Origin of the sequence: Bacteroides faecichinchillae JCM 17102 (assembly GCF_000614145.1) — a bacterium.
Taxonomy (GTDB): domain Bacteria; phylum Bacteroidota; class Bacteroidia; order Bacteroidales; family Bacteroidaceae; genus Bacteroides; species Bacteroides faecichinchillae.
Genome location: NZ_BAKK01000013.1, coordinates 1 through 111,215 on the forward strand (window position 1 = coordinate 1; position 111,215 = coordinate 111,215).

The 111,215-nt window shown below is 38.1% G+C and carries 83 protein-coding genes, 1 tRNA gene and 14 pseudogenes; 60 read left to right on the top strand and 38 right to left on the bottom strand.

All coding sequences use genetic code 11. The features are described 5' to 3' along the window. The 5 genes from JCM17102_RS08555 to JCM17102_RS31445 all read left to right on the top strand — a co-directional run. The coding region (locus JCM17102_RS08555) for a SusC/RagA family TonB-linked outer membrane protein (protein ID WP_025074804.1) at nucleotides 1-2,321 on the top strand (2,321 nt) is incomplete at its 5' end. A 16-nt stretch (nucleotides 2,322-2,337) separates the two neighbouring features. Then, entirely contained in the window at nucleotides 2,338-3,996 is a 1,659-nt protein-coding gene (locus JCM17102_RS08560; protein ID WP_025074805.1) for a RagB/SusD family nutrient uptake outer membrane protein, read from the top strand. 48 nt (nucleotides 3,997-4,044) lie between these two features. Then, nucleotides 4,045-6,237: a glycosyl hydrolase family 28 protein gene (locus JCM17102_RS28930; protein WP_025074806.1), complete on the top strand. Its 2,193-nt coding sequence runs from the start codon at nucleotides 4,045-4,047 to the stop codon at nucleotides 6,235-6,237. A 68-nt stretch (nucleotides 6,238-6,305) separates the two neighbouring features. Then, the gene (locus JCM17102_RS26840; RefSeq protein ID WP_275564345.1) at nucleotides 6,306-7,583 is read left to right on the top strand and encodes a beta-N-acetylhexosaminidase; all 1,278 of its coding nucleotides are present in this window, start codon (nucleotides 6,306-6,308) and stop codon (nucleotides 7,581-7,583) included. Beyond that, nucleotides 7,556-8,155 carry an FN3 associated domain-containing protein gene (locus JCM17102_RS31445; protein WP_275564346.1) on the top strand — a complete coding sequence of 200 codons (600 nt, stop codon included), beginning with the start codon at nucleotides 7,556-7,558 and terminating at the stop codon, nucleotides 8,153-8,155. The genes JCM17102_RS26840 and JCM17102_RS31445 overlap by 28 nt, the downstream gene beginning before the upstream one ends. Before the next feature lie 8 nt (nucleotides 8,156-8,163). Here JCM17102_RS31445 and JCM17102_RS31450 read toward each other — a convergent pair. From JCM17102_RS31450 to JCM17102_RS08580, 3 genes and pseudogenes are all read right to left on the bottom strand, one after another. After that, nucleotides 8,164-8,303, bottom strand: a pseudogene (locus JCM17102_RS31450) (IS982 family transposase); the annotation flags it as partial. A 338-nt stretch (nucleotides 8,304-8,641) separates the two neighbouring features. Further along, the gene (locus JCM17102_RS22820) at nucleotides 8,642-9,088 is read right to left on the bottom strand and encodes a cupin domain-containing protein (protein ID WP_033886642.1); all 447 of its coding nucleotides are present in this window, start codon (nucleotides 9,086-9,088) and stop codon (nucleotides 8,642-8,644) included. Nucleotides 9,089-9,322: 234 nt separating this feature from the next. Continuing rightward, nucleotides 9,323-9,970, bottom strand: a complete 648-nt coding sequence (locus tag JCM17102_RS08580) for an HU family DNA-binding protein (protein ID WP_025074807.1) — start codon at nucleotides 9,968-9,970, stop codon at nucleotides 9,323-9,325. A 1,029-nt stretch (nucleotides 9,971-10,999) separates the two neighbouring features. Here JCM17102_RS08580 and JCM17102_RS28935 point away from each other — a divergent pair. The 3 genes from JCM17102_RS28935 to JCM17102_RS08595 are packed head-to-tail and all read left to right on the top strand — an operon-like array spanning nucleotide 11,000 to nucleotide 12,216. Further along, nucleotides 11,000-11,260, top strand: coding sequence for a hypothetical protein (locus tag JCM17102_RS28935; RefSeq protein ID WP_025074808.1), 261 nt, complete (start codon nucleotides 11,000-11,002; stop codon nucleotides 11,258-11,260). A gap of 11 nt (nucleotides 11,261-11,271) precedes the next feature. Beyond that, on the top strand, nucleotides 11,272-11,754 hold the full coding sequence (locus tag JCM17102_RS26845; RefSeq protein WP_373278871.1) for a hypothetical protein: 483 nt from the start codon (nucleotides 11,272-11,274) through the stop codon (nucleotides 11,752-11,754). Between the two features lie 15 nt (nucleotides 11,755-11,769). Beyond that, nucleotides 11,770-12,216, top strand: a complete 447-nt coding sequence (locus tag JCM17102_RS08595) for a hypothetical protein (RefSeq protein ID WP_025074810.1) — start codon at nucleotides 11,770-11,772, stop codon at nucleotides 12,214-12,216. Nucleotides 12,217-12,694: 478 nt separating this feature from the next. Here the strand turns inward: JCM17102_RS08595 and JCM17102_RS08600 are convergent, their stop codons facing one another. Next, on the bottom strand, nucleotides 12,695-13,375 hold the full coding sequence (locus tag JCM17102_RS08600; protein WP_025074811.1) for a hypothetical protein: 681 nt from the start codon (nucleotides 13,373-13,375) through the stop codon (nucleotides 12,695-12,697). 106 nt (nucleotides 13,376-13,481) lie between these two features. Here JCM17102_RS08600 and JCM17102_RS26850 point away from each other — a divergent pair. After that, a pseudogene (locus JCM17102_RS26850) lies at nucleotides 13,482-13,730 on the top strand (LytTR family transcriptional regulator DNA-binding domain-containing protein); the annotation flags it as partial. 16 nt (nucleotides 13,731-13,746) lie between these two features. Here JCM17102_RS26850 and JCM17102_RS08610 read toward each other — a convergent pair. Then, nucleotides 13,747-14,931: a C1 family peptidase gene (locus tag JCM17102_RS08610; protein WP_025074813.1), complete on the bottom strand. Its 1,185-nt coding sequence runs from the start codon at nucleotides 14,929-14,931 to the stop codon at nucleotides 13,747-13,749. A gap of 425 nt (nucleotides 14,932-15,356) precedes the next feature. Further along, nucleotides 15,357-15,878: a hypothetical protein gene (locus JCM17102_RS08615; protein ID WP_025074814.1), complete on the bottom strand. Its 522-nt coding sequence runs from the start codon at nucleotides 15,876-15,878 to the stop codon at nucleotides 15,357-15,359. 187 nt (nucleotides 15,879-16,065) lie between these two features. Here JCM17102_RS08615 and JCM17102_RS26855 point away from each other — a divergent pair. Further along, nucleotides 16,066-18,271, top strand: a pseudogene (locus tag JCM17102_RS26855) (cation:proton antiporter). Then, nucleotides 18,268-19,128 carry a patatin-like phospholipase family protein gene (locus tag JCM17102_RS08625; protein ID WP_025074815.1) on the top strand — a complete coding sequence of 287 codons (861 nt, stop codon included), beginning with the start codon at nucleotides 18,268-18,270 and terminating at the stop codon, nucleotides 19,126-19,128. The pseudogene JCM17102_RS26855 and the gene JCM17102_RS08625 overlap by 4 nt, the downstream one beginning before the upstream one ends. On the opposite strand, the gene JCM17102_RS08630 is transcribed toward JCM17102_RS08625, so the two are convergent. Next, nucleotides 19,118-19,990, bottom strand: coding sequence for an aldose 1-epimerase family protein (locus JCM17102_RS08630; protein ID WP_025074816.1), 873 nt, complete (start codon nucleotides 19,988-19,990; stop codon nucleotides 19,118-19,120). The genes JCM17102_RS08625 and JCM17102_RS08630 overlap by 11 nt on opposite strands. A 414-nt stretch (nucleotides 19,991-20,404) precedes the next feature. On the opposite strand from JCM17102_RS08630, the gene JCM17102_RS08640 reads away from it, so the two are divergent. From JCM17102_RS08640 to JCM17102_RS08665, 7 genes are all read left to right on the top strand, one after another. Beyond that, the gene (locus JCM17102_RS08640; protein ID WP_025074817.1) at nucleotides 20,405-21,571 is read left to right on the top strand and encodes an MFS transporter; all 1,167 of its coding nucleotides are present in this window, start codon (nucleotides 20,405-20,407) and stop codon (nucleotides 21,569-21,571) included. A 34-nt stretch (nucleotides 21,572-21,605) separates the two neighbouring features. Beyond that, the gene (locus tag JCM17102_RS08645; RefSeq protein WP_025074818.1) at nucleotides 21,606-22,493 is read left to right on the top strand and encodes a carbohydrate kinase family protein; all 888 of its coding nucleotides are present in this window, start codon (nucleotides 21,606-21,608) and stop codon (nucleotides 22,491-22,493) included. Nucleotides 22,494-22,737: 244 nt separating this feature from the next. After that, complete coding sequence (locus JCM17102_RS32400; protein ID WP_373278872.1) at nucleotides 22,738-23,994, top strand: substrate-binding domain-containing protein; 1,257 nt, start codon at nucleotides 22,738-22,740, stop codon at nucleotides 23,992-23,994. Then, complete coding sequence (locus JCM17102_RS32405) at nucleotides 23,991-25,481, top strand: hybrid sensor histidine kinase/response regulator transcription factor (RefSeq protein ID WP_373278873.1); 1,491 nt, start codon at nucleotides 23,991-23,993, stop codon at nucleotides 25,479-25,481. The genes JCM17102_RS32400 and JCM17102_RS32405 overlap by 4 nt, the downstream gene beginning before the upstream one ends. A 27-nt stretch (nucleotides 25,482-25,508) precedes the next feature. After that, nucleotides 25,509-26,048, top strand: coding sequence for a hypothetical protein (locus tag JCM17102_RS08655; RefSeq protein WP_033886644.1), 540 nt, complete (start codon nucleotides 25,509-25,511; stop codon nucleotides 26,046-26,048). Between the two features lie 2 nt (nucleotides 26,049-26,050). Next, nucleotides 26,051-27,169, top strand: a complete 1,119-nt coding sequence (locus JCM17102_RS08660; RefSeq protein ID WP_033886645.1) for a hypothetical protein — start codon at nucleotides 26,051-26,053, stop codon at nucleotides 27,167-27,169. Nucleotides 27,170-27,216: 47 nt separating this feature from the next. Then, a complete protein-coding gene (locus JCM17102_RS08665) occupies nucleotides 27,217-27,564 on the top strand; it encodes an MGMT family protein (RefSeq protein ID WP_025074821.1) in 348 nt (115 codons plus the stop codon). Between the two features lie 154 nt (nucleotides 27,565-27,718). On the opposite strand, the gene nifJ is transcribed toward JCM17102_RS08665, so the two are convergent. Genes nifJ through JCM17102_RS08680 form a run of 3 tightly spaced genes read right to left on the bottom strand, consistent with a single transcriptional unit; the run spans nucleotide 27,719 to nucleotide 33,027 of the window. Then, the gene (gene nifJ, locus JCM17102_RS08670) at nucleotides 27,719-31,276 is read right to left on the bottom strand and encodes a pyruvate:ferredoxin (flavodoxin) oxidoreductase (RefSeq protein WP_025074822.1); all 3,558 of its coding nucleotides are present in this window, start codon (nucleotides 31,274-31,276) and stop codon (nucleotides 27,719-27,721) included. 28 nt (nucleotides 31,277-31,304) lie between these two features. Beyond that, nucleotides 31,305-31,832: a magnetosome magnetite crystal formation protein family gene (locus JCM17102_RS08675; protein ID WP_025074823.1), complete on the bottom strand. Its 528-nt coding sequence runs from the start codon at nucleotides 31,830-31,832 to the stop codon at nucleotides 31,305-31,307. Between the two features lie 16 nt (nucleotides 31,833-31,848). Next, nucleotides 31,849-33,027, bottom strand: coding sequence for an ATP-binding protein (locus JCM17102_RS08680; protein WP_025074824.1), 1,179 nt, complete (start codon nucleotides 33,025-33,027; stop codon nucleotides 31,849-31,851). A gap of 162 nt (nucleotides 33,028-33,189) precedes the next feature. Here JCM17102_RS08680 and JCM17102_RS08685 point away from each other — a divergent pair, with 162 nt between their 5' ends. Next, nucleotides 33,190-34,398, top strand: a complete 1,209-nt coding sequence (locus JCM17102_RS08685) for a hypothetical protein (protein ID WP_025074825.1) — start codon at nucleotides 33,190-33,192, stop codon at nucleotides 34,396-34,398. Nucleotides 34,399-34,913: 515 nt separating this feature from the next. Here JCM17102_RS08685 and JCM17102_RS08690 read toward each other — a convergent pair. Then, nucleotides 34,914-36,371 carry a glycoside hydrolase family 10-like protein gene (locus JCM17102_RS08690; protein WP_025074826.1) on the bottom strand — a complete coding sequence of 486 codons (1,458 nt, stop codon included), beginning with the start codon at nucleotides 36,369-36,371 and terminating at the stop codon, nucleotides 34,914-34,916. Nucleotides 36,372-36,478: 107 nt separating this feature from the next. On the opposite strand from JCM17102_RS08690, the gene JCM17102_RS08695 reads away from it, so the two are divergent. The 3 genes from JCM17102_RS08695 to JCM17102_RS08705 are packed head-to-tail and all read left to right on the top strand — an operon-like array spanning nucleotide 36,479 to nucleotide 38,626. Next, nucleotides 36,479-37,909, top strand: coding sequence for a carbon starvation CstA family protein (locus JCM17102_RS08695; protein ID WP_025074827.1), 1,431 nt, complete (start codon nucleotides 36,479-36,481; stop codon nucleotides 37,907-37,909). Beyond that, a complete protein-coding gene (locus tag JCM17102_RS08700; protein WP_025074828.1) occupies nucleotides 37,906-38,136 on the top strand; it encodes a hypothetical protein in 231 nt (76 codons plus the stop codon). The genes JCM17102_RS08695 and JCM17102_RS08700 overlap by 4 nt, the downstream gene beginning before the upstream one ends. A gap of 4 nt (nucleotides 38,137-38,140) precedes the next feature. Beyond that, nucleotides 38,141-38,626, top strand: a complete 486-nt coding sequence (locus tag JCM17102_RS08705; RefSeq protein ID WP_025074829.1) for an outer membrane beta-barrel protein — start codon at nucleotides 38,141-38,143, stop codon at nucleotides 38,624-38,626. Nucleotides 38,627-38,702: 76 nt separating this feature from the next. Here the strand turns inward: JCM17102_RS08705 and uvrA are convergent, their stop codons facing one another. Then, on the bottom strand, nucleotides 38,703-41,474 hold the full coding sequence (gene uvrA / locus JCM17102_RS08710) for an excinuclease ABC subunit UvrA (protein WP_025074830.1): 2,772 nt from the start codon (nucleotides 41,472-41,474) through the stop codon (nucleotides 38,703-38,705). Between the two features lie 94 nt (nucleotides 41,475-41,568). On the opposite strand from uvrA, the gene JCM17102_RS08715 reads away from it, so the two are divergent. Continuing rightward, nucleotides 41,569-43,077, top strand: a complete 1,509-nt coding sequence (locus tag JCM17102_RS08715; RefSeq protein ID WP_025074831.1) for a glycoside hydrolase family 10-like protein — start codon at nucleotides 41,569-41,571, stop codon at nucleotides 43,075-43,077. Nucleotides 43,078-43,169: 92 nt separating this feature from the next. On the opposite strand, the gene JCM17102_RS08720 is transcribed toward JCM17102_RS08715, so the two are convergent. The 5 genes from JCM17102_RS08720 to JCM17102_RS08740 all read right to left on the bottom strand — a co-directional run bounded on the left by JCM17102_RS08720 (nucleotide 43,170) and on the right by JCM17102_RS08740 (nucleotide 53,167). Further along, nucleotides 43,170-43,718: a chromate transporter gene (locus JCM17102_RS08720; protein ID WP_025074832.1), complete on the bottom strand. Its 549-nt coding sequence runs from the start codon at nucleotides 43,716-43,718 to the stop codon at nucleotides 43,170-43,172. 30 nt (nucleotides 43,719-43,748) lie between these two features. Next, entirely contained in the window at nucleotides 43,749-44,306 is a 558-nt protein-coding gene (locus JCM17102_RS08725; protein WP_025074833.1) for a chromate transporter, read from the bottom strand. After that, on the bottom strand, nucleotides 44,303-48,310 hold the full coding sequence (locus JCM17102_RS08730) for a hybrid sensor histidine kinase/response regulator transcription factor (RefSeq protein WP_025074834.1): 4,008 nt from the start codon (nucleotides 48,308-48,310) through the stop codon (nucleotides 44,303-44,305). The genes JCM17102_RS08725 and JCM17102_RS08730 overlap by 4 nt, the downstream gene beginning before the upstream one ends. Nucleotides 48,311-48,581: 271 nt before the next feature. Continuing rightward, entirely contained in the window at nucleotides 48,582-52,286 is a 3,705-nt protein-coding gene (gene purL, locus JCM17102_RS08735) for a phosphoribosylformylglycinamidine synthase (RefSeq protein ID WP_025074835.1), read from the bottom strand. Nucleotides 52,287-52,732: 446 nt separating this feature from the next. After that, nucleotides 52,733-53,167, bottom strand: a complete 435-nt coding sequence (locus JCM17102_RS08740) for a DUF6078 family protein (RefSeq protein WP_025074836.1) — start codon at nucleotides 53,165-53,167, stop codon at nucleotides 52,733-52,735. Nucleotides 53,168-53,370: 203 nt separating this feature from the next. Here JCM17102_RS08740 and JCM17102_RS08745 point away from each other — a divergent pair, with 203 nt between their 5' ends. The 7 genes from JCM17102_RS08745 to JCM17102_RS08775 all read left to right on the top strand — a co-directional run bounded on the left by JCM17102_RS08745 (nucleotide 53,371) and on the right by JCM17102_RS08775 (nucleotide 60,577). Then, a complete protein-coding gene (locus JCM17102_RS08745) occupies nucleotides 53,371-54,024 on the top strand; it encodes a LysE family translocator (RefSeq protein ID WP_025074837.1) in 654 nt (217 codons plus the stop codon). Between the two features lie 11 nt (nucleotides 54,025-54,035). Next, complete coding sequence (locus JCM17102_RS08750; RefSeq protein WP_025074838.1) at nucleotides 54,036-54,581, top strand: DUF4924 family protein; 546 nt, start codon at nucleotides 54,036-54,038, stop codon at nucleotides 54,579-54,581. Beyond that, nucleotides 54,582-55,430 (top strand): dTDP-4-dehydrorhamnose reductase, encoded by an 849-nt coding sequence (rfbD, locus tag JCM17102_RS08755; protein ID WP_025074839.1) that lies wholly within the window; start codon nucleotides 54,582-54,584, stop codon nucleotides 55,428-55,430. It begins immediately after the preceding gene. A 1-nt stretch (nucleotide 55,431) separates the two neighbouring features. After that, on the top strand, nucleotides 55,432-57,006 hold the full coding sequence (locus JCM17102_RS08760; RefSeq protein ID WP_025074840.1) for a peptide chain release factor 3: 1,575 nt from the start codon (nucleotides 55,432-55,434) through the stop codon (nucleotides 57,004-57,006). A 211-nt stretch (nucleotides 57,007-57,217) separates the two neighbouring features. Next, on the top strand, nucleotides 57,218-57,478 hold the full coding sequence (locus JCM17102_RS08765) for an OadG family protein (RefSeq protein ID WP_025074841.1): 261 nt from the start codon (nucleotides 57,218-57,220) through the stop codon (nucleotides 57,476-57,478). Nucleotides 57,479-57,509: 31 nt separating this feature from the next. Beyond that, nucleotides 57,510-59,342 carry a biotin/lipoyl-containing protein gene (locus tag JCM17102_RS08770; protein WP_025074842.1) on the top strand — a complete coding sequence of 611 codons (1,833 nt, stop codon included), beginning with the start codon at nucleotides 57,510-57,512 and terminating at the stop codon, nucleotides 59,340-59,342. Beyond that, nucleotides 59,342-60,577: a sodium ion-translocating decarboxylase subunit beta gene (locus JCM17102_RS08775; RefSeq protein WP_025074843.1), complete on the top strand. Its 1,236-nt coding sequence runs from the start codon at nucleotides 59,342-59,344 to the stop codon at nucleotides 60,575-60,577. Before JCM17102_RS08770 ends, JCM17102_RS08775 begins: the two co-directional genes overlap by 1 nt. A 99-nt stretch (nucleotides 60,578-60,676) precedes the next feature. Here JCM17102_RS08775 and JCM17102_RS26865 read toward each other — a convergent pair. From JCM17102_RS26865 to JCM17102_RS08795, 4 genes and pseudogenes are all read right to left on the bottom strand, one after another. After that, nucleotides 60,677-61,947, bottom strand: a pseudogene (locus tag JCM17102_RS26865) (TolC family protein). Nucleotides 61,948-61,987: 40 nt separating this feature from the next. Beyond that, nucleotides 61,988-65,019: pseudogene (locus tag JCM17102_RS26870) on the bottom strand (efflux RND transporter permease subunit). A 100-nt stretch (nucleotides 65,020-65,119) separates the two neighbouring features. Continuing rightward, a complete protein-coding gene (locus tag JCM17102_RS08790) occupies nucleotides 65,120-66,172 on the bottom strand; it encodes an efflux RND transporter periplasmic adaptor subunit (RefSeq protein ID WP_025074844.1) in 1,053 nt (350 codons plus the stop codon). A 182-nt stretch (nucleotides 66,173-66,354) separates the two neighbouring features. Beyond that, the gene (locus JCM17102_RS08795; protein WP_005678397.1) at nucleotides 66,355-66,609 is read right to left on the bottom strand and encodes a type B 50S ribosomal protein L31; all 255 of its coding nucleotides are present in this window, start codon (nucleotides 66,607-66,609) and stop codon (nucleotides 66,355-66,357) included. 540 nt (nucleotides 66,610-67,149) lie between these two features. Here JCM17102_RS08795 and JCM17102_RS26875 point away from each other — a divergent pair. After that, nucleotides 67,150-68,152, top strand: a pseudogene (locus JCM17102_RS26875) (class II fructose-bisphosphate aldolase). Nucleotides 68,153-68,208: 56 nt separating this feature from the next. Here the strand turns inward: JCM17102_RS26875 and JCM17102_RS08805 are convergent. The 7 genes and pseudogenes from JCM17102_RS08805 to JCM17102_RS08835 all read right to left on the bottom strand — a co-directional run bounded on the left by JCM17102_RS08805 (nucleotide 68,209) and on the right by JCM17102_RS08835 (nucleotide 75,467). Further along, the gene (locus tag JCM17102_RS08805) at nucleotides 68,209-69,546 is read right to left on the bottom strand and encodes a tetratricopeptide repeat protein (protein ID WP_025074845.1); all 1,338 of its coding nucleotides are present in this window, start codon (nucleotides 69,544-69,546) and stop codon (nucleotides 68,209-68,211) included. Nucleotides 69,547-69,742: 196 nt separating this feature from the next. Next, nucleotides 69,743-70,902 (bottom strand): annotated as a pseudogene (locus JCM17102_RS26880) (sodium ion-translocating decarboxylase subunit beta). A gap of 1 nt (nucleotide 70,903) precedes the next feature. Beyond that, entirely contained in the window at nucleotides 70,904-71,341 is a 438-nt protein-coding gene (locus JCM17102_RS08815; protein WP_025074846.1) for an acetyl-CoA carboxylase biotin carboxyl carrier protein, read from the bottom strand. Nucleotides 71,342-71,365: 24 nt separating this feature from the next. Continuing rightward, nucleotides 71,366-72,286: an OadG family transporter subunit gene (locus tag JCM17102_RS08820; protein ID WP_025074847.1), complete on the bottom strand. Its 921-nt coding sequence runs from the start codon at nucleotides 72,284-72,286 to the stop codon at nucleotides 71,366-71,368. Between the two features lie 21 nt (nucleotides 72,287-72,307). Further along, complete coding sequence (locus tag JCM17102_RS08825) at nucleotides 72,308-73,861, bottom strand: acyl-CoA carboxylase subunit beta (protein WP_025074848.1); 1,554 nt, start codon at nucleotides 73,859-73,861, stop codon at nucleotides 72,308-72,310. Between the two features lie 29 nt (nucleotides 73,862-73,890). Beyond that, nucleotides 73,891-74,293 (bottom strand): annotated as a pseudogene (gene mce / locus JCM17102_RS26885) (methylmalonyl-CoA epimerase). Between the two features lie 175 nt (nucleotides 74,294-74,468). Beyond that, nucleotides 74,469-75,467: a GNAT family N-acetyltransferase gene (locus JCM17102_RS08835; protein ID WP_025074849.1), complete on the bottom strand. Its 999-nt coding sequence runs from the start codon at nucleotides 75,465-75,467 to the stop codon at nucleotides 74,469-74,471. Between the two features lie 132 nt (nucleotides 75,468-75,599). Between JCM17102_RS08835 and JCM17102_RS26890 the strand changes: the two are divergent. Then, nucleotides 75,600-76,141, top strand: a pseudogene (locus JCM17102_RS26890) (beta-class carbonic anhydrase). A 25-nt stretch (nucleotides 76,142-76,166) separates the two neighbouring features. Here the strand turns inward: JCM17102_RS26890 and JCM17102_RS08845 are convergent. Beyond that, nucleotides 76,167-76,346, bottom strand: coding sequence for a hypothetical protein (locus tag JCM17102_RS08845; RefSeq protein WP_025074850.1), 180 nt, complete (start codon nucleotides 76,344-76,346; stop codon nucleotides 76,167-76,169). 184 nt (nucleotides 76,347-76,530) lie between these two features. Between JCM17102_RS08845 and JCM17102_RS08850 the strand changes: the two genes are divergently transcribed. The 5 genes from JCM17102_RS08850 (at nucleotide 76,531) to JCM17102_RS08870 (ending at nucleotide 79,372) form a co-directional block, all read left to right on the top strand. Next, nucleotides 76,531-77,067, top strand: coding sequence for a nitroreductase family protein (locus JCM17102_RS08850; protein WP_025074851.1), 537 nt, complete (start codon nucleotides 76,531-76,533; stop codon nucleotides 77,065-77,067). A gap of 2 nt (nucleotides 77,068-77,069) precedes the next feature. Continuing rightward, entirely contained in the window at nucleotides 77,070-77,405 is a 336-nt protein-coding gene (locus JCM17102_RS08855) for a hypothetical protein (RefSeq protein WP_025074852.1), read from the top strand. A gap of 15 nt (nucleotides 77,406-77,420) precedes the next feature. After that, nucleotides 77,421-78,209, top strand: coding sequence for a Rossmann-like and DUF2520 domain-containing protein (locus tag JCM17102_RS08860; RefSeq protein WP_025074853.1), 789 nt, complete (start codon nucleotides 77,421-77,423; stop codon nucleotides 78,207-78,209). Next, nucleotides 78,196-78,717, top strand: a complete 522-nt coding sequence (locus JCM17102_RS08865) for a KdsC family phosphatase (RefSeq protein WP_025074854.1) — start codon at nucleotides 78,196-78,198, stop codon at nucleotides 78,715-78,717. Before JCM17102_RS08860 ends, JCM17102_RS08865 begins: the two co-directional genes overlap by 14 nt. 73 nt (nucleotides 78,718-78,790) lie before the next feature. After that, nucleotides 78,791-79,372, top strand: coding sequence for a Maf-like protein (locus tag JCM17102_RS08870; protein WP_025074855.1), 582 nt, complete (start codon nucleotides 78,791-78,793; stop codon nucleotides 79,370-79,372). Between the two features lie 193 nt (nucleotides 79,373-79,565). Here the strand turns inward: JCM17102_RS08870 and JCM17102_RS26895 are convergent. The 7 genes and pseudogenes from JCM17102_RS26895 to pheS all read right to left on the bottom strand — a co-directional run bounded on the left by JCM17102_RS26895 (nucleotide 79,566) and on the right by pheS (nucleotide 88,358). Further along, nucleotides 79,566-81,769: pseudogene (locus tag JCM17102_RS26895) on the bottom strand (tetratricopeptide repeat protein). A gap of 88 nt (nucleotides 81,770-81,857) precedes the next feature. Beyond that, nucleotides 81,858-82,835 carry a porin gene (locus tag JCM17102_RS22875; protein WP_033886649.1) on the bottom strand — a complete coding sequence of 326 codons (978 nt, stop codon included), beginning with the start codon at nucleotides 82,833-82,835 and terminating at the stop codon, nucleotides 81,858-81,860. Nucleotides 82,836-82,912: 77 nt separating this feature from the next. Further along, nucleotides 82,913-83,877 (bottom strand): annotated as a pseudogene (locus JCM17102_RS22880) (ABC transporter substrate-binding protein). Nucleotides 83,878-83,969: 92 nt separating this feature from the next. Continuing rightward, nucleotides 83,970-85,229: a phosphoglycerate kinase gene (locus tag JCM17102_RS08890; protein ID WP_025074856.1), complete on the bottom strand. Its 1,260-nt coding sequence runs from the start codon at nucleotides 85,227-85,229 to the stop codon at nucleotides 83,970-83,972. A gap of 93 nt (nucleotides 85,230-85,322) precedes the next feature. Continuing rightward, nucleotides 85,323-86,000: an endonuclease III gene (nth, locus tag JCM17102_RS08895; protein WP_025074857.1), complete on the bottom strand. Its 678-nt coding sequence runs from the start codon at nucleotides 85,998-86,000 to the stop codon at nucleotides 85,323-85,325. Then, nucleotides 85,997-87,196 carry an MFS transporter gene (locus tag JCM17102_RS08900; RefSeq protein WP_025074858.1) on the bottom strand — a complete coding sequence of 400 codons (1,200 nt, stop codon included), beginning with the start codon at nucleotides 87,194-87,196 and terminating at the stop codon, nucleotides 85,997-85,999. The genes nth and JCM17102_RS08900 overlap by 4 nt, the downstream gene beginning before the upstream one ends. A 143-nt stretch (nucleotides 87,197-87,339) precedes the next feature. Further along, nucleotides 87,340-88,358 (bottom strand): annotated as a pseudogene (gene pheS / locus JCM17102_RS26900) (phenylalanine--tRNA ligase subunit alpha). Nucleotides 88,359-88,477: 119 nt separating this feature from the next. On the opposite strand from pheS, the gene JCM17102_RS08910 reads away from it, so the two are divergent. Both JCM17102_RS08910 and JCM17102_RS08915 read left to right on the top strand, forming a co-directional pair. After that, nucleotides 88,478-89,518 (top strand): energy transducer TonB, encoded by a 1,041-nt coding sequence (locus tag JCM17102_RS08910; RefSeq protein WP_025074859.1) that lies wholly within the window; start codon nucleotides 88,478-88,480, stop codon nucleotides 89,516-89,518. Nucleotides 89,519-89,586: 68 nt separating this feature from the next. After that, the gene (locus JCM17102_RS08915) at nucleotides 89,587-89,796 is read left to right on the top strand and encodes a hypothetical protein (protein WP_025074860.1); all 210 of its coding nucleotides are present in this window, start codon (nucleotides 89,587-89,589) and stop codon (nucleotides 89,794-89,796) included. Between the two features lie 155 nt (nucleotides 89,797-89,951). Here the strand turns inward: JCM17102_RS08915 and JCM17102_RS08920 are convergent. Next, nucleotides 89,952-90,025: transfer RNA gene (locus tag JCM17102_RS08920), tRNA-Ala, on the bottom strand. Nucleotides 90,026-90,137: 112 nt separating this feature from the next. Between JCM17102_RS08920 and JCM17102_RS08925 the strand changes: the two genes are divergently transcribed. From JCM17102_RS08925 to JCM17102_RS08950, 6 genes and pseudogenes are all read left to right on the top strand, one after another. Further along, nucleotides 90,138-90,440, top strand: coding sequence for a DUF4286 family protein (locus JCM17102_RS08925; RefSeq protein ID WP_025074861.1), 303 nt, complete (start codon nucleotides 90,138-90,140; stop codon nucleotides 90,438-90,440). Beyond that, entirely contained in the window at nucleotides 90,437-91,003 is a 567-nt protein-coding gene (gene ruvC / locus JCM17102_RS08930) for a crossover junction endodeoxyribonuclease RuvC (protein WP_025074862.1), read from the top strand. Before JCM17102_RS08925 ends, ruvC begins: the two co-directional genes overlap by 4 nt. A 36-nt stretch (nucleotides 91,004-91,039) precedes the next feature. Next, the gene (gene pulA, locus JCM17102_RS08935) at nucleotides 91,040-93,046 is read left to right on the top strand and encodes a type I pullulanase (protein ID WP_025074863.1); all 2,007 of its coding nucleotides are present in this window, start codon (nucleotides 91,040-91,042) and stop codon (nucleotides 93,044-93,046) included. A 93-nt stretch (nucleotides 93,047-93,139) separates the two neighbouring features. Further along, nucleotides 93,140-94,594 (top strand): ATP-binding cassette domain-containing protein, encoded by a 1,455-nt coding sequence (locus JCM17102_RS08940; RefSeq protein ID WP_025074864.1) that lies wholly within the window; start codon nucleotides 93,140-93,142, stop codon nucleotides 94,592-94,594. Nucleotides 94,595-94,746: 152 nt separating this feature from the next. After that, a pseudogene (locus JCM17102_RS26905) lies at nucleotides 94,747-96,889 on the top strand (GH92 family glycosyl hydrolase). 69 nt (nucleotides 96,890-96,958) lie between these two features. Then, nucleotides 96,959-99,163 carry a S41 family peptidase gene (locus tag JCM17102_RS08950; RefSeq protein WP_025074865.1) on the top strand — a complete coding sequence of 735 codons (2,205 nt, stop codon included), beginning with the start codon at nucleotides 96,959-96,961 and terminating at the stop codon, nucleotides 99,161-99,163. Nucleotides 99,164-99,321: 158 nt separating this feature from the next. Here the strand turns inward: JCM17102_RS08950 and JCM17102_RS08955 are convergent, their stop codons facing one another. Next, nucleotides 99,322-100,614, bottom strand: a complete 1,293-nt coding sequence (locus tag JCM17102_RS08955) for a VapE domain-containing protein (protein ID WP_025074866.1) — start codon at nucleotides 100,612-100,614, stop codon at nucleotides 99,322-99,324. A 341-nt stretch (nucleotides 100,615-100,955) separates the two neighbouring features. Between JCM17102_RS08955 and JCM17102_RS08960 the strand changes: the two genes are divergently transcribed. The 15 genes and pseudogenes from JCM17102_RS08960 to JCM17102_RS32415 form a co-directional block, all read left to right on the top strand. Next, nucleotides 100,956-101,576, top strand: a complete 621-nt coding sequence (locus tag JCM17102_RS08960) for an HU family DNA-binding protein (protein WP_025074867.1) — start codon at nucleotides 100,956-100,958, stop codon at nucleotides 101,574-101,576. Nucleotides 101,577-101,932: 356 nt separating this feature from the next. Further along, on the top strand, nucleotides 101,933-102,247 hold the full coding sequence (locus JCM17102_RS22895) for a hypothetical protein (protein WP_033886651.1): 315 nt from the start codon (nucleotides 101,933-101,935) through the stop codon (nucleotides 102,245-102,247). Then, nucleotides 102,217-102,789 carry a DUF5030 domain-containing protein gene (locus tag JCM17102_RS22900; RefSeq protein ID WP_033886652.1) on the top strand — a complete coding sequence of 191 codons (573 nt, stop codon included), beginning with the start codon at nucleotides 102,217-102,219 and terminating at the stop codon, nucleotides 102,787-102,789. Before JCM17102_RS22895 ends, JCM17102_RS22900 begins: the two co-directional genes overlap by 31 nt. Nucleotides 102,790-102,882: 93 nt before the next feature. After that, nucleotides 102,883-103,071, top strand: a complete 189-nt coding sequence (locus JCM17102_RS08975; protein ID WP_025074870.1) for a hypothetical protein — start codon at nucleotides 102,883-102,885, stop codon at nucleotides 103,069-103,071. Between the two features lie 291 nt (nucleotides 103,072-103,362). After that, nucleotides 103,363-104,550 carry a hypothetical protein gene (locus tag JCM17102_RS08980; RefSeq protein WP_025074871.1) on the top strand — a complete coding sequence of 396 codons (1,188 nt, stop codon included), beginning with the start codon at nucleotides 103,363-103,365 and terminating at the stop codon, nucleotides 104,548-104,550. Between the two features lie 6 nt (nucleotides 104,551-104,556). Then, complete coding sequence (locus JCM17102_RS08985; RefSeq protein ID WP_025074872.1) at nucleotides 104,557-105,180, top strand: hypothetical protein; 624 nt, start codon at nucleotides 104,557-104,559, stop codon at nucleotides 105,178-105,180. A 207-nt stretch (nucleotides 105,181-105,387) separates the two neighbouring features. Beyond that, nucleotides 105,388-105,768, top strand: coding sequence for a hypothetical protein (locus tag JCM17102_RS08990; protein WP_025074873.1), 381 nt, complete (start codon nucleotides 105,388-105,390; stop codon nucleotides 105,766-105,768). A 38-nt stretch (nucleotides 105,769-105,806) separates the two neighbouring features. Next, nucleotides 105,807-106,187 carry a TIGR04149 family rSAM-modified RiPP gene (locus JCM17102_RS08995; RefSeq protein WP_025074874.1) on the top strand — a complete coding sequence of 127 codons (381 nt, stop codon included), beginning with the start codon at nucleotides 105,807-105,809 and terminating at the stop codon, nucleotides 106,185-106,187. A 3-nt stretch (nucleotides 106,188-106,190) separates the two neighbouring features. After that, complete coding sequence (locus JCM17102_RS09000; protein ID WP_025074875.1) at nucleotides 106,191-106,613, top strand: hypothetical protein; 423 nt, start codon at nucleotides 106,191-106,193, stop codon at nucleotides 106,611-106,613. A gap of 59 nt (nucleotides 106,614-106,672) precedes the next feature. Next, entirely contained in the window at nucleotides 106,673-108,448 is a 1,776-nt protein-coding gene (locus tag JCM17102_RS09005; RefSeq protein ID WP_025074876.1) for an erythromycin esterase family protein, read from the top strand. Between the two features lie 4 nt (nucleotides 108,449-108,452). Then, entirely contained in the window at nucleotides 108,453-109,055 is a 603-nt protein-coding gene (locus JCM17102_RS26910) for a glycosyltransferase family 32 protein (protein ID WP_275564347.1), read from the top strand. Nucleotides 109,056-109,135: 80 nt separating this feature from the next. Then, nucleotides 109,136-109,465 (top strand): lanthionine synthetase LanC family protein, encoded by a 330-nt coding sequence (locus JCM17102_RS26915; protein ID WP_199901479.1) that lies wholly within the window; start codon nucleotides 109,136-109,138, stop codon nucleotides 109,463-109,465. 268 nt (nucleotides 109,466-109,733) lie between these two features. Beyond that, nucleotides 109,734-110,105, top strand: a complete 372-nt coding sequence (locus JCM17102_RS28940) for a hypothetical protein (protein WP_136498292.1) — start codon at nucleotides 109,734-109,736, stop codon at nucleotides 110,103-110,105. 49 nt (nucleotides 110,106-110,154) lie between these two features. Further along, nucleotides 110,155-110,352, top strand: a complete 198-nt coding sequence (locus tag JCM17102_RS32410; RefSeq protein ID WP_025074877.1) for an NAD(P)-binding protein — start codon at nucleotides 110,155-110,157, stop codon at nucleotides 110,350-110,352. After that, a pseudogene (locus JCM17102_RS32415) lies at nucleotides 110,330-110,606 on the top strand (transposase); the annotation flags it as partial. The gene JCM17102_RS32410 and the pseudogene JCM17102_RS32415, both read left to right, overlap by 23 nt. Nucleotides 110,607-111,215 lie beyond the last annotated feature (609 nt).

Sequence of the window (111,215 nt, forward strand, 5' to 3'; positions counted from 1 at the left end):
AAAAACTACGGACACAAGTTGATTATAACTTTTGCGTACAGACTCCGTTTCGGATTCCCGAAATGGCGGATGCTCCTACTTATGCGAATGCTCTGAATGAAGCATTAGGAAATGACGGACTGGCTCCCAGATATACTCAGCATGACATTCGCACAATGATGAGTGGGGATGGGGGAGCATTGCTTCCGAATGTGAACTGGAAAAAAGAACTGTTGAGGAAAGCTGCTTTCAATCATGATTTGAATTTGTCCTTCGACGGTAACAGCCAACGGATGCGTTACTATGTTTTTGCAAACTATACAAGTAACCGTGGACTTATGAATAATACAAATCTGAACGACGGGTATTCTACTCAGGTGGAGATGTATGCTCTTAAGCTGCGGACGAATCTGGAAACTTACATAACTCCTACTACGGTTGCCCGGATGAATTTAATGGGACGTTTGCAACAGTATCAGCAACCGATTTCGGGTACTGATCTGGGGGCTATGTATAATACTCCATCAGCTGCTTTTCCTATAAAGACTCCTCAAGGGGTATGGGCACAGAACTGGCAGTATAGAAATCCTTTGGCGGAGAAAACAGCAAGAGGATATGGTGTCTTGTTACAGCGTACTTTATTCGCAGATCTGACTATTGACCAAGATTTATCCGTTATTGCAAAAGGTCTCTCAGCACAACTTCGTATCGCTTATGATAATGGAGCTGAAATAAATGATTCGAAATCAAAAGATTATGCCTATTATAATACGACGCAGGTTTTTAATGAGTCGGGCAATGTTTCGGACATTCTTTATTCAAGATATGGCAATGATACGGAACTTAGTTTTAATAACGGTTCGTTATCATGGCAGGTTATGCGAACTACGATTTGGGGGAAGGTTGATTACGTGAAAAGTTTTAATCAACATCATCTGAAAGCAGCAGGTATATACAGCCAGGGAAGAGCGAGATACAGAGGAGCCAATAATACTTTTATGTATCGGGACTATATATTGAATATGGAATATAATTATGATAACCGTTATATTGTGAATGGAGTTCTTTCTTATTCGGGTAGTGCTAAACTGTCTGCGGGTGATAAGTACAGACTCTATCCGGCTGTTTCTGCCGCATGGATACTTTCGAATGAGAAGTTTATGAGTAATTTGAAAGCCATTGATTATCTCAAACTACGTGCTTCGTATGGTATAGTGGGGATGGATGCCCGTCTCTCTTATGATATGGATAAACAGTTTAATGGTACTGGGCGGCAATATATTTTTGTGGGAACCGTGCTAGAGCAGGGTATGGCACAGGGTAGCTTACCTTCTGTAAATGTGGAGCCTGAAAAAGAGTATAAAGCGAATGTAGGTTTGGAATTTGGACTTTGGAAAGGCCTTTCCGTCGAGTTGGACGGTTTTTATAATCGCCGTAAAAATATTCGCGTTTCTTCGGGTGGATCGGTATCTACAGTACTTGGAGTAGGAGTACCGGATGTATTTACCGGCGAGGTAAAGAATTATGGTGCTGAATTTTCACTGGGATGGAAACAACAGATATGCGATATAAGCTATTCTATTCAAGGAAATATTGCTTATGCTAAAAATGAAATTATCAATATGGAAGAAACCTATCATCCGTACGCTTATATGAATCAGACAGGACAATCTATTGGTCGATTTTATGGATTGGTTGCCGATGGACTTTATCAGAAGAGTGATTTTGATTCTAACGGGAATTTGAAATCAGGAATCCCGACTTCTTCCTATATAACCAATATACAACCGGGTGATGTGAAGTATAAGGATCTGAATCGTGACGGGAAAATAGATGACTACGACAATTGTTATCAGTTAAGAAACCAGCTACCTGAGATTTATTATGGATTTACATTGGGAGCCAACTATAAAAATATCGGATTCAATGCTTACTTTCAGGGTGTGGCTCGCTCTACTGTAATTACCAATCTAAGTAGTATTTATCATCCGTTGTATGGAAACGATAAGAATATTTCTAATCATTATTTACAGAACTATTGGTCAGAATACACTCCCGAAGGTCGTTATTCCCGTTTGACTACGTTGTCCAACAACAATAACTACCGTGGTAGCTCTTTATGGACCGAAAAAGGAGATTTCCTGAAATTGCGAACATTGGAAGTTTATTATAAGATGCCGGTTCGTTCTATCAAGTGTATGAAAATGAGTGAATGCCGGTTCTTCTTTAAAGGTCTGAACCTGTTTTCCATTGACCATGTCGGAGTGATGGATCCGGAGTTTATCAGTATGGGCTATCCGTCGATGCGTAGTTATTTGCTTGGTGTGAATGTACAGTTTTAAATAAAATAAGTTACTTATGAAAAGATATATATTTATTTTAATCGGTTGCCTGTGGCTCACTACTTCTTGCAGTGACTTTCTTGAACTGAATGAATCTCAGTATCATACGGTGGAATATCAGTTCTCAACTTTCGGGGATGTGAAAAAAGTGGCGACGAATGTGTATGGATATGTTCAAGATGGGTTGGCTGACGTGGGAAACACAATGAGAGATGCGGCCACAGACGATGCCGTATATGCTTGGGAAGTAAACAGCTTGAAAACATATTATGACGGTAGTTGGTCAGCTATAAACTTGATTGATGATCAGTGGTCTCACTATTATTCTGCAATCAGTGCGGCCAATTACTTTCTGGAGAACTGTCCATCGGATTTCCCTGCGACTATCTATCAAGAGAACTATAAAGAGAAGATGGAACAACTCAAAAACTATCCTTTGGAGATCAAAGCATTACGTGCTTACTTTCATTTTGAGTTATTAAAAAGATATCGGAATATTATAGTGGTGGATCACACCCTATCCGTTAAAGAGGTGAACGATTTGAAACCATCTCCTTTTGACCAAGTAGTCAGTTGGATTGTTAATCAGTGTGATGAAGTCATCCCTTTGCTTCCCGTTACCTATGAAAATACAACGAAAGGAGAGATAGCACGTACCACTAGAGGCATGGCTATGGCTTTGAAAGCCAGAATTTTACTTTACGCTGCCAGTCCTTTGAATAATCCGACAGATGATAAAGCCAAATGGTTAAAAGCAGCAGAAGCTGCCAAGAACATTATTGATGCCAATATTTATCATTTGATTAACGAAGACGTAGTGAATAATGCAGCAGCGGGAGGATTGATTTTTGGAAAGTGGAATTCTCCCAGCAACAGTTTTGAAGGGTCTAATTTTCCAATGGGGTTTGAAGGAGGGTATTCAGGAGTTTGCCCGTCGCAAAACTTGGCGGAAGCGTTCGACTTAATTGATGGAACTCCTTTTGACTGGAATAATGAGAATCATCGCAAATTTGCGCTTGAAGTCGATAAACGTGATCCTAGGTTTCAAAAGACATTACTTTCCAACGGAGTATCTTTCAAAGGTGAGGTCATAGAAACGTTTCTGAATGGAAAGAATGGTCTGCCTATGGAAGGAGCTACCCCTACTTCTTATTATTTACGTAAGTTGCTCAGAGAAGAAACAAGTTTGATACCCGGAAGTACAACTAGTTATCAACACATCGTTCCTTTGTTCCGGTATGAAGAGGTTTTATTGAACTATGCAGAAGCGCTTTTGGAAGCAGAAAAGAATCCTACTTATAAAGGAAAGCAGGGAGAGGTAGATTATCAGTTGTCTCCGTTAGAAGCTGTCAATCTGGTGAGAAACCGGGTAGGAATGTCCGGATTGCCGGATAATCTGGATTATATGTCGTTTCAAAAACGTCTGAGAAACGAACGTCGTGTGGAGCTGGCTTTCGAAGGACACCGTTTCTGGGATATCCGCCGGTGGAAAATGGGAAAGGATACCCAAAAAGTATATGGTCTGACTCTGACGGCTAAAGGTGACGGTACGCTGAATATGGAACGCACGTTAGTGCATGACCGGGTATGGGAGGATAAGATGTATTATTATCCTATAGCGGATTTTGAACTCTTTAATAATAAGAATCTGACTCAGAATGATGGCTGGAAGTAACACCCTCAAGAGAGTTCTGTTTATATAACCTGTTTAAAATGTAGAACAATGAAAAATAGTATCTTATTAGTCTATTTCCTTTTTCTGGTATTTGCTTCAGCTTCCTGTAAAGAGGATGATACAATGACAGTAAATGTGCGGTTTAACGAACAGGCGGGATATGCTCCACAAGAGTTATCTTCCTGGGCTCATGCTATGTTTATTTTTGATAATCACTCCTGCACCGGATTAGAGATGGCTCCCGATCAGGCTTCTTTGAAGGATATGTCGATTGAGGCAGGTAACAGGGCTACCGTAATTGCTTATGAAAGTGATAAGAACCTGAATTTCGGAAAGGTCGGGTCCGGCAGTGCTTCTACTGACTATTATGTATCACTGAAAGATATCAACGGAGATATTCCACAGATATGGATGCAACATACTCCTTTGAATGAGGCTACCAATGGCTTTGCTATGAAACCACTTACCTCTGTGATAACAGTGAATCTGCTGAATGCACCCGAAACATTCGAACAGATATCGTTCTCTTTACCGGACATGACGGACGCACTGTATCTGTCGTCGGGTAAGGTTGAAGCACTGAATACGATACAGGATAAGCAAATCACCATAAAAAGCGGAGAGTCGGGTATCAAAAAGGCTGTTTTCCCGATGTTGAAGACGGACGGGAGCTGGGTACTTACTTACAACTTAAAGCTGCAGGATACCACTTTGGAAGGTACTCTTGAAGTTTCTAAAGGAATCAAGGCAGGGCAGACACTGGAGTTGAATGTTGATTTCTCCAAATATCTTTCGGAAAGTTTGTATACATTGGCTTACCGATATACGGCTTATCATGCAGATCTTTGGACCGAACAGAAAGAAGAGTTCTTCAGACTATGGCCGGGCGATGATACATTTAAGGATAAGAACAAATATTATAATGTATATGTATTGCAAGATAAACGTTGGAAAACGGTAGATGTACGTAATACGCTATGTTCAGACGGACCGAGACATCATGCCGAGATTTGGAACGACTGGGATAACTCGAAGATGCTTCGTGATACGATGTGCTATGCCAATTTCATCGACGAGTTTAACGGTCCGGTGAAGATACGTGTAGAGAAACGTACAGGCGGTAAATTTAGTAGTTTTCAGGTACGTCCGAGTTCGTATGGCATTCAACCCGTGGAATGTGCAAAGAACACCATTGAGTTTACGTTGCCCGATTGGGAGTCGAGAAAAGTTTCTGTTGAGTTTGATGGAGACAGATATCATAATCTGTTCTTGTTTCCCAACCGTCCCGATACCAACAAACCGGATGTTACAGCTTCTAACGTAAAATATTACGGTCCCGGAGAACACCATACAGGATCTATCACTTTACTTGAGAATGAAACGCTTTATATAGACGAAGGTGCTACCCTTTATGCCGAAAAACTGTTTGTCAGAGGTAACAACGTAACCATTACGGGTAGAGGTATACTTTCGGGCGAGAAGAATCGTCACTGGGGTGAGGATTATGCCAATGGAGATATCCTGATGTCCGTACAAGGACAAGGGGTAGGACTGAAGAACTTCACTTTGTCCGGCATTACGATCATTGATTCGCCAAGTTGGGCTGTAGCTATTTGGAATACAGATAATGTGATGATTGATAACATTAACCTTATTTGCTGGATTCTCAATGGCGATGGAATTGACCTTTGCAGTGTAGCGGGTGCTACAGTCAAAGACTCGTTCATACGTACTTACGATGACTGCATCACCTTAAAGGTCCGCTTTAACAATGATCCGGAGACAGACACTAAAGATGTTTTGATACAGAAATGTATTATTTGGTGTGATTATGCAAGAGGTATTATTATAGGACCGGAGTGCGGTGATTGGACATGGGGAACAGGAGGAATCAGCAACTGTTTGATTGAAGATTGTATCGTTCTCGAACAGTCCAATGGCGATGGTGACTTTAGGGCTGCTTTGTCTGCGGTTCAGCAAGAACAACACGGTGGCGGAGCTGCTCCGATGAGGAATATTACGTTCCGCAACATTTTGATTGATGATATTCAACCAACAGGACGTCCTATCTGTGTGGAACAAACTCAGCAGAAGAACGGATGTACAATGGAAGATATACTATTCCAAAATATTACGATCATAGATAAATCCGGCTGTAGATACAAGTCTACCGTGGTAACAACAATAGTTGGATATCTAGGCTCACCTTTGATAACATCACTTATAATGGTGCAAAAATAATGGGTGAAGGCGATCATTTGCAGATACAAGGTAATGCGGAAGTTTTTTATAAGTAATAGATGAAGGTTATGAATATAATATCGTCATTCCGTTTGGAAAGTAAGAATCTTTGTGTGCTATTTGTCTTGAGTTTGTCATTATTGTTTGCTTGTGCCCCTGAGAGGGTACAGGTAAACTTGATTCCCCAACCGGTAAGTATAAAGCAGAGTAAAGGTTATTTTAAGGTAGACAGTGTGAAAGCAGAGAAAGAGGGGATCGAATCATATATTCATTGTACGATTGACTCTGCTTTGAAGGAGATAGGAAATGAAGGATACCTGTTATCTGTAACTCCTGAAAGAATAGAATTGTCAGCTACTACTTCCACAGGAATCTATTATGGTAAAAAGACTCTCTATCAATTGCTGACTTCTCAAGGGATACCTTGTATTGCGATCAAAGATTATCCACGTTTTCAATACCGGGGGATGCATCTTGATGTATCACGGCATTTCTTTTCCAAAGAGGAAGTCCTTAAATTACTGGATGCAATGTCTTACTATAAAATAAATACGTTTCATTTTCATCTGACGGATAATGGCGGATGGCGTATTCAAATAGATAAATATCCGAAACTGACTTCTATGGGATCTTATCGTACAGAAAAAGATTGGTTGAAATGGTGGGATGGAGATGTCAGGGAGTTTGTGCCGGAAAACACTCCTGGTGCTTATGGTGGTTATTATACTAAAGAGGATATTCGTGATATTTTGCAATATGCAGCAGAAAGGCATATCAATGTAATTCCCGAGATAGAATTTCCTGCTCATTCCGATGAAGTGTTTGTTGGGTATCCGGAACTTTGTTGTATGGGGAAACCTTATACTAGTGGCGAATTTTGTATTGGGAATGAAAAGACATTTACTTTTATGGAAGATGTACTTTCTGAAATAATAGAGTTGTTTCCTTCTAAATATATCCATGTTGGAGGAGATGAAGCAAGGAAGACTGCATGGAAAGGCTGTCCTAAATGTCAGGCTCTAATGAAAAGGATGAATATGAAGAGCCTGGATGATCTTCAATGTTATATCATTCAGAAAGCAGAAACTTTTCTTAATTCGAAAGGCAGAACGATGATTGGCTGGGATGAAATATTAAAGAACGATTTGGACTCTTCTTCCATTGTGATGTCTTATCGTGGACAACGGGGAGCGATCGTGGCAGCTAATAAAGGATTTCGAGCTGTGATGACTCCGGGAGAAGTATTATATTTTGATTGGTATCAGGCAGAACCGCGTACTCAACCACAGGCTATGTATGGCTTTTCTCCTATAAAAAGATGTATTCTTTCAATCCAGTTCCGATAAATGCCATCACATCAGCAGCCAATGAGGAACTAGTACAGTCGAAACCGATTTCTTCGGATACGATGATTTATATATTCCCGGGAAATGCTCATAAGATCATTGGAGTACAAGGATCTACGTGGTCAGAATTTATACCGGATGAAGAACATCTGGAGTATATGATATTCCCCCGTTTGTTAGCTGTGGCGGAAGTGGCCTGGACATCACAGGAAAACAGAGATTGGCAGTCTTTTAAATGTCGTGTCAATACCCATATATCTCAATTAAAAGTAAGGGGGATACGTCCGTTTACGTTATCTGATAATGTGGAATTAACTACTCGTATTATATCTGATAACGAGGAAGTTGAAGTGACTTTGGATGCAGAGAAAGTTCCGGTAGAGATTCATTATACTACGGATGGTTCGGAACCCTGCATACATTCTGCTATTTATGAACAGCCTTTCATCTTAAAGAAAGAGACTGTGGTGAAAGCTGCAATTTTTAAAGGGATTGAGAGACAGGGAAGAGTATTAAAGAAACATGTCGGTCTGTCGGAAGAAATAAAGAACTATTATGAGTATAGTGATTAGTTTCCGAATACTTCTTTATCACTCATACGATTGGGTTTGTTAAGATGTGTACCTTTTCAATCATGTGTTTTTCCTGATGGGATGTAATATTTTTGCAGAAATCATCTGCTATACAATAAATTTCCATAACTTTAGGTTCTGTAAACATAGTGGTAATTGTTTGAATGTTATAGTTCCGTACTATAACATTTAAAACTTTTATTACTATGTTCTTAATAATCTGATGAATATTTATTTGCTTATCTAATTCGTGTTATATTAGTTATTATGAATAGGAATACAGTTTTCAAAGTGTGCTTGTTTTTAACTCCTATCCTTTTCTTTTTGCTATATTACTTGATTTTTGATAATAGTGCGGAATCACTAAAGAATAGGGTAATAGGAGCTATTTTTTCTGGTTATGGATTGAGTATAGGCTTATGGTTACTTTACAGAAAACGGTGTTAGAGTGGCTCTCAATATTATTTTTAGATAATACTGCTTAAATTACTTTCTTGTCAATTCCATTATTTCTTTTTTGTAATCAGGATATTCGGAAAGTAATAAATCTCTATTTGCCAACTCAAAGTCTTCAAATTCGAATCCCGGTGCTACAGCACAACTAACCAAGGCAAACGTACTTGGCTCTTTCAGTCGGGCTGCAAACCAAACTCCCGGTTCTATGGTCACTTGCAATACTCCACTGTCTTGATCAGATAATTCCCGACACATTAATAACCCTTTCTCAAAGGAATATATCAATAAAGGTGCACCTTTATGAAAGAACCAACTCTCGGGTGACTTGATCCGATGAAAAGCTGAGAAATCATTTTTCTCTAACAAATAATGAATAGTTGTCATGACTCGTCGCCTGGTTTCCCATCCTTCCATTGATGTCCATTCCTCTGCCCGATAGACCTCTCGATAGTAACCGCCTTCCGGATGAGGTGTCATTTTCAGATGAGTAATCCAATATGCGGCCTGTTGTCTTCATTGTTCTTCATAATGCTTTATATGTCTGGTTTACAAATGTATATACTATTTTCCTAATCTTATTTTAATTATTTGTATGCATACAATAGAAAAAATACGTTTTTCTCTATCAACCTATCACCATACTTCTGTATCCCTTTATTCATCGGGTTTACAAGAGGTGATAGGTTGTAAAGTAACCTATCACTTCCTCTATCACCTATCACCACTATCTTGTTGATTCCTTTTTATATAAACTCTGTGCGATCCTATCCCGTCAATTCCTATTCCGGATTCCGGTTGATGTGCCCATTGTCTCAATTCATTGGTAGCTGCGGTCTGTAATAAACCGGTTATCCTTCGGTATTCCCGAACTGTCAGGAAAGGATGATTGTCGAGATATTTTAAGGCTAATGCTAGTCGTTGTTCCGTGGTGTACTTTTGTGACGAACCTTGTCTTTTCCATGGTGCTCTCTCCAGATGGCATCTTGAATTGATGTTTCTTATCATCGTTCTATCTACCCGGAAGTTCACCTTTCCCACTACAATACTTTGCGCGTTACGATGTTTACCTCCCTCTTCTGCATCTTCCCTCTCTTTGCCTTCGCATAAAGCGAGGGACGGAGTGAATGTTCCTATTCCATCTATTTTCACAGAATATCCATTTGCCATTAGATATGCCATTTCTATAGACGCCTGAAGAAATATTCCTTCTATGTCTCCGGCACTGAATCCGCTGACATCTTCAATTCTCTTTGCCAGTTCTTTAGTACTCATATTCTCTATCCGGGCAAACTTCGGATAAGTAACTTTTTTACCCGTCTTATGTATATCGGGCATTTCTTCCATAATGTATCGTGCCATACTATCTGTATCTTAAAGTATTAATAGATATCTTCTGTTGTATTAAAGAAAAACTTTCTTGTATCTAATAGAAAACTTCATCTCTTCTAATAGGAAAGTTTTTCTCCCTTAAGAGTAAACTATAAATGCAAGTTCTGTTTTTATAAATGCAAGCTTCGTTTATATAATTGCAAGTTGCGTTTGTATAATCAAAACTTGCGATTATAGATTAATATTAAGCAAAGGTAAGTTTTCTATTTGAGAAAAGAAAGTTTTCTATTGTAGAAGAATAACTTTTCTATTATATATAGATAACGCAATAAGCATAGCTACAGTTTATACATTAAATGCTATAAAAGTCAAAGTATAAGTAATTTGTGAAATAACCTTTTTGAAAAGGCCTAAGTCTTGTAATCGAAAAAAAATGATATATCGGAGATTATTATTTTTTTATATGTTAATTGTTGAATGTTTCTTGTGTTATATTTATTATATTCTTATATTTAAAATATTAATGCCATGAAGAATTTATTATTTGGTATTAAAGGAGCTACACCATATTTGTATCATCCATTAGTTATTCTATTAAAAATTAATTGTATTATTAATCGAGTGCTTGATAATAATGTGTTTTTTAAATAATATTTTATCTTAGGCATGAAGTTTGAACTGTAATATTAATATTAGAAGTCGTTAGAATATAGTATTGGCAATCGTTGATTTATACACTGTAAATTGGTTATTGTTAAGACAGATTTTATGTATTTACTAAACTACCAATATTTACTAAAATTGAAAAACATGAAGCATATTTATACAATCGTTTTTTTTTATATTAGAATTTATAGTAATATCCTCTTGTAATCAGGATAATTATGAAATGTCAGAGGAAATTTCTAATATAGTAATGTCTAAATCACATATGATTGCCTCTGATTCATTAAATAATAAAGTTATTGTGCCTTGGGTATCGGATGTTAATTTAGAGAAATATTCTGTGGTGAATACAAATATTGAAACGCAATATCACAGACTAATAAAATAAAGAATTTGTATTATTATATTCATACAACAGGAAGACTTGCAGCAATTGAAACAACTGCTAAGAATATAGAAGAAATGAATATTAGTTTAGCTCCTTGGATATCTTCCTTAACAGAAAAAGAAACCCATGTAATAATTGGTTTTCAAGATAGTGGATTAATGGGATTATCAGAGTTTGTTATGGAGGAAAACTTTAAACGAAGAATTCAAGACACTCATTTGGGGTTCACAAGTAATATTGAACTAGTAGAACCTTTATTGAAATAGTGAAGGTGTTTGTGCGAAATGACTATCGAGGGGATAAGCTCTATGAGGTGGCAGCAGTATTGAATACTAGGCAGGGGGATCAAATAATACTTAGTGATGGTAAAGCTATGAGTGCTTCTGATGATGAGTTAAGAGCTAATTCCATTGATGGTAATGTTTTTAAAGCAAAAAGTCTGACGATAGCTGATGAAAAAAGAAAATATTATCAATGTGAGATTAGGAGTAACCCCAAAAAGACTCTTAACCCAATTATAAGAATTCCTTTTAATATGTCTTTACCGGGTTTTGATGAAAGTAATATGTATAAATTTAAAAACGATGAAACTAATATGTGGTATATTTATGATTCTGTTAAACGATATGCATTCGCTTACTATGACCTTGATGGTATGATACCAGATATTTATGGAATAAGTAATTGGATAGAGACTATTCCTGAAAAAAAATTGTCTATGACAGTTCTATCTCAGTTTTATAAAGTTATAGGATTATAAAATTAGATCTAATAAATGATGAAAAAAATAAATATTATTTCAATGTTTATCTTTGTACTTTTTCTTGTTAGTTGTGATAAAGATGACAAGGTGGACAATAAAATTGATCTGAAATTCCCGGATTTGAAATACACTGTCTGGGAAGGGACAAAAAACCATGTGTATTTTGATGATACTAAAGTAACTGATGATGTTTATATACTTTTTCTAAGTGAAAGTCGTGGTAACTCTATTGTATCTGGAAAAACAAGTTCTCAACAAAGGGATTTTGAATATGTTATTAATGATAGATTATTAACGATAGAAGGTCAAACTGTAAATTTTACGAATCATTTTTTGAATGGTGATTGGTTACTGACAGAAATGGGAGTCAATAGAATGGTTTTAGTAAAAGATTTGCATAATCGACGTGATAAGTATATATTAGAATTAAGAAAAAACAATAGTGTTGATAATCAATGATTCATTTTTATAGATAACAAAATATAGTTTTTAAGCGTTATCAGACTGTCTGATTAATCACCTCTTAAGAAATAAGTGTGTTTTGTGCTGATTTTTAGTGGAATAATATTGTTTTTATATAAATCTACAAGTTTTTATATCTTTGGATATATAAATTTGCAGATTTATATAAAACAACTACAATCTCTCTGTTTCAATTCTGGATGATTTACTCAATCAGTAGCATTTTTTGTATTTGCTTTGTTGTAAGAAAATTAGGCAAGTGTTTACTTTGTCGAATGCTTACGAATATTCTGGGTAATATATTAAAGGAATGAAACAGCCACTAACCAATTTTACTTAGTTTACTATCTATCACGTTATTTAGTTTTCGTTTATGATCTTCATATTTTTACATGTATAAATAATTATTATTTGAAGTTCATAGTATTATGTATTTAGCAGGGATAATGAATAAAGCAAAGCGGTTTATTTGCATCTAGAGACTAAGTCCGAACACAAAATAAACTTGTTCCTCATAAGGATTAGCGATCAGCTTTCCGAAAACAGGGAGTGAGAAGTTGGAAGTAATCTTTAATTCTTTAGTGGCTGAAAGTCCTACATTGACTACATTAAATTTGTTGGAATACATGCCGTCCCAAGGAGTGAAGCCGGCTTCGATACTCATACTGACATCTTTTACACTGAATGGATAACTTACTTCACAATAGCTCGACCATGCACGTTTCTCATTCTCGCGATAGTCGTTACCGGCAAAGACAGTATACCAACTGATAGATAAAGGAAACTTTTCACTAAGCATATATCCGGCACCAATTTCAAATGTATGGCCGGTAGAATGTGAATTGTAATTGAAATATTTAAAAGGCTCTTCTTCCGTTTGAGTAAAGTAGTTGTTGGCGTAGAGAGTTAGGCTCTTGCACTCATACTCCAAAGACAAGTCTATTTCATTATTTTTGTTTCTGAATTCAGTTGATCCCCAGACATAGGCAGTCAAACCTTTCCAATTGACACCGAGAGAAGGTTGTACACAGGCATTTCCACTGTCCATACCTCTCCATATATAACTGCTGACAAAATCAGCATTAATAAAAACATCCTGTGATTGTGCGGAGATAGCACAAAAGAGGATTACAATAAGTGTAATAGTTTTCTTCATTTTGTTGATTTGTAGTTTTCGGATGACAAAGATATGGATTAATAGTTAAAGAATGATTAAGAGTAATAAAAAAGAGACAGTCGCATTGAACAACTGTCTCTTTCCATCTGAATATGTTCGTATTTTTTTGGAAGGTGAAGATATACCGATTATTACTCTTTCTAGCCTTCAGAAAATGGAAGAACGGCTTCCTTCACATTTTACGCGGGTCCACCGTTCTTATATTATCGATCTTCATAAGATAACTGAAGTGTCCAGACTTCGTATTATTTTCGATAAGAATACATATATTCCTGTAGGTGATAATTACAAGGAGAAATTTACGGAGTATATCAGTGAACTCAGCCTCTCCTGAATACTTCTGTTTTAGTTTATTTAATTCCTAATTTCTTAGCGATATCTTTAGGAAGTGCATCTTTGTGTACTACTATATTCATCGTTTTGTAAGCAACGAATGGTTTGGAAGCATACCAGATTCCTTCGTATTTTCCAGCTTTACCCCATGAGTTCTTTACCATGAAGTATTCTTTTCCATTTTGGTCTTTTGCGATACCATAAATAATCATTCCGTGATCATCTGTCGTTTCCCAGTTGTCGAAAGCTTCCTGACGCATTTCTTGTGTGATTTCCATTTCCGGACGTGGTTGATTAGTCATTTCTTTACGTCTGTCGGCAGGAGTCTGACCTGTCCAGCGTGCCATATCAGATCCACTTTGTTCTGTATCTTTATTTACGTCAGGCATTACTGCAATACCATCACGAGTGAAACCTTGTTCGCTGACATCGCTCCCCCATGCAAAAGTATATCCTTTATTTACCGCATTATCCATTACAGCCATCAATTCATTGATAGGTAAGTTGTAAGACAAGCCGTTACGCCAGTTGTCTTGGATTTCGATTGCGAATTGAGTATAAAATGGGTGATGAGTATATGAAGTTAATGATACATAATCTTCAGCTTTCAATCCTAATGACTCAACAAAAGACTTTGGGGTGTATTCTTTGCCTTGGTAAGTGAATTTTTCAGGGCATACTCCTAAGTATGTATCATAGATTGCACTTAATCCTTTTTTCCATACAGGAGTCAGTTTGCTGAATTTTCCTTTTGCAATTGCATTAACATAGGCTCCGGCTACTGCATCTAACTCATTATGTACGGGAAGTGAATCACCATACATGATGCCGGGCATTGCTTCTTGCGGAACCAGACCGTAATTTTTCATACAATATATGATGTCATAGAAACTTCCACCAGGTGAGAAAGAGCTATCCCCATGATAGCGTACATAGTTTGCTCCGCGATCTTCCATCGTTTTGTGTACGACGAACATTTCTGATAAATCATGTTCACCTTTACCTAAACGGAGTAATTCAGATTCAAGGAATCCTAGGGCGGAGAAACTCCAACACGTACTTGATCGATTTTGATTCTTGATAGAAGTGATCGGATTTTCTTTCACTGTTGTGAATACAAATCCTTTTTCGGATTTTGCATCTTGTGCCATAGTACTCAGGCTGAACAGGCCTAAGGCAGCAATAAGTATTGTCTTTTTCATTCTTATGAAATTAATATAATTTGTTTTGGATGCAAATATAGGTAATCCCTGTTGTATTTCCATCTGATTGTATACTAATTGCATAAAAAAAGAAAGAATATTATTGTATTTTAGGTCGATAGGTTCGTTCAGAGAATGGAATGTTCAGAAAGAGGGAGGGGCTATTTTTGCATTGCATATCATTGGACATTTTCATTTAGTCTATATATTTGTAATTGATGGATGCCATCCGACGAAAACAATTATATGAAACTCCTATGCCAAAGGACTAAGAGAGACATTGGCGATAACGTATCAGTTCTTTTTCTATAGTGTCATCTTCTGAAGTGCTGCTGACGTATAAGTTGTTGTCTTATAAATAACGCGGACTCTACGAGTTTTTAAAGCTCATAAATCCGCGCTATTAACATAAGATTCACTAAAATCTATTCTGCATTCTTTTTAGGTGCTATATAATCTTCTTTAATAAACTCATCGTATACTCGTTTGGGGTGGTCAAAAGAAGCTGTCCCATTTCTACTTTCATCGAAATTCTCACGACGGAATTGTTTGAGTTTTACATTGCCTTCAGCGTATTCTCTCAACTTTTTGTGGTCTCTTCCGTAAAGAGAGCTTTCAATAACTTCTGAGTTTAACAGACTTTCCTTAGGAGTAATTGTGGGCAAAAGTACTTGCTCTAACAATCCGCGATAGGCACCATTATACTCACACAATACTACATCTTGAATTACAAATATACGATATGTATACTTCGACCATGCAGTTTTGATAGTGACTTCCTTAGCATATATTTCAATTGTAGCTTCCGAACCGTATTCTTGATCTCGGATAACAACAATGGTTCTACCATCAAGTTCTTCCAATACAGAAGTAATCCATCGGGGAGAATTCATAATTTCCTCAATGATTTCGGACAATGTTTCTTTAATTTCAAATTGTATCCTCATAGTTCTTGCCTGTGGGTCAGGACTTTTTATACACCCGCCTTAAAACGATTAAGGTGTTCTAAAGTTATGAATTAGAAATGATAAAAGCAAGAATTAGCCTGAAAATTTAGATTTTTATGCAAACTAAGTGATGATTTTATTTGTTTTATTCGTAATATATACAGCAAACTACAAAACTTCAATATCTATGCAAAAGAGAATTAGGAAGAATTACCTTATTTATGCTACAATGCTGCTCTTATTCGGGGGGCTTATTTATATTGCAATTGAAGAAGGAGATCGATTTTTACATCATGAGGCAAATTTTACGGTTGTACAAGGTGAGCCTTTTGCTATGTTCTGTCAGTTTATGTCAGATAATCTACACCATCCATTGACTACTTTGCTTATTCAGATTATTGCTGTATTGCTAATGGTACGTCTATTTGGTTATCTTTTTAATTATATAGGGCAGCCAGGAGTCATCGGTGAAATTGTTGCTGGTATAGTATTAGGGCCTTCTGTATTGGGAGCTTTGTTTCCTGATGCTTTTCAATTTCTTTTTCCACCCGATTCATTGACTAATCTGGAATTGTTGAGTCAGGTCGGCCTGATTCTTTTTATGTTTGTAATTGGTATGGAACTTGACTTTAGTGTATTGAAGAATAAAATCAATGAAACGTTAGTTATTAGTCATGCAGGTATCCTAGTTCCATTCTTATTGGGTATTTTGTCTTCTTATTGGATATACGAGGAGTATGCGGCTTCTCAAACTCCTTTTCTTCCTTTTGCTCTTTTTATAGGCATATCGATGAGTATTACTGCCTTTCCTGTTTTAGCACGTATCATTCAGGAACGGAATATGACAAAAACTCCCTTGGGTACATTGGCTATTGCTTCGGCGGCTAATGATGATGTAACAGCTTGGTGTTTGCTGGCAGTTGTGATAGCTATTTCAAAAGCGGGAAGTTTTGCCAGTGCTCTCTATTCTGTAGGATTGGCCGTCGTGTATATTGTAATTATGTTCCTGCTGGTTCGTCCCTTTCTGAAAAAGGTAGGAGAGGTTTATGCAAATCAGGAAGCTATCAATAAGACTTTTGTTGCTTTTATCCTTTTAATTCTGATTATTTCATCTTGCATTACTGAGGTAATAGGCATTCATGCATTGTTTGGTGCTTTTATGGCAGGAGTAGTGATGCCTTCTAATATTGGTTTCCGTAAGGTAATGATGGAAAAGGTAGAGGATATTTCATTGGTATTCTTCTTACCTTTGTTTTTTGCTTTCACTGGGCTTCGTACGGAAATCGGTTTGATAAATAGTCTGGAACTATGGTTCGTGTGTTTATTGTTAGTGACAGTAGCTGTAGCGGGAAAGTTAGGTGGATGTGCTGTAGCAGCTCGTTTGGTCGGAGAGTCTTGGAAGGATAGTTTGACGGTAGGAACTTTGATGAATACTCGCGGATTAATGGAGTTGGTCGCATTAAATATTGGTTATGAAATGGGAGTTCTTCCTCCATCTATTTTTGTCATTTTAGTTATTATGGCGTTGGTTACTACTTTTATGACTACTCCATTACTACATTTAGTCGAACGTTTTTTTTGTACATCGGGAAGAAAAGCTATCTTTGAAGCGTAAATTGATTTTGTGTTTTGGAAGACCGGAATCGGGAAGAAATCTTTTATCTATTTACTATCTGTTGTTTGGACAGAAATTGAAAAAAGAACATATAATTACTGCTCACTATACAGTTGGTACGGACTTGAATCCTTTGAATGCTGAGCATTATGCCCGAGAAAGTTTTGCTTTGGTAAATCAACGGGCAAAAGAGTTGGATATTCAGGTGGATAACCGTTATCGGGTGACTGATAAACTAGTACAGGAGATGATTCATTTTGTACGTAAAGAACGACCGGATATGTTATTGTTAGGAGCGGGTAGTCATTATCGTCCGGATGCGTCGGGAACAACTCCCGGAGCTATTTTGTGGTTGTCTTTGTTTCGGGATAAGATTGATGAGGTATTGGAGCAGGTGAAGTGTCCGGTAGCAGTGTTTGTGAACCGTCATTATCGGGAAGGAGCAATGATCAGCTTGGTACTTGGAGGTATGATTGATGCATTTCTGCTTTTCTATTTGGAAGAAATCCTTGCAACCGGTCATTCTGTCCGTCTTTTTCTTTTTGATACCGATGATGATAGGTTTCGGTTGAAAGTAAGAGAATTAATGGAGAATTATCCGGGATTGATTTTTCCAGTTGGTTGTACCAAAGCTGATGATTTGATAACAGAGGATAAAGATGGCTTGCTCATTATGAGCCATCTTTCATATATAAAACTGGCGAAAGAAGAGGAAGCGTTATCTAAGCTGTCTTCTTTGTTAGTGATTCGTCGAAATAAAAGTAATGGAAATAAATGAGGAATTTAGAAATAGATAGATTTACAGGATTGGTGTTGGAAGGTGGTGGTATGCGCGGAGTGTTTACCTGTGGTGTACTTGACTATTTGATGGATCATGACATTCGTTTTCCCTATACGATAGGAGTTTCTGCAGGGGCGTGTAACGGACTATCATATGCTTCTCGTCAGCGAGGGCGTGCTAAGTACAGCAACATAGATTTATTGGAAAAATATAATTATATCGGTTTGAAGTATTTGCTCAAGAAACGTAATATTCTTGATTTTGATTTACTGTTTAATGAATTTCCAGAACATATTCTTCCTTATGATTATGAAACTTATTTTTCTTCATCTGAACGTTACGTGATGGTGACAACAAACTGTCTGACGGGGGAAGCTAATTATTTCGAAGAAAAAAAAGATAAGAATAGAGTAATCGATATTGTTCGTGCATCAAGTAGTTTACCTTTTGTTTGCCCTATTGCCTATGTAGATGGTGTTCCTATGCTTGATGGAGGAATTGTAGATTCTATTCCTTTACAACGCGCTATAGCAGATGGATATGTCAAGAATGTAGTTGTATTGACTCGTAATCGTAGCTACCGGAAAGATTCTAAAGATATTCGTATACCTTCTTTTGTATATCGGAAATATCCGAAACTGCGTGAGGCACTTAGTCGTCGTTGTGCTGTATATAACGAGCAGTTGGATATGGTGGAACGTATGGAGGACGAAGGCAAAATTAAGGTGATCCGTCCATTAAAGCCAGTAATAGTGGACCGCATTGAACGGAATATTCAGAAATTGGCGGATTTTTATGAAGAAGGATATGAGTGTGCAAAGAGTTTATTTGAATACCCTATGGTTATTCATTGATTTCTATTGTGTATCCTCCTTTGAAGGTCTCACCTGCTTGTAAACGTTGCATCCAATCTTTGTCTTTATATTCTCCGGTATAGTGAGCCCGGTCACATCTTCCGTACCAAGGTTCGATACATACAAACGGAGCATTCATACCAGGAGGTGACCATAATCCTACTACTGGTGCTGTAAAGTGAAGGCTGAGATATGGCTTTTTCTCCTTACTATATAAAGTAACGGTTTTTACCTGGCTATTTTCTATAATCAATGCATCATTATCGAAAGTATGAGTATCTAATGGTAGTAATCCATCTGTTAATACTAGTGGATATTCAGTAAAAGGGTCGGCACATCCTTTTTCGGAAATTAGGATATAGTTCAGATGGTCCTTTTTATTAAAGCCGAAATATCCTCGTTCTTGAACTGCTTCTTCAAAGTCAGGCCAATAAAAAGCAGGGTGAGCACCGATCTGAAAAAACATTTCTTTTTCTCCTGTATTTTTGACTTCCCAGATTACTTCGATTTGTTTATTATGAATACGATAACCTATTTCCAAACAGAAAGGATAAGGATATTTTGACAAAGTTTCTTGATTGTTGATAAGACGGTAACGAAGTTCATCTGTTTCTTCGGAGATAAGTGTAAATTCCATATCACGAGCGAATCCATGTTGGGTTAGACTATAAACAGCTTTTCCAACGCGGTATTCATTTTCCCAAACACTCCCTACAATAGGGAAAAGTACTGGAGAATGACGTTTCCAAAATGCGGGGTCTGCTTGCCATAAATACTCTTTTCCATTGGCAAAGATACTGCATAGTTCAGCTCCATGGGGAGATACTTGAATGCTGATTTGAGAGTTACGTAGTGTATTCATTGAAATTCAAAGTTATTTTCTTCTGATTTGCATGCACAAAGATACTATTTTTGAAAGTATATATAAATCTTAGTTGATAAAAAACGCGATATAGTTATCTCTTTGGGTGCGGTGAAATAAACGTGATATTTACTATAATAAATATTTCTAAATGAATATGCCGTAAATTCTTCTGGGGAGGAGGAGAATAGCCATTGGGATTTGTAGAAAACATCATTAAGTATCAAATATAACAGAGAATGAAACAAATGTTTCATTTAACAAAGCTGGTTTACGCTAACTTTGCCGAAAGAAATGGGTTAATTAAAAATCTTTTTAATGCTATGTTTTATTAGTTGGAGATAAGTGAAACAAGCCCAGTAAGAAATTATATAGTGTATATGAAAAATATTAATAAACTAATAAGATAAAACGATGGAAAATACAAAAAACTCTTCTCTTTCAAAGATTATTCCTGTGATGTTTTGCTTCTTTGCTATGGGCTTCGTCGATTTGGTAGGCATTGCTTCTAATTATGTAAAACAGGATTTGGGATTATCCGATGCTCAGGCTAATATCTTCCCTTCATTAGTATTCTTCTGGTTTCTGATTTTTTCAGTACCTACAGGTATGTTAATGAACCGTATTGGACAAAGAAAAACAGTTTTGTTAAGTCTGATGATAACTTTCATCTCTTTACTTTTGCCGATCTTTGGTGATGGTTATATGTTAATGTTGGTTTCTTTTTCTTTGTTAGGTATTGGAAATGCTTTGATGCAGACTTCTTTGAATCCGCTTCTTTCTAATATAGTACGAGGTGACCGTTTAGCAAGCAGTCTTACTTTCGGACAGTTTGTAAAAGCAATTGCTTCTTTCTTAGCACCGTTCATTGCTATGTGGGGAGCAACTCAGGTGATTCCGTCTTTGGGTTTAGGTTGGCGTGTACTATTTCCTATTTATATGATTATAGCAGTTATTGCTATTCTGTTGCTTAATGCTACGCAGATTGAAGAAGAAAAAGAAGAGGGTAAACCTTCTACTTTCGGACAGTGTCTGGCATTGTTGGGTAAACCGTTTATCTTGCTCTGTTTCTTAGGAATCATGTGCCATGTTGGTATAGATGTAGGGGCAAACACTACTGCTCCTAAAATATTGATGGAACGTCTTGGAATGAGTTTGTACGATGCTACTTCTGCAACAAGTTTTTATTTTATTTCCCGCACGTTCGGTTGTTTGTTGGGTACATTAATATTACGCCTGATGTCTCCGAAATCTTTCTTTGGTTTCAGTGTTATAATGATGCTAGTTGCAATGGTAGGGTTATTTATATTCCACGATAAGACAATGATTTATACTTGTATTGCTTTGATTGGTTTTGGTAACTCAAATGTATTCTCTGTTATTTTCTCTCAGGCACTACTTTATTTACCGGGTAAGAAAAATGAGGTTTCCGGTTTGATGATCATGGGACTTTTCGGAGGAACTGTTTTTCCGTTGGCAATGGGAGTTGCATCTGATGCAATAGGGCAGAATGGTGCAGTTGCAGTAATGACTATTGGGGTACTTTATTTGCTGTTTTTTACATTTCGTATTAGAAAATAATTTTATATTTGTTGAAAAATAAAATTTGTTGATTATGAATAATATAATAGTAGGTATGGGTGAGGCCCTGTGGGACGTATTACCCGAAGGAAAGAAAATAGGCGGTGCTCCGGCAAATTTTGCATACCATGTTTCACAGTTTGGATATGATAGTCGTGTAGTAAGTGCAATAGGGAAAGATGAATTGGGGGATGAGATTCTGAAAGTATTTAAAGAAAAGAATCTGCAACATCAGATTGAATATGTAGACTATCCTACCGGTACGGTACAAGTAACGCTCGATGGTGAAGGAGTACCTTGTTATGAGATCAAAGAAGGAGTTGCATGGGATAATATTCCTTTTACGGATGAGCTAAAGCGTTTGGCGTTGAATACACGTGCCGTTTGTTTTGGTTCTTTAGCACAACGGAATGAAGTTAGTCGTGCTACTATCAATCGTTTTCTCGATACGATGCCGGATATGGAAGGGCAATTGAAGATATTTGATATTAATCTTCGGCAGAATTTTTATACGAAGGAAGTGTTGCGCGAATCATTTCAACGTTGTAATATTCTGAAAATTAATGATGAAGAATTGGTGACTATTAGTCGAATGTTTGGGTATCCGGGTATTGACCTGCAGGATAAATGTTGGATTCTCTTGGCTAAGTATAATCTAAAAATGTTGATATTAACGTGTGGTACGAATGGAAGTTATGTTTTCACTCCCGGAGTTGTTTCTTTTCAAGAGACTCCAAAAGTGCCTGTTGCAGATACTGTCGGTGCAGGAGATTCATTTACTGCTACTTTTTGCGCTTCTATTTTAAAAGGTAAACCCGTGCCCGAAGCTCATAGGTTAGCTGTGGAAGTTTCTGCTTATGTTTGTACTCAGAGTGGTGCTATGCCGGAACTTCCTTCTGTTTTGAAAGATAAGTTGCTTTAGTTTCTCTGGTACAAGACTGATATTTTTAGATGTAAAGATAAAAACCTTTCAAAGTAAACCAATTTGCTTTGAGAGGTTTTTTATTGTACAAATAAATAAGGTTGTAACGATGTCTTAGATCAATGAGATATTTGATTTTTCTTATTGGACTTTTAAGAGAAAACTGCTATCTTTATCCCGATATCGATATAGAAGATTAGGATTGTATGGTAGAAGAGAAACAGGTAGAGAAAAACACGATATTATGAGGTATTTTCATTGGATAGGATTTTTGTATTGTTTTGTTATGACAGTGTCTTGTACACAGGATGCTTCTCGTTTTCGTATAGGTGTTGCACAATGCAGCGATGATTCTTGGCGCCATAAGATGAATGACGAGATACTTCGTGAAGCAATGTTTTATGATGGTGTATCTGTTGAAATCCGGTCAGCTAATGATGATAATCATAAACAGGCAGAAGATATTAGTTACTTTGTGAACAATGGAGTTGATTTACTGATAGTTTCAGCTAATGAAGCCGCTCCGATGACTCCGGTTGTGGAAGAAGCATATGAAAAGGGAATTCCTGTCATAATGGTCGATCGGAAAATTCTTTCTGATAAATATACGGCATATATTGGAGCAGATAATTATGAAATAGGTCGTGCCGTTGGAAATTATATTGCTTCCCGTCTCAAGGGAAAGGGGAAAGTTGTAGAGCTGACAGGGCTTAGGGGGTCTACACCAGCAATGGAACGTCACGAAGGATTTATTACTGCGATCAGTCATTATCCGGATATAAAATTGATTGATGAGGCAGATGCGGCATGGGAGAGAGGTCCTGCGGAAATAGAGATGGATAGTATGCTTCTTCGCCATCCTAAAATTGATGCTGTATTTGCTCATAATGACCGTATTGCTCCGGGAGCCTATGAAGCTGCTAAGAAAGTTGGAAGAGAAAAAGAGATGATTTTTGTGGGTATTGATGCTTTGCCGGGTGAGGGAAATGGATTGGAATTGGTACTTGATAGTGTACTGGATGCCACTTTTATCTATCCAACAAATGGTGATAAAGTGATGCAATTAGCAATGAATATCCTTCAAAAGAATCCATATCCTAAAGAAACGGTTATGAATACAGCAGTAGTAGATCATACTAATGCCCGGATTATGCAGCTTCAGACAACTCATATTTCGGAACTTGATCAAAAGATAGAAACGTTGAATGGACGGATTGGCAATTATCTTTCACGCGTAGCTACACAACAATTTGGGTTGTATGGCAGTTTGTTGATTCTCTTGTTGGTGGCTGGGCTATTACTGGTTGTTTATAAAGCACTACGTTCTAAAAACCGTTTGAACAAGGAACTATCTGCACAAAAGAAACAATTGGAAGAACAGCGTGATAAGTTGGAGGAGCAACGTGACCAATTAATTCAACTGTCTCATCAATTGGAGGAAGCGACTCATGCAAAACTAGTTTTTTTACAAATATATCTCATGATTTTCGCACTCCATTGACATTAGTTGCCGATCCGGTCGAACAATTACTAGCCGATAAATCCTTGAATTCGGACCAGCACAGAATGTTGATGCTAGTACAGCGTAATGTAAGTATTCTCCTTCGTTTGGTTAATCAGATTCTGGACTTCCGCAAATATGAAAATGGTAAGATGGAATATACGTCTCTTCCTTTAGATTTACTTTCATGTTTTGAAAGTTGGAATGAGTCATTTCAGGCGGCTGCCCGTAAAAAGCATATTCATTTTTCTTTTGATAATATGCCGGATACTGACTATCATACTTTGGGGGATGTGGAAAAGTTGGAACGAATTTACTTTAATTTGCTTTCAAATGCATTTAAATTTACTCCGGAAAATGGTAGAGTTACTGTGCGTTTATTGGCATTTACAAAGGAAGGACAACGGTGGTTGCGTTTTACAGTCGCTAATACAGGTTCTTTAATTTCTGCCGAACATATTCGGAATATCTTCGATCGTTTCTATAAAATAGATATGCATCATGCCGGCTCGGGGATTGGATTGGCGTTGGTAAAAGCTTTCGTTGAATTACATGGTGGTGCTATTACTGTGGAAAGCGATGAAAAACAGGGAACAGTTTTTACTGTTGAGTTGCCGGCACAAACTGGCCATTTAAATTCTTTGAATGAAGAAACAGTAGCTTCTATTACGGATTATCAGGTAGATGATTTATTGTCAGCAGAGGATAAAGAACTAGAAAAGGGATATGATTCATCCAAGCCATCAATTTTGATTATTGATGATAATGAGGATATCCGTTCTTATGTTCATGGGTTACTTCATTCGGAATATACGGTTGTTGAAGCAGCAAACGGTTCGGAAGGAATTCGAAAAGCAATGAAGTATGTACCTGATCTGATTATTTCTGATGTGATGATGCCTGGTATTGATGGAGTAGAATGTTGTCGTCGTCTGAAGAGTGAATTACAGACTTGCCATATTCCTATTATGCTATTAACAGCCTGCTCATTGGATGAGCAACGAATTCAGGGATATGACGGTGGAGCGGACTCTTATATTTCCAAACCTTTCAGTTCGCAACTGTTGCTATCACGTGTCCGAAATTTGATAGATTCACATCGTCGTTTGAAACAATTCTTTGGAGATGGACAGACTTTGGCTAAAGAAGATGTTTGCGACATAGATAAAGATTTTGTCGAAAGATTCAAGGCTTTAATTGAGGAGAAACTGGGAGATTCAAATTTGAATGTAGAAGATTTGGGTAAAAATATGGGATTAAGTCGTGTACAGCTCTATCGCAAAATAAAATCATTGACTAACTATTCTCCAAATGAGTTACTTCGTATCGCCCGTTTAAAGAAAGCGGCGTCTTTACTTGCTTCTTCGGATATGAATGTAGCAGAAATTGGTTATGAAGTAGGATTCAGTTCACCTTCGTATTTTACCAAATGTTATAAAGAACAGTTTGGAGAAAGCCCTACAGATTTTTTGAAGAGGAAAGGATAAGAATTGAATTATAAAATAATATGAAGTTTGAAGGCTGACTTATTTTTAATTCTTATTTTTGTAAAGAGGATAACTATTAATACTATGATTGCTAAATACTTCTGTTTTAAAAGTTTTTTGCTGTGTGGGGTATTATTTCTATCCGGTTGGATATATGGCCAATCAACAACTTGGGAAAAGAGCTCTCGGGAGACTATGTTTTTTGAGCTGACAAATAAGGAAGCATTGAAACTTATTAAAGGAAAGTTCAAGCAAAAATATTGGGATAAAGTGTTGAAGACACCATTCGCTAGTTTTACGAAAACATGGGAAGACCTACCTTCTGTGGGGGATTTCTTATTGGCTGATGTATACCGAAATGAAGTTCGTTACCAATATGCATCGGCAATTCCTTTTCAAGTTTTTCTTTTTAAAGAATATGGGATGTTGTCTTTGCAAGTAGTCGATTTTTTAGGGACAATACGAGGGGATGCCAAAGTTCGTGTTGATGGTCAGGTTATAGATTACGAAGAGATAAGCTATACATATACAGATGATAATTGGTTAATAATGAACAACATATTCTAACTATGGAATTGGATAAATTTCGTGCGGTCTTCAATTTAACAAAGCATTTTGTCTCACTTTGGAATGGTGGAAGTTCATACAGTGGTAAGCCTGATTTTTATAGTTATTTGATTACTGATAAAAATAAGTATAAGCCTGGTGAAACAGTGCGATTCAAGTCTTATGCTCTTTCCAGATATAAAAGAGCATTAAGGCAGGAACTTTCTTTATGGTTACGTACAGGTGGACAACATCCATTTAAGAAAATACGATCTGTCAATCCTTATCATCCTAGAGGTTTTGCCGGAAAATTTCAATTAGTGGATTCTTTGGAACTGAAACTGGGGCAAAGGTACAGTATGCAATTTAGAGATGCACGCGAGCGTGTTGTTGCTACGACGGAATTTGTATATGAGGATTATGAACTAAGTGGAAATAAATTGCAATTGAATTTAGAATCACATACACATTACTTTCCTAATAAGAGCCGTTTGAATATTTGTGCCACAGAGGTGAATGGGCTTCCTTTGCGGGAAACTGTTGTGGATGTGACTGTCAGAAGACAGGAGGTTCTGAAATCCTATTCGGAATTATTGGAACTTCCCGATACTTTGATGGCTATGCAGGTAGAATTGGATGCTTTAGGTAAGGCGACAGTGGATATTCCTTCAAATTTATTTGGTGCTTCTAACTGCGTATATAATGTGGAAGTAGTGTTATATACTTTAGATAATCAGCGGCTGGAACAGCGTAGTGAAGCTACATTCTATCATTCTTGTTATGAAATTCGTAATACCATACAGGGAGATACCCTTTGCTTGTCGTTGTTCGATTTGGAAGAAGAACGTCTTATGGAAGCATTATTGGATTATGGTGGCAAGAAGAAAAAGAAAATTCATTTACCTTTTCCTGCGGGATGTAGTTATGACTCAAAACCGGTTTATACTTCTGGATGTGAAGTATATCGTGAGTATTTCAAAGAGAAGACAGTTATCTTTAGTGAAAGATTGCCGATAGGTACTTATCGGTTTAACATTCCACTGTTACCACGCTATACAGGTAAATATACGCTGAATCCGGCAAAAGTCGAGTTGATGTTTTTTCCGGTAATAAATGCTAATAATAGTAAAAAAGGAATTTAGATTATGGAAAGAAATATGAAGTCATTGAATTTGGAAATGAGCAGGTGATGAAAGACTATAAAGAAAATAAAACCGTTTTATCTGAAGAATTTTGTAGCAATGTATATAGAGTTGTGATGGAAATTCCTATAGGTAAAGTTTCTACTTATGGAGAGATTGCTGCTCTGCTGGGTTTTCCTCAATATTCTCGTATGGTGGGTCGCGCATTAAAACAAGTGTCTCAAGATTTGTCTGTTCCTTGTCATCGGGTAGTTAATGCGGCAGGTAGACTTGTGCCTGGATGGGAAGAACAAAAAAAGTTGCTATTGGAAGAAGGGGTAACCTTTAAATGCAATGGTTGTGTGGATATGAAAAAACACTTATTTCAGCCGCTCGGACATTCTTTTTTTTCGTAGAAATGTCTGTATAATGCCGATAACGCAAATAATGCTCCAATCATATATCTTATTGTTCTTTTGTTTGAGGACAGTCATTTCATAAGATATAAACAAAAAAAGGTAGAAATCAGTTTCAAGATTTCTACCTTTTAATATAAAGGATGATTACTTATTATTCAATGTCTGCACCCCAGTTGCTTTTAGCTAGACGCTTGTAGCTATTATAACGCCACTTAGCATTGTCTTCAGCAGCTTGGAATAATTCAGCAGCTTCAGTAGGATACTGCTTCATTACTGAAGAGTAACGAACTTCATTCTTCAAGAACGGTTGGAATTCAGCCCAATTTGGTTCTTTACTATCCAGTTGGAACGGATTTTTTCCTTCAGCTTCCAAAGCTGGGTTATAGCGCCACAAGTGCCAGTATCCACATGCAACAGCCTTTTCTTCTTCTTCCTGACTCTTACCCATACCTGCTTTCAAACCGTGGTTGATACATGGAGCGTAAGCGATGATCAAGGATGGTCCAGGATATGCTTCAGCCTCACGAATAGCTTTCAGAGTCTGAGCTTGGTCAGCGCCCATAGCGATCTGAGCAACGTAAACATAACCATAAGTAGTAGCCATTAAACCAAGGTCTTTTTTACGTACGCGCTTACCAGCAGCAGCAAACTTAGCGATAGCACCTACTGGAGTAGCTTTAGAAGACTGACCACCTGTGTTAGAGTAAACTTCAGTATCCAAAACGAGGATATTAACATCCTTGCCGGAAGCAATTACGTGATCAAGACCACCGTAACCGATATCGTATGAAGCACCGTCACCACCAATGATCCATTGGCTGCGTTTAACAAGATATTGAGTCAGACCTTTTAATTCTTTGCTATTTGGACAACCAGCAGCAATGCCTTGTTCAATAATAGCTTCAATCTGAGGCGCAAGTTCTTTTGTCTTGTCTGCATCGTTCATGTTTTCAATCCATGATTTCAGAACTTCTTTGACTTCAGCAGGAGCATTATCAGATGCTAAAATGTTATTGAATAACTTCACGATACGAGCACGCATCTTTTCGTTAGCCAATTCCATACCCAAACCGAATTCGCAGAAATCCTCGAACAATGAGTTAGCCCAAGCAGGACCATGACCTTTTTCGTTCTTAGTATACGGAGTAGAAGGAACAGAACCAGAGTAAATAGAAGAACATCCGGTAGCATTAGCAACCATTTCGCGATCACCGAATAACTGAGAAATCAGTTTTACATACGGAGTTTCACCGCAACCGGAACAAGCACCGGAGAACTCAAACAATGGAGTAGCGAATTGAGAGTTCTTCACGTTAGCCTTGATATCAACTAAGTGTTGTTTGCTCTTCACTTCTTTAACGCAGTATTCCCAGTTAGATGCTTCAGCTAATTGGCTTTCAAGATGTTTCATAGTCAATGCTTTGCCACCCTTCTTCGGATTACCCGGACAAATATCAGCACAATTACCACAACCCAGACAGTCGAGAACGTCTACCTGAATGCGGAATGTCATACCATCAAATGCTTTACCTACGGCTTTCAGTTGAGTGAAGTTAGCACCTTTTTGCTCTTCTGCATCGAGTACGAACGGACGGATAGAAGCGTGAGGGCAAACATAAGCACATTTGTTACATTGGATACAGTTTTCTGCATTCCATTCAGGAACGAAAGCTGCAACACCACGTTTTTCATATTGGGAAGTTCCTTGTATCCAAGTACCATCTTCAATTCCTTTGAATGCAGATACTGGCAACAAATCACCGTCTTGTGCGTTGATAGGACGAACAACTTCATTGATGAATGCCGGATCATTGTTTTCAACTTTTGCATCGTCTGGCAGGTTAGCCCAAGCCGGATCAATAGTCAGTTGTTGGTATTCACCGCCACGATCAACAGCAGCATAGTTCTTATTAACAACATCTTCCCCTTTCTTACCGTAAGACTTAACGATGAATTTCTTCATCTGCTCAACAGCTTGTTCTACAGGAATTACACCTGTGATACGGAAGAATGCTGATTGAAGAATGGTGTTGGTACGGTTACCTAAACCAATTTCCTGTGCAATTTGAGTTGCGTTGATGTAATATACGGATATATTGTTCTTAGCGAAATACTTCTTTACCTTATTAGGCAAGTTCTTAGCGAGTTCTTCGTCTTTCCAGATTGTATTCAGCAAGAAAGAACCATTCTTACGCAAACCACGGGTTACATCGTACATGTGCAAATAAGCCTGTACGTGGCAAGCAACGAAGTTCGGTGTGTTTACCAAATATGTAGAACGGATTGGAGTATCACCGAAACGTAAGTGAGAACAAGTGAAACCACCTGATTTCTTAGAATCGTAAGAAAAATAAGCTTGGCAGTGTTTGTCAGTGTTGTCACCGATAATCTTGACAGAGTTCTTGTTAGCACCTACAGTACCGTCAGCACCCAAACCATAGAATTTAGCTTCGAACATACCTTTACCACCCAAAGCAATTTCTTCTTCCTGTGGAAGAGATGTGAAGGTAACGTCGTCTACAATACCAATAGTGAAGTGATTCTTTGGCATTGGCATAGCCAGATTCTTAAATACTGCGATAATCTGAGCAGGAGTAGTATCTTTTGAGCCCAAACCATAACGACCACCAACAATTACCGGAGCATTTTCTGCACCGTAGAAGCAGTCTTTAACGTCAAGATATAGAGGTTCACCGTTAGCACCCGGTTCTTTTGTACGGTCAAGTACAGCAATACTCTTAACAGTCTTAGGTACAGCAGCCAAGAAGTGTTTAGCAGAAAACGGACGATACAAGTGTACAGCAACCATACCAACTTTTTCGCCATTTTCTACCAAGTGGTCGATAGCCTCGCGAGCAGCTTCTGTTACAGAACCCATTGCGATAATTACGCGTTCTGCATCTTCTGCACCATAGTAATCGAACAAACCATATTTGCGGCCTGTGATCTTATAAATTTCATTCATATATTCTTCTACGGCAGCCGGAACTGTTTCATAGAAGCTGTTGCATGATTCACGATGTTGGAAGAAATGGTCAGGATTTTCAGCCATACCACGAGCAACCGGATTCATTGGATTGAGTGCGCGGGCACGGAATTCAGCTAATGCTTCTTGGTCAACTAGCGGAGCAAGATCCTCGTTTTCCAACATTTCGATCTTCTGAATTTCGTGAGAAGTACGGAATCCGTCGAAGAAGTTTACGAATGGTACACGAGTTTTAATAGTAGCTAAGTGAGCTACACCGGCTAAGTCCATAACTTCCTGTACGGAACCTTCTGCCAACATAGCAAAACCTGTTTGGCGAGTAGACATAACATCTTGGTGGTCACCGAAGATACACAGAGCATGAGAAGCCAATGTACGTGCGGATACGTGGAATACGCAAGGCAAGAATTCACCAGCAATTTTATACATGTTAGGTATCATCAGGAGAAGACCTTGAGAAGCGGTATAAGTAGTGGTCAATGCACCAGCTTGTAATGAACCATGAACAGCTCCTGCTGCACCGGCTTCTGATTGCATTTCTTGTACCAATACTGTTTCGCCGAAGATGTTCTTACGTCCTGCGGCAGCCCATTCGTCTACGTACTCAGCCATAGTCGAAGAAGGGGTGATGGGGTAGATAGCTGCTACTTCAGAAAACATATATGAGATATGTGCTGCAGCTTGGTTACCATCACAAGTGATGAATTTCTTTTGTTTAGTCATAACAAAATTAAATATTTAAGTAAATAAATTATTTCAAAAATGGAATGGAAAGCGGGTATTTCCATACTTGTCCGTTCAGTCCCTTGATTCCTCCTATAACAGGAAAAATCAAGCATAAAATACAAATAATAGCACTAACAGGCAAAAGCCAGAATATACTTCCGAAAAGTCCGAGTGCGTTTGAAAGCGCTCCGCTTGCAATTGCAGCGGGAAGACTGGCAACAAATGCTATTACAAATATTATTCCAAAAATAAACCAAGTGATATACCAGTTTAGGATATATTTTCCTTGTTTGTTGATTTGTTCCGAAGAATTCTTACCCATTGCCCATAATACGATAGGAATGATCCATCCAACATAAGGAACAAGGATTAGAAAGTTCATTAAAGCCAGATAAGAACTTTCCTGCAATCCCATTGGAATCTCTTGGCTAGGACAGGAATTTATAGTTTCATCTTCAGCGAATAACTTCTGTTTCTCAGTCTTAAATTCTTCTTCAGTCAGTGCACCGGACTGGCGTAGTTTGTTTAATTCATCTAACTTCTTGTAATTCATAATCGTACTTTTTGTATTAGTATAAGAATCCAAACATCCAGAGAGGTATCTGATTTCCACGACCTATTTCTGCCTTATGCAGAGCATAAATCACCTCTGGATTGTTTTTTACTCTTGTGCCTTCAAGACAAATCTTGAACGGCATTACTTCATCTACTAAAAATGAAGTATTTTTATCCCCTTTGTACACTTTATGATCTTTCCATAAAGTATTAACGAAAAAGGTATCGAGTACATCTTGTTCCTCCACTTTAACCGGATAAATAGAATACATCAAGTTAGAGTTGTGCATCATAATCTTTGATGGTTTTTTAGGGAACTCTTCTCCCTTAGGATAAACCAGATTGATGAGGCGTGCATCTGCCAAATACTTGATATAATTCATTACCGTCGCACGGGAAGTCTGTATATCGCTGGCCAATTGACTGACATTGGGAGCCTTTGGACCATCGACAGCCAACAAATATAGTAATTTTTTTATCTTTGAAAGATATTTCAGTTCAATTTGTTTGATAAGTAAAATATCTACTTCCACCATCATGTTCATTGTCTTCAATAAATTCTCCGAGAAATTACGCTTTTCAAGGAAGAACGGGTAGAAACCATGATGAATGTAATCCTGAAAATAATCCAACGGACGGACTTTAGAAAGTACCCCTTTGGCTATTTGTTCATGGCTGTTGAGAATTTCCTCAAGGCTATAAGAACGGAATTTCATTCCTGTTTGCAAATTTAGGTATTCACGGAAAGAAAAACCACGTAGATTATAGCTCTTAACAATATCACGTAATTCAAGATTTTCTTCTTTCAATCGCATGACAGAAGAACCCGTAAATACAATTTTCAGATTAGGGTATCGGTCGTAGCACATGCGTAACTCTTTACTCCATTCTGTATGTTTGAATACCTGATCGATCAGTAAGACTTTTCCTCCCCGTTTCTGAAACTCATTAGCAAAGTCTACGAGACTATGTCCCGAGAAATAAAAGTTATTCATATTGATGAACAAACAAGAACGATCGGTTCCGAATTTCTCTTTGGCGTATTGGAGGAGGAAAGTGGTTTTTCCTACGCCACGTGTCCCTTTAATACCAATCAAACGGTCACTCCAGTCGATCTCATCCATAAGATCACGGCGAACAGGAGCATTTGTGTGTTCGACAAGGTAAGCGTGTGTGCGATAGAATGATTCCATTTCTGTTCTTTGGTTTTCGGATGGCAAATATACTGCTTTTTTTAGTCTTTGCAAAGTAGAGATAGCAAAAATATGCTTTAGAGCATAAGTTTCTCTATATTGTGAGACTTCCTGATTATTTCCTGTATATATTTGCAGAATAATGTTTTAATCACATTTAAAATGGAGAAAAAGTCACTTTATATTTTTAATCCCGAACATGATTTGGCAATGGCAAGTGGTGAGACGAATTATATGGCACCGGCTTCTGCTCGCCAGATGGCAACTGATTTGGCTTTACTCCCTGTTTGGTATGCTGAAAAGGAAGCAAAAGTACTGGCTCCTTCGGCTTATAATATGAACTTTTTGAAGGAAATTCAAGCTCTTTTGGGAGATATGGCCCAATTAATAACAGAGCCGGAAGTTGCTGATGAGACGGAATGGAAGTTCTTTCCGTGGGGGTGGGACCCAGCTTTACGAAAGCGTTTGTTGTCGTTGGGAATAGATAGATCACAATTGCCTTCTGAGGAGTATTTAGTTTCTTTGAGAGATTATTCACATCGTTCTCATGCTGTGGATTTACTTCCAAAGTTACAGTTGGATGAGTATTTTTGTGGTGAATCATTTTATTTTAAAACACCGGCTGAATGGAAGTCTTTTGTTGAAAGTCGGACAGCTTGTTTGTTGAAAGCGCCACTTTCCGGAAGCGGAAAAGGATTAAATTGGTGTAAAGGAATATTTACTTCTTTTATTTCAGGATGGTGTACTCGTGTGGCTGCTTTACAAGGGGGAGTGATTGGGGAACCTATATATAATAAGGTGATTGACTTTGCTATGGAATTCCATTCTGATGGAAAAGGGAAAGTCAGATTTGCCGGATATTCTGTTTTCCATACAGGTAGGAGTGGTATGTATGCGGGTAATGAACTTCTTTCAGATGAAGGTTTTTTGCATAAATTGTCAGGTTATGTGCCATTGGAAGAATTACTTCAGTTACAAAATCGTTTGAAAGAAGAATTAACAAATCTGTTTGGTCATCTGTATTGTGGTTATCTTGGAGTAGATATGATGATTTGTCATTTCCCAGATGGATGTCCCATTTATCGGGTTCACCCATGTGTAGAAATTAATTTGAGAATGAATATGGGAATGATAGCTCGTTTTCTGACAGACCGTTATTTGTCTTCTAAAGCAGGAGGTATGTTCCGAATTGCTTATTATCCTGAGGTAGGGATAGCTCTGAAAGAGCATGAGCGAATGATTGCTGCTTTTCCTTTACGTGTAGAAAATGGGCGTGTATGTGACGGTTATTTGCCTTTGGTACCTGTGACGTCTCGGAGCCAGTATCGTGCTTGGATAGAAGTTACTGATAAAGTTTCCGGAATGAAGTGAGCCGATGTGATTTTTTTATAGCGTTAATTGCATGTTAATACATAGATTAACTTATTATCTTTGAATTGAGTGGTTTAATCTATGAGAAGTTTGTATTCATACTATTCGATCTTTTTTTAAAACTATAAAGGTGTTTATTTTAAACATTACGATCTTTTTATTTTAAGTACATCACTTAGTTGAGTCTAGTACAACAAGTATACAACTTCTATAGGACAATTCAGTCAGAGATATACTTCATCCAGTTAAGTCTATTACATCATTTGGACAACTCAAGTACAAGTTTTCAGGAAAGAAACGGTGAATTTGTTTATTTGAAAACAGATAAACTGTTCGTCATGTTTTATGATATATTTCTATATATCAGTGAGATAACATGAAGGAACTTCTTTCTGACTGTTTTCGCTTGAGGTAAGCGTCTGGTCTGTACGTCATTTATTTCCTTTAAAAAGATGACGCAATGCATGTGCTTGATTTATAGGGTAATATGCTAAAATATGACGATGACGAAAGTCTTATGTACTTCCTTGCACAGCCTTACTTTCGTTCCCATATCGGTCGATTGCAGTGATAGCGAAATACTTTTTTGCATTCCAAGGTAGGATGGGGGCATAGATATAATTCGTTTCACGAACATTTTGAGATACAATATTTTTAGGGTTATTAATATCTACCGGGAATTCATTTGAAGCGTAAATTATATACATTGGTTTATTTCGTTGATCATTGTCTGTAGCTTCTTTCCAGTTCAGCTCTGTATATCCGTAATCAATGGTAGTGATTTTCAAATCTGAAGGAGCGGATGGAGGAACATTATCCAGCCAAGGCATGGGTGGTTGTAAAGCTGGATAAGCATAGAAATTTTCAATGAGTTCATCATATATTCCTTGCGTGTTGTCCATCAGATATTTTACTCTGTAATGTCCTTCTCCCGCCATCTTCTGACTACGTATGAAATTGATCTGACGATCTACTTCATCGCGGGTCCAATTCCCTTCATCGGGATGAAGGAAATAAATGCCAAGTCCCGGAATAATTTGTCGTCCGTTACTTTGTTCTTGCCAGTCGAGAGCAAAAGGATAGAAACTGTTACCCTGAAAATACATCATTGGATATATCTGATCCTGAATTCCTTCTCCGAGCCAGCCTTGCGGATCCTGATAGACAGTATAAAAAGCATTCCATCCTCGTGAGGAGTAGCGTGATGTATCTCGGTACTTGCCAACAGGACAGGTACTGACCTTTACCCAAGGTTTCATTGCTTTAACCCCTTTATATATATATCTTACGATTTCAGATATATTGTCCCTCCGCCACTGTTCTAATGTACGGCCTTGGTTATATCGTTTGAAGTCATATCTATCCGGGAAAAGAGGAGCATTTTCCGGGTAACGCAGATAGTCGAAGTGGACACCGTCCACATCATAATTCCCTACTACTTCCCGTACTAATTTCATTAAATATTCTTTAGTTCCCGGATGACCTGGATTTAAAAAATATTCGTTCTTGTAAGGGACACAGATATCTTTTATTTTTTTAGTTACAGATTGATTACCAAGAGAAGCAACATGTTTTTTATTACCTAAAGGAATTGATACCATCCAAGCATGACATTCCATACCTCGCTTGTGGCATTCTTCGATTGCAAAAGCTAAAGGATCATATCCGGGATTTCCTCCAACTTTTCCAGTCAGTATGGAATTGAAAGGTTCGATGGCTGATGGATATAAAACATCACCACGTGTACGTGTTTGAAATAGAACCGTGTTAAAGTTGGCCGTTTTCAATTTATCAAGAATATCTACCAATTCTTCCTTCTGCTGACGAATCGTTTGTGGATTCGTAGCTTTTGTGCGAGGCCAATCCAAGCCATATACAGCTGTGAGCCAAGCGGCACGAACTTCAAATTTAGGTTGTGCCATGATGAAAATGAGGGGAAACAAAAGTAAAAGAATGAAAATAAATCGGTGCATATTCCTTATTTTTTGTCTAAATTCCCTGCAAAGTTAGTAAAAGTGTCGGTATTGTTGTGTGATTTCGTGAGATTATGTTACATTTGCGACAGTTAAAATAACACGCCATGATTACATTTACTCTTTGCCTGCTAGCGCTGATAGTGGGCTATTTTACATACGGGCGTCTGATGGAACGTATTTTTGGCCCGGATGACCGTAAAACTCCGGCTCTTACGAAAGCCGATGGGGTGGATTATATTCCATTACCTACTTGGAAAATATTCATGATTCAATTCCTTAATATTGCTGGGTTAGGTCCGATCTTCGGTGCTATTATGGGAGCTAAATTTGGAATTTCTTCCTATTTATGGATTGTACTGGGGAGTATCTTTGCAGGTGCAGTTCATGACTATTTTGCAGGAATGTTGTCTTTACGTTATGGTGGTGAAAGTCTTCCTGAAATAATAGGTCGTTATTTGGGATTAACTACCAAACAGATTATGAGAGGATTTACAGTTCTTTTAATGATTTTAGTAGGTGCTGTCTTTGTAGCAGGTCCGGCTGGATTATTAGCCAAACTGACGCCTGAGAGTCTGGATGCTACGTTTTGGATTATAGTAGTCTTTATTTATTATATTTTGGCAACGTTGCTTCCAGTCGATAAGATTATTGGTAAAATCTATCCGATCTTTGCGATTGCTTTACTTTTTATGGCAGTTGGTATCTTGGTGATGCTTTATATTTATCATCCGGCGTTGCCGGAACTTTGGGACGGATTGCAGAATACCAATCCTGAAGCGGATAAACTTCCTATTTTTCCTATTATGTTTGTCAGTATTGCTTGTGGTGCTATTTCCGGCTTTCATGCTACACAAAGTCCGTTGATGGCGCGTTGTATGACATCAGAGCATCATGGACGTCCGGTATTTTATGGAGCAATGATAACCGAAGGTATTGTAGCTTTAATTTGGGCTGCCGCTGCTACTTATTTCTTTCATGAGAATGGGATGGAAGAAAGTAATGCTTCTGTGATAGTAGACTCAATTACTAAAGGATGGTTGGGGACTATTGGAGGTGTGCTGGCTATTTTAGGAGTAATTGCAGCCCCCATAACTTCGGGAGATACAGCCTTCCGTTCCGCTCGTTTGATTGTGGCTGACTTTCTGGGATTGGAACAAAAGAGTATGCGCCGTCGTTTGTATATATGTATTCCAATGTTTGCTGTAGCTATTGGGTTACTTTTATATAGTTTACAAGATGCAAATGGATTTAATATGATATGGCGTTATTTTGCCTGGGCTAATCAAACACTGGCTGTATTTACGTTATGGGCAATAACGGTTTATCTAGCGGTTTCAAAAAAGCCTTATTGGATAACGTTGATACCTGCTTTGTTTATGACTTGTGTTTGTTCTACTTATATATGTATTGCGCCCGAAGGTTTAGGACTTTCGCATATGCTTTCTTACTATATCGGCATTAGTTGTGTAGTGGTTGCTGTTATTTGGTTCTTTGTATGGTTTGGGCGACAAAAGACAGGAAAATTATCAGAATGAAGAAAATAAGAAAATCAACAAAGGTTGCAATAGCATTCTTTATTTATGTATCAGTAACGGCTGCTTATCTGTTGCCTCGTAATACGGAAGTTAGCAATTTAGAAAAGTGGCTTACAGTGGCAGTGTCTTATGTCATTGTATTACTTCTATGGTTAGTGCTTCGCAAAAAAGAACAGATGCGCGAACGCCGAAATAAAGACGAACAATCTATTCACTCAAAAAAGTAAATTCATGAAGAAATTAGCTTTAGCTATTTGCCTATTGGTCGTTTCAATGGCTGCACAGGCACAGTTTGAAAAAGGAACTACGATTATTAATCCTTCTGTTTCCGGATTGGATTTTTCGTACAGTAAAAATGATAAGGCAAGATTTGGAATCGGTGCACAAGCCGGTACATTCCTTGTAGACGGTATCGCATTGATGGTGAATCTCGGTGCCGACTGGTCGAAACCAGTGGATGAATATACAATAGGTACAGGAATGCGATTCTATTTCAATAAAACCGGTGTCTATCTAGGTGGCGGACTTGATTGGAACCGTTTTCGTTGGAGTGGTGGAAACCATCAGACTGATTGGGGATTAGGTATAGAAGCAGGTTATGCTTTTTTTCTTTCCCGTACGGTAACGATTGAACCTGCCGTTTATTACAAATGGCGTTTTAATGACGGAGATATGTCTCGTTTTGGAATTAAGGTAGGATTTGGATTCTACTTTTAAATAAAGGACTAATAATGAAGAATAAGTTACACACCATATACACTGTAAGTAATTCTTCATTATTAGTCTTTCATTTTTAATTGAGCTTTTCTTTTAGGAATTGCCCCGTATAGCTTGCCCCGCAGGCGGCCACTTCTTCAGGAGTACCTACTGCCACAATATTTCCGCCTTTATCTCCACCTTCCGGTCCTAGATCAATAACATAATCAGCACATTTGATAACATCCATATTATGTTCAATGATTACAATACTGTGTCCGCGACGGATCAGTGCATCGAAAGCATCCAATAGTTTGCGGATGTCGTGGAAATGTAATCCGGTAGTAGGTTCGTCAAATATAAACATAGTCGGATCTGCTTTTTCTTGGCTTAAATAGAATGCTAATTTCACACGTTGGTTTTCACCACCAGATAAAGTTGAAGAGGATTGTCCTAATTTTATATATCCTAGACCTACATCTTGTAAAGGGAGGAGTTTTTTCACGATCTTTTTTTGCCCATGTTCGGTAAAGAACTCGATAGCCTGATTGACTGTCATCTCCAATACATCATAGATGTTCTTATTCTGAAACTTAACTTCTAATGTATCAGATTTGAATCGCTTCCCATGACAAGATTCACACTCCAATACCAAGTCTGCCATAAATTGCATCTCTACGGTAATAGTTCCTTCACCCTTACATTCTTCACAACGTCCCCCTTCACTGTTGAAACTAAAGAATCCGGCGGTATATCCCATTTGTTTCGCTAAAGGTTGATCTGCCCATAGCTTACGAATCTCATCGTATGCCTTGATGTAGGTAACTGGATTTGAACGCGATGATTTACCTATTGGATTCTGGTCTACAAATTCAATATTTCGTAAATCCTGTATACTGCCTCCGATAGAAGAAAATTCTCCGGGACGATCACTGCATTCATCGAGTTCACGTTTTAATGCACGATAGAAGATGTCACGTACTAATGTACTCTTTCCTGAGCCCGAAACACCTGTAACGACTGTCATTACATTGAGCGGAAAGCGTACATTAACTCCTTTCAGATTATTTTCACGTGCTCCTTTTAGCTCGATATAATTATTCCATGGACGGCGATGATTGGGAACAGGGATTTCTTCTTCTCCTAAAAGATAACGGACAGTGTGACTATTGCTGCCTTTTTTTAAGTCTTTCATATCGCCTTGATATACAACCTCTCCCCCTAAGCGTCCGGCATTAGGACCAATATCGATAATGTAATCGGCAGCACGAATAATTTCCTCATCGTGTTCTACCACAACAACGGTATTTCCTAATTGTTGCAGCTGACGCAATACATGAATCAGACGATCTGTGTCACGACTATGTAGCCCGATACTTGGCTCATCAAGAATATAAAGACTGCCAACGAGGCTGCTTCCTAATGAGGTTGCCAAATTTATACGTTGGCTTTCACCTCCGGATAGTGAATTGCTGAGTCGGTTTAACGTCAGATATCCTAATCCTACATCAATTAAAAAGCGAATACGACTATTGATTTCAATCAGGATACGGCGTGCTACATTGCTATCGTGTTCATTCAGTTGCAAATGATCGAAGAACTGTTTTAAATCCGTAATTGGTAAATCTACTAATTCGGAAATGTTTCTTCCATTTACCCGTACATACCCGGCTTCCGGTTTCAGACGTGTACCATGGCATTTCGGACAGAGCGTTTTTCCCCGATAACGAGCCAGCATAACACGGTATTGTATTTTATATTGACTTTCCTCCAGCATCTTGAAGAAATCATTGATACCGTGAAAATATTGATTTCCTTCCCAAAGAATCCTCCGTTGTTCGTCTGTTAGTTCATAATAAGGAGTGAAAATCGGGAAATCAAATTTATCCGCATTGTGAATAAGTTCTTCTTTCCATTCTCCCATTTTCTCACCTCGCCAACAAACGATAGCACCTTCGTATACAGATAAAGAGCGATCAGGAACGACCAAATGTTCATCGATACCGATCACTTTACCGAATCCTTCACATACAGGACAAGCTCCAATTGGAGAATTAAAAGAAAACATCTGGTCATTAGGTTCCTCGAAAATAATGCCATCTGCTTCGAATTTGGAACTAAAAGTATGTAGTTGTGTTGTTCCATCTGAAAGGTAGAAACGTAGAATACAAGTACCGTCGCCTTCATACATTGCAGTTTCTGCAGAGTCTGTTAGTCGACTGATAGCATCTTTGCTACTAGCTACAGCCATACGGTCTATTAAAAGATAAACGTCATCCCCTTTTGTATAGTTATACTCATCGATACGTTTCATCTCACCGTTTACTTCTACTCTGTTGAAACCTTGTTTCAGGTCTATCTCCAGTTGCTGCTGTAAAGTACGGTTTTCGCGAAGTCTTATAGGAGTCAATACAGTGTATCTGATTCCTTCGGGATAAGATAACATACAATTGACAATATCCTCAGTCGAATGTTTCTTTACCTCCTGACCGCTGATAGGGCTATAAGTCTTTCCGACACGAGCATAAAGCAGACGTAAATATTCATAGATTTCAGTAGAAGTGCCTACAGTCGAACGTGGATTTCGACTGTTTACTTTCTGTTCAATGGCAATGGCAGGCGGAATTCCTTTGATAAAATCACATTCAGGTTTACTCATTCGTCCCAGAAACTGACGTGCATAGCTGCTGAGACTTTCTACATATCGGCGCTGTCCTTCTGCGTAGAGGGTATCAAAAGCAAGTGACGATTTGCCTGAACCTGATAACCCTGTAATAACGACAAGTTTGTTACGGGGAATATCTACGTCAATGTTTTTAAGATTATTAACCCGTGCTCCCTTGATTGAGATATATTTGTTTTCTGACATAAAATACTCCTTTTTTATGGTAGTCGGCAAAGTTAACGAATTTATCGAGAGTTTGTATTATCTTTGCGTCACATTATTATGATTTAAGAACATTATGAATCTGAAAAATTATCTTTTCTTTTTAGCTCTTCTTCTGGCTGTAGAAGTAGGGGCACAGGTGCCTTCGGGAAATAAATATCCCAAACGAGAGTTTCGTGCTGCATGGATACAAGCTGTAAACGGGCAGTTTCGTGGTATTCCTACAGAGACATTGAAGCAGACATTGATTAGCCAGTTGAATTCTCTTCAGGGAGCGGGTATCAATGCGATTATCTTTCAGGTACGTCCCGAGGCCGATGCTTTGTATGCTTCCCAATATGAACCGTGGAGTCGGTTCCTAACGGGTACTCAAGGACAGATGCCATCTCCGATGTGGGATCCGATGCAGTTTATGATTGAGGAATGTCATAAACGTAATATGGAGTTTCATGCTTGGATTAATCCTTATCGTACAAAGACTTCATTGAAGAATCAGCTTGCTCCTACACATATCTATAATGAGCATCCTGAATGGTTTGTTACTTATGGTGACCAATTATTTTTCGATCCGGCATTACCTGAGAGTCGTGAGTATATTTGTAAGATTATTACTGATATTGTATCGCGTTATGATGTAGATGCTATTCATATGGATGATTATTTCTATCCTTATCCGGTCAAAGGACTTGATTTTCCGGATGATGCAAGTTTTGCCCGTTACGGTGGCGGTTTTAGCAATAAGGCTGATTGGCGTAGAAGTAATGTCAATATATTGATTAAAAAGATTCATGAGACAGTGCGTGGAGTAAAACCATGGGTGAAGTTTGGAGTAAGTCCATTTGGTATTTACCGTAATCAAAAGTCCGATCCGTTGGGTAGCAACACAAATGGATTGCAAAATTATGATGATTTGTACGCAGATGTTCTGTTGTGGGCACGCGAAGGATGGATTGATTATAATATTCCACAAATTTATTGGGAAATAGGTCATAAGGCTGCCGATTACGAGACATTGGTTAAATGGTGGGCAAAACATTCAGAGAACCGTCCGTTATTTATAGGTCAGTCTATAATGAATACAGTACAGAATGCTGATCCTCAAAATCCTTCTATCAATCAGCTTCCGCGAAAGATGGCATTGCAACGAGCCTACCAAACTATTGGAGGAAGTTGCCAATGGTATGCAGCTGCATTGGTTGAAAACACAGGTCAATATCGGGACGCTTTGATACAGGAATATCATAAATATCCGGCTTTGATTCCAGTATTTGATTTTATGGATAACAAAGCTCCCGATAAAGTTCGTAAAGTGAAAAAAGTATGGACTGAAGATGGGTATATCCTTTTCTGGACAGCACCGAAAGCAGATACAGAGATGGATAAAGCAGTTCAATATGTAGTTTATCGTTTTGGATCGAAAGAAAAAGTAGATATTGAAGATCCTTCGCATATTGTAGCTATTACCCGCAATCCTTTTTATAAACTTCCATACGATGATGGGAAAACGAAGTATCGTTATGTAGTGACAGCTTTAGACCGTTTGCAAAACGAGTCAAAATCTGTTAGTAAAAAAGTAAAGCTGTAAAAAGAGATAAAGGACTAAAATAAAGAATGAAGAATTGGCTGCGCTATCATGCTGCATAGTTATTCTTCATTCTTTATTAGTCCTTTAATTATTTAGTAAAGCAGTAATCCAGCTATCCCGCAAACAATAATCATTAAAATAGGATTAGCTTTATACTTTCGGGTTCCAATAAAAGCAACCAAGAAGATAATGATACTGATAACAAATGAGTAAGTATCTTTTGTTGGTGATCCAAAATTCTCTGTATTCATCAACACTAAAGCTGCCGAAGCTAATAGTCCGACTACAGCCGGGCGCAAACCATTGAAGACCGATTCTACTACTGGATGCTTCTGGTATTTCAAGAAGAATTTACTGATTGTCAGCATAAGGATAAAGGACGGAAATATTACTGCAAATGTTGCAATAATAGATCCCCAGATACTACCAGTGGCAGTAAAACCTACATAGGTAGCTGCATTGATTCCGATTGGCCCGGGAGTCATTTGGCTTATAGCGACAATGTCTGTGAATTCTTGCGAACTTAACCATTCATAGCGGGTTACTACTTCTCCCTGAATCATTGAAAGCATAGCATAACCTCCTCCAAAGCCAAACAATCCAATTTTGAAAAACGTATAGAACAATTGAATATATATCATGTCTCTAATTACAAATTATGTGTTTTAACATTATATTTTTCCAGTTTTATCTTTAGTCGATTTGAATTTTCCCCAAAGAAAACCTCCTACGCCGGCAGCAATAATAATCCAGATAGGAGAGAAGCCTAATAGCCAAATTAATAAAGCTGAAACAACAGGAATCCACAAATTATAAAGGTTGATTTTTGCTGATTTTCCCATAGTGAAAGTTGGAGCAGCAATCAAAGCCACTACAGCAGGACGGATACCTTTAAAAATACGTTCGACAATCGGATTATCTTTGAAGTTATGGAAAAACAGAGCGATGGCTAGGATGATGATAAATGAAGGTAAAATAGTTCCTAATGCAGTGACAATACTTCCACGAATGCCACGTAGTTTGTATCCTATAAAAATTGAAATATTTACTGCCAAGATTCCTGGTGCAGACTGGGAAATAGCCAATAGATCAATAAAATCTTCTTGAGCTATCCACTTTCGCTTAGTAACAATTTCATTTTCAATAAGTGGTACCATCGCATACCCTCCACCGATGGTAAAGGCACCTATTTTAAAAAAGATTCCAAATGATTCAAGATAAATGTTCATTCTTTAGATATTCCTCCTTCCTTATCCGTATTATTTTCTTTCCCGTATTGGCTTGGACTTACATTATACCGTTTCTTAAATACTTCACGAAAATATTTAACGTCATTAAATCCTACCATTTCAGATATTTCAGTAACATTATAATTTCCTTCTTTCAATAACTGTACAGCTCGTTTCAAGCGGATTAATCGTATGAAGTCAGCTGGTGGTTGGTCGGTGAGTGCTCTTAGTTTGTTGTAAAAACTAGTACGGCTCATGCCAACAAGACTACAAAGTACATCTACTGTAAGAGCTGGATTATCAATGTTATCTTCTACATGCTTTCTTACATTCGCTAAGAATTTCCAATCAATATCTTTAGAACAATTAATGTTATTTTCATCGTTATTCTCTTCTTCATCTATCTCCAGATTGGCATATTTGTTTCGTAGAAGAGCACGATTAACCAATAGATTGGTAACAGTAGCTTTTAATATTCCGATATTGAACGGTTTGACAATATATTCATCCGCACCGATTTTTAACCCTGATAAAATATCCTTTTCATTATTCAGAGCAGTTAATAAGATAATAGGTATATGCGAAGTTTCAATGTTATTCTTAATTGTATTACATAATTCGTCTCCACGCATTTCGGGCATCATGATATCGGAAATAACTAATTCCGGTTTATATTCCGGTATAATGGTTAGTGCTTCTTTTCCGTTGGAACAAGTCTGCACAGTATAATCTTCTGATAACGTTTGTAGCAGATAATTGCGTAATTCATCATTATCTTCAACAATCAAAATACGTTGTTGATCTGGATTCTGTTTTTTCTGGATATTTTCATAAATTCCGGCAGGAGGAAAGTTATTATTACTAACGACTTCTTTCGGTCGTTTATTTGAAAGAGCCAAATGCGCCTTACGGAAACGTTTACTATCTTTCGGGAAAATAATTTTGATGACCGATCCTTGGTTCTCTACACTTGATAAGTTTATTTTTCCTTTATGCAACTTAACAAGTTTCCAAACAAGCATCAATCCAATACCACTTCCGGTAATCTTAGAATTAATGGCATTACTACCTCTGAAATGAAGTTTGAATAAGTTCTTTTGTTCATTGGCGGGAATACCAATTCCGGTATCATGTACTTCCACACTCCAAGATTCACTATTTTCTGTAACAAGAATCTGAACACATCCATTCTCAGGGGTATATTTCAGTGCATTAGAAATTATGTTCTTTAGAATAGATTCCATTTTCTCTTTATCAAACCATACGTTTAAATACCGGAAATTACTTTCGTATGTGAAATTGATATGTTTAATATTGGCATAAGGCTGGAAAGCATTAAATATGTCATTCATAAATGTATTCAATTCATGCTCAGATATATATAATTCTGAAGAGTATACATCTGCTCTTTCAAAATTGATAAGGTTAGTTGTCAGTCGCAACAATGCATTTACATTTCGTAGGGCAGTATTCATATTCATTACCCCTTCCTTGCTTAATTGTTCTTTTTCGCGTACATCCTCCATTGGTGCTTTGATTAATGTTAGCGGAGTTCGGATGTCATGCGCTGTATTAATGAAGAATTGTATCTTATCGTCAGATACTTTTCGTTGTTTTCTTAAAATCAGGATACGCAATGTAGCCGTAGCTACCCCAATGATACCAATGATATAAATCAACATTGCCCATGCTGTCAGCCAGAAGGGTTGGTCAATGCTAATATCTATTTTTCTTTCTCCAATTACGATATTTTTGTCTTCGTTGGAAACAGCACGTATCCGAAGTATATATTTCCCAGGAGCCAGATTCGTGTAACGGATGATGTTTTCAGTTCCGGGTTTACTCCATTCATCATAGAATCCTTCTAACTTCCATGAATAAAGGATATTTGAAGGATAATCGTAGTTAATGGAAGAAACCATTATCGAAAAAATATTCTGATTAGATTTTAATCGTAACTTTTTAGTCTGATCAATATCCACTTCCAGTGGAGAGCCTGCATCTCCAGGATAAACGGTCTGATAGAACAGTTTGAAGTCACTCAGTACCATTTTGGTGGAGTAACTTCTGGGCAACTTCATATCTTTATTGAATTCAACAGCTCCATCTACACTACCTAATATAAAATTATTATTTTTACGAAGAATACCGGACAATGCATTAAAATGCGTTGTCATAAGTCCCATTTCACTGGTCCAGTTGTGGAAGGTTTTTTGCTTGGGATAGAAACTTGTCAGCCCGTTTTCTGTGGCTAAAAGTATATCTTTATCATCGTCTGATAATATCGTATAGATATTATTAGAAATCAATGCACAATTATCTGTATAATAATGACTAAACAGTTTCTTATCCGGATCATAAATCAATAATCCGGAACCACTTGTACCTATATATAAAGAACCGTTTTGAGCTTGATATAGCGAATAGACATAAGTTGATTCTACCGGAAGCTTAATACGTTCAAATCTTCCTGATTCTTTATTTAAAAGGCAAAGTCCGTTTGCACTGCCTATCCACATCTCTTTTTCGTTTTTCTCTGTAATAGCAGTAATAGAGTTAAGTCCTTTATATAGACGTATCTCTCTGGTTTGTAAATCAATACGCTTCAGATTATAGTATCCTCCCGCCCATATATATCCATCAGTATCTTTGTGGATATCGCGCATATATTTATCCGGTCGAATATTCTCATGTGAGTGTGAAGTAGGAGTGAAATACTCTGTACTCATGGTCTTTTTGTTGATCTCATATATACCGGAAGAATAACCTCCTGCCCAGATAATGCCAGGACTTACTTCACATAAAGTCGTGAAAATATGATTTGTGCTTTTTTGCCCTGTCTCAAAGGAACTTAGAAATGAACTCCATTTCCCAGTTCTAGATTCTAACAGGCTTATTCCATTGTTAGTACCAAACCATAGATCGCCATCGCTATCTTCAATGATAGAATTTACCTGATTATTAATTAATGACTGTTTGTTACCAATAGAATGCTTGATCCATTTGTAACTGGAAAAATGATTATTTCGTATGGTAATTCCGATGGGATAGTTTGCCATCCAAATACGTTCTTCGTCATCGATATATACGTCATTAATACTATTACCGTTCATTTCATTATTACTGTTATAATTAGCAATAATATAAGGTTCGGTTTTATAATTATCAACATTTAGTTTATAGATACCTCCACCGTCTGTAGCTATCAGTAACTCTCTTTTGTTAAAAGGCTTAATTCGTGAGATACTGATATCTGTCAGACTATACAGGGGTTGTATGGTAGACTTTATCTCCATATCATATACCATAATTCCACGTTGGAAAGTTCCAATGAATAATTTACGGATTTCCGGATCGAAATATAAATCATTAATCTGGATACCGATATTGTCTAGTTTGTCACAAGGAAGAGGTTCCAAGATATTGTTTTCCAACTTGGCATGATGAATCCCCATTTCGGTACCGATGAAGAAATGTGTACTATCAATTTGCTCGATGTCGGAAATAGGTTCATTGAGTTTGTTTTGTACTTGGACGACTTTTTGCGTCTGGGTATTATAAAGCGATATTATCTTTTCCTTACACAGCCAGATGTTATTATTGTTGTCAAGCCAACTGAAGCTAACAGGAGACGGAGAATTCTCATAATCTTCCTCAGGTAATTTGTAAACACATACAAAGTTATCATGTATCTGATCATAGCGGAATATTTTTCCCTTCTTTCCTATTTCCCAAAGGATACCTTCTCTATCAATATATAACCAATTAAGATTTAGCAAAGAATTTAATTCTATGCCATTATCCATTAATTTATATTGTTTAAATTCTTTTCCATTGTACCTATCTATACCTTCATGAGTAAGGAACCACATGTAACCGGTTTTATCTTTCTGAATACAATATACCCGCCGATTACTTAATCCATCTTCCACTCCAAGATATTGATACGTTTGGGCGACGCAGATTATAGGAAACAATAATAAAAGAAAAAGCCATTTTTTCATACAAATAGGACTTTTAGGGTTATTGAATCTTTTTCTGAGGGGGGAAAGTGTCACAAAATTAAAAAGTTTTTTGGATAATACCAAATTTTAGGATAAGATTACATTGCTCTTATGGCTAAACAAATTCCGTATTTTGTGACAAATTGTATATCTTGTGTATTTACAGATGTTAAGTTGTAAAATGCAAGCACAAGAAGTATGAATTTTTGAAAAAGAAAGGCTGTTGCATTTCGTTGAGCAACAGCCTTTGTTTATTTGCAGAAAGAATGGCTTACTTTGTTTTTTCTTCCACCCATTTACGAGCATTAACAAATGCTTCTATCCATGGGGTTACCTGGTCGCTGTATTTGCGATCTGCAGGATAACAACCGTTTTGCCATGGGAAGATTGCACGCTCTAAGTGCGGCATGATAGCCAAATGTCGTCCGTCTGCGCTGGCAACTCCTGCAATAGAGTAGTCAGAACCATTTGGGTTACTTGGATATTCGTCGTAGCTGTACTTAGCAACTACATTATACTTATCTTCATCGTACGGTAAAGAGAACTTTCCTTCTCCATGAGCTACCCAGATACCTAGTTTGCTACCACTCAATGAACCGAACATTACGCTACGGTTAGTCGGGATAGTGACCCCTAAGAAGCGGGATTCAAACTTATGAGAATCATTATGCAGCATTTTACCTTTCTTCTTATATTCAGGGTTGATAAGGTTTAGTTCCATCATCAATTGGCAACCGTTACAAACACCTAATGATAATGTGTCTTCGCGTGCGTAATATTTATCCAATGCTTCCTTTGCTTTTGGGTTGAAGAGGAAAGCACCTGCCCATCCTTTTGCAGAACCCAACACGTCAGAGTTAGAGAATCCACCACAGTAAACTACCATGTTTACATCTTCCAGCGTTTCACGACCACTAACCAAGTCAGTCATTGTTACGTCTTTCACGTCAAAGCCAGCTAGATAAAGTGAATAAGCCATTTCACGTTCACCGTTTGTTCCTTTTTCGCGGATAATCGCTGCGCGGATACCGCTCGGAGTACGACGGTCCGGAGTGATTCCATATTGAGAAAGTTTGCCTTTGAAGCCCGGCATAAATGCGAATTCAACAGGCTGCATCTTGTAGTTTTCGAAACGTTTCTTGGCACAACCGTTCATTGACTGTTTGCGGTCGAGCAGATAAGAAGAAGAATACCATACATCGCGCATATAGTCGATACCAAACTGATAAGTTGCATCATCTTTAGATACAAGGATGTGACGTTCGTCAGTCGGTTTACCTAACTTCAAATAGCCTACTCCTGCATTTTCTAGAATCTTCTTCACTTCTTCTTTGTGCTTGTCGCTGATCTGGATAACGATACCCGGATTTTCTGCAAACAGAATCTTGATGATATCTTTTTCCTTCATCTTGTCAAGACTGATTTCCATACCACCCTCTACATTAGAGAAACACATTTCGAGCAATGTAGTAATTAAACCACCGGCTGAAATATCATGTCCTGACAGAATCAATCCTTTGTTTACAAGTTCCTGAACAGCAAGGAAAGCATCGCGGAAATATTCAGCATCTTGTACGCAAGGTACTTCATCACCCACTTTACCGAGTGATTGGGCAAAAGCTGAACCACCCAGTTTCAGTTCGTCGAAGCTGAAATCAATATGATAGAGTGTTGTCTTTTCATTATTTACCAGTACTGGGGATACTACCTTTTTTACGTCAGATACTTCGCCGCCAGCAGAAACGATCACTGTTCCCGGTGAAATTACTTTTTCTCCGTCAGGATACTTCTGAGTCATAGATAAAGAGTCCTTTCCGGTAGGAACGTTGATTTGTAAAGCACAACAGAAGTCACTCAATGCTTTAACTGCAGTGTACAGACGTGCATCTTCTCCTTCTTGTGAACGGCAGGGCCACATCCAGTTAGCTGATAAGGAAATGCTATCCATACCTTCAGCCATCGGAGCCCATACTAAGTTAGTCAGAGCTTCGGATACGGAAAGGATAGAACCTGCTGCCGGATCAGCCAACGCTGCTTGCGGGGCATGTCCGATAGAAGTAGCAATACCCTTTTCTCCACGATAGTCAAGTGCAACGACACCACAGTCGCTCAATGGCAACTGAAGTTCACCCTGACATTGTTGACGGGCTACTTTACCAGTAACAGAACGGTCTACTTTATTAGTCAACCAATCCTTGCAGGCTACAGCTTCGAGTTGCAATACGTTGGTCAGATATTCATGAAGTTTAGACAATTCGTATTTTGGCATTTCGTAATGACGCTCTACGGTTTTGTCTATCATATAAGTTTTCGGTGAAGAACCAAACATCTGGTTTACGGCAAGATCGAAAGGACGTACACCGTCAGCTTGCTGGAAGGCAAAACGATGGTCACCGGTTGTTTCACCCACCACATACATCGGAGCGCGTTCACGTTCAGCAATCTTGCGTACATGTTCGATCGCTTCTTCTTTGATCAGTAGACCCATACGTTCCTGACTTTCATTGGCAATAATCTCTTTTGCAGACAGTGTTTTGTCACCAATCGGCAATTTGCTCATGTCAATCAGACCACCACATTCTTCTACCAGTTCGGACAGGCAGTTTACGTGTCCGGCTGAGCCATGGTCGTGGATGGAAACGACAGGATTTACTTCTTCTTCACAAAGAGCACGAACTACATTATTGGCACGTTTTTGCATTTCTGCATTTGCGCGCTGTACGGCGTTCAACTCAATACCGCTACTATAACGTCCGGTGTCTACAGAAGAAACGGAACCGCCACCGAGTCCGATACGATAGTTATCACCACCAATGACAACCACTTTGTTACCTGCTTCTGGTGAACCTTTCAGACAGTCACGTTGTGTTCCGTAACCTACACCTCCAGCGAGCATGATTACTTTGTCGTAACCGTAGGTCTCATTGTTTTCTTTATGCTCGAAAGTCAGTACAGAACCACAAATCAGCGGCTGACCGAATTTATTTCCAAAGTCGGAGGCACCGTTAGAGGCTTTGATTAGGATTTGTTCCGGAGTCTGGTATAACCATTTGCGAACCGGAAGAATTTCTTCCCAAGAACGCTCTTCGTCTGTGCGGGGATATGAAGTGATGTAAACAGCAGTACCTGCGATTGGCAATGAACCTTTACCACCACCCATACGGTCGCGGATTTCACCACCCGTACCGGTAGAAGCACCATTAAACGGTTCTACGGTGGTAGGGAAGTTATGAGTTTCAGCTTTCAGGGAAATCACACTTTTAATATCCTTGATCTGGAAGAAATCAGGTTTAGAATGGTCTGCCGGAGCAAACTGTTCCACAACCGGACCTTCGGCGAAAGCTACATTGTCTTTGTAAGCAGATATGATTTTATTCGGATTTTCCTGTGTTGTCTTTTTAATCATCTGGAACAACGAGGATTCCTGCTCTACACCGTCAATGATAAATGTACCACCAAAGATTTTGTGACGACAGTGTTCGGAGTTGATCTGTGCGAATCCGAAAACTTCAGAGTCGGTCAGTTTACGCCCGAGGTCACTTTCTACTTTCTTCAAGTAGTCCATTTCATCTTTTGAGAGAGCAAGACCTTCTTTTTCATTGTAAGCTTCGAGGTCTTCGATGTAAATGATAGGTTCCGGTTGGCGATTGGTGGTAAAGACATTCTGATCCAAACCTTTGTACATACGTTGAAGCATAGGGTCGTGGTCGGCATTTTCGTCTTTTATAGGAAAATATTCCTCGATACGGCTGATGCCTTCAAGTCCCATGTTTTGGGTGATTTCTACCGCGTTTGTACTCCAGGGGGTAATCATTTCGCGGCGTGGACCAACGAAACAGCCTTTCAGGTTTTCTTCACTTTCCGTCACGGCTTCTCCAAAAAGCCAGCAGAGTTTATTACTTTCGTCCGGGGTAAGCTGATGATTGCTCTCTACGGCAATCACGCTCTTGGAAGGGGTTCTGAAAAAAAGAATCATGTTGTATATTTACGATTTTACAATTTACTGAGTTACGATTAAAGTCACTTGTGTGACTTCTTCTCTTTTTCTTGCCTGCAAAGATAATCAATTTCGTTGGTGGTAAGAAAAAAAGAAGGAATAAATTCTTATACCTTATTAATATGACTCACAGTATTAGCATTCAACTTGTCCATAAATATAAGGATGAGAGACATACTTGAATATCTGACTTATCAGTATATAGAGTGTACTTTCCTTTAGTGTAAGGTGGTACTTTCTTATGTTTTAGGGAAGAGATTCCATCTATTTATTTCTTAAGTTTGTGACACACCATTGGCACACTTGTGCCACCTTGGTGGCACAGCTGTGCCAATACGATGAAATGAATGTGCCAATAAGGTGGCACAAACTCATCTATTACTGTTATGAACTGTGTTTATTAGAACATCCGTTTATCTCTCTTATTACCAGTCGTAATCTTCTATATACGCATCAAACTCTAAAGCAACGTTTATCCTATGCCGTTTGAAGATATTTCGTATCATTTGTTGTTCGGACTCCGATAACAGACGTTCTCCTTTACGGACGCGGTAGTAAGTTCTGCGTCCGAAGGCTCCCATTAGATATGGAACAATTGCTTGCATCTGTTTGTGGGGCAAATTCTCTAAAATACCTACAAAGCCTTTGGCATAACGCATTTTTGTGTCGGGACGATAATAAGGACATGCACCTTTCAATGTCGCAAGGTGTTTAGGACTGATAATGCTCCAATATTGTAAATCTTCCGTTGCGCTTTGTTCGGCTAACTGCCTCAGGCAAGTGCTAGCTTTGGGACATTTGGAATTAAGGCACATTGAATACTGGTGAGGGACTATAGAGAAGTCAATCTTTTCTTTTATCATGTTAATCTTTTCTTTAGGATTCTGGTGTATATGATATCGTTTTATTTGAATTTTCGAGTAAAGATAGGTATAATTTTTTGATGTAACTACCTTCAATCAGAATAAATCCATTAACATTTACAGAGAAACTATTTAAGTATTGTGTGGAAAAAACGTTAATATCCTATCCCTGTCTCATAAAAAAGTGCGATATTTGCGGCATGATTCAGATAGAAACAATATTCGATATATTAGTTAAAGGCTTTATTATTGGCGTTGTTGTGTCCGCACCGCTTGGTCCGGTGGGGGTTCTATGTATTCAGAGAACGCTAAATAAGGGACGATGGTACGGATTTGTAACAGGTTTGGGAGCCTCTTTGAGTGATATTGCTTATGCTTTGCTGACAGGCTATGGCATGAGCTTTGTATTTGACTATATCAATAAAAATATTTTTTATTTGCAATTATTTGGTAGCATAATGTTACTGCTTTTTGGTATTTATACCTTTCGTAGTAATCCGGTACAGTCTATTCGTCCGGCTTCGTCCAATAAAGGTTCCTATTTCCATAATTTCATAACTGCCTTTTTCGTAACTCTTTCTAACCCGTTGATTATTTTCCTGTTTATCGGACTATTTGCCCGTTTTGCTTTTGTGCAGCCGGGAGTGTTGGTGTTCGAAGAAATTACAGGATATTTTGCTATTGCATTGGGGGCATTGGTCTGGTGGTTTGGAATTACCTTTTTTGTGAATAAAGTGCGTACTCGGTTTAATTTGCGTGGTATCTGGATACTTAACCGCGTGATTGGAAGCATTGTGATGTTGGTGTCAGTAGCAGGGCTGATTTATACATTATTGGGTGAATCTATTTACTAATATAGAAGATTATGAATCAGATAGCACAACAGCTTAAAGAAAAGAATATTGCCGAATACCTTATATATATGTGGCAAGAAGAAGACCTGATCCGGGCCAATCATTGTTCAATGGATGAATTAGAGTCCAATGTGGTTGTACGTTATCCTGAAGAACAACGACCTGTCATGCGTGAATGGTATGCGAATTTGATTACGATGATGAGTGAGGAAGGAGTTCGTGAAACTGGACATCTGCAAATAAATAAGAATGTCATCATTAAATTGACAGAACTGCATAATGCTTTGACCTCTTCTCCTAAATTCCCTTTCTATAGTGCAGCATATTTTAAAGCATTACCATTTATCGTAGAATTGCGTAACAAGAATGGGAAAAAAGAAGATTCTGAACTAGAAACTTGTTTTGAAGCATTGTACGGTGTGTTATTGCTCCGTTTACAGAAAAAGGAGATCAGCGAGGGAACGGCAAAAGCCATAGAGGCTATCAGTAGCTTTCTCTCGATGTTGGCAAATTATTATGATAAGGAACAAAAAGGCGAATTAAAATTAGAAGAATAAATGAGAATTTTAGTGACCGGTGCCAATGGACAACTTGGTAACGAAATGCAGGTACTTGCAAAGGAGAATCCCCAACATACGTATTATTTCACAGACGTACAAGATCTTGATATTTGTAATAAAGATGCAATTTGGGCTTATATTGCCGAAAAACAAATTGAGCTTATTGTTAATTGTGCTGCTTACACAGCAGTAGACAAAGCGGAAGATAATCCTGAGTTGGCACGCCAACTGAATTGTGAAGCACCCAAAGAACTGGCCCGTGCTGCGCAATTTCATGGAGCGGCAATGATCCAGGTTTCCACAGACTACGTTTTCGACGGCACAGCTCATACTCCTTATGCAGAAGATTGTGAACCTTGTCCGGATTCCGTATATGGTACTACCAAACTGGCAGGGGAGTATGAAGTGATAAACAACTGCAAGCAAGCAATAGTAATCCGTACTGCATGGCTTTATTCAACCTTTGGGAATAATTTTGTGAAGACAATGCTTCGTTTGGGGAAGGAACGCGACAATCTGGGTGTGGTTTTTGATCAGATAGGAACTCCTACTTATGCCAACGATTTGGCTCAGGCCATTTATTCTATTATAAATAAAGGTATAGTTCCCGGAATTTATCATTTCAGCAATGAAGGTGTTTGTTCATGGTATGATTTTACGGTGGCAATCCATCGTTTGGCGGGAATAACCTCATGCAAAGTAAGACCTTTGCATACAGCTGAATATCCTGCAAAAGCAAACCGTCCGGCTTATTCAGTACTTGATAAAACAAAAATAAAAACGACGTTCGGTATCGAGATTCCTCACTGGGAAGAGAGCTTGGAACGATGCTTGGAAAAATTATAATATGGCAGATAATACAGAAATTCAGAGAAGGCGTACATTCGCCATTATTGCACACCCGGATGCAGGTAAGACTTCATTGACGGAAAAGTTATTGCTTTTTGGAGGTCAAATCCAGGTAGCAGGTGCTGTAAAGAGTAATAAAATTAAGAAAACAGCTACTTCCGACTGGATGGAGATTGAGAAGCAGCGTGGTATCTCGGTGACAACTTCTGTGATGGAATTTGACTATCGGGATTACAAAATTAATATTCTAGATACTCCGGGTCACCAGGACTTCGCTGAAGATACTTACAGGACATTGACTGCTGTAGATAGTGTTATCATTGTAGTGGATGGAGCGAAAGGTGTTGAAACACAGACTCGTAAATTGATGGAAGTATGCCGTATGCGCAATACACCGGTTATTATCTTTGTGAATAAGATGGACCGTGAGGGTAAAGATCCGTTTGATTTACTGGATGAATTGGAGGAAGAACTACAAATCCAGGTACGTCCTTTGTCTTGGCCAATTGAACAAGGTCCTCGCTTCAAAGGCGTTTATAATATCTATGAACAACAATTAAACCTGTATCAACCTTCCAAACAAGTTGTGACGGAAAAGGTAGAAGTTGATATTCATACGGAAGAACTGGATAATCAAATCGGAAAGCCGTTGGCAGATAAGCTGCGTGGTGATTTAGAACTGATAGAAGGGGTTTATCCGGCATTGGATATAGAGTCATATTTGGCGGGAGATTGTGCACCGGTATTTTTCGGTTCTGCTTTGAATAACTTCGGTGTTCAGGAACTGTTGAATTGTTTTGTAGAGATCGCTCCGAGTCCCCGTCCAGTGCAAGCGGAAGAACGTGAAGTGGAGCCGGACGAATCAAAGTTCACCGGATTTATATTTAAGATTACTGCCAATATTGATCCCAATCATCGTTCTTGTGTAGCTTTTTGTAAGGTATGTTCCGGTAAGTTTGTGCGTAATGCACCTTATTTACATGTCCGTCATGGTAAGACGATGCGTTTTTCTTCGCCTACACAGTTTATGGCACAGCGGAAAACAACTGTTGATGAAGCTTATGCAGGTGATATAATCGGTTTGCCGGATAATGGTACCTTTAAGATTGGAGATACACTGACAGAAGGAGAAATGCTTCATTTCCGCGGATTGCCAAGTTTCTCACCGGAGATGTTCAAGTATATCGAAAATGCCGATCCAATGAAACAGAAGCAATTGGCAAAAGGTATTGATCAATTAATGGACGAAGGTGTAGCTCAGTTATTTGTCAATCAATTTAATGGTCGTAAGATTATTGGTACGGTAGGGCAGTTGCAGTTCGAAGTAATTCAGTATCGTCTGTTGAATGAATATAATGCTTCCTGTCGTTGGGAGCCGGTAAGTCTTTATAAGGCTTGTTGGGTAGAGAGCGACGATCTCGAAGAACTGGAAGCTTTCAAGAAACGTAAATATCAGTATATGGCGAAAGATAGGGAAGGAAGGGATGTATTCCTGGCCGACTCCGGCTATGTACTTCAAATGGCTCAAATGGACTTTAAACATATTAAGTTCCACTTTACAAGTGAGTTTTAAGTCCGTAATGGATTATATAGATTTGCATGGATTAAGTAGAAAAAATATCTGTTTATTCTATTGAGATTAGTGCAAATCTGTATAATCTGTGATGAACTTTCATTTACAATTTATACTTTTTTATTCCTTCCTTATTTTATTTTATAATAAATTATTGGTAATTTCGGACGCTTTTAGAGTATCACGACTTAAATAACTAATAGTTTATTATATGGAAAATATCGAAACAGCGATCCTGCTGATGGTAGTCGGAATGGCTACAGTATTTGTTATTCTGCTGATTGTGATTTATTTAGGTAAATTACTTATTTCCTTGGTCAATAAATATGCTCCCGAAGAAGTGGCTCCTGTAAATAGGGAAGCACAGAGAGGTCCTGCACCTATTCCGGGTAATATTTTAGCTGCTATTACAGCTGCTGTAAATGTAGTGACACAAGGTAAAGGAAAAGTCACTAAGGTAGAAAAATTATAAATGAATCATTAAAGTATAAGCATTGAAAAACATGAAAAGAGAAGTAAAATTTAGTTTGGTTTTCCGAGATATGTGGCAATCTGCCGGAAAATATGTACCTCGTGTAGACCAACTTGTAAAGGTTGCACCTGCCATCATTGAAATGGGATGTTTTGCTCGAGTAGAAACAAATGGTGGAGGTTTTGAACAAGTCAATTTATTGTTTGGAGAAAACCCCAATAAAGCCGTGCGCGAATGGACAAAACCGTTCCATGAAGCCGGTATACAAACACATATGCTCGACCGTGCATTGAATGGGCTTCGTATGAGTCCTGTTCCAGCTGATGTCCGCCAATTATTTTATAAGGTAAAGAAAGCACAAGGCACAGATATTACTCGTACATTTTGCGGACTGAATGATGTTCGTAACATTGCTCCGTCTATCACTTATGCCAAGGAAGCTGGCATGATTTCACAATGTTCTCTTTGTATCACTCATTCGCCTATCCATACGGTAGAGTATTATACTAACATGGCATTGGAACTTATTAAATTAGGAGCGGATGAGATTTGTATTAAGGACATGGCCGGCATTGGTCGTCCTGTTTCATTAGGAAAGATCGTGGCAAATATTAAAGCTGCTCATCCTGAAATACCTATCCAGTATCATAGCCATGCGGGGCCTGGCTTCAATATGGCAAGTATTCTTGAAGTATGCGAAGCTGGTTGCGATTACATTGATGTAGGCATGGAACCTCTTTCCTGGGGAACTGGTCATGCTGATCTCCTCAGTGTACAAGCGATGTTGAAAGATGCCGGATTCCAGGTACCTGAGATTAATATGGAAGCTTATATGAAAGTGCGTGCCATGATTCAGGAATTTATGGACGATTTTCTTGGATTATATATCAGTCCGAAGAACCGTTTGATGAACTCGCTGTTGATTGGCCCCGGACTTCCGGGCGGTATGATGGGGAGTTTGATGGCAGACTTGGAATCAAATCTGGAATCTATCAATAAATATAAGGCAAAGCACAATCTGCCGTTTATGACTCAGGACCAACTTCTTATCAAACTGTTCAATGAAGTTGCGTATGTATGGCCACGTGTCGGTTATCCTCCGTTGGTGACTCCGTTCAGTCAATATGTAAAGAACCTTGCCATGATGAACGTTATGGCGATGGAAAAAGGTAAGGAACGTTGGGGGATGATTGCTGATGATATCTGGGATATGCTTTTGGGTAAAGCAGGTCGTCTTCCGGGTAAACTAGCTCCTGAAATTATTGAAAAGGCAGAACGGGAAGGACGTAAGTTCTTCGAAGGGAATCCTCAGGATAATTACCCTGATGCTCTCGATAAGTTCCGTAAGATGATGAAAGAAAACAAATGGGAAACGGGACAGGATGACGAAGAACTCTTTGAATATGCGATGCATCCGGCTCAGTATGAAGCTTATAGAAGCGGTAAGGCTAAAGAAGATTTCTTGGAAGATGTAGCAAAACGTCGTGCCGAGAAAGATAAATCTCCGCAGGAGGATGCTAAACCAAAGACATTGACGGTACAGGTAGACGGACAAGCATATCGTGTGACAGTGGCTTATGGTGATATCGAACTTGCTGCTACTCCGACAGCTGCAGCAGCTCCGACGGGAGAAGGAAAAGAGGTGCTCTCTCCATTGGAAGGTAAATTCTTCCTGGTGAAGAATACACAGGAAACTGCACTTAAGGTTGGTGATGCTGTGAAAGAAGGAGATGTGATATGTTACGTTGAGGCGATGAAGACTTATAATGCGATCCGTGCAGAATTTAGTGGTACGGTAACTGCTATCTGTGCTAATCCGGGAGACACTGTTTCAGAAGATGATGTATTAATGAAGATAGGGTAATGAACGAAATATTTGAAAACTTATATAACATGACTGCATTCAGCAATATTATTGCTGAACCGCAGTTTCTGATAATGTATGCCATTGCGTTCGTCCTCCTTTATCTGGGTATAAAGAAACAGTACGAACCATTGCTGTTGGTTCCTATCGCTTTCGGAGTATTGCTTGCCAACTTTCCTGGTGGAGACATGGGAGTCATTCAGGCTGACGAAAATGGAATGGTGATGGTGAACGGAGTTTTGAAGAACATCTGGGAAATGCCTTTGCATGATATAGCCCACGAATTGGGACTGATGAACTTTATCTACTATATGTTGATTAAAACCGGTTTCCTTCCTCCGATCATCTTCATGGGGGTCGGTGCATTGACGGATTTTGGACCGATGTTGCGTAATCTACGCCTTTCTGTTTTTGGTGCTGCTGCACAGCTTGGTATTTTTACAGTGTTGTTGGTGGCTATCTTAATGGGATTCACTCCGAAAGAAGCAGCTTCATTGGGTATAATTGGTGGTGCGGACGGTCCGACTGCTATTTTTACAACAATCAAACTGGCTCCTCACTTGTTAGGCCCTATTGCGATTGCAGCATATTCTTATATGGCACTTGTTCCGGTTATTATACCATTAGTAGTGAAACTGCTTTGCTCTAAGAAGGAGTTGAGTATCAACATGAAAGAACAGGAAAAGAAATATCCGTCTACTACCGAGATAAAGAATTTACGTGTGTTGAAGATTATTTTTCCGATTGTAGTTACGACTGTTGTTGCACTTTTTGTTCCGAGTGCAGTGCCTTTGATTGGTATGCTAATGTTCGGTAATCTGGTGAAAGAAATTGGAAGTAATACCTTCCGTTTGTTTGATGCTGCTTCTAATAGTATAATGAATGCTGCTACCATCTTCCTAGGTTTATCTGTAGGAGCGACGATGACAACAGAAGCTTTCCTGAATTGGACGACTATTGGTATTGTGATTGGCGGTTTCCTTGCATTTGCTCTTTCCATTGCAGGTGGTATTCTGTTTGTAAAAGCAGTGAACTTATTCTCAAAGAAGAAAATTAATCCGCTGATTGGAGCTACCGGATTAAGTGCAGTTCCAATGGCTAGTCGTGTAGCCAATGAGATTGCTTTGAAATATGATCCGAAGAATCATGTATTACAGTACTGTATGGCAAGTAATATTTCCGGAGTAATCGGTTCAGCTGTTGCTGCGGGAGTGCTGATTTCTTTTTTAGCTTGATTTAATTCAGCGTAAATAATAGTTTGAGGGCATGGAATCTTTCTTGTTTTATTCAAGTAAAGAAACTCCGTGCCCTTTTATATATTTCTGTGATAACTATTATTCGCTAGTTACTTTTCTGTATTCTGCAATTGCCATCTTTTCTGCCAGATATGCGTTGATCACATTGGTTTGTGCCTGTGTCCATGATAACTGAGCAGAGAGTACATCCACCATATTTGATTTTCCTTCATTATAGGAAAAGGAAACAATCTCCAAATTCTCATTGGCTAACTTCATATTTTCATTAGCAGTTTTCACTTGTTCTTCCGTTTCTTTTAGTTTGGTCAACGATCCGGATAATTCTTCGCTAATATTATCTTCCACATAACTTTGCTGTAGTCTCTGCATACTAATATATGCTTTTTGCTGGCGGTTCGTTTTAAATCGGGCACCCCAACGGAAAATAGGAATATTCAGATTGACACCCACAATGGGGTTAAATGAGACATCGTAGCTAGATTCGGTGTTCCCGTTGCCCAACCTCCACTGAAATACATATTTAGTTGTGGGTTAAATTGACTGAGAGCAACTTTACGTTGTGCCTGACTCTTCATTATATTTACTTCTGTACTGGCATAGTCTGCACGTTGCTGTAACACATCTCCTAAAGACAGGACTTTTACAGGTTCGGAAGGTGTACTGATAGAATATAAACTATCCACCGGAGCATTAGGTTCTTCACCCATCAGAATATTTAGTTTTTGCAGTGCTAACGTATAGTTCTGACGAGCCTTGATATATTGCAATTCCGCTTCTTTTAACCGGGTAGAAATCATTAACAAATCTATGCGGCTAATCTTTCCATTGTCGAAACGATCCTGTATAATATCATATTGTTGTTTGATTATACTTTGATATTTGTCAGCAGCTTGAAGCATGGCTTTTGAGGCAGAGGTATTCCAGTAGACTGCATCACTCTGGTAATGTATCTGGTCTAAAGTCAGCTCTTCGTTGAGTTGGTCCAGTTTCTCGTCCGCTTTTGCAATCTTATGTTGGGCATTCAGTGCACCACCTGTATATATCGGTTGTGAGACAATGAATACTCCTTGATAAGTATGATTGCGGTATTCCCCCAATGGCTCGTTCCAGGCACTTAAATCACTCATGTTTAGCGTTCCGTCTGCACTAATGTCTATTTTCGGAAGGAAACCGGTATGAGCTATTTTTCTGGCCTCGCTACTTGCCATTGTTTTTAGTTTTTGCTGTTTCAGTAGTTGGCTGTAAGCTTCTACTTTATCCCGATAGTCTTCGCGGCTTAGATATGGCTGTTGTGCTGCTATGTCGAAACCGAGGGTTAGTAGTAATAGTGTTATGAGTTGAATTTTCATATTCTTAATTTGCAATTTTACGTTTTACAATTTATGATTCTCATCCTTTGATCCGTTGAATGGCACAGTAAGCTACTGGAAGAACAAAAAGTGTTAATGCAGAAGCTACCAACAATCCTCCCATAATTGTAGCTGCCATACCACCAAACATGGCGTCAAACAAAAGAGGTAACATACCTAGAATGGTTGTTCCTGAAGCCATTGCTACTGGATGATACGGCTAGTTGTTGCACTAATGACGGCATCCAGTGGCTTCTTTCCTGTTGCTGCTTCCAAATCAATCTGCTCAACTAATACAATGGCATTTTTGATATTCATACCAATCAACCCCAGAAGACCAAGTATAGAGAAAAAATCAAATGATTTGCCAAGTACAAGCAACCCAAGTACGATACCGATAAAAATCAACGGTAACATTAATAAAATAACTATCGGCTTGCGGTATGTTCTGAACAGGAATAACAGTGTCACGAACATCAGGAAGAATGTTAATGGCAGGTTTTTAGCCAATGCCTCATTTGATTCCACTTGACTTTCCTGTTCTCCAAAGTACTTCATTGCATATCCCTCCGGTATTTTGATCTCATTTTGTACCTGCGACCATACCTGGTTAAAAGCCGTAATCGCATTTATACCACGACGTGGATCACATTGAGCCATCATTACCATCTGTCGGTTATAATCTTTCACGTTCGAGAAACGAAATTGAAAATCAAAATCAGACACTACTTGTTCAAGACTCGTCGTTTCATTTCCAGCTCCGAATACAGGCAGCGTACGCAAATCGTTGATTTGGAAAGAATCTACTGTGTTATCTTTCAGTAAAATGGGAAGTACTTGGTCACCTTGACGATATTCTCCCAAAGTCATACCGGTTGTACCTATTTGGATACTTTGTGCCATTCCTTGTCGGGATACACCAAGCGGTTGTGCTCGTTCAGGACTATATACAGGTTTCCAAACCGGAATTTTGTTTCCCCACGAATTGCGAATATTAATCAAGTCCGGATTCTGATGCATTATTTCTAATGCTTGGTTGGTAAGAGCTATCAATGTATCGGCATTCGGACCGATAAAACCAATCTCAATTGCAGCATCTACAGCAGGAGATAACTTGAAAAGACTTGTACGTGTGATAGCATTCGGATAATTGGCTTTCATATATTCATCAAAATCTTTTTCGTACTCCTTTGTGTATTTGCTATCAGTCAATTCTATGAGTATATTAGCAAAGTTCGGTTTAGGACCTACTGATGTAGAAGCTAGATAATACCGAAGTGGTGTACTGCCAAATGTAATGGAGACAGTTTTCACTTCCGGTTGCTTCTTCAAGTGTTCTTCCACTTTTTTCATCTCTTTCACTACATCATTAATGTTGTAGCCGTCCGGATAAAATACATCAGCTCGGAAATAGGGTTTATCCAAGGAAGGGAAGAAATTTTGTGGCATCATTCCCATAATAGTTAATGATACAATGAAGAGCACTACCATAGCACTGAGCGTCAGTGCCTTTCTACGTATCAGTACTCTCAGAATAGATCCAAACTTATGATAGAAAGGTTTGTCATACGGATCTTTTCCGTCCCCATCTTTTTTCGCCTTTAAGATAAAGTTACCAAAGACGGTTGTTTGGGTCAAGGCAAGTACCCAACTCAATCCCAGCGAAATAGCTAGTACCACAAATAAAGGCTTTACAATTTCTGCTACGGCAGAAGGAGCCAGATAAAGTGGTAAGAACGAACAAATAGCAATGAATGTTGCTCCGAGTAATCCCCATTGAGGCCCTGTAGCTCCATCAATAAGTGCTTTCCGACGGTTTACACCACGAGCGATAGCAATTTGTGCGTTATCTGTCACCACAATAGCATTATCCACTAACATCCCCATGGCAATGATGAATCCTGCTAATGAAGTACGATTTAATCCTACTCCAAAAAATGACATGATTAGCAAAGTACCTCCGATGGAGAAAATCAGTGAAGAGCCGATAAGTATTCCTGCACGTAGCCCCATTACAAACATAATAATGACAATAACGATTAAAATTGATTCTATCAGATTGATAATGAAACCATTATTTGCTTCATTGGCGATTTCATTTTCCAGATAGAGACTTTGTAATTCTAATCCTAATGGCATTAGAGGTAACAGCTCGTTCAGTTTTACTTTCACATTTTCTCCAGTTTGCACTACATCTCGTTGTGGGTCAGTAGATACACCGATCCCAATTGCCCGTTTCCCATTTACATGCATGATAGTAGATGGCGGATCGAGATAACCTTTTTCAATAACAGCGATATCTCCTAATTTTACTTGTCCTGCTTTGGTCGTAATGACCTGATTACGGATATCGTCTACAGTGGCATACATACCGTTGGCAGTTACTCGTAGCTGTTGTTCGCCTGCCCGTATTTCACCAGTGTTAATAATCTGGTTCTGTGATTGGAGCAGGCTGGCAAGTTGTTTTGGGTCAATGCCCATACCTACGAGTTTATTGGTCGAAATAAAGATATTTATTACTTCTGTTTGTACTCCGAATAAAGCAACTTTCATCACTCCGTCAGCTGTGACAACTTGGGTTTTAATTCGTTCTGCCCAATTACGCATTTCTTCGTAAGAAAATCCGTCATCTGATGTTAATCCGTAGTAAATACCGAATACATCCCCGAAGTCATCCGAAATTGTTGGAGTTGAGGCACCCGCAGGAAGTTGTGGCTGTATATTAAGTACCTTACGGCGCAGTTCGTCCCATTTTTGTGGAATGGAGCTTGCTGCAAGTGAAGGTTGTAATTCAAATGTAATTTTAGAAAGACCGTACATAGATTCTGATTTAATCTTGTACACTCCACTCATACTTTGTATCTCTCGAGAAATAGGTTCGGTGATCAGTCGTTCTACTTCTGCCGGTTCGGCTCCCGGATAGCGCGTCATGATGACCGCTGATTTAATAACGAAGGGCGCATCTTCTTTCTTTCCAAGTTTTCCGAAGGAGAAAATACCTCCGATAAGCAATACGGCAAGAAAGAAATAAATGATCTTCGTATTATCTAATGAATATTTGGCTAAGTTCATTTTCTTAATGGATAATTGATAATGGACAATAATTAATGGAAAATTGATAGTTGAAAATAGGCTATGTACAGAAATGCTTTACAGTACAGTTCATTCATTTTTAGTTTTCCAATATTTTAACTTTTTCTCCTTCTACTAGTTGATATATACCGGCAATCACAATTTTCTCACCAGGTTTCAAACCTTGTGAAATTAGAGCCTGTGCTTCTCCAGTAGGAGCATTGACCGTTACTTCTCGTTTGTAAACTTTATCGTCTTCAACTACCCATACATACATCTTTTTGCCCTCGCTTTCACCAAATACAGCACTGAGTGGAACGATGCACCAATTGTTTTCTACTAGTGGTCCTACATCGGCTGTGAAACGAATGCTACATGTGAAGCCTGGTTTCACTGCATATAAATCACGATCGAATGAGGGATCGTCGATTGTAATGCTGACAGGTATTCCTGTTCCTTCGGTGGAGATATCAAGATATTCTTCTAACTTTGCTTGGAATACATGTCCTTTGAATGTGTCAAACTCTACCAGGAAACGGGGTTCTTTGGCACGAAGCAGATACAGATAGACATCAGGTATAGTGAACTTAATGCGTAAGTTTTGAGTATTGACTAGTTGCACAATACCTTCACCGGAATTGACACGTTGATAATTCTCCACCAAACGTTTCTCAATGGATCCGTCGAAAGGAGCCGTCAATTTGGTATCTTGCATATTATTGACCGACAATTCGTATTCCGATTTCGCCTTTTGATAGTTGGACAAGCTGATTTCATACTCTTGTACGGAGATAGCTTGGCGAGAAAGGAGTCGTTTGTTACGCTCTACTTGTGCTGCAGCTGTTTCATAGGCTGATTTTGTAGCAGCATATTGCAAAGCAATATCCCTAGGATCAATAGCCGCAATTAGTTGTCCCTTCTTTATTTTCTCACCTTCGATGACAGGTAGTTTTATAATTTGTCCACTGACGCGAAATGCCAGTCTCACATACTCCACTGCTTCTACGATACCTGTGAAGTTTTTTTTAATGACTGACCTTGACTCAACCACTGTCGTTTTTACAGGACGGGGCGTTGTTTCTTTCACTTCTTTCTTCTGATCGCAACCGACTAGCATAATAGCAACTAATGCGATAACATACTTTCTTTTCATAAATTGTTCATTGTTTGGAGTTTCTCTGTCTTTGTTTGAGAAATAACAATTAGAAAGATGGGTATGTTCAGTGAAAATATGTGTTATTAAATCTTAGTGGTATACTTAAGATATAGTGAATAAAAAACAGGGTGTGTTCGTTTAAGAACACACCCTGTTTTTTATCTTAAAGAAAGATTGAATTATTTCTTTTTACGGTCACCGTAACGGCTCATGAACTTATCAACGCGACCTGCTGTATCTACCAATGTAGATTTACCAGTATAGAACGGATGAGAAGTGTTTGAGATTTCAATCTTCAGCAACGGATAAGTTTCACCTTCGAATTCGATGGTTTCTTTAGTTGCTACAGTTGATTTAGACAAAAACATATCACCGTTTGACATATCTTTGAATACTACCGGACGGTATGATTCTGGATGAAGACCTTTTTTCATTTCAGTATCTGCTTTTAAAAATTATTATATTCGGTTACTATTTTGGTAAGAAATAGTGTAATGGTCATTTTCAGAGCGCAAAGATAAAGTATTTCTGTGAAATAGAAAAAGGTTTTGCGAAAAAACTTTGATTGAAAAGGATTGCTACTTAAAATTAGTCTTTATCTTTATTGCTATGTTCTTTCTGTTTGGTTTCCTATAATTAATTTCTTATTTGCCTATTTCTAATTCGTTACATAGGTATATCTCTATTAATGTTAGTATGTGAAATCACAATGTTTAGGATACTAAAAAATTGAATTTTACAATCATTTTCATTAAGTATATCAATAACAAATTTATTTCGATGGGAATTTTACTTTGAACGTATATTTGCAAGGTAGACATTACAATATTATGCCGGGAGTACACTTTGCAAGGATTTAGTAGAGTGAATTAAACCTTTTTCGACTATATTTTCTTTTCTAGCGTTCGTTATTAACAGGATAATGCTTACTTTTGCGTAGAATTTTTATTCACTAACAATAAATTTTAAACAAAATGGTAAATTACAAAGACTTAGGTTGGTAAACACAAGAGAAATGTTTGCTAAAGCTATCAAAGGCGGATATGCAATTCCGGCTTTCAACTTCAACAATATGGAACAGATGCAGGCTATCATTAAGGCTGCTGTTGAAACTAAGTCTCCGGTGATTCTTCAGGTATCTAAAGGTGCTCGTCAATATGCTAATGCTACTTTGTTGCGTTACATGGCTCAGGGTGCTGTAGAATACGCAAAAGAATTAGGTTGTGCTCATCCTGAAATCGTCCTTCACCTTGACCACGGAGATACTTTCGAAACTTGTAAGTCTTGTATCGACTCAGGTTTTTCTTCAGTAATGATTGACGGTTCTCATCTTCCTTACGAAGAAAATGTAGCTTTGACTAAGAAAGTTGTAGAATATGCACATCAGTTTGATGTAACTGTAGAAGGTGAACTTGGTGTATTGGCTGGTGTAGAAGACGAAGTTTCTGCTGAACATCACACATATACTGACCCAGAAGAAGTAATTGATTTCGCTACTCGTACAGGTTGTGATTCATTGGCTATTTCTATCGGTACTTCTCATGGTGCTTACAAATTTACTCCGGAACAATGTCATATCGATCCTGTTACTGGCGTTATGGTTCCTCCTCCATTGGCATTTGAAGTTTTGGATGCTGTTATGGAAAACTTCCGGGATTCCCTATCGTTCTGCATGGTTCTTCTTCTGTACCTCAGGAAGAGGTTGAAACAATCAACAAATTTGGTGGTAACTTGAAAGCTGCTATCGGTATTCCTGAAGAATGGTTGCGTAAAGCTGCTACTTCTGCAGTTTGCAAGATCAACATTGACTCAGACTCACGCCTGGCTATGACTGCTGCTATCCGTAAGACTTTCGCTGAAAAACCAGCTGAATTCGACCCACGTAAGTATCTTGGTCCGGCTCGTGACAATATGGAAAAATTGTATAAACACAAAATTATCAATGTGTTAGGTTCAGACAATAAATTGGCTAAGTAATTAGCGAATCTTATCATAAAGAAAGACTGCGATCTGTTGAAGGTTGCAGTCTTTTCTTATTTCTTTCCGGCAGATACAGGCTGTCCGTTCCGGAAAAAATCTTCTATCTTTTGTTTGCTTTGAAGATCTTTCAACCAATTGGCGGCAGCATTGTAATAATTGCCCCTTACCAGCATACGACCTTCCTCTTCATTTTCTTCCGTTTGATTTTCTTTCTCATTCTTGGGGCATGTTTTCAAGAATGCTTCCAAGTACCGTTCTGTATTCTTTTTATCTTTTAGATTGTAAAAGTAAATATAGGCTATTTCATATAATAATTTGTGGTTTTCCCTATCATATTTCTTATAACGTTCTTGAATGGATTCTATTTGTTTTTGGTACATTTGGGCCATCTTATAGCAATCGGTCATCCCGGTATAAAGTCGTAACATTACGCTATCTTTGGGAATGGTTAGGTTAATTGCTTTTTCCAGATATTCTACTCCTTGTTTTTTCCATGATGTTTTAGCGCAGGTACGTCCCAGATAATAGAGGACATCAATATTCTCCGGTTGTTGCTTAAGAGCTGCTCCTAAGGGTGCATGGGCTTCATAATACTTATCGATTGCATAGTAACTGATTCCTAAGTAAAAACAAGTTTGGAAAGCATTATCTCCTTGATCGAAGAGGTGTTTATAACGCTGGATAGCGTTGGGATAATCTTTATTTAAGTAGTAAGCTAAAGCATTTAGACGATTGATGGCGATATTAGTAGAATCAATCTGGTGATATTTTTCTGTCACTTCAATAGCTTCATCATAAAAAGAGTTGGTAATACAGAGGACACATAGTTTAGCTGCTGATAAATAGTCGGATGGATATTTTTCCTGAATCTTATGGTAGCAATCCATAGCCGGTATGATTTGTTTCATTCCTTCAAAACATTGTGCCTGTAAGTGTAAGATGGTGGTGGAACTATCTGTTTCGATCATCATATTGTTTTCTTTTAATGCTTCTTGATATTTCTCTAAAGATAAAAGTAAAGTAATGTATTGAATACGTGCATATTTGTTTTTAGGAGCTAAAGCAATCGCTTGTTCATAGTATTTTAGTGCCTGATTGTTTCGCGCTAGTTTCCGGCAACAATCTGCGGCTTCGATAAATGCACGTGTATTGGTCGTATCTCTGGATATTACCTCTTGATAGGCAGTGAGGGCCTCTTTATTTAATCTTAGCCCTTGTAAAGCTTTTCCCTTTTGTAAGAGTAGTGGGACAGTCTGTTCTTTTTGCTCAATGAGAGAAAGTGCGGTCTCATAATCATAGTTAGCCATTGTTTCCTGAATTTGGTCTATGCGCTGAGCCTTTAATAGGGTAGTAGTGGAACAGAGGAATAAAAGAAGAAGAACTTGTTTCATAAGTGATGATTTTAGTTTGTTGTTTATGAAAATGCAAGTTACTAAAATAATTGCGCTTACGAAATATCCGTAGGCGTTTTTTATAAGTTAACGTGATAAAATATTATAAGGAGAAGAGGCGAATATGTTGAGATGTAATAAAAAAGCCTCTTTCGATTTCGCGAGAGAGGCTTTCTTATAATGATAGATGATTTGTTTACATCAAGAATCCAAGTAAGATACCGGCAGCAACAGCTGAACCGATTACCCCTGCTACGTTCGGACCCATAGCGTGCATTAACAAATAGTTGGTAGAATCATATTCTAGACCTACTACTTGAGAGATACGTGCAGAGTCAGGAACAGCAGATACACCTGCGTTACCTATTAATGGGTTAATTTTGTTATCTTTCTTCAGGAATAAATTGAAGAATTTAACAAAAAGTACTCCCGAAGCAGTAGCAATGACAAATGACAATGCACCTAGAGCGAAAATTTTGATAGAATCCCAAGTCAGGAATTCTGATGCCTGTGTAGAAGCACCTACAGTCAGACCTAACAGAATTGTAATTGTATCAATCAACGGACCGCTTGCTGTATTGGCAAGACGACGAGTTACACCACTTTCTTTCAATAAGTTACCAAAGAACAGCATACCTAGCAAAGGCAAACCGGAAGGAACTAGGAAGCAAGTAAGCAGCAAACCAATGATCGGGAAAATAACCTTTTCTGTATGAGAAACAGCACGTGGAGGTTTCATACGAATCAAACGTTCGTGTTTCGTGGTGAGCAGTCGCATAATAGGCGGCTGTATCACTGGTACTAGCGCCATATAAGAATACGCAGATACTGCAATCGCTCCCATTAAGTTAGGTGCTAGTTTAGACGAAAGGAAGATTGCCGTTGGACCGTCGCTCCGCCAATGATACCAATAGCACCAGCCTGCATCGGATCGAATCCCATTTCAAGTGCAATCATATAAGCACCAAAAATACCAAACTGTGCAGCTGCACCGATTAACATTAATTTTGGGTTCGATATCAGTGCCGAGAAATCAGTCATGGCACCAATACCCAAGAAAATGAGTGGCGGATACCAACCAGATGTTACTCCCTGATATAATATATTCAACACAGAACCTTCTTCATAAATACCGACTTTCAAACCGGCTTCCATGTTGAAAGGTATATTACCGATTAATATGCCGAATCCGATAGGAATCAGCAACATTGGTTCAAACTCCTTAGCAACCGCCAGATAGATGAAAAATAAACCTATCACAATCATAGCGATATGTCCTATGGTAGCGTTCGCAAATCCCGTATAAGTCCAGAAGTCAGCTAAGTTGTTTCCTAAAAAGCTAATAAAATCTCCCATATCATTCAATAATTACGAGGTCATTACCTTCAAGAACTGAATCTCCCTTATTTACGTTGATAGCAGTAATTTTACCATCTTTATCAGCGTTGATATTGTTTTCCATTTTCATGGCTTCCAGGATAATAATAGTCTGTCCTTTCTTTACTGTGTCACCTACATTCACTTTAATATCGAGGATCACACCAGGAAGTGGAGACTTCACACCTGATTTGCCGCTGGAAGCTACAGCAGGTTTTACTACTTGCGTCGTAGGAGTAGCGGGAGCAGTCGATACCGGACGTACAACTGGCTTTACTACAGTTTGCTTCACCGGTTGTTGCTCCATTTCTACTTTATAAGGAGTACCGTTCACTTCTACATGAGCGATATTATCTTCAATATCTCCAATCGTTACTTTATATAAGTTACCATTGATTTTATATTTATATTCTTTCATCGTTTTATCTTTTTATTGAGTGACTTACTTTTTGTTGGGAGTTTCACGCAGTGTATAAATCTTCGAACTCCATGGTGAATAGCTCCGTTTCACACGAGTGATGGTCAGCACTGTTTCTTCTACGTCGTGTACATCACTTTGCATCTCATGCAGGGCCATAGCAATAGCAGCATAAACATCGCCCGGAGCTTGTGTCAATTCTTTCGCTTCATGCTTATCGATACCTTTAGCCCTCATTGCATTACGTTTGCTCAGATTGACAGAGATTTTACCAACAATTTTGAAAGCGATATAAAGAAGAATTAAGCCTGTAAATACGACGCTCATAGCAGAAATGGACATACCGATACCGACAGCATCATGCTCTTCGAATTTCTCCATTTTAGCATTACTGTTGATCGTTTTGTTGTTAGTGCTTGGAGTCACATATTTGTCAGGAGATCCACCTTTTACTTCCCATTGACCAGCGGCATCGCTGACACGTGCATACGATTCGTTAGCAGACAGAGTCCCTGCAGGAACCACAATTTGGTCAATCAACTTACGACCTGAATCGAATAAACCAATCCAGTTGTCAGTCTGTGTATTTAACTTGAAGTTGGTGTGGAATGTTCCACGGTTAGGTTCGCCGTCTGCCCAGAATAAAGCGTGTTGACGCGGTTTTACCAAGGTTAGTACGTCTCCTTTAGGAATAAAGTATGTTACAGTATCCCCAGGCTGATTGCTTACTTTGAGCAGCCAGCCGGCCAGATCGGCACTACCGTATGATCTGTTGAATATTTCAATCCATGCACTGTGTAATCCGTAGTCGTCTTGAAAGTTACTTTGATTGTCAATCAGTACTTCATTCAGTAGCAATTTATTGTTTGATTTTTGTTCTTGGCAAGAGCACAAACCAATCAACATCAACATGGAAAGGAATATTCCGATTTTGGTTTTATTCATAATCGTTTTTCTTTTTAATGTTTACAATGGAATGTTACCATGCTTCTTAGAAGGATTGGCTAATTTCTTAGTCTGCAACTGTTGCAAGGCACGAATGATCCGGAAACGAGTATTACGCGGTTCGATAACATCATCGATGTAGCCATACTTAGCTGCATTATAAGGATTAGCAAATAATTTAGTGTATTCTGCTTCTTTTTCTGCAAGGAATTGAGCCGGGTTTTCTTGATCTTTAGCTTCTCTCGCATAAAGTACTTCTACAGCACCAGCACCACCCATAACAGCGATTTCGGCTGTTGGCCATGCATAATTCATATCACCACGAAGTTGTTTACAGCTCATTACGATGTGAGAACCACCATATGATTTACGTAGAGTGACCGTAACTTTCGGAACTGTAGCTTCTCCGTAAGCATATAATAATTTTGCCCCGTGCAGGATAACACCATTATATTCCTGTCCTGTTCCCGGAAGGAATCCCGGAACGTCTACTAATGATACGATTGGAATGTTGAATGCATCACAGAAACGAACGAAGCGCGCACCTTTACGGGATGCGTTGCTGTCTAGTACACCTGCCAAATATTTGGGCTGATTAGCAACAATACCAACAGATTGTCCGTTGAAACGTGCAAAACCAATGATGATATTTTTTGCGAAGTCTTTCTGAACTTCAAGGAACTCACCATTATCGACAATTGCACCGATTATTTCATACATATCGTATGGCTTATTCGGATTGTCAGGTATGATTTCGTTCAGTGAATCTTCCAGACGGTCAATTGGATCTGTACAATCTATATAAGGAGGCTCTTCCAAATTGTTTTGAGGGATATAACCTAGTAATTTGCGGATTAGAGCCAAACCTTCTTCTTCGGTAGAAGCTGTGAAATGAGTAACACCGGATTTAGTAGAGTGTACGCTTGCACCACCTAAATTTTCCTGAGATACATCTTCACCTGTTACAGTCTTTACAACTTTCGGTCCGGTAAGGAACATATAAGAAGTTCCTTCCATCATCAATGTGAAGTCAGTCAGTGCCGGAGAATAAACCGCACCACCCGCACAAGGACCAAAGATACCTGAGATTTGAGGAATCACACCAGAAGCAAGTATATTGCGTTGGAAAATTTCTGCGTAACCTGCTAATGCATTGATACCTTCCTGAATACGTGCACCACCTGAATCGTTAATACCGATACAAGGAGCACCCATCTTCATTGCTTGATCCATGATTTTACAGATCTTAAGAGACATAGTTTCTGACAATGAACCAGCAGAAACGGTAAAGTCTTGTGCAAAGATATATACCAGACGACCTTCGATTGTGCCGCAACCGGTTACTACACCATCGCCAGGATAATGTTTTTTCTCCATGCCGAAGTTGGTACATCTATGTTCAACGAACATATCCATTTCTTCGAAGCTACCTTCGTCAAGCAACATAGCTATGCGTTCGCGTGCTGTGTATTTACCTTTTTCATGTTGTTTGGTAATTGCTTTTTCACCGCCTCCAATACGCGCTACGGAACGGCGTTCGATAAGCTCTTTAATTTTGTCAAGTTGATTACTCATGAGTTCTTGTAGTTTTTAGAGTTTATAGATTAATGTTCGCAGAGTTCTGTTAATACTCCCAAAGTAGATTTCGGGTGAAGGAAAGCGATATTCAATCCTTCTGCACCTTTGCGGGGAGCTTTGTCGATTAAACGGATCTCTTTGCTTTCTGCTTCTGTCAAAGCATCAGCCACACCGTCTTCTACTGCGAATGCAACATGGTGCACACCCACTCCTTTATTTTCAATGAATTTAGCAATAGTACTTTCAGGGCAGGTTGGTTCCAATAACTCAATTTTTGTTTCACCTACTTTTAAGAAAGCTGTTCTTACTTTTTGGTCTTCTACTGTTTCGATGTTGTAACATTTCAAACCTAATACATTTTCGTAGTAAGGAAGGGCTTCTTCAATGCTTTTTACGGCAATGCAGATGCTCAATGTGTGAAATCTTCATAACGAATTTATTTTAAATTGATTTTAAATCTGTTTTTGCATAGCATAAAACAAGCACAAAGAAAGACATTTCTTACCTAATAAAGAAATTTTTCAGCATTTAATTATTGGACGATAAAAGATAAAAAGTGGTAAGAATGAAGGATAAAGGAACTTTTGCAATCCTGAGATTACATTTATACATAGAATTTGACCAGTAACTTGTTGAGCCAAGCCCAATTAACACGAAACCAACGACGTGTGCTACTTTGTTTACCCCCGAAACGGAGTACAAAATCACGATAACCATGCTTGCGGAATGGTAGTCCCACATCCATAAATTCCATATGGCTGATACCACGTTCGTGTGCATCTTCTAATGCTTTCCATACGGCTAATATACCTGGGTATTGTAACGCATAAGTTTTTCGCATCCCTCCCGAAAACCAGAGATAAGCATTATCTTCAGAGTAAATACAAACAGCTCCTCCAATGATTTTCTCTTTATATTTGACAATGAATATTTTTCCTTGCTTTCCTTTGATTAGTAGGTTGTGCATGTGACTGAAAAAGTCTTTATTAGGAAAATAGCGGCGTATACGGGATGAATATATTTTATGCAGCATGTGCGAAAAATCCTTTATTTCTTCTACGGTGTGTGCCTCTTTCACTATTGCTCCATTATGAAGTCCTTTTTTTACTTGGCGAATGCGAGATGGGCTAAATCTATCTTCTACTTTTTTCATGCTGTGAAGAGAGTTACGGACACGCAACCAATTGACCGGAAAATATCCGTTACTTCGAAAAAAACGATAGCCGAACATCGAATTTTCCAGATTTCTAAATTCGATGAGAAGACAAGTGCGGGAAGCCTCCTGAGTCAAATGTTCAAGAATCTCTCCAAAGATTTCTTCTTCCTTTTCTTTGTTGAGATGCGAAGGCTCAAATAACAGTTCTCCTAATCCATATACAACACATTGTTTGGTGAGTGAGGAGGGAAGCCACTTTCGGGTTTTACGAATAGCGGCTAATAAGCGTGCCACTGGTTTATCGTCTTCTGTTGCTACAATTAGGAGAGGCATATACCCTGGAGTCGCTTCATAAATTTGAAACAACTCTTTTGAATGAAATGTGTTTTTTCCCGGTAAATCGGGAATATCCTTTCCACGATAATATGTAGTTAATTTAAGTGGCATAAGTACAAATTTACACTTTTTATTTGTCTTTCAACAAAAAGAGGAATATTTTTGTTGAAAATGTCATAACTGAAAAAGAGATTTTTCTTTTATCTTTGTGTGTCTACTAACCTTTAAACACTGATTAAAATTATGATTGAAGAAATGCTTGCCTACAATAAACAGTTTGTAGAGAATGAGGGGTATAAAGAGTATATAACCAATAAATATCCTGATAAGAAGGTAGCGATTCTTTCTTGTATGGATACTCGGCTGACTGCTTTACTTCCGGCTGCATTGGTATAAAGAATGGAGATGTGAAAATGATTAAGAATGCCGGGGGTGTCATTTCTCATCCCTTTGGTAGTGTCATTCGTAGTTTGTTAGTAGCAATCTATGAACTGGGAGTCGAAGATATTATGGTAATTGCTCATTCCGATTGTGGCGCTTGTCATATGCATAGTGAGGAAATGATTGAGAAGATGGAAGCTCGTGGAGTCAATGCCGATTACATTGATATGATGCGTTTTTGTGGAGTAGATTTTCATTCTTGGCTCGATGGCTTTGAAGATACAGAAAAGTCAGTACGTGGTACGGTAGATTTTATAGTCCGTCATCCTTTGATTCCTTCAGATATAAGAGTGCATGGATTTATCATTGATTCTACTACTGGGGAATTATCGAGAATCATTTAGTTCCTAATAGATTCTTAAAGGTATTTTAATAAAATAAATAAGGCAGCTTCACATTAGCTGCCTTTATCTTTTTGCGGTTGTATACTTTCTTTGACTGGTGCACTCTCTTATGACAGATAGGGTGACCGTACATCTTTATTTCAGCCTCCCGGCTGGCTTTGCGATTCGCTTTAATGTAATCGTCTTGTGTAATTCGTTTTTTCATGATTCATTTCTCTTTTCTTGATGCAAAGATACAATTAATTCTTCATTTAATAGAGGTATCCTTTGCCTTTTCATAGAGTAGGTAGTACTTTGACAATGGAAAATGAAAAACAAACTTTTATTTCTTATTACGCTCGGTTTACACTATCTTTGCATACATTAATCATATGAAACCGCAAAATAATATGGAAAATTTCAGTGAATTGATAAAGAACCGTCGCAGTATGCGTAAGTTTACTGATGAAGAACTCACTCAGGATCAGGTAGTAACTTTGATGAAGGCAGCATTGATGGCGCCCACATCCAAGCGTAGTAATAGTTGGCAGTTTGTTGTAGTAGATGATAAAGAGATATTGAAAGAATTGTCACATTGTAAAGAACAAGCTTCTGCTTTTATAGCTGATGCAGCTTTGGCGATTGTCGTGACAGCGGATCCATTGGCGAGCGATGTTTGGATTGAGGATGCTGCTATTGCTTCTATTATGATTCAACTGCAAGCTGAAGATTTGGGATTGGGTAGTTGTTGGGTACAGGTTCGTGAACGTTTTACAGCTACTGGAATGCCATCAGGCGAATTTGTTCATGGAGTATTGGACATTCCTTTGCAACTTCAGGTTCTTTCTGTAATAGCCATAGGTTATAAAGGGATGGAGCGGAAACCTTTCAATGAAGAGCATTTACAATGGGAAAAAATTCATATCAATAAGTTTGGGGGAAAATAAAAATGGCTACTGCAAAAGCAAATAATCACAAGGATACTTATAAGGCTACTGCTGTTTCTCTGATTGTCATTGGATTACTTTTTTTGATCGATAAGTTTATTCATTTCGCTTCTATCGGGTTACCTTGGGTGATGAATAAAGACAATCTATTGTTGTATGCTTCTATTTGTTTTCTGATTTTTAAACGGGACAAGTCGGTAGGATGTGTATTACTAGCACTATGGCTAGTTATGAATATCGGATTAGTGATGTCATTGCTTGGTTCGTTGTCCGGTTATTTGTTGCCGCTTGCATTACTATTGGTAGGAGGTATTTTATTGTTAGTTGCAAGGCGATAATATGGAGAAAAGAAGATGAAAAGAAGTGTTGAAGATACTCCGATCGTATTTATCGGTGCCGGAAATTTGGCTACTAATCTGGCAAAAGCGCTTTATCGAAAAGGATTTCGTATTGTGCAGGTTTATAGTCGTACGGAAGAGTCTGCATGTGCCCTGGCACGAGAGATAGAAGCTGAATTTACTACAGATTTGCAGGAAATATCGAAAGAGGCGCGCTTATATATAGTCTCGTTGAAGGATGCTGCTTTCGTGGAGTTACTGCCTCAGATTTCGGAAGGAAAAGGGAAAGCTTTATTGGTGCATACTGCCGGAAGTATTCCTATGAGTATTTGGGAAGGTTATGCAGAGCGGTATGGAGTTTTTTATCCTATGCAGACGTTCAGTAAGCAGCGGGAAGTAAATTTTGAAGAGGTACCTTTCTTTGTAGAAGCAAATAGTAAGGAAGATGTCGAGCTATTGAAAGCCATTGCCGCAACTCTCTCAGAAAAGGTATATGAAGTAACTTCTGAACAGCGGAAGAGTTTACATTTGGCTGCTGTCTTTACATGTAATTTTACAAATCATATGTTTGCTTTGGCTGCTGAATTACTTGATAAGTATCATTTGCCTTTTGAAGTCATGTTGCCTTTAATTGATGAAACGGCGCGTAAAGTTCACGAATTGGCTCCGTATGATGCACAAACTGGACCTGCGGTACGTTATGACGAAAATGTGATTAATCATCATCTTACAATGCTGGAAGATACTCCGGAGTTGCAAGAAATCTATAAATTAATTAGTAAAAGTATTCATGAGCACCATTAATTATGATTTATCCCGTATCAAAGCATTGGCTTTTGATGTAGACGGTGTGTTGAGTTCAACTACTGTTCCGTTGCATCCTTCGGGAGAGCCGATGCGTACAGTGAATATAAAAGATGGTTATGCTTTACAACTGGCTGTGAAGAAGGGAATTCATATTGCTATAATAACCGGTGGGCGGACAGAAGCAGTACGTATTCGTTTTGAAGCATTGGGAGTGAAAGATTTATATATGGGTTCGTCTGTGAAAATTCACGATTATCGTGCTTTCCGTGATAAATACGGTTTATCGGATGATGAGATTTTGTATATGGGGGATGATGTTCCCGACATAGAAGTGATGCGCGAATGCGGATTACCATGTTGTCCGAAAGATGCTGTGCCGGAGGTGAAAGCTGTTGCAAAATATATATCTTATGCCGATGGTGGTTGTGGTTGTGGGCGTGATGTGATAGAACAAGTGCTGAAAGTACACGACAAATGGATGGCGCAAGACGCCTTCGGTTGGTAAGAATGGAATATAGAATCAGTTTACAGTTAATAGAAATTTTATCTATAGTTATATTATTAATATTGAGATTGCTATGCTTGATAACTTGAAGAAATATGATATTATATTAGCCTCTAATTCTCCCCGCCGAAAAGAATTGATGTCAGGTTTGGGGGTTGATTATGTGGTGAGAACATTACCTGATGTAAACGAATCATATCCTGACACATTAGTTGGAGGAGAAATTCCAGAATACATCTCGAGAGAAAAGGCCGATGCTTACCGATCTTTGATGAGACCAAGGGAATTATTGATTACAGCAGATACGATCGTCTGGTTAAATGGAAAAGTCCTTGGAAAACCGAGTGGGAGAGAGGAAGCTATCAAAATGTTACGTGCTCTTTCGGGAAAGTCTCACCAAGTTTTTACAGGAGTCTGTTTGACTACAACAGATTGGCAGAAAAGTTTTACGGTTGCTTCTGATGTACAGTTTGATGATTTATCAGACGAGGAAATTGAGTATTATGTAGACCGTTATCGACCGATGGATAAGGCGGGGGCATACGGGGTACAGGAATGGATTGGATATATAGGGGTTAAGTCTATCTCTGGAAGTTTTTTTAATATTATGGGGTTGCCCATACAGAAATTATATGTAGAGTTGAAGAAACTGTAATATAGTTATAAGGGGAATCAGACCTTCGGATAATACGGACTTTAAAGTTTTATTCGAAGTGTTTATTTTGATTCTTATTGGTTTTGAAAATTGGGGAGTTGAAGAAATAATATATACTGATAAATAATAGCCCAGAACTAAATAAAGATCTGAGCTATTATTGGTTATTACGACATTTCGTTGTTTGCGGTAATTATAATAAATCCAACATTAAAGGTATATCTTCTTCTTGAATACCCTGTTTGAGAAGAGGTCCTTCGTCTTTGTGAAACATCTCTAAAAATTGTTCTCTGCTATCACTTATAGTTATTGCTTTTCCGTAAAAGACAGCAGCTTTCTGAATGTCTCCCATTACCCAGGCAACGTGTCCGGCGTTCATGAAGTCAATAGCTAATGGCTTATGGTCTATTATTTTTTCGTAGTATTTTATAGCTTGTTCATATTTCAATCCAATAAATGAACACCACCCGATACCACGCCATGCCCTGATACTATTATTTTCCATGAAATCCAATTTAAAGAAATAGTTTAATGCCTCTTCATTTAATCCAAGTTCGGTGAGGCAGCTACCAATATAAAATGTTACATTAGTGTCATTTGGAGCTACTTCTTCTACCTTTTTATAATAGGTCAGTGCTGTTTGATAATTTCGGTTCAGGCGATAGCAGGTCGCCAGATGACGATTGGTCCAAATGTTATCGGGTTTTAATGTATCCGCTTTCAGATAAGCATCGATTGCAGCTGCATATTTTCTTTGCTTTTGAAAAGCAAATCCAAGCTTCTGATAACATTCTGCAGCGTTCTCGTCTAAAGCTTCAATAGATTCCAGTTCTTCATAAATCTCAATTGCTTCATTCCAACGTTCTTTTTTTATGTAGAAGTCTGCAATCGGAAATAATATTTCGTCCCAATAGAGTACATTGTTGAGTGCGGGAATATGGTGCAGATCGAGTTTTTCTTTAAATATATCCCTGAACTCATGACGTCGTACACTGAGTTTAAAAAAACGATATAAAGTCATGTAAATATTGGTTGCTGACAGTTCCCGGTTTTTCAAAGAACTTTTTCAGTGTATCTGCATTCGACTTGTCTGTTAATTCTGTCATCTGCTGCTCATTAAGCTGGCTTAACATCATGTCTTGCTGTGACTTGGGCAACTGTTGGATAGTAAAAAAGAGCGAATATTTATCACTATTGCTGAAAAATCCCGATTGAAGTAGTATATCTAACAAGCTATTTTTTTCGTTTGTTTTTGATTCCAACATATTATGTACGTCGGATTGTTGTTTGGTGAAAGGATAAAACCAATTATGTACTTCCCGGAAAAACGGATAACTTTTTAGACCGGCAAACGTACTCATATATACATCGGCACCTTCCAACTGCAATTCGTTCATTTCACGCAGCTTGTCACCTAAACCGGATTTCTCGATAGCTTCTTCCCAATCCGGATTCTTATCATTGTTTTCTTCTTCATTTTCTTCAATGCCAAAACGTGTATCTCGCATAGACGAAGCATTTTTCAACATTTCGGGAATAATCTCTTCTCTCATTTTTTATCTATCTTCTCCGTTTCCTGACAAAGTAACATTTGCTGGTAGATACGAGCGACATCTCTTTGGAAGAGAGGATCTTCCGCGATGAGATCTACTCTTTTGAGTAATTCAGTATAGAGGTTGAGACGATTCCTGTGAATATGGAAGATAATAACAAGACTTACCAATGCTCGTTGTTTCACATTGATATTCGGATGTATGTATGCATCCAGTAGCCACATGATTTTACGTAAATCGAAACATTCCATCAGACTAAGCATGATTGCGCTGATAAATAAACACAAATCATCTATCGACAGTTGTTCCGAAGCAAGCATGGCTTTTGCATCCTCTTCTTCTTGTGAATTCCATGAACTGTTTGTCCAACCTTCCAGAAAAAGAAATTTGAGGGTGTCTTCATGACGCTTCATAACTTCAAGTGTTTTTGCCTCGGATAGAAGTCCGCTTACTGCCAGATCGTCATTGAATGATTCCAAAATATGTAACAGCTTTTTAAGATCATAAGCTGCCAGACCATCCGTACGGGGAGTCCGGCGTACCTCATGATAATATCTTGATGATGCATTATCCAACATCAGCAAGCGTGACTGATCGGCAATACTCCATGTATCCGCTAGAAGTTTACGATATACATTCCAACGTTCAGGGTCATTGACGCTTGGCGCATATAGTCTAGCATATATTTGTAAGAAGTCTGAAGCTGTTCCAGCTGTGTCCGTAAATTCCAATCGGGACATTGCCAGAGTAAAGACTCTAACTGCATTAATGCTTCTTTGAGTCTTTGACCTTCAAGAAGGGTACGTATATATGCGTATTGTTCATTAATTGTTTTTTCGTTCATCATTGTTCAACTATTTATTTCAGCATATGAATAAATACTGTTTATTCTATAACAAAAAGAATGCCAAAAAGGATATGAGAGAAAGTTTCTAAAATCTGACTTGTATTTGTGTTTGTATCAGATTGGAGTTTTTAAGCCCATTCCCTTTTTTGCCGCAGAATGTATATTGTGCCTGCAAACGACATCTGGGATAAAACCAATATTGTAGCCCCGCGATATAATTATTTTGTTTGATATCAGCCGCCTTATTCGGGTTGAAATAATCGAAAGAAGCAATAAAGTCAAAGTTACGCACTAATTGTAGACTTCCTGTTGCATAGAATCCTTCACTTTTTACATTGCGGTCTTTTCCTGCCAAATATTCAGAACGGAGACTGATTTTCGAAGATGTGACGACACCTCCTATACTCCAACGTTTCTTTGCATAATTTTCTCCAGATTTGATCCCTGTATATTCTGAGTCAGCTATGGCATGTCCCGTTCCCCGAATAAACGAACCACCGACTGATAGCCATTTTAGCGGATAAATCATAAGATTGCCAACAATATCTTTCTGACTATTTTTATCTTTAGTATTCATTCCCTGTCCATTTATTATGGCTGCTTTATACTGTAAAAAGTCATTGAATAGTTTTCCATGTAGCATCAAACCGATATCCCGTCCGGAGGTCATGCCATAGCATTTATCACTACCACTAACTCCTGCCAAATAACATACAGATTGAGAATAGCAATAAATTAATTCTACGGTTGTGGGAGATAATTCGTTCTCAATGGTATAAGGAATTTTGAATTCTCCGATACGTGCTGTGAGCCCATTAAATAACTTATAATCTGTATAGATCTCCAGTAACATGCCGCTATTATAGAAATCGTACATAAAGTCACAAGTCCATCGATCGGTTATTTTACCGTGAGCCATAAAGATGATACGTTTAATGTCGAACGTATTATCCGGTTTGGCTGCATCATCGTATGTGTAGCCGAGCTGGGCATAACCTGCAAGACTGATTCGCTCTTTCAAAGTATTGACGACCTGATTGAGCGTTTTGTTTTCCTGAGCGATAAGGTACTATGTATATTTAGTATACTTAATACGATGATTAGAAATCGGAGAATTGTCTTTTGCATAAGTCATTATTATTACATAATGGTTGGTTCGGAGTGAATATATGTTGTGTCTATTAGATTATTTGCTCTATATGATTTAGGTATGCGATGATTAGCTTTTAACCAATTTACGGCCTTCTCTATTGCTTCAGGTGAGGGTCGTGTTGCTTTTTTGTAAGCGGGAAGTGCAATTAATCCAGTTAGATTTTTCGGGACACCTATTTCTACTAACACTTGTTCCCATTCTTTTTGCGGATGTGTCTTAATATAGCCTACACCGAGGTTGTAACCTGTAATAAGTAGTTCGATTTCTCTTCTTTTTTCATTCAGGGCTTTTAGGGAAAAAGCGGTAACAGTAAAGTCAATATCTAATTCTCGGGTGCTAACTAAAGAACGGTGTCCATTATCCATCGCAAGAGAGGCGGCAGGATCGGGTAGAAAGGAAGCGTCTAGCTGCTTAAAGTCTAACATTTGTAAACGCAGAGGAATTTGCCCTATTTCCGGTTTGTTTATTTCCGAAGATTTTATTCCTGCTTTATCTAATAATAAATCGGTTGCATATTCAATAATTGTATTCCGCGATACAGCGATATTTTTCTCTTTGAGTTGTTTTAATTGGTTGATATTACTTTCTTTAGAGACGATAAAGCAAAAATAACTGTCGTTTTTTTGAATCAGTCTTAGATTGGTATGATGGCTAGCTTGCAATATTACAGCACTCGAATAATCAGTAATAATACCGTCTACTTGATGAGCCTGAAATGCAGCATCCCGATCGTTGGCAGAATAAAAAGGAAAGATCGTTAAATTTAATCCTAACGAGTCATAGATACCTTGCTTTTGAGCAATGTAGTAAGGTAATCCTTCTAAAGTTGGCATCATTCCTAATGTGAGCGGTTGTAGTTCGGATGAAGCAGAAAAAAACTTTCTCCTTTTTTTCTCTGGCAAGAAGAAAGGAAAGAAAGTAAGATACAAAACACAAGTATCAGCTTTTTCATGCCTTAATATTTATAATGAAGGGCAATTCTTTTCACAAAGAACTGCCCTTTACAATCTATATAGATTTTAACACTATTTCCACTAATTGGACTTATTCTTTGATAGCAGCAATACCCGGAAGAACTTTTCCTTCGATTGCTTCGAGCAATGCCCCGCCACCAGTAGAAACGTAAGATACACCGTCAGCCAAACCGAACTTGTTTACACAAGCTACTGAGTCGCCACCACCTACAAGTGAGAATGCACCGTTCTTAGTTGCTTCTACGATCGCTTCACCTACTGTACGTGAACCATGCGTAAAATTGTCGAATTCGAATACACCTGTAGGACCGTTCCAAAGAATAGTCTTAGATTGTTTGATAACGTTAGCGAAGATTTCTTCAGTCTTAGGACCAATATCAAGACCTTCCCATCCGTCAGGAATTTCATTAACAGGACAGAACTGAGTATTAGCGTCGTTAGAGAAAGCGTCAGCAATTTTAGCATCTACAGCCAATACTAGGTTTACACCTTTTTCTTTAGCTTTCTTTACCAGTTCCAAAGCGAGGTCAAGTTTGTCATCTTCACAAATAGAGATACCAATCTTACCACCCATTGCTTTAGTAAATGTATAAGTCATACCACCTGCAATGATCAGATTATCTACCTTGTTCAACAGGTTTTCGATAATTTCGATCTTTGAAGAAACCTTAGAACCACCCATGATAGCTGTGAACGGACGTTTAATGTCATTCAATACCTTATCAACAGCTTTCACTTCTTTTTCCATCAGGTAACCGAACATCTTATTATCTGCATCGAAGTATTTAGCGATCAACGCTGTAGAGGCATGAGCACGATGAGCAGTACCGAATGCGTCATTTACATAACAATCAGCATAGGAAGCCAGTTTTTTTGTAAATTCTTTTTGATTTTCTTTTACAACTTTTTTAGCAGCAGCTTTTTCTTCGTCTGTTGCATCTTCTGCCAAACCTCTTGGCTTGCCTTCTTCCTCAGCATAGAAACGGAGGTTTTCGAGAAGCAGAACTTCTCCCGGTTGTAATGCAGCAGCCTTAACAGCAGCTTCTTCGCCCATGCAGTCATTAGCAAACTGAACTTCAACGCCCAGTAATTCTGACAGATGTTTGATGATATGTTTTAAAGAGAATTTATCGGCAACGCCTTTCGGACGGCCCAAGTGAGAACCGATGATAATACTACCGCCGTCTGCCAGAATCTTCTTTAAAGTAGGAAGAGCTGCACGCATACGAGTGTCATCTGTAATGTTGAAGTTTTCGTCCAGAGGTACATTGAAGTCCACGCGAACAAATGCCTTTTTACCGGCAAAATTGAATTTGTCAATTGTCTGCATAATACTCTATTTTATTTTAAAAGTGTTTAAGTTCATCAATTTTTTGATTGACCGCAAAGTTACTATTTATTTCCGTTCCTTACTATTAAATCGTTATTTATTCTTGGCTTTTGGTGCCTCTTTTGCAACTTTATAGGTGTTATAGAAATATTTGCACATCATTTGTAAACCGCAGGTGTCACATTTAGGAGTTCGTGCCTGACAAACATAACGACCGTGAAGGATAAGCCAATGATGAGCTTTTGCTACTAAACTTTCCGGGATATTCTTCATTAATTCTTTTTCAACACTGAACGGAGTTGTACAACTGTCGGGTACCAGTCCAATCCGATGACTGACACGGAATACATGTGTATCCACTGCCATTGCCGCTTTGTTGAATACAACCGATTGAATAACATTTGCCGTCTTTCTTCCTACTCCGGGTAATTTTATCAGATCTTCCAGATTATCAGGTACTTCACTGTTGAAGTCCTTTACTAGCATTTTCGCCATGCCAACTAGATGTTTGGCTTTATTATTCGGATAAGAAACGCTTCGGATATATTCGAAAACCACTTCCGGTGTAGTTTCGGCAAGTACCTCCGGAGTTGGGAAATCTTTGTATAGTGGTGGGGTAATTATATTCACCCGTTTATCTGTGCATTGTGCAGAGAGGATGACTGCAATCAGTAACTCATAAGGATTTTTGTAATGTAGTTCCGTTTCGGCTACCGGCATATTTTCCTGAAACCAGGCAATAACCTTTTCATAACGTTCTGTTTTTCTCATCTTAGTTTATTTTTATGGTAGTGAGGTGTTACTTTCAAATTGAAGTAAATAGCAGATACTACAGTTAGGCAAGCTCCGAAAAGATATGCCTTGTCGAAAGTACTGATTTCGGCAATATAACCTCCAGTCAGCATTCCGATACCAATTCCTACATCCCAAGATGTAAGGTATGTGGAAGTTGCTGTTCCACGCTGGTTGTTAGGGGCCAGATTTACAAATAATGTATTGAAAGCCGGAAACATGATTCCGAATCCGATACCAAGTAATAAGGCGATTCCGAAAAAGATAATCATGCAGACATTATCATTCCAATGAATCAGATATACACAGGAAGCGAGTAGAAAAAAACTGAATACAACGAGGTAAAGCCCTGCTGCAATTACTTGTGTAATCTTTCCCCGATCAACTATTTTTCCTGAAAATATTCGTGAAATTGCCATACCAATTGCCATAAAGGTGAAGAAAAAACCAGTTTGAGTATTGAGGCCAATTTGGCGGGCATACATGGCAACATAATTGGTTGTCATCCCATAAGGGATGGAAAGTAATAATAAGCTAAATCCGGCAGGTAATCCTTTTAATAAAATAAAACGGTCTAGGGAAATCGGTTCCCGTTTTACAGGAGGCTTATAAGGTGTCTTTACCAGATTCGCTGCCAGAAATCCTAAAATACAGGAACCAAGTGAATAACAAAAAATTGTGCCGAAAGTTACTCCTGCATCATGAAGAAATAGCCCGAACATCGGCCCGATAGACATAGCTATATTATTGGTAAGTCCATAATATCCTAATCCTTCTCCTCTGCGTGAAGATGGCATAATATCGATGACAACTGTATTGCCACCTACTGTTACCATTCCGAAAGAAACACCGTGAATGATTCGGACTATAATAAATAAGGTAAGGCTACCGGCAATCAGATATCCTGCAAACATCAGCATAAAGATGAAGTATGCAAATAGATAAAGAGGTTTACGTGCAAATGTGTCAAGTAGGTAACCAGAAAATGGGCGGATACAAAGTGCTGCTACCGTATAACAAGAGAGCACCATGCCAATAGTAGAATTACCCGCTTGAAAAAACTCAGACAAATAGAACGGCAAAACTGGAATCAGCAACCAGAATCCAAAGTAGAGTAAGAAATTGGCTGCCAAGATGAAACAGTAACTGGATGTAATGAGCCTATCTTTTGCCATAAATGAATAATATATTCAGCAACTCTTTAGGATGCGTATCGTTTCAGAGATAAATTTACCCAGGACAAAGTCCTGGGTTATTATCATTAGTTAGGTTTTCCCCGAATAAATTCTGTTAGCGGATTATAAACCGCTTTGAATTTTTAATATGCCGCTTCAAATTCTTTTAAGAAGCGTGTATCATTTTCAGAGAACATTCGGAGGTCTTTTACCTGATACTTCAGGTTAGTGATACGTTCAATACCCATACCGAGAGCATAACCACTGTATATTTTGCTATCGATTCCGTTAGCATCCAATACGTTAGGATCTACCATACCACAACCAAGGATTTCCACCCAACCGGTATGTTTGCAGAATGGGCAACCTTTACCACCGCAAATGTTACAACTGATATCCATTTCTGCGCTAGGCTCAGTGAATGGAAAATAAGACGGACGCAAACGAATCTTTGTATCTGCCCGAACATTTCTTTGGCGAAGAGCAACAATACTTGTTTCAGATCAGTAAATGATACTTCTTTATCTACATACAAGGCTTCTACTTGGTGGAAGAAACAGTGTGCACGATAGCTGATTGCTTCGTTACGATATACACGTCCCGGACAGATGATACGGATAGGGGGCTGAGAAGCTTCCATCACGCGAGTCTGTACAGACGAAGTGTGGGTGCGTAGTAGAATATCCGGATGAGATTCAATAAAGAAAGTATCCTGCATATCACGTGCCGGGTGGTCTTCTGCAAAATTCAGTGCAGAGAACACATGCCAGTCATCTTCGATTTCAGGACCTTCAGCAATACTGAATCCTAAACGGGCGAAAATATCGATAATTTCATTTTTTACAATAGAAAGCGGGTGACGGGTACCGAGTTCCACGGGGTATGCGGAACGTGTCAAATCTACTCCATCGCAACCGTTGTCTTGATTCTCGAACTGTTCTTTTAGCGCGTTGATTTTGTCCTGCGCAATAGTTTTTAGTTCATTCAATTTCATGCCGACTACTTTTTTCTGTTCGGCAGCTACGTTTCGGAAATCAGCCATTAAATTATTAATGGCACCCTTCTTACTGAGATATTTAATGCGGAGAGCTTCAAGTTCTTCGGCATTGGAGGCATGCATTGCTTCCACCTCTTTCAGAAGTTGTTCAATCTTGGCTATCATATTTTTGATGTATTGTTATTCTGTTTCTTGGTAAAAACCGTGCAAAGATACAATTTTATCACGAACCTTCGAAATATTTTGTATCTTTGTTGCTGACTTACACCGAAAACCGACAATATATGAAAAAGATTGTTATATTTCTTCTTCTTTTATTTTTTTCTTTTCATCTCCCGGCCCAGACTGATTACTTGGAACCGGTAAAACCTTTAGATACCTATCCGGGCGAACTAGGAGAATATTATCGGAATGTATTTTCTTTATTAAACACAGACTTTCAGCAACAACCTTATGCCCGATTTACAGTAATTCCTTCTTTTTCACCTGAATATGCTATGTCGGTTGAAAAGAAAAATGGACGTTATTGCCTGATTTCAAATACATTGTCCCGTACTTACTGGCAAGCAGAGAAAGGAACAGTAAAAGCGGAAAAGAAATCAGTTTTTATCAGTCAGTCTTTGTATTTGTCTTTAGGAACTATTTTTCGATTGGTGACTAGTCAGATTCAAGATTTGGATGGCTCTACTGCAGGTTTGGATGGTGTTGTTTATTATTTTACTTCGGTTGATAATAAAGGTAACGTTTTAAGCGGGCGGAAGTGGTCGCCAAAAAAAGGATCTTTGATGGAACGTCTTGTGTTGGTCTGTCAATCAGCCTATTTATTATCTATAGGTGAGAGTATTTCTGAAGATGCATTAGCGAATGAAGCAGATGTTTTGTTGAAGGAATTACAGAAACGTACAAAAGAACAACCGAATGCTCATAAACGTCCAATATATGTTGGTATTTATGAATTAGGTCCTCAACTTGTGACCAATTCCGGTAAATTGGTAGAAGTAACTCCTACGCTTTCTTCCTGTACCCCGGAAGAATATATAGAAGCTGAAATGATCTATCCGGAAAGTTTATTGACAAAAAATATAGAAGGCTATGTACTATGTGAATTTACAATTGATAAGACGGGAGCTGTCCTTCGCCCTCATATCTTAAAGTCCACCCATTCTGGATTTGCGGAAGAGGTATTGCGCATTGTTAAAGAAATGCCGAATTGGATACCGGCAATGGCTGAAGATAAAGCAGTGGAAACAAATTATACTCTTTATGTTCCGTTCCGTATTCAGACTTATCGGGAGCATTTGCAGAAAAAAATCTCCCAAAAATGATTAAAAAAGGGAACTTTTCTCCTTGTTTTATTGTAGTAATACGGTAAACCATTAAAAGTAAAAACATTATGGATGATATGATTAATAGGCACGACTCGATCGCCGAAGAAAATATCGAGCCGAACGGACGTCCCGCATCCAATCAGTTTGGAGAATGGAGTGAAGAAGTTTCCAGCCGTGCGGATAATGTGTATAAAGATAAAAAACATCTTACGAAGAAAGAACGTGAAAAACGTTTGAAGGAAATGGACGAAGTAGTAAAGGAAGATTTGGAATAAGTCTTTAAATTGGGGTATGATATTTATTGTTCTTAATAGGTTATTCTTTTATTAAATGAGTAATGAAGTTATCTATTTGAGAATAATAAATATCATATTTTTATGTTTGAGGTATATTCAATTCTTCTTTTACCTCTTTCATAATGCCTTATTTGTGGAGCGTATCGGACTCGAACCGATCACCTCAACACTGCCAGTGTTACGCTCTAGCCAGATGAGCTAACGCCCCCTCTATATCTAATGGTAACGTTTGTAAACGGACCATTTTTGTTTGCGCAAATATAATGCAATATTCTGAAATAATTGCTATGTTTGCGGAAATAATACTTTAATGAAGAAATATGCTCATTTATAATACAACTTTTCAGGTGGACGATGAAGTACACGATAATTTTCTGATTTGGATGAAGGAAAGCTATATTCCTGAAATAGAGAACCATGGGACATTGAAATCACCTCGTCTCTGCCGGATATTAAGTCATCGGGATGACGGAAGCGCTTATTCCTTACAATGGGAGGTCGAAAGTAGCGGCTTGTTGCATCGTTGGCATTTGGAACAGGGAGTGCGCTTAAACGGAGAACTGACGAAAATATTCAAAGACAAGGTAATTGGATTTCCGACATTGATGGAGGTGATAGAGTGATTCAACCGGTAATAGAAAAGATAATCCTAGGAATTGATCCCGGAACGACAATTATGGGCTACGGAGTTTTGCGAGTGAAAGGAACCAAACCCGAAATGATTGCTATGGGGATTATTGACTTGCGTAAATTTGGCAATCATTATTTGAAGCTTCGTCATATTCACGAACGGGTATTGAGCATTATTGAGAGCTATTTGCCTGATGAATTGGCCATAGAGGCACCGTTTTTTGGTAAGAATGTACAATCGATGTTGAAACTGGGGCGTGCACAGGGGGTTGCAATGGCAGTAGCATTAAGCCGTGATATACCTATCACCGAGTATGCTCCTTTGAAAATTAAAATGGCTATAACCGGAAATGGACAAGCATCAAAAGAGCAGGTAGCGGATATGTTACAGCGGATGCTGCACTTTTCAAAAGATGATATGCCTACTTTTATGGACGCAACGGATGGATTGGCGGCAGCATATTGCCATTTCCTACAATTGGGACGTCCGACGTTGGAAAAAGGATATAGTGGCTGGAAAGATTTTATATCAAAGAATCCGGATCGGGTGAAATAAAGTATATAGGTCGAAGGGTCGTAATCATGTGGAAAGATGAAAGTAAGTACAAATTATTTGGCAATATTTGGAGTAACTACAGTGGCAACAGTGATGAGTTGTTCTTCCGTGAAAAAAGAATATACTTCTTTTGAATTGTATCCGGTTCGTACCGGTAGTTTGGTCGAAATGGAATATACACCGGAGGCAACTAATTTTATGCTTTGGTCACCGACGGCAGACGAAGTGCGTCTAATGCTTTATGAAGCCGGTGAAGGTGGACATGCTTACGAAACCGTTAGGATGCAGCCGGGTGAAGATGGTACTTGGACAGCGACAGTAAACGAAGACTTACTTGGTAAGTTCTATACTTTTAATGCTAAGATCAATGATAAATGGCAGGGAGATACTCCGGGAATAAACGCACGTGCTGTCGGTGTCAATGGTAAACGTGCTGCTATTATTAATTGGGATTCAACGAATCCGGAAGGTTGGGAGAATGATCAGCGCCCTCCTTTAAGGTCATCGGCAGATATCATTATTTATGAAATGCACCATCGTGACTTTTCGGTAGATTCCACTTCCGGGGTGCAGAATAAAGGAAAATACCTTGCTTTGACAGAACATGGAACAACAAATCCTGATAAATTGCTGACGGGTATCGATCATTTGGTTGAGTTGGGGGTGACTCATGTTCATTTGCTTCCTTCATTTGATTATGCCTCTGTAGACGAGACAAAGCTTGACGAAAACCGTTATAACTGGGGCTATGATCCGCAAAATTACAATGTGCCCGACGGTTCTTATTCAACTGATCCGTATAAACCTGATACCCGTATTCGGGAATTTAAACAGATGGTGCAGGCCTTGCATAAAGCGGGTATTCGTGTGATTATGGATGTGGTGTATAATCACACTTTTAATACGGGAGACAGTAATTTTGAACGTACTGTTCCCGGATATTTCTATCGGCAGAAAGCAGATGGAACATGGGCTGATGGATCTGGTTGTGGAAACGAGACGGCAAGTGAACGTCCGATGATGCGTAAGTTCATGATAGAGTCGATACTTTATTGGGCAAAGGAATATCATATTGATGGTTTCAGGTTCGACCTGATGGGAGTTCATGATATCGAAACAATGAATGCGATCCGGGAAGCTGTGGATACGGTGGATCCTACCATTTGCCTGTATGGTGAAGGATGGGCTGCGCAATCTCCACAATATCCGGCAGATTCATTGGCAATGAAAGCCAATATGTCCCAAATGCCGGGAATTGCAGCTTTTTCGGATGAACTGCGCGATGGAATATGCGGACCTGTAAGTGCGAAACATAAAGGTGCATTTCTTGCGGGTATATCGGGTGGAGAAATGAGCCTGAAATTTGGTATCGTAGGAGCAATCAAACATCCGCAGATACATTACGATTCGGTAAACTATAGTCGTAAGTCATGGGCGGAACAACCTACACAAATGATCAGTTATGTCTCTTGCCATGACGGATTGTGTCTGATAGACCGTCTGAAAGCAAGTATGCCCGGAATTACTCACGAACAATTGTCCCGTCTTGATAAATTGGCCCAAACAGTCGTCTTTACCTCTCAGGGTATTCCTTTTATTTATGCAGGAGAAGAAATCATGCGTGATAAACAAGGAGTGGATAATAGCTATAGAAGTCCCGATGCTGTGAATGCCATTGACTGGAGGCGTAAAACAACAAACGGAGATGTTTTTACGTATTATAAGCGCCTGATTGATCTTCGTAAGTCTCATCCGGCTTTTCGTATGGGAGAGGCGGAGATGGTCCGGAAACATCTTGAGTTCCTTCCGGTAGAAGGAAGCAACTTGGTTGCTTTTTGTCTGAAAGACCATGCGAATGGAGACAGCTGGGGAGATATTATCGTTGCATTTAACTCTCGTACCATTCCTGCACGATTAGCGGTACCTGTAGGAAAATACACAGTGGTATGTAAAGATGGTATGATAGACGTTCGTGGATTAGCTATCCAAACCGGATCGGAAGTTATCATTCCTGCTCAGTCTGCGTTGATTATGTATAAATAAAGCCCGTAATTAATCAATTTGTTCATTAAATATCTCGTTTTGTTGTAAAAGAGTTACCTTTGTACTCAATTATTAAAACAGGATAAAGGTATTATGAAGCAAAATACATTCAGTATGGTGGGTGGCGTAGCACGTAATCCGCTGGTGCGTTTAGCCCAACCTGCTACAGTAGATATTGCCGCAGACGAACATATAGCTATTGTGGGTCCTAATGGTGGGGGCAAAAGTCTTTTTGTTGATACATTGACAGGTAAATATCCATTGCGTGAGGGAACCTTGAAATACGATTTCTCCCCTTCGGCAACTCAGACTGTTTATGACAATGTAAAGTACATAGCTTTTCGTGATACCTATGGAGCCGCTGATGCCAATTATTACTATCAACAACGGTGGAATGCTCATGATCAGGACGAAACTCCTGCAGTAAATGAGATGCTGGGAGAAATCAAGGATGAGCAGTTGAAACAGGAACTTTTTGAGCTTTTCCGTATCGAGCCAATGCTTGAAAAGAAAATAATCCTTCTTTCAAGCGGTGAGCTAAGAAAATTTCAATTAACAAAAACTCTTCTGACAGCTCCCCGTGTACTGATTATGGATAATCCATTTATTGGTTTGGATGCACCTACCCGCGAACTTCTTTTTTCTTTGCTCGACCGTTTGACAAAGATGTCTTCCGTTCAGATTATTCTGGTGCTTTCTATGTTGGACGATATCCCTTTTTTCATCACTCACGTCATTCCTGTTGATAAAAAGGTAGTATTTCCAAAAATGGAAAGAGAAGCTTATCTCGAGGCTTTTCGTTCCAGAGATTTGCCTGTATCTTTTGACGAATTGCAACAAAGTGTTCTTGATTTACCTTATGACGGGAATAACTATGACTCTGACGAAGTAGTGAAGCTTAACAAAGTCAGTATCCGTTATGGCGACCGTACGATTTTGAAAGACCTTGATTGGACTGTTTGCCGTGGCGAAAAATGGGCTTTGAGCGGTGAGAATGGTGCGGGGAAGTCTACTTTGCTTAGTTTGGTCTGTGCTGATAATCCTCAATCGTATGCTTGTGACATCAGTTTGTTTGGCAGGAAAAGAGGTACCGGAGAAAGCATTTGGGAGATAAAGAAACATATCGGCTATGTGAGTCCTGAAATGCATCGCGCCTATCTTAAAAATCTACCTGCTATTGAGATTGTTGCCAGTGGCCTGCATGACAGTATCGGGTTATATAAACGTCCTCAGCCTAGCCAGATGGCTATTTGTGAGTGGTGGATGAATATATTTGGTATTGCAGAATTGAAAGACAGGCCTTTCCTGCAACTTTCCAGTGGCGAACAGCGATTAGCCTTACTGGCACGTGCTTTTGTGAAGGACCCGGAATTATTAATATTAGATGAACCCCTTCATGGATTAGACACATATAATAGGCGTCGTGTGAAAAAGATTATCGAAGCTTTTTGCTGTCGTCGAGATAAAACGATGATTATGGTGACTCATTATGAATCCGAATTACCTAATACGATCACAAACCGTATTTTCTTAAAAAGAAATGGATAAGAATTTCTTTTTCTACTTGAAGATAGTGTAATCCTATTTTTTTTCTTGATGAAAACTATAAAGTCTAAATAAATAGTTATATATTTGAGTTTTCATTATTAGATGTAGATTGAAACAACACACACATATTGCTCATTTATTATTTTTTTGTCATGAAAAAGCACATCCTTTTTTTAATACTCTCCGTTTTGATCACAGGTTGTAGGCCAACCGGACAATTAACAAAGTATGTAAATCCTTTTTTAGGAACGGCTACTCTTTGGGAACCGGAAGATTTGGGGTATGTCCGTAAAATGAAACAGCGTACTTGGGGCGCTGAAGTATTTCCCGGAGCGTCGTTGCCTAATGCAATGGTGCAGTTAAGTCCTATAACCCAATTCCGTAGTGGAGCCGGATACCAATACGAAGATACAGTAATCTACGGATTCTCTCATACCAACAAAGGACATTGGAACCTGTTACATGTCCCTTTGCTGCCTGTAACCGGTGAAATCTCTCCGAGTGATTACTGTTCCAAATACAGTCACCGGAATGAATCGGCACATCCGGCTATTACCAAGTGTTTCTTGAAAGATATAATGTCAATGCCGAACTTACTTCTACGTTGCGCTGTGCTTACCATAAATATACCTTCCGGAAAGAAGATGATAAAAAGCTGGTAGCCGATATGATGCGGTCGAATAATCGGATTAGCGATTGGAGCATTCAAAAGGTGGATGAGAATACTTTTACGGGTTCTCAGAATGGCGAAGGAAGGATATACTTCTATGCAATCTCAAATTACAAGATAAAAGATATAGAGCAGGTAAAAGATGATAAACATGAAGTGTCCCTGGTTGATTTCTTGGACAGTAAAGGCTCAAATCCATTGGAACTCCAAATCGGTTTTTCTTTTGTAAGCATAGAAAATGCGAAGTTGAATCTGGAAAAGGAGATGATGGACAAATCGTTTGCTCAGGTTCGTGAGGAGGCTGATCATATCTGGGAAAAACAACTATCAAAAATAATCGTAAAAGGCGGTAGTGAACGTGAAAAAGGAATTTTCTACTCTTGTCTGTACCGCTCATTCTTGTGGCCGGTGCTACGAAGCGATGTGAACGGGGAATATACTGATGCTAAAGGCGAAGTGGTCAATGGTGGATTCAATAATTATACGGATCCATCTTTCTGGGATGACTATCGTAACAAACTGGTACTGCTGGAAATGTTATCACCGGATGTGACAGTAGATATTATTCGCTCTATCACTGACCGGGGAGAAAAAAGAAATGGTTATATGCCAACTTTCTTCCATGGCGACCATGCCTCGGTTTTTGTTGCTGGAAGCTACTTGCGTGGACTTCGCGGATTTGATCCTCAGGCTGCTTATCGGCTTCTGTTGAAGAATGCCACTATTCCCGGTCGCGGAGGTAGACCTTATTTGGATGAATATATCCGCCAGGCTGGATTGCAGAAAAAGACACCACGAATGTTCCTACTTGGGATGAGTATAAAGCTGCCGTAACGAAAACTGTAGAATATGCTTATGATGATTATGCTACTGCATTATTGGCTAAAGAACTGGGGGATGACGCTAATTATAAACTCCTGATGAAGCGTTCCGAAAACTATAAAAATCTGTTTGATCCCAGTACCGGTTTCTGGAGAGGGCGTATTGCTAATGGAGAATGGGTTAAAGATTTTGATCCCTATTATCCTTATTATGCTTATATGTACCGGGAGGCTAATGCCTGGCAATCTTTGTTCTTTGCTCCTCATGATCCGGAAGGAATGATTGCTCTCTATCCTAGCAAGCAGGCTGTGGAGATGAAACTTGATTCTCTGTTCTCCGAACCTTGGAGAGGATATGAAGCACACAACATGACAGGATTTATTGGAAATTATTGTCATGGTAATCAACCTGATCACAGTGTGCCATATACTTATTACTTCATTGGCAAACAAGAAAAAGCGCAATGCATGCTTGACAGTATTATGGATCATTTCTATGACATGGGAGCTGATAAACTGGCTTATTCAGGTATGGATGATGCCGGAGAAATGTCATCCTGGTATGTATTCAATGCTATCGGACTTTACACCTACTCGCCTGCTGATCCGGAATACATAATGACCGTTCCCTTATTCGATGAGATAGTATTCACTTTAGGCGACGGCACTCAGTTTAAAATTCGTAAAGACGGAAAAGGGAAGAAGATTACCAATATTACCTATGACGGCAAAAAGATAGATGGATGGTTCATCTCACATGATTTGCTCAAAAAAGGAAAAGAGTTGGTCATCCGAACGGAATAAGAATGTTTCGTAGCGACTTGATTCCCATAATTTGATTTTTGGTGTACAGAGATATTTAATACATCTATTATGAAAAACAAACTACTTTATTTATTATCGTTTTTAGTCATCACTTTTGCTGCACATGGACAAACACAACAGGGCAAAAAAGGATTTCTATCTTTTGATGGCGTACAGATTCATGCACTTTCCGACCCTGGCTTGCAGAGGTTCAAAATGGCATGGGCCAGTGATGATTCGGAAACACAAGTTGATTCGCAAACTTTATATGGCAATCAGCCTTCCTTGTTTATCCGGTCGTCACAGGGAAAAGGTGCCAAGGTGCAGTTTCATTTTTCAAATCGGGATATCGTGGGGAAGACAGTTGTTTTTAGTGGCAAATATAAATGCGCCCAAGCACGTAATGCCAAGGTCCGTTTTGCAATCGGACTCGATACTTTCTTAAATACCTTCGAAAATGAGAGTACTGAAGTAGAGTGCAATGGAGACCAGGATTGGCAAAGTTTTTCGGTGGAAATGCCACTAACACGTACATCGTTCTTTTTTTTCCGCTTGATGACATCAGGCGATATGAAACTCTGGCTTAGCGACTGTCAGGTGTTGATAGACGGACAATCGCTTGACATATTGGTGGACCCTTCTGCTGAGGTGGACAAGGATACGGAATTTATGCGTGACTCTCGTGTGGCTCTTACCGAACCTATACAGCAAGTAATGGAGAATCTGGTTGTATTAGGTAAGGTATGGGGATTTCTTAAATATTATCATCCTCAGGTAGTGATTGGAAAGTATAATTGGGACTTTGAGCTATTCAGGGTATTGCCTGAGATTGCACGTGCCCAGAATAAAGAGGAGCGCAATCGTGCTTTGAGTAAATGGATAGACAAGTATGGAGAGATTACAGAAACCGAAGATTATACAGTGAAAGATTCTACCCAATATCACAGGTTTGCTTATTTACAGTGGTTGGAAGACCCCATGCTTTTTGATACAGACCTGTCGGAAAAACTAGTAAAGATAAAGAATGCCAAACGAAATGGCGTACTTAATTACTATCTTCCTCCTTTGGCTGGGAAAGAGGAAGTGGAGTTCCGCAGAGAGAAAGTTTATCCAGGGATAAGTTGGAAAGATCAGGGATTTCGTCTTCTCACACTTTACCGGTTATGGAATGCTGTCGAATATGGTTTTCCATATGTCAATCTTACAGATCACCCTTGGTCTACGCTTTTGGAAAAATATCTTCCGGAATTTTATAATCCGGTTTCCGGAAGTGAATTGTATCTTTCTATACAAAAGTTGTTGGCAGAGATCAATGACTCGCATGGAACGTATGAACTTCCGGTCAAAGGTTCCAGAATGCGTGGGCTTCCTTTGGGGATAACATTAACTGCGGATGGTAACTATGCAGTAGAATCTACCCATTTGAAAGAAATAGATAGGGGAACCGTTATTAAAGCTGTAAACGACAAGTCTGTTCAAGAGCTTATCGAAGAATTCCGTCCAATCATAGCCTCTTCGAATGAAAACACCTTAAAAAGAGACGTGGCTCGTAGAATGTTTTTAACTAAAGAAGAGGAAGAAACTGTTACTGTAAAAGAGGGGAAAAGGACTTCTAAAAGGAAAGTTCATACTCAAGTTTATACCATGCCCGAAGCAGTGGGACGAAAAATGCCTGAGGAGTATGATTTGGACTCGAAAGATATTATTTATATCAATGTTGCGCAAATAAGTGTGGAAAGGTTGAATGAACTAATGTCCGGCCGTATAAATTCAAAAGGGCTTATACTGGATATGCGGCAATATCCGCAACTATATACCAAGGATATCCTTGAAAAATATCTGTATCCTAAGCCTGTTCCCTATATGTGGTTCTCTATGAATTCAAAAAAATATCCGGGCAATTACTTTCTGGATATAAAGGGAAATGTCGGTCCGAAAGAGAATCCGGATTATTTTAAAGGAAAGATTGCTATTTTAGTCAATGAAGGGACGCAGAGTTTCGGAGAATTATCTTCCATTGCTTATCGGGCAGCTCCACGCAGTGCAGTTATCGGGACTCAGACAGCCGGAGCAAATGGACATATCGGTTACTTTTTTCTTCCTTACGGAATAAAAATCAATTATACCATGGCCGGTGCTTTCTATCCCAATTGGGGAATGAATCAACGGGTAGGAGTGAAGATAGATATTCCTGTGGTGCAGACGGTGGAAGATGTGAAATATGGAGAAGATGCGTGGATTAAAAAGGCGATAGAGTATATAGAAGGAGAATAAGGTATGATATGAATTCCATAGATTTTGTATGTTTTCAATTAAATGAGAACAATAAAAAACTATGGAATTCATACTAATATCAATATGAAATCAGTATTGGTTCATGTCATATTTTCCTGTAACTTCTTCTCTTATAGTGAAATAAAATGAAGCAACCATTATGACTGAAGATTCATCACATAATATCGGTTTCCATACATTGAATGTTTTGCAAAAAATCCCATTGCCGGAAGATGTGAAGTTAGCTGTTTCACAGATGTGTCTTTCATCGCAGATGAATTAAATCGATGTAATGTATTGTAAATCTCAGCCGCGGTAAGCCAAATACCTTTTTCTGTTTCCATAGGTCGTCGGTAACAATTATAAAACACATCTTCTAATGGTGACTGACGGTAATAGGCTTTATTGTGTTGTTGTAGCAGTTGCTCTTCTTCATGGTTTAGAAAATCAGGCTTACCCGCTTTCAGTTCCGCTTTTAGTTGGGCGTATATCTGTTTGTGTTCCAGAGGTTCTTCCGAGATAGCGTGCAACACCTCTACGCAAAGGAAACGGCGGCTTCCTGTAGGATCGGTTAGTATCTGGTAGCAGTTAGTCGTAGCTATAAATGAAGCTAGTCTGTTCTCGTTTACCCATCCCAATCGTTTACCACGGAAAATAGGAATATTGACCATTTGGAGCAAATTTTTTAGGTTTGCTTGTTGGCTCTCTCTGATTTTATCGAATTCATCCAGATTAATCAATCCATTTTTAACAAGTTTCCTTTCGGGGAAAGTGCTGGTAGCCAGATTTAAATTATCAAGATAGTAATATCGGAGTGAGTCCGGTAGTAAAGATCTACAAAAAGTACTTTTGTTCAATCCTTGCTTACTGCTGATTAAAATAGGAGTCAGTGTATTGGCATGAGTCCGCTCTACGCCGGTCCATTGTGAGGCCATGGCCCGTAACCAATAGCGTCCGCATTTTTGCCATAACTCATTGTTTGATACTCTTAGTAATAAAGGAGTTACGCGGTCTATCTCATCCCATTGTGGAAGCTCTTGCATATAAAGATGAAAAGGATTATAAGCTTCCACTTTGTTGGATAATACTAAAGTTGGAATGTCGTTTCTCCAACAAGGGATACCTTCCAGCCGGGCATCTACAATCATTCCGTTCATTTCCCTTTCACTAATTGGGCGAAAGCGGTCTGTTGTGTTTTTTAATTGGAATTCGGTGGCTCCTGTCAGAGTGTTATAGCGGAATGTAAAGTGTTCTAATAGATATTTCCGCAGCTGAACGGTCATAGTCTGACTCCTATTCCTTTTTGAGGTCCCGTCGGGACTTTCTTGCTTTTCTGTATTTACCTTTTTCTCCGGTTTGTCGGATACATTTGTCTCTTTGTTAGTCTGTTCTTCTATGCGTGCAAGTAATTGTTTCAACGTCTCTAACATTTTTTGAATCATTGTTTTCATTTTTGTTCTATTTTATAGTTAATACTTCGAGAATGTGAGACGCAAATATATAATTCGAAAAAGCGGATTTGCAACTATATAGATAAATGATTTTCAAAAAAGTGAGTTATCTAAAATTATTCGATAAAGTATTGTTTTTAACTAAATAAATTAGTAATTTTGATGTATCATATTAATTGTAGCACAAATTGTGCGATGGCTGTTTCGCATTTTGTGCAACAACTGTTGTATGATATATGAGTTAGCTGTTGCACATAATGTGAGTCGGTCAATAGATTGGCATAAAATAAATAAAACTACCGCGTAAATTAGCTAACAGTTGCGCACAATACAATTAGTATATGAGTGCACTTTATGATTTCTTTCTGACTCCCCAACCTAAAGATTCCAATAAAAAAAGATATCATGCCCGTTTGGTGGTACGTGATACGATAACCCTCGAAGATATTGCAGGAATTATAGAATCAAGAAGCAGCTTGAGAAAAGGTGATGTCATCGGGTCTTTTATAGAGTTTGCCAATGTTTTCAAAGATGAACTGTCCAATGGGAACAGTATTCATATTGAAGGGGTCGGTTCATTTCGTATTAAGGCGGAATCTCCGGAGGTTCGGTCGCCTAAAGAAATACGTGCGGAGCATATACGCTGTGCAGGAGTTGTTTTTACTCCGGAAAAAGAACTCCTTCGGAAGTTGAAAGCAACTACCTTTGAGAAAGTTCGTGAAACACGTCGTTCACAAGAATTGAGTGATATTGAGATTGATGGAAAATTGGCGGAATTCTTTAAAGATCATGATTATATCACTACGCGTCAGCTCTGTGCGTTGTGTGGACTACGAAAGGCTACTTCTCTCCGTCGGCTACAGAAGCGGGTAGAAGAAGGAAGAATGACACATCCCGGATATCTTCGTTCTCCTTTTTATTTCCCTGTTCCGGGATGGTTTGGAGTGTCACGAAATAGATGATGCAATGCAACTAATTGGATAATAGTGTGATATGCAAAAATATGACGATGAAGGAAAGTGATTTTCACTTTGTGTTTTATTCAATTTACAGGTATGTTACAGTTAGAATTGTTGCAAACCAAAATAAAATATTATGAAATGCCCATGATTGAGGTATGAATCAACGTAATGAACTGACAATAGATATACTTATAATTTTATTTATGATGAAAGACAATATATGTAATACGAGTAATAGAGAGTGGAGTCTTGGAAAAATAAAAGTATTGATTTTATTTTTTCTGTTTTCTATTAAAGGCATTGGCCTTGTATGTAGTCAGTAGTTAAATCAACAACGAACACTTACCCTTTCTGAAATGATTGATCTATTTAAGACGAAATCAGAAGTCATCAATCGAACACCTGATCTTGAAGGGTTCAATGTACTATTTGAATCAGAGACTGGATATCCTCATGTTTTGTCTTCGTCTTGCCCATTACTTCCTATGGCAGAATTTGATAGGTGTTGTGGAGAATGGGTTAATGATGGAGATTCATTGTATCTGAGGAGAATTAGAGGTTACAATGCTTTGGAATATGAAAAAGCTTTAATTCAGAAATATGGTAAAGGAGTAACAGGAATGAAAGGAATACCTGCTACATGGTTCACTGGAGAAATAATAGATTATTAATCTCCTGTAGTTTTTTAGGAGATACACTTACTGCCTGGAGAACGCGAATAGAGGTAAATAAAGGAAAAATAATATCCCGTAAGAGAATTAGTTATCAGAACGGATCCGGAGCTCTCATACATTTGGGAAATGAACAAGTGCTTGCAGAGCAAATGGGTCCCATAAAATGTACTATTTATAGTATGGATGGTATCTGGTCAGATGTTTATTATTATAGTGCTGTTGGATTCGCCAGATTTATGAATGTGGAACATGCAGTCAAGGTTCCTGCACATATTTCTCAGAAAGAGGAATTCTCAATTCTGCTTGCTAATGATACAGATGGTAAGCCGCTTTTATATCTATTGTCTCCGTCAAATCCTAACAAAAATATCTGTCTTCTTTTCGATCTACTGAAAGAGGCATCCGAAAATCTGCCTTTGTGGAGTGTAGACCCATTAGAGACTATTCATGGAACTCTTATTCCAGGCGCTTTTTTTCGAGTTTCATATGCAAACCGGAAGTGGGAGTTTACAAATTATCTGAATATACCTTATGATTAATATGGCATCTAGTTATCATTGCAAATTCATGATGTAGAAAAAATGTTTGAAAAGAGATATTTCACAGAATGGATGATCGGGAAAAATCAGTAGATGATTGTTTCTAGTGGTGGAGATCACGTTGTTCGTGCGCAAGATTATGATGAAAGAGGCAACGAACTATTGGATGTCAAATATTGGGATAATAGACAAATCATGATTGATTATATTACTCGGTATGGAATGACGATGCGTATGGAGATGAAAGAAAATGATTTCACTTTGTTTTCTAAGTGCTTTTGAATAGTCTATATTATAAAAGTATATGTTCCTCGTGTTGTTTTTCTTGTTCCGAAATAGTTTGTTATTGAGAAGCCGATAATGTACAGAAGCGGTTGTCCTGTATTTCCGCTTTCTTTCTTGCAGATTCAACGCTTTTGTTATATATTTGCCACTCTGTATTCGTTAAATCAGTCTGATACATCTTTTTTTAGTTTGTTCGCTTCAAAGAAAGAAACTATCCCATTGATACGGAAACTTCATTAGATAAAAATCAATCATTTTTAAACAGGAACTTAATTGAAAAATGATTTTATGAAAAAGATTACTCGTGCAAATTTTGAGGGTTTGCGTCAACGTTACCCAGTTTTAAACAAAGAAAAGATGCGTCGTTATGTAGGTGGTAACTCTACTACTCTATACGATGAGAGTGATTTGGCACTTTTAAATGTTTATACTTTAGATATAGACATGGATGCTTGTTCGGCTGTTGGGAGTGACAAGGCTGATGAAATGGAAGAGGATGTTTGGACATCGGATTTGGGAATTAGTGTATTCTCTGCAGATGACTACGGGGCTAGTGGTTATGGCTTTTATGGTGGCTTTGGTGGTGGTAGTTATGGAGGTCACGACTGGGATATTGATGGAGGGTATTTGGATGAAGTTGTTATATATGGAAGTAATAATTATGGTTATATGCTTCCTGAAGTTACGATTTATGGAGAAAAACCTGATAACGTTTATCCGGATTGGTATTATTATGATCCATGGGGAGAAGATTTATATTTAGGAGATTATGATGATCATAGTTATCCATGGGGGGGATATTATGATGGATATTATATTTATAATAATTGGAACGGAAATAGTGGCGGTGGTGGCGGATCTAGCAGTGGACCTTCAAGTAACTCATTGACAGATGGAGTTAATATTGAAAACTTTACTTTTAATACAGAGTCTGAAGCAGCCTTCCATGAACAATTGACTAAGATTCTTGAGAGTAATTCAATTCTTAAAAATTTACTTAGTTATATGAATAAAGGTTATGTGCATTTGACATTTAGCATAAGTGAAATGAATCAAAACGTTCCGGCTTCTACTGATTGTAGCTCTGATACGTCATTTTGCATGACTTTTAATACTCAATTTATAAATGAAGATGGTTGGAATCGTATTTTGAAGGGTGATAATATTGGCTATGATTGGAATAAAGTGAAAACAAAGGAAGAAGCTTTAGTAGTTATATTAGCTCACGAAGCTCAACATGCTAATCATATTGCAAGATATTATGACGTTACTAAACAAGCTAATGGTGATGCTGTGATAGCAGCTCGTATATTTAGAGAACAAGGATATAGTCAAGAATTTGTTAATATATTTATTGATGAGAATACTCACAAGTATAAAGAATATTTTGCTGACGGTTTGCATGATTATATGAAAAAATATAATCATGGTGTGATCGATACGGCACTAGATGAATATAGAAATGACTTTAAATAAGAGAATATGAAAAATATAGGTTATGTCTTTTTCTTTTTCTTTTTAATATCTTGTAAAGTAGGGAATAAGAACAAAGTTGTGGAACTTCCTGTTGTTGAAGAATTAACAAAACTGGAGAAGCTCTTTTTATTACCTCAGGATTCGGTCATGGATTATTATGATTTGTCAAATGATAGTATTGTGGCTTTTCCTGATTTATCAGGTTATATAATAAAGTCACTTAATTTGTCTGGTAATTTGTTGGATACCCTTGTGATAGATTTTTTACCTCAAAAAATAGAGAACTTGAATCTTTCACATAATCACTATAAAGCTCGTGTGTATATAGGAGAGAATGCAATACCTTTTTTGAAAGAATTGGATTTCTCTTATAATTCCTTGAGTAGTATCGGTATAAGCGAGCCTTTATATCGGATTATACTATCGCATAATAATCTTAGTACTATTACCTTAAATCATAAAAATATACAATACCTGGATATTTCATATAATTCTAATTTGGCAGAACGTGTTGATTTTGACCCATCTAAGATAGATACTATAATACGAGATGGAGTTGCTGATGGTAAACGTTTGATTAGTAAAATGCGTGTAGGAATAATTGATGATGATTGGGGAGATACACGATAAAGTTCGCTTTTCAATGTATTGCTTATTTTATAGAATTATTTTTAAGAGATAAAATACAATAAAAATATGAAGGGATGAATTATTGATCTTATCAAGATACTTTAGCTTTTTGTTAATAAATAGTTAAAATGTAAGAATAAATATATTCATGCTTTTAAAAAATGTTTTGGTTTCTATAAATAAAGTTTGTCAAAAGATAGATATAAAGTGAATAAAGTAGGAATTAGGACGTTGTTAAATGATATTTTAAGTCTTTGTGTTCAGAGCATTGACGGACAGAATTATCAGGATATTGATATCATATTGCTTAAACAAACCATAAAGAAACTTCCTGAGGAGTTGAAAGTGACCGGTGGACCGGTCTTGGAGAAGATCGATTGTTTGGATTGCTTTGTGGATATGAATGCATTGGATGTGTGGTATGATAATGCATGGTGGGGAATATTGTATAATGTGCCTATTCTAGAAGAATTATCCTTCGACGATATAACAATGTATATAGATAAAAAGATTCAAGGTTCTTTTTATGATATATCGATGATTAATAGTAAATTATCTTCGGCTGGATTATGGTTAATGTCAAAGTAAAGATAGATATGTAATTGTATTAATTGAAAAATGATTTTATGAAAAAGGTTACTCGTGCAAATTTTGAGGGTTTGCGTCAGCGTTGCCCGGTTTTAAACAAAGAAGAGATGAGACATTATGTGGGTGGTAATTTTATTCTCTACGATGAAAATGAATGGCTTCTTCCCAATCCGCATGTAGCAGATATAGAAATGGTTATGGATAACAGCTCTGCCATTACTAATAACGAAGAAACTGAGGAAATAACAAATGATCTATGGGCACCGGATATGGACATGGGGCTTATCTCTACAGGGGGATATGGATATAACAACAGCTATGGCGAATATGGCTGGGATATGGACGGAGGAGAACTGGATGGAGTAGTCATTTATGGGAACTACTATGGGAATGATCATTATACAGAAGAAGAATATTAGGATATGGTTTATAATGGTACATGGGAGGGAGGATATGTAGATGGATGGGGATATACATTTCCTGATGTTTATATATTCCCAGGTGATGGAGACTATTATACATTTCCGGACTATATAAGAAGTGAATCAATGGATAATCTTGAGTACTTAATGGAGAGTGTTTTAGATAAAATAATTGATGTAATTAAATATACAGGAGTACTTTCTGATTATTGGGATTATATGGAGAATGCAATGGATCGCATGCATAGAGATATACAAGCAACATTATTACAAATGGGATATGATAGTTCTGCTTTATTTTATATTGATAATGAAGTGATTAAAAGTGGGAATTCATATCGAATAAAGTTCAATGTATATGATGCTAAGAAAGGAAATTGGATATTATCAAGGGAGATTACTGTATTCGGAAATATCTATTAAATAAATTTTCAATAGTACAAATATCATATTCATTAATCAATTTGTTTATTAATAAAATCATGAAGGTAGCCATTTCTATTCTGCTTCTTTTAAGTAGTTTGTATACTTGTTTTGCTCAGCAACAAAATATAACAAAACAAGTTTCTGACATTCTTAGTTTTGCTCCGGAAGGAGAATGGAAAAAGGGGAAACATGCTGCTTTTTTTATGATGATTGACAGTACACAAACCTATAAGAATAAACACCCAGTTCAATGTAACCAATGTTATATAGGGGGAGTGTACTTTATGCTGCAAGGAACAATATACAACCGGTTACCTCTTCCTGTGATTAATGAAGACAGCATGGAAGTATCATTAACCTGTAAAAGTCAGGAATTGAAACGCGGTTTTCTAGCAATAAACGGTATTGATGAAAAAGAAGAGGTACTCTATTCGGATACTTTATTTTTCAACAATTGTAAAGAATGGAAAACATTCCGGAAAAACGTATCATTGTGCGGAGTAGTTCTACTGGGACTTACTATCGGAATCAGAGGAAATGACACCATTTTTACTGCAAAGAAGAATGTGGGTCGTAAAAAAAGTATACAGAATCTGTGGCTGGATAGAATAGAAATGAAAGTAAACGGCAAAAATATAACAGACTACACTACATATCCCTTCTTCGCAGAACCTCCTTTACATAAAGAAGATATTATGATGTGGAGCGATTCATTGCCGCATTCATTTAGAGATAAGGATATAGTGGCTTTTGGAGAAACAGTTCATGGAAGTGAAAACATTAATTGCACAATGATCCGGTTGTTTATGAACGAAATAAAATATGGAGGGCGCAAACTGATTCTACTCGAATTGCCCTTATCCAAAATGTTATACGTTAATCGGTTTGTACAAGGAGACAGTGCTTTTCAGATTGATAAAATTAGTTCTATAATTGAGTTTTCTTTATTTTCTGACGCTTGGATAGACTTCTTCCGTTGGCTCAAAGAATATAATTCAACGACAAAAGAAAAAGTATGGATATTAGGAACAGATTTCGATGTTAGTGCATATTTGGAAACAGAATTGGACTTATGTGAATATCTTCTTACAATTAACCGCTCCTTACAAAATTCACAACTTAGGAAATTTGCTCAATTGATATTAAAATCAAAAGAAATCCATCAGGAATCTATAGCATTCTTTCAATCACAAAACTATTTTGAGAAAGAGCTCGGAAAACAGGAGGCACAGCTCATACAGACATGTTTACAGTTGATTGAAAAAGTGAAATACGAACAGCTTTCACGCGATAGTCTTATGTTTGAACAAATACAAGTCATGATGGAATTGTTCTCATCTCATCGTCCTGTAAAAGCAATGATCTATAGTCATTTAATGCATGTAAAATACACCTCTAACAATGCCGATCAGTCTATTATTTCCATTCCATTTGGTGCTTTGTGCAAACAACATTACAGTGACCGTTTTTTTACTGTCGGTATTTTTACAGATAGAGGAAAAACCTTGAACTATCATTATTTAAAAAAAATGGAGTATTGCCTTTTGAATCAGTCCAAGCCTGGTTCTTTAGAGTATTGGTTGAATCAAGTTCCTTTAGATAGTTTCTATGTTCCCCACTCACTCCTGCCCACAAAATTATTATTCAGTCGTTCTGTAGGAATAGCTCCTAATGAAATGACAGAGTGGATAAATCCTTCACATCAAATGGACGGAATATTATTTATCAAAGAAAGCATTCCTCTGCAAAAAAAATCATTAAATGTAAGCAAAGATAACAACACTTTTATATATCGATATAAGAAATGTTGGGATGAGTTAAAAAATGAATAATATAATGATGAAATATCTAATACCTAAAATTCTTCATCAAATCTGGTCAGATAAAGAGAAGCCTTTACCAGCAGAGTTTGCAAAAATGGCAGAAACATGGAAATATGATTATCCTGAGTGGAAATACATCTATTGGAATGAGCAACGGATGAATGATTTCATTTTGGAATATTTTCCTCAATATTGGAATATTTACAATGGTTTCCCGCTAAACATACAAAGATGGGATGCTATCAGGTATTTAATTCTCTATCAAATGGGAGGAATGTATGTTGATTTTGATTTTGAATCGCTACATCCTATGGATGAGTTACTTTGCGATAAGATATGCTGTATTTCTAGAGAACCGGCCTCCCACAGTAAAATTTTCAAAAATAGTTTTATCATCAATAATTCATTGATGGCAGCGATTCCCAAACATGTATACATGGAAAAAATTATTCATCACGTTTTTTCGAAAGAGAACCTACGATACGCTCACTCGATTGCCCATTTCAAAGATAGTGTGTTTAACATAACAGGACAATGGGTGTTAGGAAGAATATACAATAGTTTACCGGAAGAAGAACGAAAAAAAAGTTTATTTGATACCACCTACGTATATTAACCCTTTCGATCTTTCCCTTGCCGCTATTGCCAAGAAGGGCTGTTGGGACAGATGTCTCGAACAAAGTGTAAGAGAGGCCTATGCCATACATTATTATTTTGGGACTTGGGCAAAATAAAAAATATATGGATATAAATAAACAGCTACAGTTAATAGCGAATAGAATGGATATTTATCTGAAAAAAACAGAGAATATCGGACTGATGGAAGGGAAAATGGGAGTAGCATTGTTCTACTATGAGTATGCGAGATATACTGGCAACACAGTATATAATGAACAGGCTGATAATCTACTGGATGAAATATTTGATCAAATTGGGAAAATCCAGATAAATGATATTGAACAAGGGCTTTCTGGAATAGGCTGGGGAATTTTATCTTACTGCTCAAGGCTTCGTAGAAATAGCTAATGATGCTTTAATCGATATAGAATCCAAGATTTTTTCTGGGAGCTCGGTGGGTTTTGGTTCTGATTTTTCCATGCTTTCACCAGCGGTTTACCTGTTATCTAAATCACTAAATAAAAGGATACTGACTATTTACAACAATCAAGTGAAGGATTTGTTAAATACATGTCGGTATTATTGCCTGAATATTTATGATTATAAACGGAAACCTTTGGATTTGCTAAATTCGATGTTGTATTTTCTCCTTAATTTAAAAGAGGAGGAAATTTATATGGTAGAAACTGATAAATTAATTTGGAAAATCTTAATTGAGCTGTTGGATTGTGTGAAATTTGAGGATGAAGAACATGGAGATATTGTGATTCTTTTAAATTTATTGAATAAAATAGGTTCATCTCCTTTAAAGGAAAAAGTGGTAGAGATGGTGGGATTTTCGTTTAATAAAAATCGGAAATGGTCGATAGAAAGTTATAAAAAAGTGCTATGGCAACAAATCCTTTTTTCACAGGGAGGTTGTCATGTGGTTGTCGATATAGACATTAATGGATTATTATATCAAATTACAGATATGCCTGAAAAACGACAGGAAATAAGTATTCCTTTAGGATTGTATTTAATGAATAAAGGAAATGAAACACTATGATTATCTAATTGTCGATGCAGGAGAGTTTAGGGTAATAGTTGCCTATTGATTGGTAGTCAAAGGAATATCTTGTATTATCATTGACAAACGTAATTATGTTAGCGGCAATGTGTATACGGAAAAGATAAATGATATTATTGTACACAAATACGGTACACATATATTTCATATTAATATTAAAAAGGCATGGGAATATATGAACTTGTTTGCTCATGCCATATTTTACATGGAGGAATATCTGGGGTAACCTGACCGTTTTCTTCTAATTTCCATTAAAGATTAGAAAAATAATTTATGCCACAAACCTAATTGAGAACCTGAATGGGAAGGTCAGGAAGTACACCAAATCAAAGCTGTCATTCCCTTCGGATGATGCGGTGAAGAAAATGGTATACCTTATCTTTGATGGAGATTGGGAAGATATGGACACAACCTATTCATAACTGGGGATTGATTATGAACCAATTTATGCTTATGTTTGAAAACAGAATACAGATATGAGTAGAACTTATAACTGAACCCTGTTTACAATTACACAAAATTGTATACAGTGTCTATTAAAGAAAATCCTGAATCCCTGTTTTTGTATGCATTAATAACCACTTGGATCATATATCTAAATTTAGTTATGACGTTTTTAATAAGTTCGTCTCTATATCTATCGTTCGTCTGCCAATATGATTCTATTCCCGAACAAAGTTTATTTAATTATCTCATTAACAGATGAATTGTCTTGCAGCTATAACTGTTGGCTGTGTAACTATTACTGCAACAAGAAAGCTATTCCTATCCATAACAATATGACGTTTGATGCCTTTTATTTTTTTATTGTCGTCAACTCCATTCAGAGACTGGGTATTACCTCATTTAACGCTTTGGCTATCTATTTTACCAACACTGGGCTCCAGTTTTGATTACAAATCATATTTTCGCTTTCTTATTTGCAGGTTCAACACTTTTGTTATATATTTACTACTCGGTTTCCATTGAATCTGTTTGATACATCCTTATTATTTGTTTGGTCGCTTCAGATAAAGCATTTATTGTGCAGGGACAGAAACCTTTTTAATTTTTTATTTAAACCATTTTAAAACAGGATTTAAACAAATT

Excerpts from the sequence above, each read along its gene's own strand:
- JCM17102_RS08560 (WP_025074805.1), top strand. The coding sequence starts at position 2,338 with ATGAAAAGATATATATTTATTTTAATCGGTTGCCTGTGGCTCACTACT.
- JCM17102_RS28930 (WP_025074806.1), top strand. The coding sequence starts at position 4,045 with ATGAAAAATAGTATCTTATTAGTCTATTTCCTTTTTCTGGTATTTGCT.
- JCM17102_RS26840 (WP_275564345.1), top strand. The coding sequence starts at position 6,306 with ATGAATATAATATCGTCATTCCGTTTGGAAAGTAAGAATCTTTGTGTG.
- JCM17102_RS31445 (WP_275564346.1), top strand. The coding sequence starts at position 7,556 with ATGTATTCTTTCAATCCAGTTCCGATAAATGCCATCACATCAGCAGCC.
- JCM17102_RS22820 (WP_033886642.1), bottom strand. The coding sequence starts at position 9,088 with ATGACACCTCATCCGGAAGGCGGTTACTATCGAGAGGTCTATCGGGCA.
- JCM17102_RS08580 (WP_025074807.1), bottom strand. The coding sequence starts at position 9,970 with ATGGCACGATACATTATGGAAGAAATGCCCGATATACATAAGACGGGT.
- JCM17102_RS08595 (WP_025074810.1), top strand. The coding sequence starts at position 11,770 with ATGATGAAAAAAATAAATATTATTTCAATGTTTATCTTTGTACTTTTT.
- JCM17102_RS08600 (WP_025074811.1), bottom strand. The coding sequence starts at position 13,375 with ATGAAGAAAACTATTACACTTATTGTAATCCTCTTTTGTGCTATCTCC.
- JCM17102_RS08610 (WP_025074813.1), bottom strand. The coding sequence starts at position 14,931 with ATGAAAAAGACAATACTTATTGCTGCCTTAGGCCTGTTCAGCCTGAGT.
- JCM17102_RS08615 (WP_025074814.1), bottom strand. The coding sequence starts at position 15,878 with ATGAGGATACAATTTGAAATTAAAGAAACATTGTCCGAAATCATTGAG.
- JCM17102_RS08625 (WP_025074815.1), top strand. The coding sequence starts at position 18,268 with ATGAGGAATTTAGAAATAGATAGATTTACAGGATTGGTGTTGGAAGGT.
- JCM17102_RS08630 (WP_025074816.1), bottom strand. The coding sequence starts at position 19,990 with ATGAATACACTACGTAACTCTCAAATCAGCATTCAAGTATCTCCCCAT.
- JCM17102_RS08640 (WP_025074817.1), top strand. The coding sequence starts at position 20,405 with ATGGAAAATACAAAAAACTCTTCTCTTTCAAAGATTATTCCTGTGATG.
- JCM17102_RS08645 (WP_025074818.1), top strand. The coding sequence starts at position 21,606 with ATGAATAATATAATAGTAGGTATGGGTGAGGCCCTGTGGGACGTATTA.
- JCM17102_RS32400 (WP_373278872.1), top strand. The coding sequence starts at position 22,738 with ATGAGGTATTTTCATTGGATAGGATTTTTGTATTGTTTTGTTATGACA.
- JCM17102_RS08660 (WP_033886645.1), top strand. The coding sequence starts at position 26,051 with ATGGAATTGGATAAATTTCGTGCGGTCTTCAATTTAACAAAGCATTTT.
- JCM17102_RS08665 (WP_025074821.1), top strand. The coding sequence starts at position 27,217 with ATGAAAGACTATAAAGAAAATAAAACCGTTTTATCTGAAGAATTTTGT.
- nifJ (WP_025074822.1), bottom strand. The coding sequence starts at position 31,276 with ATGACTAAACAAAAGAAATTCATCACTTGTGATGGTAACCAAGCTGCA.
- JCM17102_RS08675 (WP_025074823.1), bottom strand. The coding sequence starts at position 31,832 with ATGAATTACAAGAAGTTAGATGAATTAAACAAACTACGCCAGTCCGGT.
- JCM17102_RS08680 (WP_025074824.1), bottom strand. The coding sequence starts at position 33,027 with ATGGAATCATTCTATCGCACACACGCTTACCTTGTCGAACACACAAAT.
- JCM17102_RS08685 (WP_025074825.1), top strand. The coding sequence starts at position 33,190 with ATGGAGAAAAAGTCACTTTATATTTTTAATCCCGAACATGATTTGGCA.
- JCM17102_RS08690 (WP_025074826.1), bottom strand. The coding sequence starts at position 36,371 with ATGCACCGATTTATTTTCATTCTTTTACTTTTGTTTCCCCTCATTTTC.
- JCM17102_RS08695 (WP_025074827.1), top strand. The coding sequence starts at position 36,479 with ATGATTACATTTACTCTTTGCCTGCTAGCGCTGATAGTGGGCTATTTT.
- JCM17102_RS08700 (WP_025074828.1), top strand. The coding sequence starts at position 37,906 with ATGAAGAAAATAAGAAAATCAACAAAGGTTGCAATAGCATTCTTTATT.
- JCM17102_RS08705 (WP_025074829.1), top strand. The coding sequence starts at position 38,141 with ATGAAGAAATTAGCTTTAGCTATTTGCCTATTGGTCGTTTCAATGGCT.
- uvrA (WP_025074830.1), bottom strand. The coding sequence starts at position 41,474 with ATGTCAGAAAACAAATATATCTCAATCAAGGGAGCACGGGTTAATAAT.
- JCM17102_RS08715 (WP_025074831.1), top strand. The coding sequence starts at position 41,569 with ATGAATCTGAAAAATTATCTTTTCTTTTTAGCTCTTCTTCTGGCTGTA.
- JCM17102_RS08720 (WP_025074832.1), bottom strand. The coding sequence starts at position 43,718 with ATGATATATATTCAATTGTTCTATACGTTTTTCAAAATTGGATTGTTT.
- JCM17102_RS08725 (WP_025074833.1), bottom strand. The coding sequence starts at position 44,306 with ATGAACATTTATCTTGAATCATTTGGAATCTTTTTTAAAATAGGTGCC.
- JCM17102_RS08730 (WP_025074834.1), bottom strand. The coding sequence starts at position 48,310 with ATGAAAAAATGGCTTTTTCTTTTATTATTGTTTCCTATAATCTGCGTC.
- purL (WP_025074835.1), bottom strand. The coding sequence starts at position 52,286 with ATGATTCTTTTTTTCAGAACCCCTTCCAAGAGCGTGATTGCCGTAGAG.
- JCM17102_RS08745 (WP_025074837.1), top strand. The coding sequence starts at position 53,371 with ATGATTCAGATAGAAACAATATTCGATATATTAGTTAAAGGCTTTATT.
- JCM17102_RS08750 (WP_025074838.1), top strand. The coding sequence starts at position 54,036 with ATGAATCAGATAGCACAACAGCTTAAAGAAAAGAATATTGCCGAATAC.
- rfbD (WP_025074839.1), top strand. The coding sequence starts at position 54,582 with ATGAGAATTTTAGTGACCGGTGCCAATGGACAACTTGGTAACGAAATG.
- JCM17102_RS08760 (WP_025074840.1), top strand. The coding sequence starts at position 55,432 with ATGGCAGATAATACAGAAATTCAGAGAAGGCGTACATTCGCCATTATT.
- JCM17102_RS08765 (WP_025074841.1), top strand. The coding sequence starts at position 57,218 with ATGGAAAATATCGAAACAGCGATCCTGCTGATGGTAGTCGGAATGGCT.
- JCM17102_RS08770 (WP_025074842.1), top strand. The coding sequence starts at position 57,510 with ATGAAAAGAGAAGTAAAATTTAGTTTGGTTTTCCGAGATATGTGGCAA.
- JCM17102_RS08775 (WP_025074843.1), top strand. The coding sequence starts at position 59,342 with ATGAACGAAATATTTGAAAACTTATATAACATGACTGCATTCAGCAAT.
- JCM17102_RS08790 (WP_025074844.1), bottom strand. The coding sequence starts at position 66,172 with ATGAAAAGAAAGTATGTTATCGCATTAGTTGCTATTATGCTAGTCGGT.
- JCM17102_RS08795 (WP_005678397.1), bottom strand. The coding sequence starts at position 66,609 with ATGAAAAAAGGTCTTCATCCAGAATCATACCGTCCGGTAGTATTCAAA.
- JCM17102_RS08805 (WP_025074845.1), bottom strand. The coding sequence starts at position 69,546 with ATGAAACAAGTTCTTCTTCTTTTATTCCTCTGTTCCACTACTACCCTA.
- JCM17102_RS08815 (WP_025074846.1), bottom strand. The coding sequence starts at position 71,341 with ATGAAAGAATATAAATATAAAATCAATGGTAACTTATATAAAGTAACG.
- JCM17102_RS08820 (WP_025074847.1), bottom strand. The coding sequence starts at position 72,286 with ATGAATAAAACCAAAATCGGAATATTCCTTTCCATGTTGATGTTGATT.
- JCM17102_RS08825 (WP_025074848.1), bottom strand. The coding sequence starts at position 73,861 with ATGAGTAATCAACTTGACAAAATTAAAGAGCTTATCGAACGCCGTTCC.
- JCM17102_RS08835 (WP_025074849.1), bottom strand. The coding sequence starts at position 75,467 with ATGCCACTTAAATTAACTACATATTATCGTGGAAAGGATATTCCCGAT.
- JCM17102_RS08845 (WP_025074850.1), bottom strand. The coding sequence starts at position 76,346 with ATGAAAAAACGAATTACACAAGACGATTACATTAAAGCGAATCGCAAA.
- JCM17102_RS08850 (WP_025074851.1), top strand. The coding sequence starts at position 76,531 with ATGGAAAATTTCAGTGAATTGATAAAGAACCGTCGCAGTATGCGTAAG.
- JCM17102_RS08855 (WP_025074852.1), top strand. The coding sequence starts at position 77,070 with ATGGCTACTGCAAAAGCAAATAATCACAAGGATACTTATAAGGCTACT.
- JCM17102_RS08860 (WP_025074853.1), top strand. The coding sequence starts at position 77,421 with ATGAAAAGAAGTGTTGAAGATACTCCGATCGTATTTATCGGTGCCGGA.
- JCM17102_RS08865 (WP_025074854.1), top strand. The coding sequence starts at position 78,196 with ATGAGCACCATTAATTATGATTTATCCCGTATCAAAGCATTGGCTTTT.
- JCM17102_RS08870 (WP_025074855.1), top strand. The coding sequence starts at position 78,791 with ATGCTTGATAACTTGAAGAAATATGATATTATATTAGCCTCTAATTCT.
- JCM17102_RS08890 (WP_025074856.1), bottom strand. The coding sequence starts at position 85,229 with ATGCAGACAATTGACAAATTCAATTTTGCCGGTAAAAAGGCATTTGTT.
- nth (WP_025074857.1), bottom strand. The coding sequence starts at position 86,000 with ATGAGAAAAACAGAACGTTATGAAAAGGTTATTGCCTGGTTTCAGGAA.
- JCM17102_RS08900 (WP_025074858.1), bottom strand. The coding sequence starts at position 87,196 with ATGGCAAAAGATAGGCTCATTACATCCAGTTACTGTTTCATCTTGGCA.
- JCM17102_RS08910 (WP_025074859.1), top strand. The coding sequence starts at position 88,478 with ATGAAAAAGATTGTTATATTTCTTCTTCTTTTATTTTTTTCTTTTCAT.
- JCM17102_RS08915 (WP_025074860.1), top strand. The coding sequence starts at position 89,587 with ATGGATGATATGATTAATAGGCACGACTCGATCGCCGAAGAAAATATC.
- JCM17102_RS08925 (WP_025074861.1), top strand. The coding sequence starts at position 90,138 with ATGCTCATTTATAATACAACTTTTCAGGTGGACGATGAAGTACACGAT.
- pulA (WP_025074863.1), top strand. The coding sequence starts at position 91,040 with ATGAAAGTAAGTACAAATTATTTGGCAATATTTGGAGTAACTACAGTG.
- JCM17102_RS08940 (WP_025074864.1), top strand. The coding sequence starts at position 93,140 with ATGAAGCAAAATACATTCAGTATGGTGGGTGGCGTAGCACGTAATCCG.
- JCM17102_RS08950 (WP_025074865.1), top strand. The coding sequence starts at position 96,959 with ATGAAAAACAAACTACTTTATTTATTATCGTTTTTAGTCATCACTTTT.
- JCM17102_RS08955 (WP_025074866.1), bottom strand. The coding sequence starts at position 100,614 with ATGAAAACAATGATTCAAAAAATGTTAGAGACGTTGAAACAATTACTT.
- JCM17102_RS08960 (WP_025074867.1), top strand. The coding sequence starts at position 100,956 with ATGAGTGCACTTTATGATTTCTTTCTGACTCCCCAACCTAAAGATTCC.
- JCM17102_RS22895 (WP_033886651.1), top strand. The coding sequence starts at position 101,933 with ATGATTGATCTATTTAAGACGAAATCAGAAGTCATCAATCGAACACCT.
- JCM17102_RS22900 (WP_033886652.1), top strand. The coding sequence starts at position 102,217 with ATGGTTCACTGGAGAAATAATAGATTATTAATCTCCTGTAGTTTTTTA.
- JCM17102_RS08975 (WP_025074870.1), top strand. The coding sequence starts at position 102,883 with ATGATTGTTTCTAGTGGTGGAGATCACGTTGTTCGTGCGCAAGATTAT.
- JCM17102_RS08980 (WP_025074871.1), top strand. The coding sequence starts at position 103,363 with ATGAAAAAGATTACTCGTGCAAATTTTGAGGGTTTGCGTCAACGTTAC.
- JCM17102_RS08985 (WP_025074872.1), top strand. The coding sequence starts at position 104,557 with ATGAAAAATATAGGTTATGTCTTTTTCTTTTTCTTTTTAATATCTTGT.
- JCM17102_RS08995 (WP_025074874.1), top strand. The coding sequence starts at position 105,807 with ATGAAAAAGGTTACTCGTGCAAATTTTGAGGGTTTGCGTCAGCGTTGC.
- JCM17102_RS09000 (WP_025074875.1), top strand. The coding sequence starts at position 106,191 with ATGGTTTATAATGGTACATGGGAGGGAGGATATGTAGATGGATGGGGA.
- JCM17102_RS09005 (WP_025074876.1), top strand. The coding sequence starts at position 106,673 with ATGAAGGTAGCCATTTCTATTCTGCTTCTTTTAAGTAGTTTGTATACT.
- JCM17102_RS26910 (WP_275564347.1), top strand. The coding sequence starts at position 108,453 with ATGATGAAATATCTAATACCTAAAATTCTTCATCAAATCTGGTCAGAT.
- JCM17102_RS26915 (WP_199901479.1), top strand. The coding sequence starts at position 109,136 with ATGCCATACATTATTATTTTGGGACTTGGGCAAAATAAAAAATATATG.
- JCM17102_RS28940 (WP_136498292.1), top strand. The coding sequence starts at position 109,734 with ATGGTAGAAACTGATAAATTAATTTGGAAAATCTTAATTGAGCTGTTG.